General features: G+C 64.5%; 104 protein-coding genes, 1 tRNA gene, 2 pseudogenes and 1 riboswitch (2 of these 108 only partly in view). Of the genes and pseudogenes, 42 read left to right on the top strand and 65 right to left on the bottom strand.

The genetic code is table 11. The features are described 5' to 3' along the window. The 5 genes from PCA20602_RS08525 to PCA20602_RS08545 all read right to left on the bottom strand — a co-directional run. On the bottom strand, window positions 1-246 hold the 5' portion of the coding sequence (locus PCA20602_RS08525; RefSeq protein ID WP_039407388.1) for an urease subunit gamma. The gene continues 57 nt to the left of window position 1, outside the view; the window shows 246 of its 303 coding nt (coding positions 1-246); the start codon lies at window positions 244-246; its stop codon lies beyond the left edge, outside the window. 195 nt (window positions 247-441) lie between these two features. Then, window positions 442-1,164, bottom strand: coding sequence for an amino acid ABC transporter ATP-binding protein (locus tag PCA20602_RS08530; RefSeq protein ID WP_069342052.1), 723 nt, complete (start codon window positions 1,162-1,164; stop codon window positions 442-444). Continuing rightward, the gene (locus PCA20602_RS08535) at window positions 1,151-1,801 is read right to left on the bottom strand and encodes an amino acid ABC transporter permease (RefSeq protein ID WP_150720843.1); all 651 of its coding nucleotides are present in this window, start codon (window positions 1,799-1,801) and stop codon (window positions 1,151-1,153) included. The genes PCA20602_RS08530 and PCA20602_RS08535 overlap by 14 nt, the downstream gene beginning before the upstream one ends. Continuing rightward, complete coding sequence (locus PCA20602_RS08540) at window positions 1,798-2,484, bottom strand: amino acid ABC transporter permease (RefSeq protein WP_150720844.1); 687 nt, start codon at window positions 2,482-2,484, stop codon at window positions 1,798-1,800. Before PCA20602_RS08540 ends, PCA20602_RS08535 begins: the two co-directional genes overlap by 4 nt. 94 nt (window positions 2,485-2,578) lie before the next feature. Continuing rightward, a complete protein-coding gene (locus PCA20602_RS08545; RefSeq protein WP_150721107.1) occupies window positions 2,579-3,349 on the bottom strand; it encodes a transporter substrate-binding domain-containing protein in 771 nt (256 codons plus the stop codon). A 570-nt stretch (window positions 3,350-3,919) separates the two neighbouring features. Here PCA20602_RS08545 and PCA20602_RS08550 point away from each other — a divergent pair. Continuing rightward, the gene (locus PCA20602_RS08550) at window positions 3,920-4,513 is read left to right on the top strand and encodes a cysteine hydrolase family protein (RefSeq protein WP_150720845.1); all 594 of its coding nucleotides are present in this window, start codon (window positions 3,920-3,922) and stop codon (window positions 4,511-4,513) included. Between the two features lie 144 nt (window positions 4,514-4,657). Here the strand turns inward: PCA20602_RS08550 and PCA20602_RS08555 are convergent, their stop codons facing one another. After that, window positions 4,658-5,116, bottom strand: a complete 459-nt coding sequence (locus PCA20602_RS08555) for a MarR family winged helix-turn-helix transcriptional regulator (protein WP_150720846.1) — start codon at window positions 5,114-5,116, stop codon at window positions 4,658-4,660. 160 nt (window positions 5,117-5,276) lie between these two features. Here PCA20602_RS08555 and PCA20602_RS08560 point away from each other — a divergent pair, with 160 nt between their 5' ends. From PCA20602_RS08560 to PCA20602_RS25580, 3 genes are all read left to right on the top strand, one after another. Then, window positions 5,277-5,690: an organic hydroperoxide resistance protein gene (locus PCA20602_RS08560; protein ID WP_150720847.1), complete on the top strand. Its 414-nt coding sequence runs from the start codon at window positions 5,277-5,279 to the stop codon at window positions 5,688-5,690. A gap of 22 nt (window positions 5,691-5,712) precedes the next feature. After that, window positions 5,713-7,077, top strand: a complete 1,365-nt coding sequence (locus tag PCA20602_RS08565) for an epoxide hydrolase family protein (protein WP_246182086.1) — start codon at window positions 5,713-5,715, stop codon at window positions 7,075-7,077. Between the two features lie 220 nt (window positions 7,078-7,297). After that, a complete protein-coding gene (locus PCA20602_RS25580) occupies window positions 7,298-7,471 on the top strand; it encodes a hypothetical protein (RefSeq protein WP_174980915.1) in 174 nt (57 codons plus the stop codon). Between the two features lie 72 nt (window positions 7,472-7,543). Here the strand turns inward: PCA20602_RS25580 and PCA20602_RS08570 are convergent, their stop codons facing one another. The 6 genes from PCA20602_RS08570 to urtA all read right to left on the bottom strand — a co-directional run bounded on the left by PCA20602_RS08570 (window position 7,544) and on the right by urtA (window position 14,293). After that, window positions 7,544-8,452, bottom strand: a complete 909-nt coding sequence (locus PCA20602_RS08570; RefSeq protein ID WP_150720848.1) for an urease accessory protein UreD — start codon at window positions 8,450-8,452, stop codon at window positions 7,544-7,546. 188 nt (window positions 8,453-8,640) lie between these two features. Next, a complete protein-coding gene (gene urtE, locus PCA20602_RS08575; protein WP_150720849.1) occupies window positions 8,641-9,342 on the bottom strand; it encodes an urea ABC transporter ATP-binding subunit UrtE in 702 nt (233 codons plus the stop codon). A gap of 2 nt (window positions 9,343-9,344) precedes the next feature. Next, a complete protein-coding gene (gene urtD, locus PCA20602_RS08580; protein ID WP_150720850.1) occupies window positions 9,345-10,211 on the bottom strand; it encodes an urea ABC transporter ATP-binding protein UrtD in 867 nt (288 codons plus the stop codon). After that, complete coding sequence (gene urtC / locus PCA20602_RS08585; RefSeq protein WP_150720851.1) at window positions 10,208-11,410, bottom strand: urea ABC transporter permease subunit UrtC; 1,203 nt, start codon at window positions 11,408-11,410, stop codon at window positions 10,208-10,210. Before urtC ends, urtD begins: the two co-directional genes overlap by 4 nt. Further along, window positions 11,411-13,033: an urea ABC transporter permease subunit UrtB gene (urtB, locus tag PCA20602_RS08590; protein WP_150720852.1), complete on the bottom strand. Its 1,623-nt coding sequence runs from the start codon at window positions 13,031-13,033 to the stop codon at window positions 11,411-11,413. It abuts the gene before it with no gap. 63 nt (window positions 13,034-13,096) lie between these two features. Beyond that, window positions 13,097-14,293, bottom strand: coding sequence for an urea ABC transporter substrate-binding protein (gene urtA / locus PCA20602_RS08595; protein WP_425495660.1), 1,197 nt, complete (start codon window positions 14,291-14,293; stop codon window positions 13,097-13,099). Window positions 14,294-14,869: 576 nt separating this feature from the next. Between urtA and PCA20602_RS08600 the strand changes: the two genes are divergently transcribed. Then, on the top strand, window positions 14,870-16,141 hold the full coding sequence (locus tag PCA20602_RS08600) for an MFS transporter (protein WP_150720854.1): 1,272 nt from the start codon (window positions 14,870-14,872) through the stop codon (window positions 16,139-16,141). A 54-nt stretch (window positions 16,142-16,195) separates the two neighbouring features. Continuing rightward, window positions 16,196-17,194 carry a GlxA family transcriptional regulator gene (locus PCA20602_RS08605; protein WP_150720855.1) on the top strand — a complete coding sequence of 333 codons (999 nt, stop codon included), beginning with the start codon at window positions 16,196-16,198 and terminating at the stop codon, window positions 17,192-17,194. Window positions 17,195-17,213: 19 nt separating this feature from the next. Here the strand turns inward: PCA20602_RS08605 and PCA20602_RS08610 are convergent, their stop codons facing one another. Next, window positions 17,214-18,662: an aminotransferase-like domain-containing protein gene (locus tag PCA20602_RS08610; protein WP_150720856.1), complete on the bottom strand. Its 1,449-nt coding sequence runs from the start codon at window positions 18,660-18,662 to the stop codon at window positions 17,214-17,216. Window positions 18,663-18,898: 236 nt separating this feature from the next. Between PCA20602_RS08610 and aptA the strand changes: the two genes are divergently transcribed. Both aptA and PCA20602_RS08620 read left to right on the top strand, forming a co-directional pair. Continuing rightward, complete coding sequence (aptA, locus tag PCA20602_RS08615; protein ID WP_139133171.1) at window positions 18,899-20,230, top strand: omega-aminotransferase AptA; 1,332 nt, start codon at window positions 18,899-18,901, stop codon at window positions 20,228-20,230. Window positions 20,231-20,339: 109 nt separating this feature from the next. After that, a complete protein-coding gene (locus PCA20602_RS08620; protein WP_174980917.1) occupies window positions 20,340-21,866 on the top strand; it encodes a CoA-acylating methylmalonate-semialdehyde dehydrogenase in 1,527 nt (508 codons plus the stop codon). Between the two features lie 107 nt (window positions 21,867-21,973). On the opposite strand, the gene pxpA is transcribed toward PCA20602_RS08620, so the two are convergent. The 4 genes from pxpA to PCA20602_RS08640 all read right to left on the bottom strand — a co-directional run bounded on the left by pxpA (window position 21,974) and on the right by PCA20602_RS08640 (window position 25,136). Continuing rightward, window positions 21,974-22,717 carry a 5-oxoprolinase subunit PxpA gene (gene pxpA / locus PCA20602_RS08625; RefSeq protein WP_150720857.1) on the bottom strand — a complete coding sequence of 248 codons (744 nt, stop codon included), beginning with the start codon at window positions 22,715-22,717 and terminating at the stop codon, window positions 21,974-21,976. 62 nt (window positions 22,718-22,779) lie between these two features. Beyond that, entirely contained in the window at window positions 22,780-23,802 is a 1,023-nt protein-coding gene (locus PCA20602_RS08630; protein ID WP_150720858.1) for a 5-oxoprolinase subunit C family protein, read from the bottom strand. Beyond that, entirely contained in the window at window positions 23,799-24,452 is a 654-nt protein-coding gene (pxpB, locus tag PCA20602_RS08635) for a 5-oxoprolinase subunit PxpB (RefSeq protein ID WP_150720859.1), read from the bottom strand. The genes PCA20602_RS08630 and pxpB overlap by 4 nt, the downstream gene beginning before the upstream one ends. 3 nt (window positions 24,453-24,455) lie before the next feature. Next, window positions 24,456-25,136: a 5-formyltetrahydrofolate cyclo-ligase gene (locus tag PCA20602_RS08640; protein WP_343032038.1), complete on the bottom strand. Its 681-nt coding sequence runs from the start codon at window positions 25,134-25,136 to the stop codon at window positions 24,456-24,458. A gap of 24 nt (window positions 25,137-25,160) precedes the next feature. Here PCA20602_RS08640 and PCA20602_RS08645 point away from each other — a divergent pair, with 24 nt between their 5' ends. The 4 genes from PCA20602_RS08645 (at window position 25,161) to PCA20602_RS08660 (ending at window position 30,180) form a co-directional block, all read left to right on the top strand. After that, complete coding sequence (locus PCA20602_RS08645; RefSeq protein WP_150720860.1) at window positions 25,161-27,167, top strand: lytic transglycosylase domain-containing protein; 2,007 nt, start codon at window positions 25,161-25,163, stop codon at window positions 27,165-27,167. A 51-nt stretch (window positions 27,168-27,218) separates the two neighbouring features. Further along, window positions 27,219-28,169 carry a complex I NDUFA9 subunit family protein gene (locus PCA20602_RS08650; protein WP_150720861.1) on the top strand — a complete coding sequence of 317 codons (951 nt, stop codon included), beginning with the start codon at window positions 27,219-27,221 and terminating at the stop codon, window positions 28,167-28,169. 119 nt (window positions 28,170-28,288) lie between these two features. After that, window positions 28,289-28,933 carry a glutathione S-transferase family protein gene (locus PCA20602_RS08655; RefSeq protein WP_150720862.1) on the top strand — a complete coding sequence of 215 codons (645 nt, stop codon included), beginning with the start codon at window positions 28,289-28,291 and terminating at the stop codon, window positions 28,931-28,933. Beyond that, window positions 28,930-30,180 carry a multifunctional CCA addition/repair protein gene (locus tag PCA20602_RS08660; protein ID WP_150720863.1) on the top strand — a complete coding sequence of 417 codons (1,251 nt, stop codon included), beginning with the start codon at window positions 28,930-28,932 and terminating at the stop codon, window positions 30,178-30,180. The genes PCA20602_RS08655 and PCA20602_RS08660 overlap by 4 nt, the downstream gene beginning before the upstream one ends. Window positions 30,181-30,192: 12 nt before the next feature. Here PCA20602_RS08660 and PCA20602_RS08665 read toward each other — a convergent pair whose 3' ends face one another. The 3 genes from PCA20602_RS08665 to PCA20602_RS08675 all read right to left on the bottom strand — a co-directional run bounded on the left by PCA20602_RS08665 (window position 30,193) and on the right by PCA20602_RS08675 (window position 32,819). Then, a complete protein-coding gene (locus PCA20602_RS08665; RefSeq protein WP_150721111.1) occupies window positions 30,193-31,053 on the bottom strand; it encodes a glutamate/aspartate ABC transporter substrate-binding protein in 861 nt (286 codons plus the stop codon). A gap of 310 nt (window positions 31,054-31,363) precedes the next feature. Then, window positions 31,364-31,558 (bottom strand): DUF2905 domain-containing protein, encoded by a 195-nt coding sequence (locus PCA20602_RS08670; RefSeq protein ID WP_044453465.1) that lies wholly within the window; start codon window positions 31,556-31,558, stop codon window positions 31,364-31,366. Window positions 31,559-31,604: 46 nt separating this feature from the next. Further along, window positions 31,605-32,819 carry a class I SAM-dependent methyltransferase gene (locus PCA20602_RS08675; protein ID WP_150721112.1) on the bottom strand — a complete coding sequence of 405 codons (1,215 nt, stop codon included), beginning with the start codon at window positions 32,817-32,819 and terminating at the stop codon, window positions 31,605-31,607. 268 nt (window positions 32,820-33,087) lie between these two features. On the opposite strand from PCA20602_RS08675, the gene PCA20602_RS08680 reads away from it, so the two are divergent. From PCA20602_RS08680 to glmS, 5 genes are all read left to right on the top strand, one after another. After that, complete coding sequence (locus PCA20602_RS08680) at window positions 33,088-33,930, top strand: SDR family oxidoreductase (protein WP_174980919.1); 843 nt, start codon at window positions 33,088-33,090, stop codon at window positions 33,928-33,930. 21 nt (window positions 33,931-33,951) lie between these two features. Then, entirely contained in the window at window positions 33,952-34,347 is a 396-nt protein-coding gene (locus PCA20602_RS08685) for a dihydroneopterin aldolase (protein ID WP_046290474.1), read from the top strand. Between the two features lie 13 nt (window positions 34,348-34,360). Continuing rightward, window positions 34,361-35,332, top strand: a complete 972-nt coding sequence (gene ttcA / locus PCA20602_RS08690; protein ID WP_150721114.1) for a tRNA 2-thiocytidine(32) synthetase TtcA — start codon at window positions 34,361-34,363, stop codon at window positions 35,330-35,332. A gap of 114 nt (window positions 35,333-35,446) precedes the next feature. Then, window positions 35,447-36,808 (top strand): bifunctional UDP-N-acetylglucosamine diphosphorylase/glucosamine-1-phosphate N-acetyltransferase GlmU, encoded by a 1,362-nt coding sequence (glmU, locus tag PCA20602_RS08695; protein WP_150720864.1) that lies wholly within the window; start codon window positions 35,447-35,449, stop codon window positions 36,806-36,808. 108 nt (window positions 36,809-36,916) lie between these two features. After that, window positions 36,917-38,746 carry a glutamine--fructose-6-phosphate transaminase (isomerizing) gene (glmS, locus tag PCA20602_RS08700; protein ID WP_150721115.1) on the top strand — a complete coding sequence of 610 codons (1,830 nt, stop codon included), beginning with the start codon at window positions 36,917-36,919 and terminating at the stop codon, window positions 38,744-38,746. A gap of 141 nt (window positions 38,747-38,887) precedes the next feature. Here glmS and PCA20602_RS08705 read toward each other — a convergent pair whose 3' ends face one another. From PCA20602_RS08705 to PCA20602_RS08720, 4 genes are all read right to left on the bottom strand, one after another. After that, window positions 38,888-39,244, bottom strand: a complete 357-nt coding sequence (locus PCA20602_RS08705; RefSeq protein WP_150720865.1) for a VOC family protein — start codon at window positions 39,242-39,244, stop codon at window positions 38,888-38,890. After that, window positions 39,241-39,666, bottom strand: a complete 426-nt coding sequence (locus PCA20602_RS08710; RefSeq protein ID WP_150720866.1) for a DUF3224 domain-containing protein — start codon at window positions 39,664-39,666, stop codon at window positions 39,241-39,243. The genes PCA20602_RS08705 and PCA20602_RS08710 overlap by 4 nt, the downstream gene beginning before the upstream one ends. Before the next feature lie 214 nt (window positions 39,667-39,880). Continuing rightward, on the bottom strand, window positions 39,881-41,038 hold the full coding sequence (locus PCA20602_RS08715) for a porin (RefSeq protein WP_150720867.1): 1,158 nt from the start codon (window positions 41,036-41,038) through the stop codon (window positions 39,881-39,883). Between the two features lie 255 nt (window positions 41,039-41,293). Next, window positions 41,294-41,746, bottom strand: a complete 453-nt coding sequence (locus tag PCA20602_RS08720) for a transglycosylase SLT domain-containing protein (RefSeq protein WP_150720868.1) — start codon at window positions 41,744-41,746, stop codon at window positions 41,294-41,296. Window positions 41,747-42,161: 415 nt separating this feature from the next. Between PCA20602_RS08720 and PCA20602_RS08725 the strand changes: the two genes are divergently transcribed. Next, the gene (locus PCA20602_RS08725; protein ID WP_150720869.1) at window positions 42,162-43,259 is read left to right on the top strand and encodes a saccharopine dehydrogenase family protein; all 1,098 of its coding nucleotides are present in this window, start codon (window positions 42,162-42,164) and stop codon (window positions 43,257-43,259) included. A gap of 122 nt (window positions 43,260-43,381) precedes the next feature. Here the strand turns inward: PCA20602_RS08725 and PCA20602_RS08730 are convergent, their stop codons facing one another. From PCA20602_RS08730 to PCA20602_RS08745, 4 genes are all read right to left on the bottom strand, one after another. Then, entirely contained in the window at window positions 43,382-44,464 is a 1,083-nt protein-coding gene (locus PCA20602_RS08730; RefSeq protein ID WP_150720870.1) for a porin, read from the bottom strand. 106 nt (window positions 44,465-44,570) lie between these two features. Further along, complete coding sequence (locus tag PCA20602_RS08735) at window positions 44,571-45,641, bottom strand: ABC transporter ATP-binding protein (RefSeq protein ID WP_150720871.1); 1,071 nt, start codon at window positions 45,639-45,641, stop codon at window positions 44,571-44,573. After that, window positions 45,634-47,397: an ABC transporter permease gene (locus PCA20602_RS08740; protein WP_150720872.1), complete on the bottom strand. Its 1,764-nt coding sequence runs from the start codon at window positions 47,395-47,397 to the stop codon at window positions 45,634-45,636. The genes PCA20602_RS08735 and PCA20602_RS08740 overlap by 8 nt, the downstream gene beginning before the upstream one ends. A 200-nt stretch (window positions 47,398-47,597) precedes the next feature. Next, entirely contained in the window at window positions 47,598-48,707 is a 1,110-nt protein-coding gene (locus tag PCA20602_RS08745; protein ID WP_150720873.1) for an ABC transporter substrate-binding protein, read from the bottom strand. Between the two features lie 235 nt (window positions 48,708-48,942). On the opposite strand from PCA20602_RS08745, the gene PCA20602_RS08750 reads away from it, so the two are divergent. From PCA20602_RS08750 to PCA20602_RS08760, 3 genes and pseudogenes are all read left to right on the top strand, one after another. Then, entirely contained in the window at window positions 48,943-49,632 is a 690-nt protein-coding gene (locus PCA20602_RS08750; protein WP_150720874.1) for a response regulator, read from the top strand. A 78-nt stretch (window positions 49,633-49,710) separates the two neighbouring features. Further along, entirely contained in the window at window positions 49,711-51,147 is a 1,437-nt protein-coding gene (locus tag PCA20602_RS08755) for a sensor histidine kinase (RefSeq protein WP_150720875.1), read from the top strand. A 143-nt stretch (window positions 51,148-51,290) separates the two neighbouring features. Then, window positions 51,291-52,448: pseudogene (locus tag PCA20602_RS08760) on the top strand (cysteine desulfurase family protein); the annotation flags it as partial. On the opposite strand, the gene PCA20602_RS08765 reads toward PCA20602_RS08760, so the two are convergent. Further along, window positions 52,372-52,845, bottom strand: a complete 474-nt coding sequence (locus PCA20602_RS08765) for a LysR substrate-binding domain-containing protein (RefSeq protein WP_150720877.1) — start codon at window positions 52,843-52,845, stop codon at window positions 52,372-52,374. The pseudogene PCA20602_RS08760 and the gene PCA20602_RS08765 overlap by 77 nt on opposite strands. A 26-nt stretch (window positions 52,846-52,871) precedes the next feature. On the opposite strand from PCA20602_RS08765, the gene PCA20602_RS08770 reads away from it, so the two are divergent. The 3 genes from PCA20602_RS08770 to PCA20602_RS08780 are packed head-to-tail and all read left to right on the top strand — an operon-like array spanning window position 52,872 to window position 55,596. Then, entirely contained in the window at window positions 52,872-53,258 is a 387-nt protein-coding gene (locus PCA20602_RS08770; protein ID WP_246182088.1) for an SDR family NAD(P)-dependent oxidoreductase, read from the top strand. 13 nt (window positions 53,259-53,271) lie between these two features. Continuing rightward, complete coding sequence (locus tag PCA20602_RS08775) at window positions 53,272-54,075, top strand: SDR family oxidoreductase (RefSeq protein WP_150720878.1); 804 nt, start codon at window positions 53,272-53,274, stop codon at window positions 54,073-54,075. Between the two features lie 51 nt (window positions 54,076-54,126). Beyond that, window positions 54,127-55,596 (top strand): catalase, encoded by a 1,470-nt coding sequence (locus tag PCA20602_RS08780; protein WP_150720879.1) that lies wholly within the window; start codon window positions 54,127-54,129, stop codon window positions 55,594-55,596. Window positions 55,597-55,601: 5 nt separating this feature from the next. Here PCA20602_RS08780 and PCA20602_RS08785 read toward each other — a convergent pair whose 3' ends face one another. Beyond that, a complete protein-coding gene (locus tag PCA20602_RS08785; RefSeq protein WP_150720880.1) occupies window positions 55,602-55,961 on the bottom strand; it encodes a hypothetical protein in 360 nt (119 codons plus the stop codon). Window positions 55,962-56,207: 246 nt separating this feature from the next. After that, window positions 56,208-56,927 carry a hypothetical protein gene (locus tag PCA20602_RS08790; RefSeq protein ID WP_246182089.1) on the bottom strand — a complete coding sequence of 240 codons (720 nt, stop codon included), beginning with the start codon at window positions 56,925-56,927 and terminating at the stop codon, window positions 56,208-56,210. Between the two features lie 5 nt (window positions 56,928-56,932). Continuing rightward, a riboswitch (Fluoride riboswitch) is annotated at window positions 56,933-57,011 on the top strand. Window positions 57,012-57,139: 128 nt separating this feature from the next. On the opposite strand from PCA20602_RS08790, the gene PCA20602_RS08795 reads away from it, so the two are divergent. Beyond that, a complete protein-coding gene (locus PCA20602_RS08795; protein ID WP_246182090.1) occupies window positions 57,140-58,513 on the top strand; it encodes a voltage-gated chloride channel family protein in 1,374 nt (457 codons plus the stop codon). Window positions 58,514-58,540: 27 nt separating this feature from the next. On the opposite strand, the gene PCA20602_RS08800 is transcribed toward PCA20602_RS08795, so the two are convergent. After that, entirely contained in the window at window positions 58,541-59,491 is a 951-nt protein-coding gene (locus tag PCA20602_RS08800) for a DUF72 domain-containing protein (protein WP_150720882.1), read from the bottom strand. A 156-nt stretch (window positions 59,492-59,647) separates the two neighbouring features. Between PCA20602_RS08800 and PCA20602_RS08805 the strand changes: the two genes are divergently transcribed. The 4 genes from PCA20602_RS08805 (at window position 59,648) to PCA20602_RS26270 (ending at window position 63,773) form a co-directional block, all read left to right on the top strand. Next, window positions 59,648-61,732: an ATP-dependent helicase gene (locus tag PCA20602_RS08805; RefSeq protein ID WP_150720883.1), complete on the top strand. Its 2,085-nt coding sequence runs from the start codon at window positions 59,648-59,650 to the stop codon at window positions 61,730-61,732. A gap of 1 nt (window position 61,733) precedes the next feature. Continuing rightward, on the top strand, window positions 61,734-62,216 hold the full coding sequence (locus tag PCA20602_RS08810) for a GNAT family N-acetyltransferase (protein WP_150720884.1): 483 nt from the start codon (window positions 61,734-61,736) through the stop codon (window positions 62,214-62,216). Window positions 62,217-62,471: 255 nt separating this feature from the next. Continuing rightward, window positions 62,472-63,263, top strand: coding sequence for a bestrophin-like domain (locus PCA20602_RS08815; RefSeq protein ID WP_150720885.1), 792 nt, complete (start codon window positions 62,472-62,474; stop codon window positions 63,261-63,263). A 315-nt stretch (window positions 63,264-63,578) separates the two neighbouring features. Beyond that, window positions 63,579-63,773 carry a DUF6726 family protein gene (locus PCA20602_RS26270; RefSeq protein WP_343032058.1) on the top strand — a complete coding sequence of 65 codons (195 nt, stop codon included), beginning with the start codon at window positions 63,579-63,581 and terminating at the stop codon, window positions 63,771-63,773. Between the two features lie 237 nt (window positions 63,774-64,010). On the opposite strand, the gene PCA20602_RS08825 is transcribed toward PCA20602_RS26270, so the two are convergent. The 8 genes from PCA20602_RS08825 to PCA20602_RS08855 all read right to left on the bottom strand — a co-directional run bounded on the left by PCA20602_RS08825 (window position 64,011) and on the right by PCA20602_RS08855 (window position 72,793). Next, window positions 64,011-65,183 (bottom strand): alpha/beta fold hydrolase, encoded by a 1,173-nt coding sequence (locus tag PCA20602_RS08825; RefSeq protein ID WP_150720887.1) that lies wholly within the window; start codon window positions 65,181-65,183, stop codon window positions 64,011-64,013. 260 nt (window positions 65,184-65,443) lie between these two features. Beyond that, window positions 65,444-66,844 carry an HdeD family acid-resistance protein gene (locus tag PCA20602_RS08830; RefSeq protein WP_150720888.1) on the bottom strand — a complete coding sequence of 467 codons (1,401 nt, stop codon included), beginning with the start codon at window positions 66,842-66,844 and terminating at the stop codon, window positions 65,444-65,446. A 235-nt stretch (window positions 66,845-67,079) separates the two neighbouring features. Further along, on the bottom strand, window positions 67,080-68,414 hold the full coding sequence (gene argG / locus PCA20602_RS08835; protein ID WP_150720889.1) for an argininosuccinate synthase: 1,335 nt from the start codon (window positions 68,412-68,414) through the stop codon (window positions 67,080-67,082). Window positions 68,415-68,589: 175 nt separating this feature from the next. Then, a complete protein-coding gene (locus PCA20602_RS08840) occupies window positions 68,590-69,486 on the bottom strand; it encodes a LysR family transcriptional regulator (protein ID WP_150720890.1) in 897 nt (298 codons plus the stop codon). A 236-nt stretch (window positions 69,487-69,722) separates the two neighbouring features. Further along, window positions 69,723-70,571 carry a DMT family transporter gene (locus PCA20602_RS08845; protein WP_069342110.1) on the bottom strand — a complete coding sequence of 283 codons (849 nt, stop codon included), beginning with the start codon at window positions 70,569-70,571 and terminating at the stop codon, window positions 69,723-69,725. A gap of 262 nt (window positions 70,572-70,833) precedes the next feature. Beyond that, window positions 70,834-70,986, bottom strand: coding sequence for a hypothetical protein (locus PCA20602_RS25585; RefSeq protein WP_174980921.1), 153 nt, complete (start codon window positions 70,984-70,986; stop codon window positions 70,834-70,836). A 95-nt stretch (window positions 70,987-71,081) separates the two neighbouring features. After that, window positions 71,082-72,059, bottom strand: a complete 978-nt coding sequence (locus PCA20602_RS08850; protein WP_246182091.1) for a pyridoxamine 5'-phosphate oxidase family protein — start codon at window positions 72,057-72,059, stop codon at window positions 71,082-71,084. A gap of 56 nt (window positions 72,060-72,115) precedes the next feature. Next, complete coding sequence (locus PCA20602_RS08855; protein ID WP_150720891.1) at window positions 72,116-72,793, bottom strand: glutathione S-transferase family protein; 678 nt, start codon at window positions 72,791-72,793, stop codon at window positions 72,116-72,118. 151 nt (window positions 72,794-72,944) lie between these two features. Between PCA20602_RS08855 and PCA20602_RS08860 the strand changes: the two genes are divergently transcribed. Continuing rightward, entirely contained in the window at window positions 72,945-73,838 is an 894-nt protein-coding gene (locus PCA20602_RS08860; protein WP_150720892.1) for a LysR family transcriptional regulator, read from the top strand. A gap of 197 nt (window positions 73,839-74,035) precedes the next feature. On the opposite strand, the gene PCA20602_RS08865 is transcribed toward PCA20602_RS08860, so the two are convergent. From PCA20602_RS08865 to PCA20602_RS08885, 5 genes and pseudogenes are all read right to left on the bottom strand, one after another. Beyond that, entirely contained in the window at window positions 74,036-74,326 is a 291-nt protein-coding gene (locus tag PCA20602_RS08865) for a hypothetical protein (protein ID WP_150720893.1), read from the bottom strand. A gap of 434 nt (window positions 74,327-74,760) precedes the next feature. Further along, window positions 74,761-74,837: transfer RNA gene (locus PCA20602_RS08870), tRNA-Val, on the bottom strand. 290 nt (window positions 74,838-75,127) lie between these two features. Next, a pseudogene (locus tag PCA20602_RS08875) lies at window positions 75,128-75,884 on the bottom strand (NYN domain-containing protein); the annotation flags it as partial. A 196-nt stretch (window positions 75,885-76,080) separates the two neighbouring features. Further along, a complete protein-coding gene (locus tag PCA20602_RS08880; RefSeq protein ID WP_150720894.1) occupies window positions 76,081-76,269 on the bottom strand; it encodes a DUF2783 domain-containing protein in 189 nt (62 codons plus the stop codon). A gap of 84 nt (window positions 76,270-76,353) precedes the next feature. Continuing rightward, entirely contained in the window at window positions 76,354-78,069 is a 1,716-nt protein-coding gene (locus tag PCA20602_RS08885; RefSeq protein WP_150720895.1) for an FAD-dependent monooxygenase, read from the bottom strand. A gap of 207 nt (window positions 78,070-78,276) precedes the next feature. Here PCA20602_RS08885 and PCA20602_RS08890 point away from each other — a divergent pair, with 207 nt between their 5' ends. Next, a complete protein-coding gene (locus PCA20602_RS08890; protein ID WP_150720896.1) occupies window positions 78,277-78,732 on the top strand; it encodes a MarR family winged helix-turn-helix transcriptional regulator in 456 nt (151 codons plus the stop codon). Between the two features lie 118 nt (window positions 78,733-78,850). On the opposite strand, the gene PCA20602_RS08895 is transcribed toward PCA20602_RS08890, so the two are convergent. Together PCA20602_RS08895 and PCA20602_RS08900 are read right to left on the bottom strand one after the other, a co-directional pair. Next, window positions 78,851-80,563 carry an acid phosphatase gene (locus tag PCA20602_RS08895; RefSeq protein ID WP_150720897.1) on the bottom strand — a complete coding sequence of 571 codons (1,713 nt, stop codon included), beginning with the start codon at window positions 80,561-80,563 and terminating at the stop codon, window positions 78,851-78,853. A 223-nt stretch (window positions 80,564-80,786) separates the two neighbouring features. Further along, complete coding sequence (locus PCA20602_RS08900; RefSeq protein WP_069344668.1) at window positions 80,787-81,716, bottom strand: LysR family transcriptional regulator; 930 nt, start codon at window positions 81,714-81,716, stop codon at window positions 80,787-80,789. Window positions 81,717-81,871: 155 nt separating this feature from the next. Between PCA20602_RS08900 and PCA20602_RS08905 the strand changes: the two genes are divergently transcribed. Together PCA20602_RS08905 and PCA20602_RS08910 are read left to right on the top strand one after the other, a co-directional pair. After that, on the top strand, window positions 81,872-82,597 hold the full coding sequence (locus PCA20602_RS08905; protein WP_150720898.1) for a DsbA family protein: 726 nt from the start codon (window positions 81,872-81,874) through the stop codon (window positions 82,595-82,597). Between the two features lie 77 nt (window positions 82,598-82,674). Then, entirely contained in the window at window positions 82,675-83,295 is a 621-nt protein-coding gene (locus PCA20602_RS08910) for an NAD(P)-dependent oxidoreductase (RefSeq protein WP_150720899.1), read from the top strand. A 66-nt stretch (window positions 83,296-83,361) separates the two neighbouring features. Here PCA20602_RS08910 and alkB read toward each other — a convergent pair whose 3' ends face one another. The 5 genes from alkB to PCA20602_RS08935 all read right to left on the bottom strand — a co-directional run bounded on the left by alkB (window position 83,362) and on the right by PCA20602_RS08935 (window position 87,531). Then, window positions 83,362-84,024: a DNA oxidative demethylase AlkB gene (gene alkB, locus PCA20602_RS08915; protein WP_150720900.1), complete on the bottom strand. Its 663-nt coding sequence runs from the start codon at window positions 84,022-84,024 to the stop codon at window positions 83,362-83,364. Between the two features lie 51 nt (window positions 84,025-84,075). Further along, a complete protein-coding gene (locus PCA20602_RS08920) occupies window positions 84,076-84,816 on the bottom strand; it encodes a 2OG-Fe(II) oxygenase (protein ID WP_150720901.1) in 741 nt (246 codons plus the stop codon). After that, window positions 84,813-86,003: a bifunctional DNA-binding transcriptional regulator/O6-methylguanine-DNA methyltransferase Ada gene (gene ada, locus PCA20602_RS08925; RefSeq protein ID WP_150720902.1), complete on the bottom strand. Its 1,191-nt coding sequence runs from the start codon at window positions 86,001-86,003 to the stop codon at window positions 84,813-84,815. Before ada ends, PCA20602_RS08920 begins: the two co-directional genes overlap by 4 nt. 110 nt (window positions 86,004-86,113) lie before the next feature. Beyond that, entirely contained in the window at window positions 86,114-87,103 is a 990-nt protein-coding gene (locus PCA20602_RS08930) for a copper resistance D family protein (RefSeq protein WP_150720903.1), read from the bottom strand. Next, a complete protein-coding gene (locus tag PCA20602_RS08935; RefSeq protein WP_150720904.1) occupies window positions 87,103-87,531 on the bottom strand; it encodes a copper resistance CopC family protein in 429 nt (142 codons plus the stop codon). Before PCA20602_RS08935 ends, PCA20602_RS08930 begins: the two co-directional genes overlap by 1 nt. A 653-nt stretch (window positions 87,532-88,184) precedes the next feature. Between PCA20602_RS08935 and PCA20602_RS08940 the strand changes: the two genes are divergently transcribed. Further along, the gene (locus tag PCA20602_RS08940; protein WP_150720905.1) at window positions 88,185-89,492 is read left to right on the top strand and encodes a GTP-binding protein; all 1,308 of its coding nucleotides are present in this window, start codon (window positions 88,185-88,187) and stop codon (window positions 89,490-89,492) included. Next, on the top strand, window positions 89,489-89,992 hold the full coding sequence (locus PCA20602_RS08945) for a 6-pyruvoyl trahydropterin synthase family protein (RefSeq protein ID WP_150720906.1): 504 nt from the start codon (window positions 89,489-89,491) through the stop codon (window positions 89,990-89,992). Before PCA20602_RS08940 ends, PCA20602_RS08945 begins: the two co-directional genes overlap by 4 nt. A 236-nt stretch (window positions 89,993-90,228) precedes the next feature. Here the strand turns inward: PCA20602_RS08945 and PCA20602_RS08950 are convergent, their stop codons facing one another. Next, window positions 90,229-90,948, bottom strand: a complete 720-nt coding sequence (locus PCA20602_RS08950) for a pirin family protein (protein WP_069343246.1) — start codon at window positions 90,946-90,948, stop codon at window positions 90,229-90,231. Between the two features lie 392 nt (window positions 90,949-91,340). On the opposite strand from PCA20602_RS08950, the gene PCA20602_RS08955 reads away from it, so the two are divergent. Both PCA20602_RS08955 and PCA20602_RS08960 read left to right on the top strand, forming a co-directional pair. Then, window positions 91,341-92,210 (top strand): PhzF family phenazine biosynthesis protein, encoded by an 870-nt coding sequence (locus PCA20602_RS08955; RefSeq protein WP_150720907.1) that lies wholly within the window; start codon window positions 91,341-91,343, stop codon window positions 92,208-92,210. 17 nt (window positions 92,211-92,227) lie between these two features. Continuing rightward, window positions 92,228-92,812 (top strand): IMPACT family protein, encoded by a 585-nt coding sequence (locus PCA20602_RS08960; RefSeq protein ID WP_150720908.1) that lies wholly within the window; start codon window positions 92,228-92,230, stop codon window positions 92,810-92,812. Between the two features lie 125 nt (window positions 92,813-92,937). Here PCA20602_RS08960 and PCA20602_RS08965 read toward each other — a convergent pair whose 3' ends face one another. From PCA20602_RS08965 to PCA20602_RS08995, 7 genes are all read right to left on the bottom strand, one after another. Beyond that, window positions 92,938-93,579 (bottom strand): cupredoxin domain-containing protein, encoded by a 642-nt coding sequence (locus tag PCA20602_RS08965; protein WP_246182092.1) that lies wholly within the window; start codon window positions 93,577-93,579, stop codon window positions 92,938-92,940. Continuing rightward, the gene (locus PCA20602_RS08970; RefSeq protein WP_150720909.1) at window positions 93,576-94,922 is read right to left on the bottom strand and encodes a multicopper oxidase family protein; all 1,347 of its coding nucleotides are present in this window, start codon (window positions 94,920-94,922) and stop codon (window positions 93,576-93,578) included. Before PCA20602_RS08970 ends, PCA20602_RS08965 begins: the two co-directional genes overlap by 4 nt. Next, window positions 94,919-96,340 carry a TolC family protein gene (locus PCA20602_RS08975; protein WP_150720910.1) on the bottom strand — a complete coding sequence of 474 codons (1,422 nt, stop codon included), beginning with the start codon at window positions 96,338-96,340 and terminating at the stop codon, window positions 94,919-94,921. The genes PCA20602_RS08970 and PCA20602_RS08975 overlap by 4 nt, the downstream gene beginning before the upstream one ends. Then, window positions 96,337-96,744 (bottom strand): hypothetical protein, encoded by a 408-nt coding sequence (locus PCA20602_RS08980; RefSeq protein ID WP_150720911.1) that lies wholly within the window; start codon window positions 96,742-96,744, stop codon window positions 96,337-96,339. The genes PCA20602_RS08975 and PCA20602_RS08980 overlap by 4 nt, the downstream gene beginning before the upstream one ends. 262 nt (window positions 96,745-97,006) lie before the next feature. Beyond that, the gene (locus PCA20602_RS08985; RefSeq protein ID WP_150720912.1) at window positions 97,007-97,501 is read right to left on the bottom strand and encodes a hypothetical protein; all 495 of its coding nucleotides are present in this window, start codon (window positions 97,499-97,501) and stop codon (window positions 97,007-97,009) included. 149 nt (window positions 97,502-97,650) lie between these two features. Then, a complete protein-coding gene (locus tag PCA20602_RS08990; RefSeq protein ID WP_150720913.1) occupies window positions 97,651-98,055 on the bottom strand; it encodes a hypothetical protein in 405 nt (134 codons plus the stop codon). Window positions 98,056-98,120: 65 nt separating this feature from the next. Beyond that, window positions 98,121-98,558: a hypothetical protein gene (locus tag PCA20602_RS08995; protein WP_150720914.1), complete on the bottom strand. Its 438-nt coding sequence runs from the start codon at window positions 98,556-98,558 to the stop codon at window positions 98,121-98,123. 613 nt (window positions 98,559-99,171) lie between these two features. Between PCA20602_RS08995 and PCA20602_RS09000 the strand changes: the two genes are divergently transcribed. The 4 genes from PCA20602_RS09000 (at window position 99,172) to PCA20602_RS09015 (ending at window position 102,937) form a co-directional block, all read left to right on the top strand. Further along, entirely contained in the window at window positions 99,172-99,735 is a 564-nt protein-coding gene (locus tag PCA20602_RS09000) for a hypothetical protein (protein ID WP_150720915.1), read from the top strand. A 372-nt stretch (window positions 99,736-100,107) separates the two neighbouring features. Further along, window positions 100,108-100,296, top strand: coding sequence for a hypothetical protein (locus tag PCA20602_RS09005; protein ID WP_150720916.1), 189 nt, complete (start codon window positions 100,108-100,110; stop codon window positions 100,294-100,296). Window positions 100,297-100,744: 448 nt separating this feature from the next. Next, entirely contained in the window at window positions 100,745-101,794 is a 1,050-nt protein-coding gene (locus PCA20602_RS09010) for a porin (protein WP_150720917.1), read from the top strand. Window positions 101,795-102,088: 294 nt separating this feature from the next. Next, window positions 102,089-102,937 carry a 3-hydroxybutyryl-CoA dehydrogenase gene (locus PCA20602_RS09015; RefSeq protein ID WP_150720918.1) on the top strand — a complete coding sequence of 283 codons (849 nt, stop codon included), beginning with the start codon at window positions 102,089-102,091 and terminating at the stop codon, window positions 102,935-102,937. Between the two features lie 95 nt (window positions 102,938-103,032). Here the strand turns inward: PCA20602_RS09015 and PCA20602_RS09020 are convergent, their stop codons facing one another. Both PCA20602_RS09020 and PCA20602_RS09025 read right to left on the bottom strand, forming a co-directional pair. Then, window positions 103,033-105,099: a hypothetical protein gene (locus PCA20602_RS09020; RefSeq protein WP_150720919.1), complete on the bottom strand. Its 2,067-nt coding sequence runs from the start codon at window positions 105,097-105,099 to the stop codon at window positions 103,033-103,035. Window positions 105,100-105,358: 259 nt separating this feature from the next. Then, a complete protein-coding gene (locus PCA20602_RS09025; protein WP_150720920.1) occupies window positions 105,359-107,224 on the bottom strand; it encodes a hypothetical protein in 1,866 nt (621 codons plus the stop codon). Between PCA20602_RS09025 and PCA20602_RS09030 the strand changes: the two genes are divergently transcribed. Next, complete coding sequence (locus tag PCA20602_RS09030) at window positions 107,223-107,441, top strand: hypothetical protein (protein WP_150720921.1); 219 nt, start codon at window positions 107,223-107,225, stop codon at window positions 107,439-107,441. The two genes, PCA20602_RS09025 and PCA20602_RS09030, sit on opposite strands and share 2 nt — an antisense overlap. Window positions 107,442-107,545: 104 nt before the next feature. Here PCA20602_RS09030 and PCA20602_RS09035 read toward each other — a convergent pair whose 3' ends face one another. The 3 genes from PCA20602_RS09035 to PCA20602_RS09045 form a co-directional block, all read right to left on the bottom strand. Further along, window positions 107,546-109,294, bottom strand: coding sequence for a hypothetical protein (locus tag PCA20602_RS09035; RefSeq protein ID WP_150720922.1), 1,749 nt, complete (start codon window positions 109,292-109,294; stop codon window positions 107,546-107,548). Between the two features lie 505 nt (window positions 109,295-109,799). Continuing rightward, on the bottom strand, window positions 109,800-112,061 hold the full coding sequence (locus tag PCA20602_RS09040; RefSeq protein ID WP_150720923.1) for a hypothetical protein: 2,262 nt from the start codon (window positions 112,059-112,061) through the stop codon (window positions 109,800-109,802). A gap of 173 nt (window positions 112,062-112,234) precedes the next feature. Further along, window positions 112,235-113,667 carry the 3' portion of a hypothetical protein gene (locus PCA20602_RS09045; protein WP_150720924.1) on the bottom strand. 862 nt of this gene lie beyond the right edge of the window, so only the last 1,433 of its 2,295 coding nucleotides appear in the window; the start codon falls outside the window, past its right edge — the gene reads right to left on this strand; it ends in the stop codon at window positions 112,235-112,237.

Raw genomic sequence — 113,667 nt, forward strand, 5'->3', positions numbered from 1 at the left:
CACCTGAATGTCCGGAATCATCTCGGGCACGCCTTCCATGACGTCGTCACGGGTGAGCAGCGTCGTGCCGTAATGCATGAGGTCGGCGACGGTGCGTCCGTCGCGCGCGGCCTCCATGAGAGCGGCGCTGATAAACGCCACGGCCTCGGGGTAGTTCAGTTTCAGGCCGCGGGCACGCCGCCGTTCGGCGAGCAGGGCAGCGGTGAAAATGAGCAGCTTGTCTTTTTCGCGTGGCGTGAGCTTCATCGTGCGAGGTGAATTTCAATGCGAAGGGTTCAGGGGACGGGCGTCGTTGCCGCACATCATAAGCACGAGTCCAACGCCGCGCCACTGGGTTTTACCGTCGCCGTGTCGCGCACCAAAACCGTGCGAAATCTGCGGCGTCGCGACGGGGCGTGCGTCGTGGAAACCGCGACGACGTGCCCCGGTTTCACCGCGAAATCATTGAGAGATGAACCGCTGCAATTCCTGCGTGGCGGGCTGCGTGAAGAGCTGTTCCGGATCGCCGGATTCCCAGATCTTCCCCTGATGCATGAACACCACGCGGTCCGAGACGTGACGGGCAAAGCGCATCTCATGCGTGACGAGAATCAGCGTCATACCTTCCGCAGCCAGGTCTTCGAGCACCTTGAGCACTTCCGCGACCAGTTCCGGATCGAGCGCCGAAGTGATTTCGTCGCACAGCAGCACCGCCGGGTGCATGGCGAGCGAACGGGCAATCGCCACGCGCTGCTGCTGACCGCCGGAGAGTTGCGACGGGTAGCTGTCGAACTTGTCGGCCAGCCCGACCTTCGCCAGCATGGTGCGGGCCACTTCGCGCGCCTCGGCTTTCGACGTCTTCTTGACGACCTTCTGCGCGAGCATCACGTTCTCGCCCGCCGTCAGATGCGGGAACAGGTTGTATTGCTGGAACACCATGCCGACCTTCAGGCGCAGGGCGCGCAGATCGGTGTCGCGTGCGCCGACGAGTACGCCGTCGACGTCGACGCTGCCGGCATCGAAGCTCTCCAGGCCATTGAGCGTGCGCAGCAACGTGCTCTTGCCCGAGCCGCTTTTACCGATGATCGACACGACCTGACCGCGCTCGACTTCCATGTCGATGCCTCGCAGCACGGGGTTTTCGCCGAAGCGCTTTTGCATTCCCCTGACTTTAATCAGCGACATGGAGTTTCCTTTCGAGATGACGCGCCCACAGCGACAGCGGGTAGCAGGCAGCGAAGTAGAGCAGTGCGACGAGGCCGTACACGGTGAACGGCTGGAACGTCGCGTTGGTAAGCATGGTGCCGGTCTTGGTGAGTTCGTCGAAGCCGATGATCGACGCGAGCGCCGTGCTCTTGACGACCTGCACCGAGAAGCCGACCGTCGGCGCGATGGCGATGCGCAGCGCCTGCGGCAGGATCACGTGACGCAACTGCTCGCCATAGCGCATGGCGAGGCTCGACGAGGCTTCCCACTGACCGTGCGGGATGGCGTCGACGCAGCCGCGCCAGATTTCCGTCAGATAGGCGCTCGTGTAGAGCGTGAGACACGCGGCGGCGGCCACCCACGGCGACACCTCCAGGCCGAGCAACGGTAGCCCGAAGAACACGAGAAACAGTTGCATGAGCAGCGGCGTGCCCTGAAACACTTCGATATACAGCGCCACGGCGCGCGCGGCCCACTGCACGCGCCCGACACGAATGACCAGCAGCAACAGCGCGACCAGTCCGCCGCACACGAAAGCGATGGCCGAGAGGGCGAGCGTCCAGCGTCCGGCGAGCATCAGACCGCGCAGCATGTCCCACAACGAGAATTCGATCATCGCGCACCTCCCTTGACCTTGACCATGCCGCGGAACAGGCGTCTGGCGCAGCGCATGAGCACGCGACGCAGCGCGATGGCGAGCACGAGATAGAGCGCGGTGACGATCAGATAGCTCTCGAAGGCGCGGAACGTGCGCGACTGCACGAAGTTCGCGGCATACGACAGATCCGGCACGGAGATTTGCGACACGACTGCCGAGCCGAGCATCACGATGACGATCTGGCTTGCGAGCGCCGGGAAGACCTTGGCGAACGCTTGCGGAAGGATCACGTGACGCAGAATCTGCCCTCGCGTCATGGCGAGCGACAGCCCGGCTTCCGAGAGTCCGCGCGGCACCGCCCGCATGCCGGCGCGGATGATCTCGGTGGCATAGGCGCCGAGGTTCAGACTCATGGCGATGATGGCGGCGGTCGTCTCGTCGATGCGAATGCCCAGACTGGGCAGACCGAAGAAGATGAAGAAAAGCTGAACGATGAACGGCGTGTTGCGAATGAGTTCGACGTAGGCGCCCGCAAAGAGTCTGGACCAGTTCGATCCTTCCTCGCGGGCGACGGCGCACAGCGCACCGATGATCACGCCGATGACCGTGGCGATGGCCGTGAGCACGATCGTCAGCGCAGCGCCGCGCACGAAGAGCATGAAGTATTGCCGCAGATCGGCAAAGTCTAGGACGTAATGCATGAAGCGGACATGGAGGGAAGCACGTGGGCGGCCAGCGAGGCGTGACGCTTAAGCGTTTCTTGCGCCTCGGGGAGTCATGCGTGTCTGCGGACGATCAAAGGTCGGCCGGCAGCGGCATGCCGAGCCACTTCTGCGAGACCTTGCCCAGCGAGCCGTCTTTCTTCGAGGCGGCGATGATCGCGTTGACCTTGGCGAGCAGACGCGGCTCGTTCTTGTTCAGGCCGACGAAGCAGGGCGAGTTCTTGATGAGGAACTTCGGCTCGGGCAGCTTGGGCGGATGCTTCGCGACGATGGCGGCGGCCACGACGTTGCCCGTCGCAACGAGCTGCACCTGACCCGACAGGAACGCCGAGATGGTGCCGTTGTTGTCTTCGAAGCGCTTGATGGTGACGTCAGCCGGGGCGACCTTCGAGAGTTCGAGGTCTTCCACGGCGCCGCGCGTCACGCCGATGGTCTTGCCCGACAGGTCGGCGGGCTTGGCCACGGCGAGGTCCTTCGGACCGAACACGCCGTTATAGAACGGGGCGTAGGCGTCGGAGAAGTCGATGACCTTCTCGCGCTCGGCGTTCTTGCCGAGGCTGGAGATCACGAGATCGGCCTTGTTCGTCGTGAGGTACGGAATGCGGTTGGCGCTGGTCACCGGCACGAGTTCGAGCTTCACGCCCATGCCCTTGGCGAGCAGCGCGGCGGTGTCGATGTCGTAGCCGACCGGCTTCATGTCGGCGCCGATCGAGCCGAACGGCGGGAAGTCCTGGGGCACGGCCACACGCAGGGTGCCGCGCTTGACGATGTCGTCGAGGCCGTCGGCGTGCGCGGCGCGCGGCATGACCACCGCGAACGCGGCGATGGCGCTCACGCTCAGCATCAGCGTGGCGAAGAGACGGCGGGCACGGGCGCGCGCGCCGAGCGTGGCGGCGATGGTGTCGTGAGCGGTGGTGGAGCGGATGAACGGCAGCATGTCGGCAACCTCGTGGGGCGGGGGCGAAGCATTCCGGTAACAGGAGTGTTCCGGCGGCCGGCTCATCTGGTCTGACCGGTCGATACAGTGAGGTAGCAGGAATCGTGCCCGGGATCGTCAAATCGCGTGCAGGCTTACGGCACAAGGCGAAGAGGCGCATCGGCCAACGAAGCGCGACATCGGCGCGGGCTGGCGCGCAAAGGCGCGTTGCCCGAAGTTGGTGCGTAAACGTGAGGGCCCACGCGCGCTCTGGTCACGGATATCACCGTAATGGTGCGTGATGGTGGAGAGGTGGGCGAGGGGAGGCGTGAGGGGGGAGAGACGGGGCGAGAGAGAGCGCGCGCGAGGCGCCGGGTGTCAGCGCGACGTCTCACAGGGATCGGCGCGGTGACTTGACGGCGAGAGAGCGGAAGCTGACAGTGGCGGCGTTGCGATCGGATCGCTTTCCCTACTGCATGCCTCGCCGGAGATATGACGATGTCAGCCCAGCTACACCTCGACCCCACCAAGTCTGCGTTGCTCGTGATGGACTATCAGCCGTTCATCCTGCAACACAACGTCGCGCCGGAACGTCACGCCGGGATTCTCGGCAAGACCGCGCAACTGCTTAGCGCGGCCCGTGCCGCGAAGATGACGGTGGTGTATGTCCAGGTCGGGTTCCGCGCCGGTCATCCCGAAGTCAGCGAGCGCAATCGCATCTTCTCGGGGATCAAGGCGAACGGCGTTCTGCTGCTCGATCAGCCGGACACGGCGATTCACGACGATCTCGCACCGCAAGCCGGCGAAGCCGTCGTGATCAAGCATCGTATCGGCGCATTCAGCGGCACCGACATGCAGACGCTGCTGCGCTCGGCCAACGTCGATACGCTCGTGCTTGCCGGTGTAACGACGAGCGGCGTGGTGCTGTCTACGACGCGCCAGGCGTTCGATCTCGATTACCGCGTGATGATTGCGCGTGACTGCTGCCCGGACCCCGACAGCGAAGTCGAGCGGGTGCTGCTGGACAAGGTGCTGGCGCGCAACGCGGATATCGTTACCGCACAGGACGTGCTCGGCGCATTGTCAGCGTGAACGGCAGGCATCGGCACGTGCGTTGCGGTCGTGTCGATGCGTGCATTGAGGCGTACACGAGGTACGCCACTCGTCAGCGGGCCCTTCGTCGGGCCTGTTGAAACGGCTCGTCGCCGGAGTACAGGTCGCTTCACCTCGGAGCGATCAATCCTGCCCGGTGTGCTTGAGCAGGCTGTCGCGCATTTTCACGATGGCCTTTTGCGTGCGGTCGAATTCCTCCGGATCCAGTCCGGTCGCGGCGACCAGATCACGCTGCCCACCCTTCTCGCGTAGCTGTCTGCCGGCGTCCGTCAGGCTGACGATGACTTGCCGTTCGTCGGCGGCATCGCGCTGCCGGCGCAAATAACCCAGTTCTTCGAGCTTTTTCAGGATGGGCGTGAGCGTGTTCGATTCGAGGAACAGCTTTTCCCCCAACTGCTTCACGGAAATACCGTCGTGTTCCCAGAGCGCCACGATCGCAATCCACTGCGTATAGGTCACGCCAAGGTCTTCGAGCAGGGGCTTGTAGGCACGGCCGAAGGCCAGGTTGGCCGAATACACCGCGAAGCACAGGAAGTCGGAAAGCTGAGGCAGCGCGGGCTCGGGAGTCTTCGATTTACTCATGTCGGTCGGGGCGGATTAGTCGATTCACGATATGCATCGTATCCGATTTAATCGGAATGCGTTGACTTTTGGAATTCGTTGCTGCAATATGCATCGCATCCGATTGAATCGGATACGAATTAAAAAAGCGTCCACCGACGAAACTCAAGAGGAAATCATCATGGCAAGCAAAGTGCTCTATACCGGCAAGACCCACACCACTGGCGGCCGCGACGGCTGGGCCCGCAGTTCCGACAGCAAGCTCGACATCAAGCTGTCCGCCCCCGGCGCTTCGGGCGCGGGCACGAACCCCGAGCAACTCTTTGCTGCGGGCTGGTCTGCGTGCTTCATCGGCGCGATGGGGCTGGCGGCGGCCAAGCTGAAGATCCAGTTGCCTGCCGATACCGCCGTCGACGCGGAGGTCGATCTCGCGAACGCCGATGGCGCGTACTTCCTTCAGGCGCGTCTGAACGTCAGCCTGCCGGGGATTGAGCGCGATGTCGCCCGTTCGCTCATCGACGCGGCACACCAGACTTGCCCGTATTCCAAGGCGACCCGCAACAACATCGACGTCGAGCTGAACCTCGTCGGATGACCTGACTTCCGGAGACATCGACATGCCATCCGCAAAGCGCTCGCGCGCCATGCGCTCTAGGCGCTACCTTCGTGCGGCCCGCCTGATGGCGGTTTCCGCGACCGTGCTGTCCATCGGCTTGGTCACGTCTGTTGCGGCTGCGGCCGCTCAACCGGCGACACAAGCGGCCGGCGAGACAGCAACGGCGAGCGCATCGACGCAAGCCGTCGACACCTCGATTCGGCCGTTTCACTACCACGCCTCGGACCAGGCGTTGAAGGATCTGCGTCAGCGTATCGCCGCTACCCGATGGCCCAGCCGCGAACTGGTGAACGACGGCTCGCAGGGTGTTCAACTGGCCACGATGCAGCGGCTGGCGCAGTACTGGGCGAAGGACTACGACTGGCGTCGCGTGGAAGCGAAGCTCAATGCGCTGCCGCAGTTCGTGACGACCATCGACGGCGTCGACATCCACTTCATCCACGTACGCTCGAAAAACAGGAACGCCTTGCCGATCATCGTGACGCATGGCTGGCCGGGGTCGGTCATCGAGCAACTGAAGATCATCGATCCGCTGACCAACCCGACAGCGCATGGCGCTCAGGCGGACGATGCCTTCGACGTCGTCATCCCGTCGTTGCCGGGCTATGGTTTTTCGGGCAAACCGACCGAACTCGGCTGGGACCCGGCGCACATTGCGCGTGCATGGACGGAGCTGATGCGTCGACTCGGCTATCAGCACTTTGTCGCGCAGGGCGGCGACTGGGGCGATGCCGTGACCGAGCAGATGGCGGTGCAGGCGCCTGCGGCGTTGCTCGCGATCCATACGAACATGCCGGGTGCCGTGCCTGACGAGATTCAGAAGTCGCTCGATGCGCATCAACCGCCCCCCGCCGGCTTATCGGCGGACGAAAAGCGCGCGTACGAGCAACTCGACTTCTTCTATTCGCACGGGCTGGCCTATGCGCAGGAGATGAGCGCGCGTCCGCAGACGCTCTACGGCATCGAAGATTCCCCGATCGGTCTGGCGGGGTGGATGCTCGACCACGACGCCCGCAGCTACGCGCTGATTGCCCGCGTGTTCGACGGCAAACCGGAAGGGCTGACGCGCGACGACGTGCTGGACAACATCACGTTGTACTGGCTCACCAACACGGCGGTGTCGTCGGCGCGGTTGTATTGGGAGAACAAGCTGGCGTTCTTCGCGCCGAAGGGCATCAAGATCCCGGTTGCGGTCAGCGCGTTCCCGGACGAGCTTTATCAAGCCCCCGAAAGCTGGGTCAGAAAGGCGTTCCCCAACCTGATTGACTACAGCCGTCCGGCCAAGGGCGGTCACTTCGCGGCATGGGAGCAGCCGGAAACGCTGACGCAGGATCTGCGCCGGGCATTCAGGTCGGTGCGTCAATGAGGGGGTGACAGAGTAACGGCAAAGGGCGGACGTGGTTCGCCCTTTGTTGCATTACCCATTGACGAGGGGCGCTGACGCATAGCGATTCCGGGCTGCCGTAGGCGCTTACAATGGCCGGCGGTCGCAAACACCTCCTTGAACCCCCAAGGCGATTGACGTCCTGAATCTGGGCGACACCGAGGCAAAGAACCGGGCGCTCATAGAAAAGCGGAAGCGTCTCGTGGAAGCACTCATTTGGGCGGACTACGGCGCAGCGCCGGCAGACCTTCTCGTGGAGGATGACGACATCATCCTCGCGATGGTAGATGAGTTGTCGACGCCCACAGAGGGGCGGCTCGACGCATTTGCCCCCGTACTAGCGAATATTCTGAAAAATCACCTTGGCGTTATCTGACGTGCCTGCGCAGACGAGGGCTGAGCGGCGGTCGATAACGCAGACGTAGTGTTGCAAAGCTTACTGGTCTGCCTACGTTGACCAGATCCGCAGCGGCTCGGCGGGGGCGCCGTGCACGAGCGGGCGGAGCTTGAGCCAATGGGCGATGAGCAACCGGCGGGCTGTCTCCATGTCGTGACTGAGCACGCGCAGCACCAGCACGTTGCCCGGCAAACAGGTGATGCCCGCGCGAATCCCGTCGTCGAACGGCAGTCCTTCGGCCAGCGACTCGGCCAACTCACGCGTGCATGCCGGACCCACAGCCCACAGTGCTGCGAAGACGGGGAAGCCCGCGAGGCCGGTCGCGCCGGTGCGCTGGGCGTCGTCCGCGCCGAGCACCGCCTGCTCGGCCCACAGCAGACGGTCCTGCGCGTCGCGCAATTCGAAGTTCGAGCGCCAGCGGCCCTGCGTCCATTGCTCGCCAGCGGCCTGACGACCGAGGAGCGTCGCGTCCCAGCCGATCGCCGTGGCGTGCTCGCCGAGTCGCACGGTGATCGTCTGGCGCGCATCGGCATGCTCGAACACGATGTTCTCCAGCGGCAGCCAGTCGAGCTTCGCGCCGTCGCGCACGGCGAGCTTGATGTCCTGCGTGCCGAAGCGCCCTTGCGACTTGTACCACTTGGTCGCGCCCGGCGTCGTCAGCACGGCGTGCGCGCCGTCGCCCACGTCGATGTCGATGGACAGCGCATCGCCCCCCGCAATGCCGCCGGGCGGATGCACGACGACGGCATGGCAGATGCCCGGGCCTTCCGGGTGAAGCGACTTCTGAACGACGAGCGGGCCCTTGTGCCGACGCGTTGCAAGCACGGTGCGCGCCTGCTGACGCACGAAGCCGAGTGTGAGTTCGGCATGCCAGCCCGCGGATGATGTCGCGGGTGCCGCCGACGCCGATGTCGGCGCAGAGGTTGACGGCACAGCGGTGGGAACGTCTGGATGATTCATGAGAGACGGAAACTTGCGCAAGCGCGGGCGTGCCGGTGGACGGTGAGCGAATACCGAATCGCGGGTGCGAACAACACGGCACGCAACACCGCTCGCGGGTTAACGGAATATCGCGACGAATGGCGCGAATCTATCACGCGCCGCGACATCGCGACATCCCGTTCGGCGTTGGATGCGTCGACGCGTCGTTACACCGCCACCATGTGCCGCACACCGTCGGCCTCCATATCCTTGCCCAGACCGCTCGCGACGATGGCCCCGCGACTCATCACGCGGTAGTGATCCGCGAGTTCGAGCGCGAAGTCGTAATACTGCTCGACGAGCAGCACCGTCATGCCGCGCTCATCCACGAGGCGTCGCAGCGTGCGTCCGATGTCCTTGATGATCGACGGCTGAATGCCTTCCGTCGGTTCGTCGAGAATCAGCAGTTGCGGATCGCTCATGAGCGCGCGTCCGATGGCGAGTTGCTGCTGTTGCCCACCGGACAGATCGCCACCGCGTCGCTGCTTCATGTCGCGCAACACCGGGAACAGTTCATAGATGTCGTTCGGCACGCCGCGTTTGGCTTCACGGGACGGACGGCTGGCCGCGCCGATCAACAGATTCTCCTCGACGGTGAGGCGCGGGAAGATCTCGCGCCCCTGCGGCACGTACGCCAGCCCGCTCGACACACGGGCATAGGAAGGCGAGGACGTGAGCGTCTTGCCGCGCCACGCGATGCTTCCCGACTTCACCGGCACCACGCCCATGAGGCATTTGAGCAGCGTGGTCTTACCCACGCCGTTGCGCCCGAGCAGCACGGTGAGTTGTGCGTCGGGCACCGTGAATTCCACGTTGCGCAGGATGTGACTGCCGCTGTAGTACTGATTGAGTGCGTGAATTTCCAGCATGGTCAGCGTCCCAGATACGATTCGATCACGCGCTCGTCGCGTTGCACCGCGTCGAGCGTGCCTTCGGCGAGCACCCGGCCTTCGGCCATCACCGTGACGAGACCTGTCTCGCCCGCGAGCGCCGCGACGAACGCCATGTCGTGCTCGACCACCATCATCGAGCAGTGGCCGCGCAGACGGTTCAGCAACTCGGCCAACTGCGCCGTTTCCTCGTCGGTCATCCCGGCTGCCGGTTCGTCGAGCAACAGCAACTGAGGCTGCTGCATCAGCAACATGCCGATCTCCAGCCGCTGCTTCTGACCGTGCGACAACTGACCGGCGCGCACATGCGCCTGATGTTCGAGATGCGTGAGCGCGAGGACTTCTTCGATACGGCGTCGCATCAACGGGGTGAGCATCGCCCACAACGCGTGGAACCAGCGCTTGTCGCCGGCGCAGGCGAGTTCAAGGTTTTCCCAGACACTGTGATGCTCGAACACCGTCGGCTTCTGGAACTTGCGACCGACGCCGGCCTGCGCGATGGCGGGTTCGTCCAGTCGCGAGAGGTCGAGCGTCTGCCCGAGGAAGGCACGACCCGAGTCGGGACGCGCCTTGCCGGTGATCACGTCCATCATCGTCGTCTTGCCCGCACCGTTCGGACCGATGATGCAGCGCAGTTCGTCGGTCTTGATCGACAGCGAGAGATCGTTCAGCGCGCGAAAGCCGTCGAACGATACGGAAATGTTCTCAAGGTAGAGGATGAGGCCGTGCGACGTATCGATCTCACCCGGCACCACGAGGTGCGACATGCCGGTGGCGTCGCCGCTGACGGTCACGGAGGCATCCGGCGCATCGGCCTCCTGCCAGCGAATGTCGTAGTCGGGTCTCATGCGCGGTCTCCGGAAACGGGATGGGGCACGTCGCCTTCGGCGGCAGCCGGCGCGTGCTGCGTGCGCTTACGCGTGAGTTGCGAGACGAGTCCCATCACCCCCTGCGGCAGCAACAGCGGCACCAGCACGAACATCGCACCGAGGAAGAACAGCCAGTATTCGGCGAAGTACGCGGTGAAGAAGCTCTTTGCGCCGTTGACGATGAACGCGCCAGCAATCGCACCGATGAGCGAGCCGCGTCCGCCGATGGCGACCCAGATCGCCATTTCGATGGAGTTGACCGGCGCCATCTCGCTCGGATTGATGATGCCGACCTGCGGCACGTACAGCGCACCGGCAATGCCGCACAGCATGGCGGACAGCGTCCACACGAACAGCTTGTAGCTCAGCGGCCGGTAGCCGAGGAACATGGCGCGCGATTCGCCGTCGCGAATGGCGGTCACGACACGGCCGAACTTCGACACGACCAGCGCGCGGCACAGCAGGAACGCACCGACCAGCACCGCGAACGTCACCAGAAACAGCACGGTGCGCGTGTTCGCCGAGGTGATCGAGTAGCCCAGAATGCGCTTGAAATCCGTAAAGCCGTTGTTGCCGCCGAAGCCGGTTTCGTTGCGATAGAACAGCAACATGGCTGCAAAGGTGAGCGCCTGCGTGATAATCGACAGATAGACGCCCTTCACACGCGAGCGGAACGCCAGATAGCCGAAGAGCCATGCGACCACGCCGGGCAGCGCGACGACGAGAAACATCGCCCACGCGAAATGCTCGGTGCCGGTCCAGTACCAGGGCAGTTCCTTCCAGTCGAGAAACACCATGAAGTCCGGCAGGTCGCTGTGATACACGCCGTCACGGCCGATGCCGCGCATGAGGTACATGCCCATCGCATAACCGCCCAGCGCGAAGAACAGGCCGTGACCGAGGCTCAGAATGCCGCAGTAGCCCCACACCAGATCGAGCGCGAGCGCCGCGATGGCGTAGCACATGATCTTGCCGACGAGCGTCATGGCGTAAGCCGACAGGTGCAACGGATGCGCGGCCGGCAGTACCAGCGCACACACCGGCACGATCACCATGACGGCCAGCACGAAGGCCAGCAACAGCGGGGCCACGTGTTTGGGCAGCAACCGCGCGCGTGCCGGGACATCCAGCGACATCGCCGGTGCAATGCCTTCGGGGAGAAAGTTCGACGTTTGCATTCAGGCCTCCGCGCTGCGCCCTTTGAGCGCAAACATGCCCTGCGGGCGCTTCTGGATGAACAGCACGATCAGGATCAGCACGGCGATCTTGGCGAGCACGGCACCCCACACGGGTTCGAGCAGCTTGTTGGCGATGCCCAGACCGAACGCGCCGACGATCGTCCCGGCAAGCTGACCCACGCCGCCGAGCACCACGGCCATGAACGAGTCGATGATGTAGCTCTGACCGAGGTCGGGGCCGACGTTGCCGATCTGCGAGAGTGCGCAACCGCCCAGTCCGGCGATGCCTGCACCGAAGGCGAAGGCGTAGCTGTCGACGCGTCCCGTCTTCACGCCCACGCAGGCGGCCATGGCGCGGTTCTGCGTCACGGCGCGAATGAACAGGCCGAGGCGCGTGAGGTTGAGCACCGACCACGTAATCGCTACGACGGCCAGCGCGAACACGAGAATCACGATGCGGTTGTACGGCAGCATCAGGTTCGGCAGCACGGCAATGCCGCCGCTCATCCACGACGGATTGATGACTTCGACGTTCTGCGCGCCGAACAGCGTGCGCACCGCCTGAATCAGCAGCAGGCTGATACCGAAGGTCGTGAGCAGCGTCTCCAGCGGACGTCCGTACAGATGCTTGATGATGGTGCGCTCCAGCACGAAGCCGACAACGGCCGCGACGAGAAAGGCCGTCGGCACGGCAGCGACGAGATAGAAATCGAACGCACCCGGCGCGAAGCGCTGAAAGAGCGTCTGCACGACATAGGTGGCATAGGCGCCGATCATCAGGAATTCACCGTGCGCCATGTTGATCACGCCGATGAGGCCGTACGTGATCGCCAGGCCGAGGGCGGCGAGCAGGAGCACGCTGCCGAGCGAGAGACCGGCGAAGACCGTGCCGAAGAACTCGCTGCGGCGCTGTGCCGACGCCAGTTGCGTGAGGGCGATGTCGGCGGCGCTGCGCACGGTGGCATCCGGCTCGGCGTAGGTGCCGTCAGCCTGTTTGGCGACGATGGGCAGCAGCAGGTCGCGCATCTGCGGATCGCCGGCGGCGGCGATCAGGTCGATGGCTTCGCGACGCTTCTTCGGATCGGCGTCGTGCAGTGCCGTTTGCGCCCAGAGTTGATCGAGACGCTTGCGCAATGCCGGATCTGTCTCCTTCTGGCGGGCTTGCTCGATGAGCGCCTTGAACGCGGGCGACGGGTTTTGCAGCATCGTGTCGATGGCTTGCGCGCGCGCGTCGTGGTCCGGCGAGAGCAGCGCACCGGCGGCCGCGGCGGTGGCGACCTTCGCGCGCAGCACGTTGTTGAGCGTCAGTGATCCGGCGTCGTCGGCCTTGACCGGCGCGCCCGTGATCGGGTCGACGTATTTGTCGTCCTTCTGAATGGCGATGCTGTTGCCCACGGTCGCGGCCGTGTCGTCGGCGAGCGCTTTGAGCAGGGCTGCGGCCTGCGGCGAACCGTCGGCAGCGAGGTGATCGATGGCTTGAGCCTTGGCGTCGAAATCGTCACCGGCGAGGGCGGCGAGATCGTCGTTGGTGACGGCCGCACGGGCCGTGGAGGACATCGTCAGCGCAGCGCCCAGAGAGATCAGGACAAGGGCGGCAGCGGTCCAGCGTCTTATCGTTATCATGCGAAACCTCTGCATGCGCCGGAAGCCGTCGGTGCGGCTCCGGCGCAGGGAATGGAAGGAAGATCAGACCTTGTCGGGCTTGCCTTCGTTACCCGCGATGAACGGGCTCCACGGCTGGGCGCGCACGGTCGACTTCGTCTTCCACACGACGTTGAACTGACCGTCCGGGCGGATTTCGCCGATCATCACCGGCTTGTGCAGGTGGTGGTTGCCGTCCATGACCATGTCGAAGCCGTCCGGCGACTTGAACGACTGGCCGATCATGGCGGTGCGCACCTTGTCGACGTCCGTGCTCGCGGCCTTCTCGACGGCCTGCTTCCACATATGCATGCCGACGTAGGTGGCTTCCATCGGGTCGTTCGTCACGCGCTTGTCGCCGCCGGGCAGCCCCTTGGCCTTGACGTACGCGAACCATTCCTTCTTGAACGCATCGTTGGTCGGGTTCTTCAACGACATGAAGTAGTTCCACGCCGCGAGGTGACCCACCAGCGGCTTGGTGTCGATGCCGCGCAGTTCTTCTTCGCCGACGGAGAACGCCACGACCGGCACGTCCGTCGCCTTGAGGCCCTGGTTACCGAGTTCCTTGTAGAACGGCACGTTCGAGTCGCCGTTGATCGTCGAGATGACGGTGGTCTTGCCGCCCTGGGCGAACTGCTTGATGTTGGCGACGATGGTCTGATAGTCGCTGTGACCGAACGGCGTGTAGACCTCCTGAATATCCTTGTCGGCCACGCCCTTCGAGTGCAGGAACGCGCGCAGGATCTTGTTGGTCGTGCGCGGGTAGACATAGTCGGTGCCGAGCAGGAAGAAGCGCTTGGCACTGCCGCCTTCCTTGCCCATCAGATATTCCACGGCCGGAATCGCCTGCTGGTTCGGTGCGGCGCCGGTGTAGAAGACGTTCTTCGACATCTCTTCGCCTTCGTACTGCACCGGGTAGTAGAGCAGGCCGTTGAGTTCTTCGAAGACCGGCAGCACCGACTTGCGCGACACGGAGGTCCAGCAGCCGAACACGGCGGCGACCTTGTCCTTGGTGAGCAACTGGCGTGCCTTTTCGGCGAAGAGCGGCCAGTTCGACGCCGGGTCGACGACCACGGCTTCGAGCGGACGACCCATCACGCCGCCCTTGGCGTTGATGTCGGCGATGGTCATGAGCGCGACATCCTTGAGCGACGTCTCCGAGATGGCCATCGTGCCCGAGAGCGAATGCAGGATACCGACCTTGATGGGCTGCTTGCTTTGCGCGAACAAGTTCGGCGCCATGCCGGTAAGCGATGCGGCGCCCGAGAGGGCCGCCATCTGGAGTAGCGTGCGTCGTTTCATGGTACGTCTTCCCCTATTCCTGGTTAGACCGGAGGATCCGGTATTCGGGGACTAACGCAAGGGCCGTGCCAGCATGCGTGGATGTCGCCGCGATGGCGGCTTCTTACGTGTGCGAGCGACGTATCGGAGACCGACCGGATGGCCGGAATTCACCTTGGTATTCAAACTTGCATCCAAGTTTTCCGGGCTTTGGCGCGCAGGAGAAATGTGACCTCCCATCGTCCTTTCGGCCGAGGGTGGTCGCCCGGCGAGAGGCACGTTGGTGCGGTGACGCGCTGAGTTGGTGCGCACCGATTTGGCGCGACGCGCGCGCCGTGGATCACCTTTGTGCATGGGAGGCCGGGTAAGGCTGGGCAAACGTCTGCCGATCTCCGCCTGGGCGGCCGGGCGCTCGATCGGCGAACGCGATCCTCCCACTCGGTGGCACTTTTTGATGCATGATTGGCATTCGTGCCAAATCGGCTGACGGCAAGATGGGGGCTCTCAACGATTCCCCTCTTGTCCGATTCCACGCATATGACCGATACCGTCGCCGGGCGCGATGCGCCACCTACCGATCCAGCCGAGCTTGCGCGCCGCCGACTCGGACGCCGCTACGCCGCCGTGCTTGCCGCCTGCCAGGCGCTCTACACCGCCGCGCTGTCGGTCGACCTGACGCTCACGGGCCTCGTCGGCTACATGCTGGCGTCCGACAAGGGCTACGCCACGCTGCCGTTCTCGTTGATCACCGTGGCGTCTGCCATCACGACGATCTTCGCGTCGATGCTCATCCAGCGCTTCGGCCAGCGACTCGGCTTCGCGCTGGGGGCGCTGTTCGGCACGGTGGGCGGGCTGGTGTCGGTCATGGCGATCTACGAGCGTCACTTCGCCATGTTCTGTGCGGGCACGGCATGCGTGGGCGTCTTTCAGGCGTTCGCGCGTTATTACCGGTTGGCGGCGGCGGACGTCGTGCCCGTCGAAGACAAGCCGCGTGCGATCTCCGTGGTGCTCACCGGCGGCGTGCTGGCTGCGGTGATCGGCCCGGCGCTCGCCGCCGGCAGCAAGGACTGGCTCGCGCCCGTGACGTTCGCCGGATCGTATCTCGTCGTCACCCTTTTGTCGGGCGTCTCGCTGGTGCTGCTCGTGGGATTCCTGCGCGATCTGCCGGTGCATGCGGCAAGCGGCGCGGCGGGCGCTGCTCACGAATTACCGGCGCGGCCGCTGGGCGAGATCATGCGTCAACCGATTTACGTGGCGGCGCTGGCGAACAACCTGATCGGCTTCATGGTGATGATGTTCGTGATGACGGCCACGCCCATCGCGGCCGTCGCCTGCGGCCACAGCATCGACGATGGCGCTCACATCATCGAGTGGCATCTGGTCGGGATGTACGCGCCGTCGTTCTTTTCCGGCCATCTCGTGAAGCGCTGGGGCGTGGTGCCGGTGCTGCTGCTGGGTATCGGCATGTCGGCGCTGTGCGGCGTGCTGGCGCTGATGTCGACGAGTCTGGCGTATTTCTATGCGGCGCTGGCGTTCCTCGGCGTCGGCTGGAACTTCATGTTCGTGGGCGGCACGACGCTGCTGACCATGTCGTATCGTCCGGCAGAGCGCGCGCGTGCGCAGGCGGCCAACGAATTCATCACCTTTGCCGGGACGGCGCTGGCGAGTCTGTTTGCCGGTCAGTTGCTGGCGCGCTTCGGCTGGTCGACGATCAATCAGGCGACGTTTCCGCTGCTGCTGATCGCCGCGATGGCGACGGTGTGGTACGCCATCGATGCCAAGCGGCGCGAGATGCAGGTCGCGGCCTGATGCATACCCGTCCATGAGGCCATCTATGTGTCCGTCCCTGTGTCGATAGCCATCATGAATCCACTCCATCATCCACCTCGTCTGGTTGCGTTTCTCATCGTGCCGCCGTTCGTTCTGCTCGATCTGGCCGGGCCGCTGGACGCGTTTCACGCCGTCATCCGCAACTTCACGGAGACGGGGCAGGATGCGCCTTACCGAACGGTGGTGGTGTCCGAGCATGGCGGGCCGGTGGAGACGGGCTCGGGCATCACGTTGCACACGGAGCCGATGCGCGCGCTGGACACGATGCCGGTCGATACGCTGGTGGCGGTGGGTGGCGCGGTGGCGCATCGTCCTGCGGTGCCGGGGCCGGTGGGCGACTGGTTGCGCGGCTATGCGCCGAACGTGCGGCGCGTGTGTTCCGTGTGTGTCGGGGCGTTCATCCTCGGCTCGGCGGGGTTGCTCGACGGGCGACGCGCCACGACGCACTGGCTGGATACGGCGATGTTGCAGCAGTGCTTTCCGCAGGCGCGCGTCGAGTCCGATCCGATTTACGTGCGTCAGGACCCGGTGTGGACATCGGCAGGCATTACGGCGGGCATCGACCTCGGGCTGGCGTTGATCGAGGACGATTGGGGCGTGGACGTTGCGTTGCAGGCGGCGCGTCGGCTGGTGGTGTTTCTCAAGCGTGCGGGCGGGCAGTCGCAGTTCAGTCCGCCGTTGCAGGAGCAGTTCGCGGCGGGTGCGCCGTTCGGCGATCTGCATGCGTGGATGTCCGAGCGGCTGGACGGCGACTTGTCGGTGATGCGTCTGGCGGAGCAGGCGAACATGAGTCCGCGCACGTTTGCCCGCAGCTATCTGGCGCGCACGGGATCGACGCCCGCGAAGGCGGTGGAACGGATGCGTCTGGAAGCGGCGCGCTTCGCGCTGCTCGATACGGACGCCCCGCTAAAACGTATCGCCGCACGCGTGGGCTTCGGCGACGAACAGAACCTGCGCCGCGCGTTTCAACGTCAGTACGGTGTCACGCCGGTGGCGTATCGGGAGAGGTTTGGGGTGGGTGAGACGGTGTAGTACCGTTCGGCTCTTGGCGTCACGCCGCCAGCTTCCCTGCCGCCGCACGATCCAGAAAGCGGAACAGGCGGGCGTCGTCCGAGTACGCGACGTTGAAGCGGAACCAGTGGCAGGGCTCGTTGTGCGCGAGGAAGAATTCGCCCGGCGCCAGCATGATGCTCTCGAGCAACGCGGCTTCGGCCAGCTCCCGTGCCGAGGGAGATGTCGACGGCAGACTCCCGCACACGAACATCCCGCCTTCCGGCTGCGCCAGCAGCGTCACCCCATGCGATTGCAGTTGCGTGATCAGGCGCGCACGTGAGCGCGTTAGCCGGTCCGACAGACGCTCGATGTGCTTGCGGTGGCGTCCTTCGGTGAGGATCGCGTGCACGATGCGCTCGTTGATCTCCGACGACGTGAGACCCGCCACCATCTTGCTGCGCGCGATTTCGTGCGCAAGATCGCGCGAGCACGCGAGATACCCCACGCGCACCGACGGGGAGATCGTCTTCGAAAAGCTCGACACGTAGATCACGCGCGATAACCCGTCCATCGCAGCAAGCGACGGTGTGCCAGCCGGGGCCAGTTCCCGGTAGATATCGTCTTCGACGATCCAGAAACCATGCTGCTCGGCACACTGCAATATCCGATGCGCCGACGCCGGGCTAAGCGACGTCCCCAACGGATTCTGCAACGCCGGATTCACGAACAACGCGCGTGGCCGATGCGTCTGCGCCGCCTGCTCCAGCGCCGCGAGATCCAGCCCGGCTTCCGTGCGGGGGATGCCCACGACGTTCAGGCCCGCGAGCCGCAACACCGCCAGCAGATTGCAGTACGCCGGGGCTTCAACCAGTACTGTGTCGCCCGGTTTGAGCAACGTCCGCACGATCAGATCGAGTGCCTGCGTGGCGCCCTGCGTGAGCACGATCTGCTCAGGCGGCGCGTCGATGGACAACTCGCCGAGACGGCGTGTGAGCCACTGTCGCAACGGCCCGTAGCCGTGCGGATGCCCGTAATGTGCGAAGTGTGCGCCCGGCCCCTTCGACAACGAACGCAGCGCGCCATGCAGACCGTCTTCGTCCAGCCAACTGTCCGGTAGCCATCCACAACCGCTTTTCACCGCGATGGAGTCGTCCGCGAAGATTTCGGACAGCAGCCACGCATTGGTGACCTCGCTTGCCGTCGTCGCCATCGTCGGTTTGCCGCTGCGGGTGAGCGTGCCGACGTCGCGGGCATCGGCCGCGCCCGCCACGAAGAACCCCGCGCCGCGCCGTGCCACGAGCGTGCCCTGTGCCACGAGACGGTCGTACGCCTCGACGACGGTGAAAGTGCTGATGCCGTGGGCCTTCGCCAACGACCGGATCGACGGCATCCGCATACCGGCATGCAGCGTCTGGCGCTGTAGCGCGTGCTCGACTTCACGCACGATCTGGTCGACGAGCGCTTCAGGCTGGGCGCGGTTCAGGGAAAAGGCGAGCGGCTGGACCATGGGGGCAGGATCACGATAAGTGTCCGCTGCATTGGCTGTTGCCAATACAGTTTGAACGATTGACCGATACAGAATATACATTTTCCGAGTGACTGTACATGTCTGTACCGGTCGGCCTCTCGTAGCATCGTTCCATCCACCCGTGGCGGCCGGCATTCGTCTCTGTATCCGTATTCGATAGCCGGCCTTGTCCCCGGACAACCCTGACCGAGCCAAGCCCCCTGGGGAGACCCGCGATGAACATGATGAAAGAACTGAATCTCGACATGACGGCGTTCTGGATGCCGTTCACCAACAACCGCCAATTCAAGAGCTCGCCGCGTCTGCTGGTGAAGGCCGAGGGCATGTATTACACGTCGTCGGACAATCGTCAGATTCTCGACGGCACGGCCGGTCTGTGGTGCGTGAACGCAGGTCACTGTCGTACGGAGATCGTCGAGGCGATCCGTCAGCAGGCCGGTGAGATGGACTTCGCCCCTACGTTCCAGATGGGCCACCCGAAGGCGTTCGAAGCCGCCGCCAAGATCGCCGAAATCACGCCGCAGGGCCTCGATCGCGTCTTCTTCACGAACTCGGGGTCGGAATCGGTCGACACGGCGCTGAAGATGGCGCTCGCCTACCACCGTGCCCGTGGAGAAGGCCAGCGCACGCGCCTCATCGGTCGTGAGCGCGGCTATCACGGCGTGGGCTTCGGCGGCATCTCCGTCGGCGGCATCTCGCCGAACCGCAAGGCGTACTCAGGCCAGTTGCTGCCCGCTGTGGACCATCTGCCGCACACGCTCAACATCAAGGAAGCCGCTTTCACGAAGGGCCAGCCGACGTGGGGCGCTCATCTGGCCGACGAACTCGAACGTCTCGTGACGCTGCACGACGCATCGACCATCGCCGCCGTGATCGTCGAGCCGCTGGCAGGCTCCACCGGCGTGCTGGTGCCGCCGCAGGGCTATCTGCAAAAGCTGCGTGAAATCTGCGACAAGCACGGCATTCTGCTGATTTTCGACGAGGTCATCACGGGCCTCGGCCGTCTGGGCAAGCCGTTCGCGGCGCAGTATTTCGGCGTGACGCCGGACATCATCACGATGGCCAAGGGCGTGAACAACGCCGCGGTGCCGATGGGCGCCGTCGCCGTGAAGACGAACGTGCACGACACCATCGTGAACGCTGGCAACGCCGGCGCGATCGAGTTCTTCCACGGCTACACGTACTCGGGCCACCCGCTGGCCGCCGCCGCCGCCTGCGCCGCACTCGACCTGTACAAGAACGATGGCCTGTTCGAGCGCGCCGCCAAGCTGGCGCCGCACTTCGAGAAGGCGATTCACGGGCTGCGCGACCTGCCGAACGTTCTCGACATTCGTAATCTGGGACTGGTGGGCGGTATCGAACTGTCGACGCGCGACGGCAAGCCGGGCGCGCGCGCCCACGAAATCTTCGTGAAGTGCTTCGAGAAGGGCGTGCTGGTGCGTTATACGGGCGACATTCTGGCGTTCTCGCCGCCGCTCATCATCAGCGAAGCGCAGATCGACGAACTGTTCGGCACGGTTGCCGAAGCGATTCGCGAGACGGCCTGAGCGTAGTGGCAGGGCGGGCACACGTCTGCCTCAGACATATCTGATCTAACAACGACAGGCGTCCGCCTCGCAGACGTCTGCCAACGACACAGCTTTCACGGATATCGACATGAATCAACGAGTCAGCACCGAACGTATCGAGCATTGGATTGGCGGCGCCGCCGTGGCATCGGGCGAAGCCGAACTGCGCTTCGGCGAAGTGACGAACCCGGCCACCGGCGAGGTGATCCGTCAGGTGGCATTGGGCGGCGCGGCAGACGTCGCGAAGGCGGTCGCCGCCGCCCGCGCCGCATTGCCGGCCTGGCGCGCCACGCCGCCGATGAAGCGCGCCCGCGTGATGATGAAGTATCGCGAGCTGCTGGAGACGAATCGCGAAGCGCTCGTGCAACTGATCACGCAGGAACACGGCAAGACGCTCGACGACGCCCGCGGCGAAGTCACGCGCGGCATCGAAGTCGTCGAGTTCGCCATCGGCATTCCGCATCTGCTCAAGGGCGAGATCGCGCCGCAGGTCGGTACGGGCGTCGATACGTATTCGATCCATCAGGCGGTTGGCGTGTGCGCCGGCATCACGCCGTTCAACTTCCCGGCGATGGTGCCGCTGTGGATGTTCCCGATGGCGGTGGCCTGCGGCAACACGTTCGTGCTCAAGCCGTCGGAGAAAGTGCCGTCGGCGGCGCTGCTGCTCGTGCGTCTGGCCAAGGACGCCGGGCTGCCGGACGGTGTGCTCAACGTCGTGAACGGTGACAAGGCGGCCGTCGATGCGCTGCTCACGCATCCGGACGTGAGCGCCGTATCGTTCGTCGGCTCGACGCCCATCGCACAGTACATCTACAGCACGGCGTCGGCGCACGGCAAGCGCGTGCAGGCGCTCGGCGGCGCGAAGAACCACGGTGTGGTGATGCCCGACGCCGATCTCGATTTCACTGTCGACGCCCTCATGGGCGCGGCGTACGGATCAGCCGGCGAGCGCTGCATGGCGATCTCGGTGGCGGTGGCCGTGGGCGATGTGGCGGACGAACTGGTCGCGCGTCTCGCGCAAGCCGCGAAGTCGCTGCCGGTCGGCGACGGCACCGACCCCGTTGCGCAGATGGGACCGCTGATCACCCGCGTGCATTGCGACAAGGTGAAGGGCTTCGTCGACGCCGGGGTGGATGAAGGCGCCAGGCTCGTCGTCGATGGTCGTGACCTGAAGGTGGCGCAGCGCGACAACGGTTTCTTCATCGGTCCGTGCCTGTTCGATAACGTGACGCCGGAGATGTCGATCTACCGCAACGAGATTTTCGGGCCGGTGCTGTCGGTGGTGCGCGTGAATACGCTGGAAGAGGCGATCGCCCTCATCAACCGTAATCCGTATGCCAACGGCACGGCGGTGTTCACGACGTCGGGCGGCGCGGCGCGTCGTTTCGAAGACGAAATCGAAGTCGGCATGGTCGGTGTGAACGTGCCGATCCCGGTGCCGGTGTCGTACTTCTCGTTCGGCGGCTGGCGCAATTCGCTGTTCGGCGATCAGCACATCTACGGGCCGGAGTCGGTGCGTTTCTACACGCGCTCGAAGGTCGTGACCCGTCGCTGGTCGGAAGGGCGTCCGGCAAACGCCACGTCGTCGCTGGTGATGCCGACGCTGGGACAGTAAGCATCGTGTCGATGCCGGGGAGGGCTCCGGCATCGCGCGTCGCGCAAGTAAAAACGCGGTCCGGGAAGTCCGCGGACGGCGTTTTTATTTGAACGGTTCGGGAGACGTCAGCGAACCGGTGCGATCTCCACGCCCTCGTTGAGCAGGAAGCGGCGGATGCGTTGGGCAAACTCCAGCGCGTGCTCGCCGTCGCCGTGCAGGCAGACGGTCTGCGCCTGAATCGGCACGAACGTGCCGTCGATCGCGCGCACGCGTTGCTCGCGCACCATCATCAACGTTTGCGCCAGCGCGTCTTCCTCGCGCTCGATCAGGGCGCCGGGCGTGCCGCGTTTGACCAGCGAGCCGTCCGGGTTGTAGCCGCGATCGGCGAACACTTCCTCGACCGCGTGCATGCCTGCCGCGCGTGCCGCCTTCACCAGTTCGCCGCCCGCCAGGCCGAAGACCGCGAGGTCGGTATCGAACGCGCGAATCGCCTCGACGAGCGTCTCGGCCAGTGCCGGATCGCGGGCCGCCTGATTGTAGAGCGCGCCGTGCGGCTTGACGTGCGTGAGCCACCCGCCCTGCGCGCGCACCATCGCCGCGAGCGCGCCGATCTGGTACAGCATGCCGGCGCGAATTTCGTCGAGCGGGAGTTGCATTTCGGTGCGTCCGAAATTCTCCCGGTCGGGGAAGCTCGGATGCGCCCCGATGGCGACGCCATTCTCCAGTGCCCATCGCACCACCTGTTGCATCGTGCCGGCGTCGCCCGCGTGCCAGCCGCACGCCACATTCGCCGAACTGACGAGCGCGAGCAGCGCTTCGTCGTCATCGCAACCTTCTCCGAGGTCGACGTTCAGATCGATCTTCGTCATACATTCTCCTGCGGGAACGGCAGCACTCGCTCTGGCCTCGGTTCCCGTCTTCTCTTCTTCACTCAGGCGCTCTTGCGCGGCAGCCGGGTAATGGCCGCCAGCTTCGGCTTTTGCAAAATGCCGCGATCGTGCCACGCGAGTGCGCGCTCGATCTGCTCAAGATAACGCAGTTGTTCGCGGATCGCTTCGCGCGCTTCGGCCGCCGTGCATTCCGAAAAATACAGCGTGCTGCCGAGCCGCGCCTGACCGAGCCGCCACAGATCTGCGCTGATGACGGTGCCGATCTTCGGATAGCCGCCGGTCGTCTGGGCGTCGGCCAGCAGAATGATCGGCTGGCCCGACGGCGGCACCTGAATGACGCCGGGCAGCACGCCGTGCGAGAGCAGGTCGTGCATGCGGTTCTTCTTGCGCGCGAGCGGCTCCGGTCCCGACAGGCGATAGCCCATGCGGTTGCTGTTGGGCGTGACCTGCCACGGATTTTCCCAGAAGCTCTTGTGGGCTGCCGTCGTGAAGTCGTCATATTCCGGCCCGGGCAACACGCGTACGCGATGCGCCAGCGGGTCCGACAACCACAGCGGCGGACGCACGCCCAGCGGCTCGGCGTCGCGCGCGGCGGCGCTTGGCTGGCCGATGGCGATGCGGTCGCCGTCGCGCAGGGCCCGCCCCTCGAAGCCGCCGAAGCCCGCCGTGAGGTCGGTGCTGCGCGAGCCGAGGGTTTCGGGCACGTCGATACCCCCGGCCACGGCGAGATACGTGCGCATGCCGAAGCGCGAGGGATGCAGCGTCAATGTCTGGCCGCGTGTGACGCGAAAGCGCCACCACGACCACACGGGCTGGCCGTCGAGTTCGGCATGGCAGTCGGCGCCGGTCAGCGCGACGAGCGTGGCCGACGTGAAGCGCAGTGCGCACGTCCCCATCGTGATTTCGAGGGTGGCGGCGTTCAGTGCGTTGCCCACGAGGCGATTGGCGACGGCGCAGGCGAGCGGGTCGAGGGCGCCGCCGCTGGCGACGCCGAACTCGCGCTGACGGGTTCGGCCCAGGTCCTGAACCGTAGTAAGCAGGCCGGCACGCAGGATGTCGATCACAGGTCGAGACTCGCGATGGTGAAGCGCACGCGGTCGCCCGGCGCCAGCAGGGCGGGCGGGGTCGCGGCGGGGTCGAACAAGGCGCGCGTGGCATGGCCGATGATCTGCCAGCCGCCGGGCGAACTGAGCGGGTAGATGCCGGTCTGGTTACCGCCAATGCCTACCGAACCGGCCGGCACGGACAGGCGCGGCTCCGCGCGGCGGGGGGTGGCGATGGAATCGTCCAGCCCGCCGAGATAGGCGAAGCCCGGCTGAAAGCCAATGAAATAGACAACATATTCCGGTGCGGTGTGGCGCTGCACGACGGTCTTCGGTTGCAGACGCGCATGTTTGGCGACGTCGGCAAGGTCGGGGCCGTACTTGCCGCCGTAGTGCACCGGGATCTCGATGTCGCGGCCGACCTCGCCGGCGGCAGGCGGCGTCTGCCAGACCCCGCGCAGACGCTCGCTCAGCACGTCGATGTCGGTGGCGAGCGGGTCGAAGCGCAACGTGAGGTTGTTCATGCCCGGCACGACTTCGCGCACGTCGGGCCAGTCGCGGGCGAGTGCCGCCACATGCCAGACACGGCGCTGCGTGGCGAGCGTGGGGGTCGTCCCCGCTTCGCATACGAGCGCACTGTCGCCGAGCGGCAGGATCTTGAGCGTTGTCATGAATTAGCGTGGATGACCGGGGGTAACGGTGGGGGCCGTAGCGCCGGTGAGGACGCGGGCGAAGGTGGCCGATTCCGTGACGATGGCGTCGAGCGCCAGATCGTGGGCCTCGGCGTCGAGATGGTCGATTTCGAGGGCGTCGTACGCAATGCCGAGCGTTTGCGGCGCGGGGGTCATCGAATGCAGGGTGCGGTCGTAGAAGCCGCCGCCGTAGCCGAGCCGCAAGCCGTCGCGCGTGAAGCCGACGCACGGCACCAGCAGCAGGTCGGGCACCAGCACTTCGGTGTCCTGCGGCACCGGAATGCGGTAGCGGCCTTGCGTCATGGGCGTGTCGGGGCTCCAGCGATGGAAGACGAGCGGTGTGGCCGGGGCGGTGACGACCGGCAGTGCGGCCAACCGCAGGGTGCCCGCAGGGGCGGCGCTCAGCCAGGCGGAAATAACGGCGCGCGCGTCGAATTCGTGCTGGATCGGCCAGTAGAAGCCGATGCAGCGCGGGGCGCGGCGCGCGAGTTCGTCGGCCAGCCGCACGGCGAGTGCGCCGTCGCGTGCCGGACGGGCGTCGAGCGTGCTGCGAGCGTCGAGCAACGCGCGGCGCAATTGGGCTTTCGCGGTCGTTGCATCCGCCGCATTTCGCGACGTTTGCGCCGCCGATTGGGCGGGGTCCCGTGCTATGCTTGAATTCACTTTTTACCCGACGCTCCCCCGAAGATGTCCGAACGTTTGACCCGAGTATATCGCGCCGCCGCGCTTGCCCTGACCGCTGCCACGCTCGTGGCATGCAGCACAACCGAGGCGACCGGCCGTCCCAAGGGACATTCGACGGCAAGCCGCTCGGCCACATCGGCCGACACGCTGTCGCAGCGCTCGCCGGACGACATCTTCGTACAGTTGCGCGAAGCCGCCCGCAGCAACGACGCGCCGCGCGCCACCGCGCTCGCCGCCATGCTCTCCGACTACGACGTGCCGTCGTACGTCCAGTACTTCCAGATCAAGTCGCGCATGTTCGACCGCTCGGGCAAGGCGCTTATCGACACCCCTGACGACGATATCCGCGCCTTCTTGCGCGCGTATGACGGTCAGGCCATCGCCGACCGCATGCGCAACGACTGGCTGCTGGTGCTCGGCAAACGTCACGACTGGCAGACGTTCGATGCGCAATATCCGAAATTCGTGCTCGACGACGACACCCAGGTCAAGTGCTATGCCCTGATGTCGCGGGCGTCGCGCGGGGAGAACGTCACGCAGGCGGCCACCGATCTGCTGACCACGCCGAAGTACTACGGCGAGGGATGCGTCGACATGATCAACACGCTGGCCGCGAGCGGTCAGTTGCCGCGCAAGGAAGTCTGGCATCAGATTCGTCTGGCTTACGAGGAGAACTACACCTCGCTGGGCAAGCAGATCGCCGACGCGCTCGGCGCCGTTCGCCCGGACGACAGCCTGCTCGATATGGCGGCGTCGCGCCCGGCGCAGATTCTGGCGCGCGGCGTGGACGGCTCGGAGGCGTCGCGTCAACTGGCGTTGCTCGCCGTCGTTCGCATGGCCCGTTCGGACGCCATGCTCGCCGCCAGCAGCTTCGGCAGCATTGCCGGCAGCCTGTCGCAGGACGAGCGCGCCATCGGCTGGGGGGCGATCGGCATGCGCGGTGCGCTATCGCAGAACCCGATGGCGATCAACTGGTATCGTCAGGCGGGCAACGCCAAGCTTTCGAATACGGCACAGGAATGGAAGATCCGTGCGGCGTTGCGCGCGGGTGACTGGAACCTCGTGCGTACCGGCATCGAAGCCATGCCCACGGCATTGCGCGACGACGGTGTCTGGACTTACTGGTATGGCCGCGCGCTGCGCGAAGCTGGTCAGGGCGATGCCGCCCGGGCGCAGTTCCAGAAGATCGCGTCGCAACCGAACTTCTACGGCCAGCTGGCGAACGAGGAACTGGGCAACAAGACGGCACTGCCTGCACGTACCGTCGTGACGCAAGCCGAAATCGATGCCAACCGCTCGAACCCCGGTTTCCTGCGCGCGGCGAAGTTCTACGATCTGGGCCTGCGTTTCGAAGGCAACCGTGAGTGGAACTGGGAACTGCGCAGCATGACGGATCGTCAGTTGATCGCCGCCGCGCAGTATGCGAACGGCATCGAGCTGTTCGACCGCGCAGTGAACACGGCGGATCGCACGAAGGTCGAGCATGACTTTACGTTGCGCTATCTGATGCCGTTCCGCGACAAGGTCGATCGCTTCTCGAAGAGTGTCGATCTCGACGAAGCGTGGGCTTACGGTCTGATTCGTCAGGAGTCGCGTTTCATCATCAACGCGCGTTCGTCTGCCGGCGCCGGAGGTCTGATGCAGGTCATGCCTGCTACGGCCAAGATGGTCGCCAAGCAGATCGGCATGGATTACCACCCGGGCATGATGCACGACATCGATACCAATATCCGCCTGGGCACGAGCTACCTGTCGGGCATCTACAACCAGTTCGACGGTTCGGCCGTGCTGGCGTCGGCGGGTTATAACGCCGGTCCGGGGCGTCCGCGTACGTGGCGCTCCACGCTCGATCGTCCGGTCGAAGGCGCGATCTTCGCGGAGACGATTCCGTTCAACGAAACGCGTCAGTATGTCGAGAACGTGCTGTCGAATACCACGTATTACTCGGCCATCATCACGGGCCGTCCGCAATCGCTCAAGGAGCGGCTCGGCGTAATCCTGCCCCAGTGACAGGGCAGCGGTCGGGGCCGCGTACCCGTGGTCATAACGCGGAGGTGACGCATGCGCTATAACGTTTGTATCGTCGGTGGCACGGGCTTCATCGGTAGCCATCTGGTGGCGAGACTGGTGACGTTGGGACATGCCGTGCGTCTGCCCACGCGGCGCGTGGAAGCGGCCAAGGCGCTTGCGGTGCTGCCTGGCGTCGAACTGGTCGAGTGCGACGTACACGACCCGCGCGCGCTGGAGCGTGTGATCGCCGGTAGCGACGCCGTCATCAATCTTGCGGGCATTCTGCACAGCGACCGGGGCACGCCCTACGGTCGCGCGTTCGCTCGGGTGCATGTGGAACTGCCGCGGAAGATCGCGCAGGCGTGCACGGATCGGGGCATTGCCCGCGTCCTCCATATGAGCGCGTTGGGTGCCGACCCGAACGGCCCGAGCATGTATCAGCGCTCGAAGGGCGACGGAGAGACGGCGATTCGCGAGACGGGCATTGCTGCCACGATCTTCCGTCCGTCGGTGGTGTTCGGTCCCGACGACAACTTCCTGAATACGTTTGCGAAGCTGCAGCGCCGGTTGCCCATCGTGCCGCTGGCGAGCGCGCGGGCACGCTTTCAGCCGGTGTATGTGGCGGATGTCGCACAGGCGTTCGCCACCGCGCTCGAGAACGACGCCACCGTTGGCAAGACCTATGAGCTTGGCGGCCCGGACGTGTACACGCTGGAAGCGCTGGTGCGCTTCGCCGGTGCGGCGTGCGGTTGCGAGCGTCCGATACTGGCGCTGCCGGACAGCACGGCGCGGCTTCAGGCCATGCTCTTCGAGAAGCTGCCGGGCGAGCCGATCATTACGCGCGACAATCTCGATTCGATGACCGTCGACAACGTCATGACCGGTCCGCTCGCACCGGAGCTCGGCCTGACGCCGAACGGGCTGGAGATCGCCGTCGATTACCTCAACGGCGGTATCTGGGAAAAACGGATGGCGGATTACCGGCGCTTCGCCGGACGCTGAGGTTCCCGGGCGCGCTGGCGGCGAACGTCGGTCCGCGGCTCGCCGCCACCACCTCAAGCATTTGCCATCGCAATGACAACACGCGGCGTGACTTCGCCGCGTGGGGAAGGAAAGTCCTCATGCAACTCATCATCGCCAACAAAAAATACTCCTCGTGGTCGATGCGCCCGTGGGTGCTGCTCAAGCATTTCGGCATCGCGTTCGAGGAGAAGAACGTGTGGCTCGCGCAGCCCGACTCGCGCGAACAGATCCTGCGGTATTCCCCCACGGGCAAAGTCCCCTGTCTGATCGACAACGGCATCACCGTGTGGGACTCGCTCGCGATCTCCGAGTATCTGGCAGACGCCTATGCGCATCTCCCGCTCTGGCCTAAGTCGCTCGGCGCGCGGGCGCATGCGCGCAGCGTCTGTGCCGAGATGCATAGCGGTTTCACGGCGCTGCGCACGCATATGTGGATGAACGTTGCGGCGCATTGGCCGGGCGCAAGCGCCACGCCGGAAGTGCTCGTAGACATCCGTCGTGTCGAAGCGATCTGGGAGGATTGCCTCGCACGCTATGAAGGGCCGTTCCTGTTCGGCGGCTTTTCGATTGCCGACGCTTTCTATGCGCCCGTGGTGATGCGTTTCGCGACGTTCGAGCCGAAGTTATCCGTGCATGCGCAGGCCTACGCCGACCGGATTCGCGAAGTGCCGGCCGTTCGGGCGTGGGTCGCCGCCGGGCGCGCGGAGACGCAAAGCGTCGCTTTCTACGACGCGCGCCCATGAAGATCTACGCTGTCGGTGGCGCGATTCGCGACGAGATGCTTGGCCTGCCCGTCAAGGATCGCGACTACGTCGTGGTCGGTGCGACGCCCGAGGAAATGGTGGCGAAGGGCTTCCGCCCGGTCGGTCGCGACTTCCCGGTATTCCTCCATCCCAAAACGCAGGCCGAGTATGCCCTCGCGCGTACCGAACGCAAGACGGCGCGCGGTTATCACGGCTTCTCGTTCTACTTCGCGCCGGAAGTCACCCTCGAAGAGGATCTGATCCGGCGCGACTTCACCATCAACGCGATGGCCCGCGAGGTGCTGCCGGACGACAGTCTGTCCAGCGTGCTCGTCGATCCCTACGGCGGCAAGCGCGATCTGGACGCGAGACTGTTCCGGCATGTGGGGGAAGCGTTCGCGGAGGATCCGGTGCGCATTCTGCGATGCGCACGCTTTGCCGCGCGGTTCACCGACTTTACCGTCGCCGACGAGACGCTTGCGCTCATGCGTGAGATGACCGGCAACGGCGAGGTGGATGCGTTGGTGGCGGAGCGTGTCTGGCAGGAACTCTCGCGCGGTCTGATGGAACATCGGCCGTCACGGATGTTCGACGTGTTGCGTGCGTCCGGGGCGCTCGCGCGTATTCTTCCCGAGGTCGAACAACTGTGGGGCGTGCCGCAACGTGCCGACTTTCATCCGGAAGTGGATACCGGCGTGCACGTGATGATGGTGCTCGACTACGCCGCGACGCAGGGCTATTCGCTGCCGGTGCGCTTCGCCGCCCTCACGCACGATCTGGGCAAGGGAACGACGCCGGAGGACGTGCTGCCGCGTCACATCGGACACGAAGGCCGTAGCGTCGGATTGCTCGGACCGCTATGCGCGCGCTTGCGGGTGCCCGTGGACTGTCGTGAGCTGGCACAGGTCGTCGCGCGCGAGCATGGCAACATCCATGCGAGCGGGAAGTTCGGCGCGGGGGCGCTGGTGCGCCTGCTGGAGCGGTGCGATGCGTTGCGCAAGCCCGACCGGTTCGTCGAGATACTGCAAGCCTGTGAGGCCGACGCGCGAGGGCGGGGCGGCGACTTCGCCACCGCGCCGTATCCCCAGCGCGAGCGTCTGATGGCGGCGCTGGACGCCGCACGCAGTATCGATGCGGGGGCGGTCGCACGTCAGTACGCCGACCATCCCGCGAAAATACGCGAAGCGGTGCAGGCCGCGCGTATCGATGCCGTTGCCGCCGCCGGACTGCACGGCGAAGGGGAGTGAGCGCGACTCAGATCACTCGAACGCCTTGTCGTTCGGATTGGCGTAAAGCTGCTTGAGCTGTTCGCTCATCGGGAAGTTGAAGCTGATGTTCTTGGGCGGCACCGGCGATTCGAACCACTTCTTGTACATCGTGTTGATCTCGCCGCTTTTCATGACGCCCGCCAGCGTATCGTCCACGAGCCTTTTGAACTCGGCATCGCCGTGTTTCATCATGAAGCCGTAAGCCTCGAACGACTGCGGCGTGCCCGTCACGACCCAGTCATCGGGGGTGCGGCCCATCGTGCGGGCGCCGGCGAGCAGCACGTCGTCCATCATGAACGCCTGCACGCGTCCGCCTTGCAGCATCGTGAAAGACTCGCCGTAATCCTTGCCGGAGATGACGTTCATGTTCATCTTCTTCTCGTTGTTCATCTTGTTGAGGATGCGCTCCGAGGTCGTGCCGGCATTGGTCACCACCGCTTTGCCCGCGAGATCCGGGAAATCCTTCACACCACTGGTCTTGCTCACGAGCAGGCGGGTGCCGGCAATGAAGAACGTGTTCGAGAAATTGACCTGTGCCTGACGCGCCTTGAGGTTTGTCGTCACGCCGCATTCGATGTCGACCGTGCCGTTCTGCACGAGCGCGATACGGTTCTGTGAGGTGACGGGAATGAAGCGCACCTGAAGGTCGGGCTTCTTCAGACGGGTTTTCACCGCGTCGACGACCTTGTTGCAGAGGTCCTGCGAGTATCCGATGACGTTGTGATTGTTGTCGTAGTAGGAGAACGGGATCGACGACTCGCGATGGCCGATCGAGATCACGCCGCTGCTCTCAATCTTTTGCAGTGTTTCCGATGCGCCCTGAGCCAGCGCCGCGCCGGCGACCGCCATCATCGCTACGCCCAGCACCGCACGCAACTCGCGTGCGCCACGCGCGCCACGCATTACCCCGGTCAATCGTGTTTCGGTCATGTCCTGCTCCTAAGAAGGTCTTTCCGTGATCCATAACTGAATCATTTGTTTCATGTTAATTTTTTTGCAACAAATGATCAAATCGTAGTTAACCCTGAAAAATGGCAGGGGTGGCGCGACGGAAAGCACAGGCGCAGCCCAAGGCGAGGCTGTCAGCGGAAGCGGGGAAGCGGGGAGGAAAGCGAAACGCGTTGCAACAGGTGTTGCGACGGGAAAGAGCGCGCCGAGTGGCTTACAACAAACGAATCAGCAGGTTGAAGACGAGCGAGAGCAGCACGGTCGACGCGAACGGGAAGACCATCTCCTTGCCGCGCCAGCGCAGACGCACGTCACCGGGCAGGCGGCCGATGCCGAGCTTGGTGAGCCACGGTGCGGCCGCCGAGAGAACGCAGATCGCGAAGAAGATGGTGAACATCCAGCGAAACATCGGCGTGGCCTCTCGGTGGCGTCTGGTTGGGGGTAGGGGATGCGGATCAGAGCGCGTGACTGCGGTCGCCCGTGGCGAATCCGATCAGGCCCGCCCATTCGTCCATGCCGCGCCCGAAGGCGATGACCTTGAACAACTCGCCCATCTCGGCCTCGGACAACAGCTTTTGTGCCGCAGCGGCCGCCGGCAGGAAGGTCTTCGGATCGGTCGGGTCCAGCGCGCTCATCAAATCGACGATGCCCGCGTTCATCAGGAAGCGTGCCTGCGAGGTGAAACCCAGCAGGTCGAGACCGGCCTCGACGCCAGCGTCGGCCACCCCCGAAAACTCCACGTGTGCCGTGATGTCCTGCAAGCCCGGGTAATAGAACGGATCGTCATGCGCGTGATGCCGGTAGTGGCACATCAGCGTGCCGCCCGCCCGCTGCGGATGGTAGTACTCGCGGGCCGGGAATCCGTAGTCGATCAACAGCAGCACGCCACGGGCGAGCAGCGGCGCCACACTGCGCACAAAGGCAGCCGCCGCTTCGTGCGTCTCCGTCAGATATTCCTGCGTCGGCGGCAGATCGGCCAGCGTGTCGAGGGCTTCGGGCAGGCGGCCGGTGTAAAGGCGCTCCTCCCATGCGAAGCCATCCGGCGTGAGCACGACACCGCGCTCGAACCACACGGGGTGAGCGTTCGCGTCAGGGCGACGCGCCCACAGGCGCACCGGCATGGCGTCGAGCACTTCGTTGCCGAGCATCACGCCCTCGAAGGCGTCGGGTAGCTGGTCGAGCCACGTCACGCGATCGAGCAGATGCGGTGCGGACTTTTCGATGGTGTCGCGCTGACGCGCGCGAAGCTCGCCGGACAACTCCATGATCGAGTACCGCTCGCACGGCGTGCCTTGCGCATCGAGTGCGAGCAGGAGGTCTGCGGCGAGGCGGCCGGAGCCGGCGCCGAATTCCAGCACGCGGGTGTCGCCCGTCTGCTCGAAGACCTCGCCGAGCTGGCGCGCCAGCGTTCGGGCGAAGAGCGGCGTGAGTTCCGGTGCGGTGACGAAGTCGCTGCCGTCGGCGGCGAGGCGTCCGAACTTGGCGGCACCGGCAGCGTAGTAGCCGAGGCCGGGCGCGTACAGCGCGAGTTCCATGAAGCGGTCGAACGGCAGCCAACCGCCGTTCGCTGCAATGGCGTCGGCGAGATGTGCCGTGAGGCGACGCGAGTGTTCGAGCGCGTCGGTCTCCGGAAAGGGTAAACTATGGGGTTTCGGTGCGGCCTGATTCATGCGGGCATTGTAGCGGAGACCGTGCGGACTGGCTGCTATGGTTGACATCGCAGCGTCTGCGGGCGAAATCGCGGGATTTTGCGCCGATTTTTGCCGGTTTTCGATGGTTTTGGCGAGGTTTTCGCTAGTTTGCGCAACGTTTGCCCTCCGCCCGGAGGGCCGCGACGGCGCGAGCGATTGCCGAGTCCCGCCGCAAACCTTGCGCTGTGCCGCCCGAAGTTAGCTCATCGTCCTGCCCGCAGACAGGCATTCGACAGGAAATCGCCGCATGACCGTTGCATCGACGCCACGCCCCGCCTCCGCCGCAAGCGACATCGCCCGCACGTCCAATGTGCCGCGCGTAGCGCTGGTGACCGGCGGCGCGCGTCGCATCGGCCGCGCCATTGCGCTGAAGCTGGCGGGTCTGGGATGGGACGTCGCGGTCCATTACGAACGCTCGCACGACGAGGCGCTCGAAACCGTCGCGGCCATCGAAGCCATGGGTTGCCGCGCGGTGGCATTGCAGGCGTCGCTTGCCGACGAAGCCGCCACGGCCGGGCTGATCGCCCGCTGCCGTGAAACGCTGGGCGTGCCGCGCTGCCTGGTGAATAACGCCTCGCGCTTCGAATACGATAGCGCCGACGATTTCGGGTATCAGGCGCTGGAGCGTCACATGCGGGTGAACGCGGGCGCACCGCTTGTGCTTGCGCGCGAAATGCACGCCGCATTGGGCGAGACCGGGCGCGGTGTCGTCGTCAACTTGCTGGATCAGAAGCTGGCGAATCCGAATCCGGACTATCTGTCGTACACACTGTCGAAGGCGGCGCTCGATGTGGCGACGACGCTGCTGGCGCAGGCCTTCGCGCCGCGTCTGCGTGTGGTTGGCGTGGCGCCCGGTGTCACGCTCCTGTCGGTCGATCAGACCCCGGCGGGGTTTGCTGCGGCACATGCCGCCACGCCGCTGGGGGCGTCGTCCACGCCGGAGGACATTGCTCAGGCCGTCGCCTATCTGGCGGAGGCGTCTGCCGTCACCGGCACGGTGTTGTATGTCGATGGCGGGCAACATCTCGCGAGTTCGTCGCGGGACGTGAAATTTCTGACCGAGCCGGCCGATGCCGACCGGTCTCGTTGATTGTCATTACGAGTCTTCAAAATGCATAGCGCTCTTTCCCACCCCCGCCTGATGGACTGCCGTCGCATGTTCCTGCGCGACTACGAAGTGTTCATCAACATTGGCGTGCACGATCATGAGAAGCGTGGCGAGCAGCGCGTGCTGATCAACGTTCAGTTGTTCGTGCCGCTGGCCGAAAGCACGCCCACGGAAGACAAGCTCGACGAAGTGGTCGATTACGACTTCATGCGCGAGACGATCGCCAGGCGAGTGGGGCAGGGCCATATCCACCTGCAGGAAACCCTTTGCGACGATGTCGCGCGTGCGCTGCTGGCGCATCCGCGCGTGCGTGCCGTGGGTGTGTCGACCGAGAAGCCCGACGTCTACCCCGATTGCCACTCGGTCGGCATCGAAGTGTTTCAGATGAAGGATGCCTGACATGAGTGCCGTCATGCCCGAGACCGGTGCGCCGCTCACCGCCACCGCCACCGCCAACCCGGCCAACGCTGCCACCGGTGCTGCCACCGACAGCGTGAAGAAAGCGCAGAAGCTCGCGTTCGAGAACAACAAGCTCGAAAAGCGTCTGTTCCGTCTGACGGGGCAGGCCATCGGCGACTACAACATGATCGAGCAGGGCGATCGCGTGATGGTGTGCATGTCCGGCGGCAAGGACAGCTACGCCATGCTCGACATCCTGCTCAAGCTGCGTGAGCGCGCGCCGATCGATTTCTCGATCGTTGCCGTCAACCTCGACCAGAAGCAGCCGGGGTTCCCGGAGCATGTGCTGCCGGACTACTTCCGTTCCATCGGCGTGGATTTTCACATCGAGAATCAGGACACGTACTCCATCGTCAAGCGCGTGGTGCCCGAGGGCAAGACGACGTGTTCGCTGTGCTCGCGTCTGCGTCGCGGCATTCTCTATCGTGTGGCCGGCGAGCTGGGCGCGACCAAGATCGCGCTGGGCCACCATCGCGACGACATCATCGAGACGCTGTTCCTCAACATCTTCTATGGGGGCAAGCTCAAGGGCATGCCGCCTAAGCTGCAATCGGACGACGGCAAGAACGTAGTGATTCGCCCGCTCGCCTATGTGCGCGAGCCGGATCTGGAGCGCTACGCCGAGTACAAGCAGTTCCCGATCATTCCGTGCACGCTGTGCGGCAGCCAGCCGAACCTCAAGCGTGCGGAGATGAAGTCGCTCATCCGCCTGTGGGAGAAGCAGCACCCCGGGCGTATCAAGTCGATTTTCAGCGCGCTGTCGAACGTGGTGCCGTCGCACCTGATGGACACGAATCTGCACGACTTCAAGAATCTGCGTGCGACGGGGCAACCCGATCCGCTCGGCGATATCGCCTTCGACGAAGCGCCCTGCGGCGATGACGACGACGCGGGCATCATTCGCATCACGCAATTCGACGACTGATCGCACGCCGCGCTTCCTGACGCCCGGCCGCCCTTTTGCCGGGCGGCGGCGCAAGATCCCGACAGCCCTCATACCGGTCTTCCAATTCTCCCAATTTCGAATCGTCACGACGCCATGAACATTGTCATTCTCGCTGCCGGCATGGGTAAGCGCATGCGCTCCAGATTGCCCAAGGTGTTGCAGCCGCTCGCTGGCCGCCCGCTCCTCTCGCATGTCATTGCGACGGCACGCAAGCTCGCGCCGGGGAAGCTGATCGTGGTGATCGGGCATGGCGGCGATGCCGTACGCGAAGCCGTGGCGGATGACGACGTGTGCTTCGCCGAGCAGGCGCAGCAGTTGGGCACGGGGCATGCCGTGCAGCAGGCCGTGTCGCTGCTCGACGAGTCCGCACCGACGCTCGTGCTGTATGGCGACGTGCCGCTCACGCGTGCCGAAACGTTGCAGGGCCTGCTCGACGCAGCGGGTAACGACAAGCTGGGCGTGCTGACCGTCGATCTGGACAACCCCACGGGCTACGGACGTATCGTGCGCGACGCGGCGGGCAACGTGCAGCGCATCGTCGAACAGAAAGACGCCAACGAGGCGGAACTGGCGATTCGCGAGATCAACACCGGCATACTCGTGGCCCCGACGCGCGCGCTGAAGGGCTGGCTCGGCGGCCTGAAGAACCAGAACGCGCAAGGCGAGTACTACCTGACGGACGTCATCGCCTGCGCGGTGGCGGACGGCGTGTCGGTCGTCACCACGCAGCCGGCGTTTGCGTGGGAGCCCAACGGCGTGAACGACAAGGCGCAACTGGCCGAGCTTGAGCGCGACTATCAACGCAATGCGGCGGGCACGTTGCTCGCGGCGGGCGTCACGCTGATCGATCCGGCACGTTTCGATCTTCGCGGCGAGATCGTTTGCGGCACCGACGTCTCCATCGATGTGAATTGCGTCTTCGAAGGCAAGGTAACGATCGGTGATGGCGCGAGCATCGGCGCGAACTGCGTCATTCGCAACAGCACCATCGGTGCGGGAACGCACATTGAACCGTTCAGCCACCTGGACGGTGCGGTGGTCGGCGCGAATGCGCATATCGGGCCTTATGCCCGTCTGCGTCCGGGGGCGGATCTGGCGGACGACGTGCACATCGGCAACTTCGTCGAAGTGAAGAATGCGGTGATGGGCAACGGTTCGAAGGCGAACCATCTGGCATACGTCGGCGACTCGACCGTGGGTGCGCGCGTGAACATCGGCGCGGGCACGATCACCTGCAATTACGACGGCGCGAACAAGCACCGCACGGTGATCGAAGACGATGTGTTCATCGGCTCCGATTCGCAACTGGTTGCGCCTGTGACGGTTCGGCGCGGCACGACCATCGCTGCGGGCACGACCGTATGGAAGGACACGCCCGAAGATTCGCTGGTGCTCAACGGCAAGACGCAGGAAGCGAAGGCGGGGTATGTTCGCCCGCGCAAGCAGAAGCAGTAAAATCGGCGGTTATGTGCCGGTGAGCGCCTCCGATGCGCGTGCCGGCGAATGAAAACGGATTTCATCCGATTGATCGAGCCAGACTATCTGGCACTGAGGGAAGCGAATATGTGCGGCATTGTCGGCGCGGTAGCGCGACGTAATGTAGTACCGGTGTTGGTCGAAGGGTTGCGTCGCCTGGAGTATCGCGGCTACGACTCGTGTGGCGTGGCGGTGTTGAAGGACGGTGTGCCCCAGCGGGCGCGCAGCGTGTCGCGCGTGGCAGACCTCGACGAGCAACTGGCGCAAACGAAGCTCGGCGGCGAGACGGGCATCGCCCACACGCGTTGGGCCACGCACGGCGCGCCGGTGACGGACAACGCGCACCCGATCTTCTCGCGCGACGAAGTGGCGCTGGTGCATAACGGCATCATCGAGAACCATGAGAGCCTGCGCGACGAGTTGCGTGGCCTGGGCTACACGTTCGTGTCGCAAACCGACACCGAAGTCATCGCGCATCTGATTCATCACATTCTGTCGAACGGCGCCGCCAATGATCTGTATCAGGCAGTGCGTCTGGCCACACGTCGTTTGCATGGCGCCTATGCCATCGCGGTGTTCCGCAAGCAGGAGCCCCACCGTATTGTGGGCGCGCGTGCCGGGTCGCCGCTCGTCGTGGGTGTCGGCGATGGGGAGAACTTCCTCGCGTCCGACGCACTGGCGCTTGCCGGCACGACCGACCAGTTCATCTATCTGGAAGAAGGCGATGTCGTCGAACTCACGCTGCAAGGCGTGAAGATCGTGGATCGTAACGACGCCGTGGTGGAACGCGAAGTGCGCACGGTGCAGGCATACACGGGCGCAGTGGAGTTGGGGCCGTATCGCCACTACATGCAGAAGGAAATCTTCGAGCAGCCGCGCGCGATCGGCGACACGATGGAAGGCGTAGAAGGCATTTCGCCGACGCTTTTCGGCGAGACGGCCGAAGCGACGCTCAGCAGTGTCGACTCGATCCTGATTCTGGCGTGCGGCACAAGTTACTACTCGGGCATGACGGCGAAGTACTGGCTGGAGTCGCTGGCCCAGATTCCGACGCAGGTCGAAGTGGCGAGCGAATACCGCTATCGCGACAGCGTGCCGAATCCGAAAACGCTGGTCGTCACGATTTCCCAGTCGGGCGAGACCGCCGATACCATGGCGGCGCTGCAACATGCGCAATCGCTGGGCATGACGAACACGCTGGCGATCTGCAACGTGGGTACGAGTGCGATGGTGCGTCAGACGGCGCTGCATTACCTCACGCGTGCCGGCACGGAAATCGGCGTGGCGTCGACGAAGGCGTTCACGACGCAGCTCACGGCGCTGTTCCTGCTGACGCTGACGATCGCGAAGCTGCGTGGCCGCTTGCCGGCAGCGCAGGAAGCGGAGTACCTGACGCAGTTGCGTCACCTGCCGGCGGCGCTCAACAGCGTGCTGGCGCTTGAGCCGCAGATCATCGCCTGGGCGGAAGAATTTGCCCGTCGCGAGAATGCGCTGTTCCTGGGGCGCGGTCTGCACTATCCGATCGCTCTGGAGGGCGCACTCAAGCTCAAGGAAATCTCGTACATCCACGCAGAGGCGTATCCCGCAGGCGAGTTGAAGCACGGCCCGCTGGCATTGGTGACGGATCAGATGCCGGTCGTGACGGTGGCGCCGCGCGACGCGCTGGTGGAAAAGCTGAAGTCGAACATGCAGGAAGTGCGTGCGCGCGGCGGTCAGTTGTATGTCTTCGCCGACGCCGACACGCAGATTGCAAATGCCGAAGGTCTCCACGTGATCCGCATGCCGGAGCACTACGGCCAGCTCTCGCCGATCCTGCACGTGGTGCCGCTGCAACTGCTGGCGTACCACACGGCCTGCGCTCGCGGGACCGACGTCGACAAGCCCCGCAACCTCGCCAAGTCGGTGACGGTGGAGTGAGGTAGTGCGGTGGGGGCAGGGTCTTGGTGCCCCCAACCAGACGCAATAAGAAGGCCGGCAACGCGGTAAGCGTGCCGGCCTTTTTGCTTTGCGTCGCGACGCGCAATGCCTGCGACGCCGGTGATCAGCAACCGATGACGCTCAGGTTACCGCCGACCACACCGCAAGTTCGTAGCCGTCCGGATCGATGAAATGAAAGCGCTGACCACCGGGAAACGAAAACACCGCACGGCTGATCGCCGCGCCTGCGTTTTCGATTCGGCGTTGCGTCTCGGCGAGATCGTCGGCATAGAGAATCACTAGCGGGCCGCCCGGACGCACAGCTTCACCGGTCGTGAACCCGCCGGTGAGTCGCCCGTCGGTGAATTCCGTATAGGTCGGGCCGTAGTCGGTGAACGTCCAGCCGAACACGCTGCCGTAAAACGCCTTGCTGCGTGCGATATCGCCCACATTGAATTCGATGTTGTCGATCTGACGATCGGTGCCTCGATGGCTCATGACGCCTCTCCTGTCGCGGGCTGCGTCTGCGGCAGCACATAGTCGAACGCGTAAGCGTGTTGTCCGTCGGTGATGGTGATGATCACGGTCCCGGTCAAGCCACTGAGTGCATCGGTGCCGGAGTCGGGAACGACGGTGATCGATTGCGTGGGCACGCCGCGTGTCATCGTCGAGCTGTGTTGCAACACGAACGTTCCGGTGTGGCCCTGAAGCGTGCCGCGTACCGTTTCCATCGCGACGTAGCCCGCCGAGCCCGGGGTGCCGCTTCGAAACGCGAGCATCTCACCATGCCCGGTCGCGCTCAGATCGCCGTGATACGTCTTGTCCAGCGAGAGACGCGCAAGTCCCGTACCGTCCGCTACCGGACTGAGCGGTTGCGGCCCGAGCTGGACATCGAAAAGACCTTTGGCAGTGCGATTCACTGACACGCTCCTCGGTTGAGATGAGATATCACTCGATACTGTGTTTTTGTACAGTATCGAGTGTACTCGAACCTGAGCAGGATGCAAGGCCGTTTTTGACTGGATCAACGCGAGAAAGTGAGCGAGCCAGTAAAAAAGGGAGCCCCTTGCGGGGGCCCCCGAAAATACTGGAGCACTCAAATCAACTACAAAAACATCTCGCGAAGATGTCGGCTTAGAACTTGTGGCGCAGGCCCGAGATCACAGCCGTTTGCGTCTTCGTGCTCGACAGGCCGCCGGCACCGCTGATCGATGCGGCCGTGGCGTCGCCGGCTGCCTTCTGATAGATACCGACCAGATACACGTCGGTACGCTTCGAGAGCAGATAGTCGACCGCTGCGTTGACCTGGTGATACTTCGGGCTCAAGTTGGCGAGCGTGGCGCTACGCGTGCTGGCGTCCGTGTACGTGTACGACAGGCCCAGTAACAGCGACGGCGTCAGGTTGTACGTGCCGTTCAGTTCGTAGTTCGACACACGGGCGCCCGTGCCGCCGACATAGCGCAGTTGCGTGTTGCTATACACGAAGCCGACGTTGGCCGGGCCGAACTTGTAGCTACCGCCCGCAGCCAGCACGCGCTGCTTGTCCACGCCGACCGTTGCCGTGCCGACCTTCGACGAGTAGAAGTCGCCGCTGTAGTCACCCGACACGGCACCACCGGTGTTGGCGCCGTTCGGCGTGCCGACTTCCAGGTAGCCGATACCGAACTTGACCGGGCCGTTCGCGTAGCTCGCGCCCAGGCTCCATGCGCGGTTGTTCGCGAAGCCGGTGCCGCCTGCGCCGTTGTTGGCCTGGTTCGAGAAGCCATACAGGCCGCCGAACGAGAAGCCGGCATAGTTGGCGCTCGTGTACTTGATCGAGTTGTTGATACGGAACGAGTTGTACAGGTTGTCAACGTCGCCGACGTGCGCGCCGAGCTTCGTCGCAAACTGCTTGGCTGCCGTCAGGCCGCTCACGAAGTCGACCACGGAGTCGTACTGACGACCGATCGTCACGCTACCGAACGCCTTGTTCGACAGACCGACGAATGCCTGACGGCCGAACTCGCGGCTGCCCTGACCCAGTTGGCCGTTCGTGATGTTGAAGCCGTTTTCCAACGTGAAGATGGCCGACGTGCCGCCGCCCAGATCTTCCGAGCCCTTCAGGCCCCAGCGGTTGCCCGATTGCAGACCATCGGCGGTCGTGAAGTTCTTGCTGCCGCCGACGTTGCTCACATAGGCGAGACCGCCGTCGAGAATGCCATACAGCGAGACGTTGCTCTGCGCGTGGGCTGCACCGGTTGCTGCGGCTGCGATAACGCCACACAGTGCGGCGGCCAATTGCGTCTTTTTCATCGGTCGATTCCTCTATCGATAACCTATTAGTCGATTCGAACCCTTTCGCCTGTGGACGGGCGCCCCGTGGGTTCGGGCCGAACTATATCGAACGAAGTCGTAATTACATAGGTATCTTAACGAAAAGGAATACGAAATGTCTTGTCGTTGCAACGCATCGAAACAGGTGCCGAAGAATCGCCGCAATTTCATTTTCATGACACATGACTGCCGTATAAATCCAATGGCCGCGAAGTCCGGGAGCGCTCCCTCTCGTCAGTTGGACTGCATCAGACGTCGATTGCGCTCGGCGATCAATGCCGCATAGCGCTTGCGCACCTTCTCGGCGTACGTCTTTCGCAACGGTGCGCGGGTCTGACCTCCCCCTGCGTTATACGCACCGACCGCCTCCCATCCATAGCCGTATCGACGCACGAAGCCGGCAAGAATCCATGCGCCGGTGATGATCGACGTGCAGGCATCTTCACGCAATCGCCGCTCGCTTACGCCGTATTGCGAGAGGCTCGGCAAGTGCCGGCTGTTGATCTGCATCAGTCCGATGTCGTAGGTGCCGTCCCGATTCACGTTGCGCGCCTTCATGTCCAGATTCGATTCGACTTGCGCGATGGCGTACAGCAATAGCGGGTCGAGTTGATAGCGCTCGGCCGCGACGTCCCAGCAGTCTGCGTGCGCGGATGGCGCGAACAGTGCCGCAAGCATCGCCGTCATCACGGCTATGGTTGGGCGTAGGGCGGGTGACGCGCTTAGCGCGGCGATGGGCGTCCACGCCGTGAAGATCTCGCGCCGCCTACGAGAACGTTGCGTCGCGTGCTGGCGTACTGGTCGCATAGGCTTCGATTTCTGCGTTGTGTGACTCGCGCGCCATTGTCGACGAGGCTCGGCCGAGATGGCTTGCAAAAAACGCACACCGCCGGTCCGGCAACGGGCCGGCCATCAATCGATTGGCTTTTCGTCGCTTGATGACGAAATCAATTGATATCGCGTCATTTCGTCATAAATATCAGTTTTATCGACGAAATAACGCTACATTTCATCGGCCCCCCTCCCTAGAATGAAAGCACCGACGCGTCGCTGGCGAAGCCCGCGCGACGCCTCCGACCGACGTTCCTGAAAGGGGGAAAACATGAAGAAGATTGCCTTGCTGGGTGCGGGACACATCGGCCAGACCATTGCCCGTTTGCTGCATGACTCCGGCGACTACCGGGTGACGGTGTTCGACCGTAACGCACAGTCCCATCACGCGGTCCGCGAGTACGCGCACGCGTTCGTCGAACTCTCAGGTAACGACACCGGCTCGTTGCAACGTGCCGTGTCCGGTTTCGACGCCGTGGTCAACGCGTTGCCTTACACGATGGCGACGAGCGCTGCGACGGCGGCCGTTGCGGCCGGTTGTCACTATTTCGATCTGACGGAAGACGTTGCCGCGACCCACGCCATCGCGCAACTCGCCGAGGGCGCCTCGACGGCCCTGATGCCGCAATGCGGACTCGCTCCCGGCTTCATCGCCATCGCGGCGCACCATCTCGCCGCCTCGTTCGATCAGGTGGATTCCGTGAAGATGCGCGTGGGCGCCTTGCCCGCGTTCCCGACCAATTCGCTGAAGTACAACCTGACGTGGAGCGTCGACGGGCTCATCAACGAGTACTGTCAGCCCTGTGAAGCGATTCGCGACGGTGTCCGGCTCAGCGTGCAGCCGCTCGAAGACCTCGAACACTTCTCGCTCGACGGCGCCGAGTACGAAGCGTTCAATACGTCCGGCGGGTTGGGGACGTTGTGTGAAACGCTGGCCGGGCGCGTGCGCGATCTCGACTACAAGTCGGTGCGTTATCCAGGGCACGGGGCGTTGATGAAGGTGCTGCTGAACGAACTTCGGCTCAAGGACGATCAGGAGACGATCAAGGCCATTCTCAAGCGCGCCATTCCAAGCACGTTGCAGGATGTGGTGCTGATCTTCGTGGTCGTGAACGGGCTTCGCGGCGGCACGCTCACGCAGGAAGTGTTTGCCCGCAAGATTTTCGCGGAGCGCAACAACGGGCACAGCGCCAGTGCGATTCAGATTACGACCGCCTCGGCGATCTGCGCCGCGGTGGACATGTTCTTCGCGAAGCAACTGCCGCAACGCGGGTTTATCCGTCAGGAGCAGATCGCGTTACCGGACTTCCTCGCCAATCGCTTCGGACAGGTCTACGCGCATTCGACGCACATTGAATCCCTGTCCTGACGAGACCCGAGGCAAGGGCGTAGACAAAAAAACACGACGACCCGGCAAGCGGTGCACCCCCGCACCTCCGGGCCGTCGTTGAGGAAACGCTTTGGAGATTCTCTTGTAATGATGGACTCGCGTCAGAAGCGGTGCTGAATGCCTGCCGTCACGCCAAGCTGCGTGTCTGCCGCGCCGGTCAGGTCACGTGACAGGCTGACCTTCTGGCCGTGCTTCGCGAAGGCGTAGCCGCCCGACAGATACAGCGCCGTGCGTTTGGACATCGCGTACTGCGCGCGCAGCGAGATGAGCGTCGGATCGGCGTCGCCCGCGTCCTTGATGTCCTGATGGTAGATCGCACCGTACAGCGTGAACGCCGGCGTGAAGTCGTACGACGCGCCCAGCCAGTACATGTCGCTGCGCAGCGATGCGGTGCCCGCCGTCACGAACGTCTTCTTGTAGTTGCGATAGCCTGCCATCACCTTGGCGCCACCGAAGCGATAGCTCGCGCCGGCGTGAATGCCCTGGATGTAGTCCGTCGTGTCCGCCGGCGCAACGCTGTTGCCTGCACCGTTCTGACGGTCATACGTCGCCACCACCGCGAACGGGCCGTTCTCGTAGCCGAGGGCGAAGTCGTATTTCGACGACGTCTTCGTGCTGCCGGCCACGTTGCCGAAGCCATACATTGCCCCGAACTTCAGGCCGTTGTAGTTGCCGTCGTAACGCACGACGTTGGACGAGCGCGAGAACAGGCCGTCCTTACGACCGCCGGTCGCGGTCGAACTGGTCGCCCACGAGTAGTTCGGCGCATAGCCCATCGGGTCGAACTGGAGCATGTAGTCGTACGTCGTGGTGAACGTGCGGCCGATGGTGAACTGCCCCCACTTCTTGTGCGCCAGACCGACCGTCGCACGGCGGTCGAAGATCGCGCCCGGGCCGTCGTCGAACTGCCCGTTGACCATGTTGATGCCGCTCTCGAGGTTGAACACGGCCTTGAGATCGCCGCCGAGGTCTTCGGTGCCCTTGAAGCCGAAGCGCGACGTGTTCTTGCCGCCGGAGATCGCGCGCACGGCACCGCCGTTGTCGCTGGCGTGGTTCACATACTCGACGCCCGCGTCGACGATCCCGTAAATCGTCACGTTGGATTGTGCTTGCGCCTGTCCGGCCAGCGTTCCCGCGGCGACCGTTGCGGTCATGGCGGCCAACGCCATACTGCTTCGTTTCATTGTTGTCTCCTCTTTTTTGATTCTCGTGGTGTTCGCGCGGGAGAGCGCCCGCGCATCGCATGAAAAGCGTGAGTGCCGGGTGGACGAATGCCCCCGGCACCCGCCGTCAGGCGTTCGATTGCGCGAACGCCCAGCAGTCGTTGGCCGGAAACTCCACCCAGTGATGACCCGGTTCACGCGGCACATGGCCGAAGGCGCGAAAGCGCAGCGAGCCGCAATGGAAGAGGTACTCCCAGCGGTCGCCGAGATACATCGACGTGACGAGTTGCGCGTTCACGCGGTTGTGGCCAGGGCCGTCGGCGACCTGCACGCGCTCCAGCCGGATGACGGCCTGCGCGTCCTGACCGGCAGCCAGCGTGTCGCGGGCGCGGGCTTGCAGTGCGAAGCCGTCGCCTGCGAGCGTGACGAGATCGCCGTCGACGGCGCTCACCGTGGCGTCGATCCGGTTGTTGCTGCCCATGAATTCGGCCGTGTACAGCGAGCGCGGCGATCCATAGAGTTCGGCCGGTGTGCCTTGCTGTTCGATGCGTCCGTTGCGCAGCAGCAGAATGCGGTCCGACATCGCCATCGCTTCGGTCTGGTCGTGCGTGACGCACAACGCCGACAACCCCAGCGAGACGATCAGCTCGCGCAGCCACGCGCGGGCTTCTTCGCGCAGCTTGGCGTCGAGGTTCGAGAGCGGTTCGTCGAGCAGAATGACGGGCGGGTTGTAGACGAGCGCTCGCGCAATCGCCACGCGCTGCTGCTGACCGCCGGAGAGCTGGAAGGGGAAGCGCTCGGCGAGATGGCCGAGACCGAGCTGATCGAGCGCGTTCTGCACGCGCTCACGACGCTCGGCCGCGCCCACCTTGCGCAGCTTCAGACCATAGCCGACGTTGTCCGCCACGGTGCGATGCGGCCACAGCGCGTACGACTGGAACACCAGCCCGAGCGAGCGTTGTTCGACGGGGCAGTCGATGCCTTTTGCGCCGTCGAAGAAGACCTGATCGTCGAGCGAGATGCGCCCGTCCGACGGTTGTTCGAGGCCTGCGACGGCGCGCAGCAACGTGGTCTTGCCGCTGCCGGACGCGCCGAGCAGGCAAACGACTTCACCGGCCTTGAGTTCGAACGACACGCCCTTGAGGATGGGGTTGGTGCCGTAGCTCAGGAAGAGGTTGTCGACGATGAGCTTATCCATGCAATTTGACTCCGAAGCGCAACGCCACGCCCAGACCGGCGCCGACCATCGCGATGTTGATGACAGAGAGCGCCGCGACCTGATCGACCGCGCCGGTCGCCCACAGCGACACGAGCAGCGAGCCGATGACTTCCGTGCCCGGGGAGAGCAGGTAGACGGCGGTCGAGTATTCGCGCTCGAAGATCATGAAGATCAGCAGCCACGCGGCGAGCAGACCGAAGCGAACGAGCGGCAGGGTGACGTCGAGACTCACGCGGCTGCGCGTGGCGCCCACGCTGCGGCCCGCTTCTTCCAGTTCGGGGCCGACTTGCAGCAGCGCGCTCTGAATGAGACGCATGCCGTAGGCGAGCCACACGACCGTGTAGGCCACCCAGATGCTCCACATCGAGTTCTTCAGTTCGCGCAGCCCCGGCACGAACAGGAATATCCACAGGAACGCCAGACCGGCAAGCAGACCCGGCACGGCGCGCGGCAGCAGCACGATGTAGTCGAGCAGCTTCGCCGCCCAGTCGTTTCGACGGTGCCCGGCGAACGCCACGAGCGAGTAGAAGCCCACCGCCATCGCCCCACCGATCACGCCGATGCCCAGCGTGTTGAGAATGGCGCGCACGAGGTTGTCCTGCTCGAACAGCTCCGTGAAGTTCGACAGCGTGAGGACTTCGGCCAGCGCAACGCCTTCGCCCCAGTGCGTGACGAAGGAGCGCAGTACGATGCCCGAGATCGGCACGAATACCGTCACGACCAGCCACAGGGCAACGATGGCCAGCGCGACCCAGCGCCAGACGCCCAGCGGCAGCACCGTCTGACGACCGGCCTTGCCCTTGACCGTCACGAACTTGTTGGCGCGCTTGAGCAGGTGACGTTGCAGCAGCACGAGCGGGAACGTGATGGCCACGATGCACATCGCCACGGCCGCCATCAGGTGATACGACGGCACGCCGAGCTTGTTCGTGAGCTTGTAGAGATACGTGGCCAGCACGAGGTGACCTTCGGGGTCGCCCAGCACCAGTGGCAGGCCGAAGACTTCGAAGCCGAGGAAGAACACGAGCACGCCGGCGAAAAGCAGCGCAGGCATGGTCATGGGCAGGCTGACGTCGAGCGCGACCCGGAACGGACGTGCGCCGGCCACGCGGGCCGCTTCTTCGACGTCGGAACCGAGATTGCGCAGCGCGGCCGACGAGTACAGATAGACGTGCGGCACGTGCGTGAGGCCGACGATGATCGTGATGGCGAGCACCGAGTACACCGACCACGGCGCGTCGATCCCGGTGAGTTCACGGAACCACACCGAGTAGAAACCCACGGGGCCGGCGGCCACGACGTAGCCGAAGGCGAGCACCATCGGCGAGACGAACACGGGCGTGAGCAGCAGCGGTTCGAGCCAGCGACGGCCCGGCAGGTCGGTGCGCACCATCAGGAACGCGAGGATGCCGCCAAACGGGATCGAGATGAACAGCATCCCGAACGCGATGATGAAAGAGTTCTTCACGGCCGACCAGAAGTCGGGGTCGGTGAAGATGAAGCGGTAACCGTCGATGCCGAACGTGCGGCTGGCGTCGAAGAACGGCGCCGAGAGCAGGCTTTGCAGCACGATGAACGACAGCGGCAGCAACACCGCGATCGTGAGCACGGCAATGACCAGCCAGCGCGAAGTGGCGGCAAGCGCGCGCCAGGGGGACGCCACGTGAGGCGCGCCACCGTGAGGCGCACGCCCGGCAGGCACCGCAGAGCGGTTGGCGGTAGAAGACGACAGCATGAGGGTCTCCCTGCACCCCGCGGGGCGCATATCGAGAAAGGCTTGGGGAGAGGCGCTGCGTGGCGATGTCCTGACGATGTCGATAGGACGTCGATACGCGAGCGCCGGTCTTGAGGCTTGAGACTTAGGGGTGAATCAGTATCCGCTGGCCGTAGACTTCACGGCGTTATCAAGGCGAAATCAAGGCGCTAACTACGGCATCAGCGCTTGATCGACTGTTGCCAGCGCTTAAGGAATTCAAGTCGCTTGGATTGATCCAGATAGACGAGCAGGCCCGCGCCGATCGGGATCGGCTTGAGCGCCGCGCCGAGTTGCTGCGTGAGGTTCGCCATCGAGGTTTCGCCGTCCACGTCCGCACGGATCGAGAACAGGTTGGCCTGATTGGCGAGCAGCGTCTGGCCACGTTGGGAGAGCAGATAGTCGATCCAGAGCTTCGACGCGTTGGGGTTCTTCGCCTTCTTCGAGATCGTGACCAGACGGCTCACCACCTGCGTGTAATCGCGCGGATAGACGTAACCGATGGACGGATCCTTCTTCGCCTTGGCGAAGGCGTACGAGCCGAGGATGTTGTAGCCGATGAGGTTTTCGCCCGACGAGATGCGTTCCATCATCGCGCCCGTGCTCGATTGCAGCTTCGGGTTGAGCGCACCCATGGCGCCCACGAGCTCCCACGTCACTTCCGGATTCACGCGGGCGTCCTGCGTCAGGTAGTTGAAGCCCACGCCAGACTTTTCGATGTCGTAGGTCGTGACCTTGCCTTTGAACTTCGCGGGATTCGCCTGCAGCAGCTTGATCAGCTCCATGCGCGTTTGCGGGACTTCGTTCGCGGGCAGCAGGCGCTTGTTGTAGACGATGGCGAGCGGTTCGTACGTCGTGCCGTATGCCTGCTTCTGATATTGCGCCCAGCCGGGGATGTGCGCGGCTTCGGGCGACTCGTAGCTGGCCATAGTGCCGTCGTTCACGAGCTTGACCTGAAGGTCCATCGCGGAGCTCCAGAGCACGTCGGCGCTGGTGCTGTTGGCGGCATATTCGCTGATGAAGCGGTTGTACAGCTCGGTGCTGTTCATGTCGTTGTACTCGACCTTCACGCCGTACATCGACTCGAAGTCCTTGATGAGCGGACGCACGAGCGCGGTGTCGGTCACCGAGTACACGATCAGCTTGCCTTCTTTCTTCGCGGCGTCGATGGTGGCCTGATAGTTGGCCGGGTAGCCGGCCGGTACCTGCGCGTGGGCTGCGGGCAGGGCGGCCACAAGCGTCACGGACGCCGCTATTGCGCCGAGTGCGCGGATCGCTGTCTTTTGCTGCATGTCATCCTCCGGAAGATCCCTTGAGAGGGATTTGTCGTTTTCGCGTGGCGCATGTTAATTTGCCAAAACTTTCAATTCGCTTTCGATTTCCTTTCGAATCCGGCCTGCGCCCCCTTTTTCGGGTCATGGATTTCCCTAGTGTCGGTGAGTGCGCTCATCCGCCCACGTCGTGCGATTCAACGATCGACACGCCATCGAAAGCGAATTCTGCGGCGCTTCAGTGGTCTGGCATCTCATGCGTATCCTGCTTGTCGAAGACAATCCGAGTCTGGCTAAATCGCTCTCCGAAGCATTGGCGCAGGCGAACTTCGCCGTCGACTGCATGCACGATGGCGAAGCGGCCGATCACGTGCTGCGCACGCAGGAGTATTCGCTCGTGATTCTCGATCTCGGGTTGCCGCGTCTGGACGGCCTCGAGATCCTGCGACGCCTGCGCGCGCGGCGCAATCGCGTGCCGGTGCTGATTCTCACCGCGCACGGCTCGCTCGAAGATCGCGTGAAGGGCCTCAATCTCGGGGCCGACGATTATCTTTCAAAACCGTTCGAACTCGACGAGCTGGAAGCGCGCGCCCGCGCACTGATCCGTCGGTCGCAGCATCACGAGAGCGCCGACGTCACGTGCGGGCCGCTCGTCTTCGATGGTGTGGAACGAAGCTTTCGTCTGGACGGCGAGCTGCTGGCGCTGACCAAGCGCGAGCGTGCCGTGCTCGAAGTACTGATCCTGCGCGGCGGACGCGCGATCAACAAGGAAGCGCTCTCCGAGAAGCTGTTCGGCATCGATGAGTCGGTGAGCCCCGATGCCATCGAAATCTACGTTCACCGGCTTCGCAAGAAGCTCGAAGGCAGCCGCGTCGCCATCGTCACGTTGCGCGGGCTGGGTTATCTGCTCGAAGAGAAGGCCGACGCCGCACCTTCTGCTGGCTGAGCGCGATGTCTCAAGATTGGCCGCCAGGCGCACCGCGTTTTCGTCTCACGCCGTACTTTTTTGACGTCCCCCCGTTCCATGCCGCAACCGAATCTTCGCCGCCAACTGGCGCTCTGGCTGCTGTTCCCGCTGCTCGGGCTGCTCGCCCTCGACACCTGGCTGACTTATCAGCGCGCGATGAGTGCGGCCAACTCGGCGTTCGACCGTTCGCTGGAGTTCTCGATCAAGTCGATTCGCGAAGGCACGCAACTGATCGACGGTGAGGTGCAGGTCAACCTGCCGTATCTGGCCCTGGAGATGTTCGAGTCGGATCGCGGCGGCAAGATCTATTACGTGATTCGCGAAGGCGGCGACGGTACACAGGGTGGCGGCAACGATGGACGCGCGGTGACGGGCTACCACGACTTGCCGTTGCCGCCGGTTCGGCTGACGCCCGAGCCGTACCACACGGCGTTCTACGACGCCGAATATCGCGGCGAGACGCTGCGCATGGGCGCGCTGCAATTGCCGGTGCATGACGTGCCGAATGCGAAGACGCGTGTGGTGTGGATCGTGGTCGGCGAGACGACGGAGGCGCGTCACGAACTGGCGCGTCAGATCCTGACCGGCGCCCTTCAGCAGGAAGTGCTGCTCGTGGTGCTGGCGCTGGCCATCGTCTGGCTCGGGGTGACGCGTGGTCTGCGTCCCCTGAACCGGCTCTCGGCGAAGGTGGCGGCGCGTGGTGAAGACGATACGACACCGCTCGATAACGTCGACTTGCCGACGGAGGTCAAGCCACTGGTCGAGTCCATCAATCAGTACGTAGGACGCGTTGGGCGCATGCAGGCCGCGCGACAACGCTTCTTCGCCGATGCCGCCCATCAACTGAAAACGCCGCTCGCGATCATTCAGGCCGAGTCCGAGCTGACACTGCGCGAATCGCTGAGCGCGCACGCGCGAGAGCGCGTCGAGCGGCTCAATCATGCGGTCAGGCAGGCCGCGAAGAGTGTGCGGCAGTTGCTGTCGTTGTCGCGCCTGGAGGCGGAGGGCGGCCCGCCCATGGCGATGGCCTCGCTACGACTGGACGACGTGGCCCGCAGCGTCGCGCTCGACTGGTCGCCGGTCGCTCGTGCCCGCCGGATCGATCTGGGCTTCGAGCACGACGGTGCGGTGACGGTTCACGGACAGCGCGAGTTGCTGGCGGAGTTGTGCGGCAACCTGATCGACAACGCCATTCGGTACGCGGGGGACGAGGCGGTGATCACCGTTCGCACGCGTCTCGACGGGGTGGCGCCCGTCCTTCAGGTGATCGACAACGGGCCTGGCATTCCGGTGCAGGAGAGAGACGCGGTGTTCGAGCGCTTCTATCGTCGCGAGCACAGCGGCACCCCGCAACAAAACGCCGATGGCTCCGGACTCGGACTGGCGATCGTCAGGGAAATCGCCCGCAAGCATCACGCTCAGGTGTCGCTTGGCGATGCCCCCGGCGGCGGTCTCGAAGTCACTGTCCGATTCCCGGTGGACGGTATCGAATGAGTTTTGCTGGATGAATTTTCCTTCAATCCCGATTTTGTGGGATGGATATTCCACGAAACCAGATATGCACAGCTAAATTCGCAAGCCTTTTCCCGGTTCCGGCGCGTACGATCGTTGCAACTTTTTTATGGCGGGGGCCGATCATGCGCGACAACGAATCATTCCATTACTTCGACTACGCCGCGACGACACCGGTGGACGCCGCCGTGATCGCGGCCATGGCCGAATGTCTGGGCGTCGATGGCGTGTTCGGGAATCCGGCGTCCAGCTCGCACGCCGCGGGTGTCAGCGCGCGCCGTCTCGTCGAGCGCTCGCGGACGCAGGTTGCGGCACTTATCAATGCCGACGCCGGTGAGATCGTCTGGACCTCCGGTGCGACCGAATCGAACAATCTTGCCCTCAAGGGCTATGCCGAACGGGGGCAGGCCCGAGCGCACCTGATCACGAGCGTTCTCGAACACAAGGCCATTCTCGACACGATGGCCTATCTGGAAAAGGGCGGCGCGCCCGTGACCTATGTGACGCCTTCGGCCAACGGCGAGATCACGGCAGATGCCGTTGCCGCAGCGCTGCGTCCTGAGACCGGACTGGTGTCGCTGATGCTCGTCAACAATGAACTCGGCACGCTGACCGACGTGGCTGCGATCGCAAAGGTGGTGCACGCCGCCGGTGCGTTGCTGCACGTGGACGCCGCACAGGCCCTGGGCAAAACGCCCATCGACGTGAAGGCCATGGGCATCGACATGCTGTCGATGTCGGCGCACAAGGTGTACGGCCCCAAAGGCATCGGTGCGTTGTACGTGAACAAGGACGTGATGGCGCGTATCGCCCCGCAGATCCACGGCGGTGGCCATGAGCGCGGTCTGCGCTCGGGCACGCTGGCGACGCATCAGATCGTCGGCATGGGCACGGCCTGCGAATTGGCCCGGCAGAACATGACGTCGGATAACGTGCGCATTGCGGCGCTGAGCCGCCGGTTGCTCGACGGGGTGCTCGCGCTCGACGGTGTGGTGCACAACGCGGGCGCCGCCAGACGCATTCCTCATACGTTGAGCCTGACGGTCGGGCACCCCGGCTTCTTCACGTTCATGCTCAACAGCAATCTCGCGGTGTCGTCGACCTCGGCGTGCAACTCCGGCTCCGGCCAGCCGTCGCACGTGCTGAGCGGCATCGGGCTCGACAGCGAAGCTGCGAGCCGCACGGTGCGCCTGAGTCTCGGGCGTTTTACTTCCGAGGCGTCCGTCGACTTTGCGATTGCCTGCTTCGAGCGCGTGGTTTGTCAGTGCCGGGCGCTGGCGGCTTGATGGCGGTCTTGCGTCCCTTTCCCGCATTGCGCGTGTCGGTATCCGACGTCGCCAGTGCGGAAGTTTCCTGCTGCAACCACTCGCGGAACGCCGCGAGCCGGGGCAGCGTGGCGCACTCCGCGCGATACACCACGTAATACGCGAGCGGCGACGAACAATCCACCTCGGGGTAGAGCCGCACCAGACGGTTTGCCGCGAGGTCGTCGCGCGCGAGCACGCCGCGGGCGAGCGCGACGCCATGCCCGTCGATGGCCGCTTGCAGGACTGCGGCGGAGTTGTTGATCTTCAGCCCGGCGCGCGTCTCCAGCGACGCCAGCCCCGCGCGTTCCAGCCACTGCGGCCACGTCACATAGCCTGCGCTCTTATCGATCGACAGATCGTAGATCAGCGTCATCCCTTTCAAACCGGCCGGCGTCTTCAATGCCGGATGCGCGCGTAATAGCGACGGCGCAGGCGCTGGTGGATCTGGCGACGTCGGCGTTCGGCGGCGTGGACATTCTCGTGAACAACGCCGGCGTGCATGCCCTCACGCGCAACCTCGCCATCGAACTCGCGCCGCTGCACATCCGTATCAACACCGTGGCGCCCGGTGTCGTGGAGACGCCTGTCTACAACACGTTCATGAGCGACGACGAAGTGAAGGCGACGCTGCCGCCGGCATTCAACGCATTCCACCCGCTCGGCCGCAACGGTCAGCCGCGCGACGTGGCCGAAGCGATTCTGTTTCTCGCATCGGATGCCGCCGGTTGGATCACGGGCACCGTGCTGCCGGTCGATGGCGGCGTGATGGCCGGCCGTCACGCCTGAGGAGGACCTTGTCATGAAAGACTGGAGTGCGCTCATCACGGGCGCGACGAGCGGTATCGGTCTGGCTACGACGCGATTGTTCGTGGAGGAGGGGGCGCGCGTGGCCGTCGTCGGCCGCGATGAGGCGCGCATGGAGGCGCTGCGGCAATCGTCGGGTGAGCGCGTCGTGCCCATCCTTGGTGACGTTCGTCGCGTCGACGACCTGCACCGTATCCGCGACGAAGTCGTTCAGGCACTCGGTTCGCTCGACATCTTCTTTCCCAACGCGGGAGTCGCTTACGCGACGCCGCTGGCTGATACGACCGAAGCGCAGTACGACACGTTGATGGACATCAACGTGAAGGGCGTGTTTCTGTCAATGCAAGCGATGGCGCTGATACTCAGCGGTGGCGCGTCGGTGATTCTCAATACGTCGTGGCTCAACGAGGTGGGAACGCCGGGAATGTCGATGCTCTCGGCGTCGAAAGCGGCGGTTCGCTCGTTGGCGCGCACCTGGTCGAGCGAATTGCTGGCACGCCGCATTCGGGTGAACGCCGTGAGCCCGGGCGCGATCGATACGCCGATTCTGGACCGTCGGGGAGCGACGCCGGAAGAGAATGCGCACGCGAAGCAGCAACCGGCGTCGCGGATTCCGGTCGGTCGACTCGGCACGGCGCAAGACATTGCACGTGCGGCGCTATTCCTCGCGAGCGACGATTCGCGCTACATGCTCGGTGCGGAAATCGTGGTGGACGGTGGGGTTCTCGACGCTGTAACCGTCGTGGGGGGGGGTGAAATTCGTCGTCTTGTATTATGCTTTGAACGACTTGCGATATAGCTGACTCCAATTCTCTCCCTCTCCCCACCCACCTTCATGTCGGAGGTATGTATGAGCAAAGAGAAAGAACGTCTGGACACCGGTTCGACAACCGGAGCAGGCGCCCCGGCGGCAAGCGACCGGAACACGTTATCGGTCGGTGCAGACGGCCCCCTCCTGCTGCACGACGTTCACTTCCTTGAGCAGATGGCGCACTTCAACCGGGAAAAGGTCCCGGAGCGTCAACCTCACGCCAAGGGCGCCGGCGCCTTTGGTATCTTCGAAACCACGGAAGATGTGAGCAAGTACACCAAGGCCTCGCTGTTCAGGAAGGGCGCCAAGGTCGACATGCTCGCGCGTTTCTCCACGGTCGCGGGCGAAGCCGGTAGCCCCGACACCTGGCGCGACGTGCGCGGTTTCTCCCTGAAGTTCTACACCGACGAAGGCAACTACGATCTCGTCGGCAACAACACCCCGGTGTTCTTCGTACGTGACCCGATGAAGTTTCCGCACTTCATCCGCAGCCAGAAGCGTCTGCCGGATTCGGGGCTGCGCGACAACCACATGCAATGGGACTTCTGGACCAACAATCCGGAGTCCGCGCATCAGGTGACCTATCTGATGGGTGACCGAGGATTGCCGCGCACCTGGCGTCACATGAACGGCTATGGTTCGCATACCTACATGTGGGTCAATGCGCAGGGCGAGAAATTCTGGGTCAAATATCACTTCCACACGCAGCAGGGCATGGAGTTCTTCTCCAACGCCGAAGCGGCCAAGATGTCGGGCGAGGACGCTGACTTCCATCGTCGCGACCTGTTCGACGCCATCGCGCGCGGCGACAACCCGAGCTGGATCCTGTCGGTGCAGGTGATGCCCTACGCGGACGCGAAAGCGTATCGCTTCAATCCGTTCGATCTGACGAAGACGTGGTCGCACAAGGACTATCCGCTGATCAAGGTGGGCAAGATGACGCTCAACCGCAATCCGGAAAACTTCTTCGCGCAGATCGAGCAGGCCGCGTTCTCGCCGGGCAACACCGTGCCGGGTATCGGCCTTTCGCCGGACAAGATGTTGCTCGGTCGGGCCTTCGCTTACAACGATGCCCAACGCAATCGCATCGGCACGAACTTCCATCAACTGCCGGTGAATCGCCCGAAGGTGCCGGTGCAGACCTATATGTTCGACGGCCACATGGCTTACGAGCATAGCGGCAACGCGCCGGTGTACGTGCCGAACAGCGGCGGCCGTCCGTATGCCGATCAGACGGGCGCGGCCGACGACGGCTGGGAGTCGGATGGTCCGATGGTGCGCAGCGCCTACACCCTGCACAAGGACGACGACGACTTCTCGCAACCCGGCGACCTCGTGCGCCATGTGTTCGACGACGCGTCGCGCACGCGGCTGGTCGAGACCGTTTCGGGCGCGTTGCTCGGTGGCGTGCGCAGTCCGGTGCTTGAACGCGCATTCGACTACTGGAAGCAGATCGATCCGGACGTCGGCGCGCGTATCGAGAAAGCGGTGAAGGACGCGAAGAAGTAAACCCACTACTCCCACTGACGGAGTGACGGCGGGCGACGATGCACGACATAGTCCCCGCCGTTTTCATGGGTGAAAGGTTTGGCGTCCAGGGTGGCAATGCCCGCGAGAATCCGGGTCGCCGTGGGCGTCGCCCGGAGTTGTTCCCGCATGGACGCGTCCAGGCCATCGATTATCCTGGCCACACTGGTGTCCGCCTCCTGAATGGCACGTTCGGGATCGTAGCTTCCCATCAAGTGCAAGTATTCGGTCGCATGCTCGCCGAAGACCGTGCCGAATATCGTTTGCGATTCGAAGAGCATGATGAAGAGCGTCGGCGCGACGACCACGACCTCGAACTGCTCGCTCGACGCGTTGATGGTCAGCACGTCCTTGATGCGATCCTCCTGATCGTCGATGACGCCAGAGTGCGTCGAGTGAACGTCATGAATCACGAGCGTCTGAAGTTGCCGGAGATAAATGACGTCGCCCGCCGTCGAAGGGACGTCACTCAACGAGCTGGGGCAATAAAAGCGCGACGTCTCGACAAGGGTTTCGGGCAACCATGCCTGAAGGAACGCAATCGCGTCATTGGAGGGGCAAACAATGCTTCGTAAGTCCATGAACGCGTCTCCTTAGTTCGCACAGCTCATGCAATGCGCGCCTTCTTCCATGCACGCGCGGTATTTGCGTTTCAGTCCCAAGGCGAAATCCCGCTGCGCCAGACAGAATTCGATGTCGTCGCCTGTCCAGCAAAGAATCGTGGCGGGCTTGATCGAATTGACCAGATTGCGCGCGGTGTCCGAATAGTTGCCGCTGACGAACAGACAACCGATCAACGACGACGGGCGACGCGTGAGATGCGCGAGCAATGTTGCGATCGGCTCCTTGTTCGCGGCTCGCTTCGTCCGTGTCGACGGCTTCGAATAGTCCTTGCACTCGACAATGGCGGCGATGCCGCCGGAATAGATCATGCCGTCGACCTGCTCGATGATCCTCCGATCCTCGTGCCGCACCCGGAACGGCCACCTGACCTTCGCCCCACTAAGCTCGAAGCCTTTGAGCACGAGGTATTCCAACGCTCTTCCCGCATCCCAACCCGGTGTCGAACATTGTTTGACGTCGCGCCACAACCCAGCAACTTCCTCCCACCCATACCCCTTCACCCGTTCGATGTATTCCCTGTCTGCGACCATGCTGTCCTCCGTGAAGCTGAAGGCGATTCTAGGGGCGTTGGCGCAGGCAGAACGGCAACCGGCCGATTTATCGGAATCCGCCGATGCGGTTCGGCATTTCGTCTGAGATATCGTCGAAAAATGTCGCGCATTGTGAGTGCGCTCGCTTCCTGATAGCATGGCGTCTGCTGCACGGAGATGGCATACCTCCGGCGTTCGTTTCGCAAACCGCCCCGCCCCGGGGCTGATGATGCCTGCAAGATCCTGGCGTGCCGGGAGGTTGCGGGCTATGCGGACGGGCGATTTTCTCGTTCCCCACGAAGTCACCCCGCGTTTCCCCTTTCTGTCGCGTTCAGGCATGTTGTCGACGGCGTCGTACGCCGCGATTCACGATGTTTGCAACCATGAAGATGTTCCACGACTCTCCATTGCGTGACCTGTTCGGTGTCATCCCGCGTGCCGCCCACGCCAGCTTGCTGGCCGCGCTCGTCGGGGTGATGGCCGGCAGTGCTTCCGCGCTGTTTCTCGTCGCCCTGGATCTCGCGACCGACACGCGCCTCGCCCATCCCTGGCTGCTCTGGGGGCTGCCTCTCGGGGGCTTCGCCGTCGGCTGGCTCTACCTTCGGCTCGGCGCGAGCGTCGAGGCGGGTAACAATCTGCTGATCGACGAAATCCACGATCCCCGGCGGGTAGTGCCGTTGCGCATGGCGCCGCTCGTGCTGTTCGGTACGGTCATGACGCATCTGTTCGGCGGCTCCGCCGGACGCGAAGGCACCGCCGTCCAGATGGGCGGCGCGCTGGCCGATCAGCTCACGCACGTTTTCCGATTGTCCGGCGAGCAACGTCGCGTGCTGCTGATGTCGGGGATCGCGGCGGGCTTCGCCTCGGTGTTCGGTACGCCGCTCGCGGGGGCCATTTTCGGGCTGGAGGTGCTGGCGATCGGCCGCTTGCGCTATGACGCCTTGCTGCCATGTCTCGTCGCCGCACTCGTGGGCGACGCCGTCACGCACGCCTGGGGCGTGCATCACACCGTCTATACGATTGCCCCCTCGGCATTCGGCGCATCGATGACCCTCTCGGGGGCGTTCAGCGCGGCGGCGGCCGGCGTGCTTTGCGGACTGGTCGGCATGGCCTTCGCGCAGGCGACCCACGCGACGTCCGCTTTCATGAAGCGTCGTGTGGCCTACGCACCGCTGCGTCCGCTGCTGGGCGGTCTGGCGGTGGCGATTGCCGTCACGATGCTGGGCACGCCGCAGTATCTGGGGCTGGGCATCCCGACCATCGTCGACGCATTCCATACGTCGCTGCCGTGGTACGACTTTCTCGGCAAGCTTGTCTTTACGGTCGTGACGCTGGGCGCCGGATTCAAGGGCGGCGAAGTGACCCCGTTGTTCTACATCGGCGCGACGATGGGCAACGCGCTGTCTCACGTGCTGGCGCTGCCTGCACCGATTCTGGCGGGCATCGGTTTCGTTGCGGTCTTCGCGGGGGCGGCCAATACGCCGATCGCGTCGACATTGATGGCCATCGAAATCTTCGGTCCGCAGATTGGTGGATATGCGGCGCTCGCCTGCGTACTGGCGTATCTCTGCTCGGGACACACGGGGATCTATCGCGCGCAACGGGTCGGGCACAGCAAACATGGTCCGGTACCTGAAGGCACGCGGCTTGCGGATGTGCCTGCGTGGCGCAGGATGCTGCGTACGGGCGTCGCGTCCAGGGACACGGTCGCCGTCGACCCGAGCGACAGCCTGCCCCGCGTTTGACGTCAGGCGGTTTGCGGACCGATAGCGCTATCGTCCGAGGCGCGCAAGGTCGGTAAGGGCGCGCTGGAACGCCGATGCGTTCTTCATGCCCTGATCTTCGTGGTTGGTGTTGAAGAGCACGTGCGTGTCGTCGGCGAGGGCAGCGATGCGCGCCACACGGGCGGAAATGTCGATCAGCTCGCTCGCGCTGTATTCGTAGACGAAGCGTCCCGAAGAGGCGGTGATGCCTCGTCGATTCCACGCTGCCGCGTTCCGGCCATGCAGACGGACGACGCACAGGTCGTCGCGCGTCGTAGCCCACACGGCAGGTACGGTGTTGTCGAAGCCCGTCGGGCTGTCGACGATCGTGTGCGCGGCACCCGTTTCGCGCAGCATGGCGAGCGTGGCCGTCTCTCGCGACGGCGAATCGAACCAGCTGCGATGGCGGAATTCGATGGCGTGCCGCTCGCCGTCCAGCCGTTGCGCCGTCTCGAAGACGAGTGCGCGCCCGGCCCGGTCGTTCCGGACGCGGGGCGAGAACTGAAAGTGGATGGCCGAAAGTTGCCCGCTCTGGCGCAGGGGCTCGATGGCTTCGAGATAACGGCGCCAGAGTTCGTCGCGCAATTCGGCCGGGATATCGCCGGGCGCGATCTGCGTGTCCTGCGTCGGCGATGTCGGTGATGATCCTCCCGTGGCGATGCGTGATCCCAGGGCCCGTGCGATATCCGTCGGCAGGGCGCTCACCGGCGTGGTATGCCCCGTGAACGCGCGAAACGCCTTGATGTGAAAGTGAAACGATGGGGGCGTGCGCTGCGTCCAGCGCCAGGCGACGGCGGCGTCCGGCAAGCGGTAATAGCTGCTGTCGACTTCCACCAGATCGAACTGCGAGGCGTAATGGCGCAACCGTGCCTCCGGCGTATCGACGCCCGGCGGGTAGAACCGTCGGCACGCGATGAGCGTCGGGTCGGTCCAGGAGGAGGTGCCGGTGCGGATCGTCATCGTGTCGGCGGATGGCTTGCCTGTTGGGCGCTTGGGAGGGAGACGACGGTGATTCGTCGCGAATTTCCGCGAAGACTCGATGGGCGTTGGGCTCGTCGTTATAATGTATAAATATACAGTACTCTTCGAGCGTACCTTCTCCGTTTTTCACCTCGCATGTCAGAACCATCGTCCGCCGCCGCCTGCGATCCGTGGGCCGAACTCAATGACCGCCAGCGCGAAGCGGTCGACTATGGCGTGGGCGACGACGGCACGCCGGGCGGGCCGTTGCTCGTCATCGCCGGGGCAGGTTCGGGCAAGACGAGTACGCTCGCGCATCGGGTGGCCAATCTGATCGTGCGCGGCGCCGATCCCAACCGCATTCTGTTGCTCACGTTCTCGCGACGCGCGGCAGGGGAGATGGAGCGGCGCGTGGGCGCGGTGCTGCAAAAGGTGTTGGGGCTGGCGTCATCCCAGCCGCCGTCGCTACCGTGGGCCGGCACGTTTCACGCCATCGGTGCACGGTTGCTGCGCGATTTCGCGCCGCGCATTGGCCTGTCGGAAGCGTTCACCATCCACGATCGCAGCGACGCCGAGGATCTGCTTGGGCTGGTGCGTCACGATCTCGGGTTCTCCGCCACGCAGTCGCGCTTCCCGCTCAAGGGCACGTGTCTGTCGATCTACTCGCGCGTAGTGAACAGTCAGGCGCCGCTGGACGAAGTGCTGGCGAAACATTTTCCGTGGTGTGCTCAGTGGGAAGCGCAACTCAAGCAACTCTTCGGGGCTTACGTCGACGCCAAGCAGGCGCAGCATGTGCTCGATTACGACGATCTGCTGCTGTATTGGGCGGAGACGATGGCGGCCCCGGCGCTGGCGCGTGAACTCGATAGCCGCTTCGATCACGTGCTCGTCGACGAGTACCAGGACACCAACCGTCTACAGGCGCAGATTCTGCTGTCGATGAAGCCGCAGGGACGCGGCCTCACCGTCGTGGGCGACGACGCGCAGTCGATCTACGCGTTTCGCGCCGCCACGATCCGCAACATCCTGGATTTTCCCGGCCAGTTCGCCGAACCCGCGCACGTGGTCACGCTGGAGCGCAATTATCGGTCGACGCAGCCGATTCTGGATGCCTCGAATGCCGTCATTGCGGAGTCGAGCGAGCGTTATGCCAAGGCCTTGTGGACCGACCGGCAGTCGACGCGGTTGCCGCAGCTCGTGAATGTCAGCGATGACTCGGGGCAGGCGCGCTGGGTCGCGGATCAAGTGCTTGCGCAACGGGAAACCGGCATCCGGCTCACGCAGCAAGCGGTGTTGTTCCGTACCGGCAGCCACAGCGCCGCGCTGGAACTGGAACTCACGCGTCGCAATATTCCGTTCGTGAAGTTCGGCGGCTTGAAGTTTCTCGAAGCCGCACACGTGAAGGACATGCTGTCGATCCTGCGTTGGGCGCACAATCCGGCGAGCCGCTTGTCGGGGTTCCGCGTCGCGCAGTTGATTCCCGGCATCGGCCCGGTGAGCGCCACCCGGTTGCTCGACGCCATGGCGCAATCCGCGACACCGGCACAGGTGCTGGCGGCGTTCAAGCCACCGGCGGCAGCGACTGCGGAGTGGAAAGCGTTCGTCGATGTCTACATGACGTTGCACGACACGCGGCTCGCGTGGCCGGCGGACGTCGATCTCGCGTTGCGCTGGTATGCGCCGTTGCTCACACAGCGTTTCGACGACGCGGCGGTGCGTCAGGCTGATCTCGAGCAACTGGCGCGTATTGCCAATACCTACGGCTCGCGCGAGCAGTTCCTCACGGAACTCACGCTCGATCCGCCCGATGCCACCAGCGCGCAATCGGGGCCGCCGTTGCTCGACGAGGACTATCTGATTCTCTCGACGATCCACAGCGCGAAGGGGCAGGAGTGGCATTCGGTCTATGTGCTCAATGTGGTCGACGGCTGTATTCCGTCCGACATGAGTACGGGGGACGACGAGGACATCGAGGAGGAGCGACGTCTGCTCTATGTGGCGATGACACGCGCCAAAGAGTCGTTGCAGTTAGTCGTGCCGCAGCGGTTCTATGTACACCAGCAAACCGGCTTGGGCGACCGTCATGTGTACGGCACACGCAGTCGCTTCGTCTCCGACAAGATGCTGCCGCTCTACGACATCTTCCCGAAACCGCGCGAGGACGAGATGCCGCGCGGCCCCGTCGGCGACGTGAAGGTGCATATCGATGTGGCGAGGAAACTTCGTAATGCCTGGACGTGAGATGACGGCGCAGATCGTGCTGCGCGAGGGGCGAGCATCGGATGTCGACGCGCTGACTCAACTGCTCATGCAGACTTATTTCTCGACGTGGGCGCCCGTGCTGCGCGCTGAGATTGCCGCGACGTTAGCATCAGGTGAACGCACGCGCGCCTACGTGCAGGCCCATTGGGCTGAGTTCGTCGTCGCGGTGCCGCAGGGGGCGGATGAGGACGTTATCGGCATGGTGCATGCGGTCGGCGACTTCATCGACGCGCTGCACGTGTCGCCATCGCAGCAGCGCCGGGGCATTGGGGCGTTGCTGCTGGCGCACGCCGAAACGCAAATGCGCGCGCAGGGGCATCGGGTGGCGCGCCTCGAGACCGACACCTTCAATACGCAAAGCCGCGCTTTTTACGGGCGACACGGGTACGCCGAGGTCGCCATGTATCCCGACGAAGAATGGGACAGCGGTTTGACAACGGTGCTGCTCACAAAACCGCTCTGACGCCGCGCGCATGCCGACATCATCGGCTCGGGGATTCCTCGGATACGTGGCGGCAGTGCGTCGCAGACGTTCCGCAACCGCGCCTGGAAAGCACGGGAAACTTTCGGCACGTTTCGACGGTGAGGCGCGGAAATTTTCTAAAGTTGCCGTCTTTCGTGCATCAGGTATAGTCGCCGCATCGGCGGCGGAGCACTGCGCCTCGACCGTCGGAAAAGTTTCGGAAAGCATGATCACGATGAAATCCGGGAGACGTGAATGCAGCGGGTGGTGGATCAGATGACGTTGTTGCCGATGGGCTTGTTGCTCGTCTGCATGGCGATGGGCACGGCATTGCTTGCCGTTGTTGTCGCCTGGCTGGCACGCGTCACGCTGTTCGACCGGTTGAAGGATCCGTCCGAAGTGCGCGGCTCCGTGGCCGACGTGGTCCACGGCAGCCTGCTGGCCTTCATCGTGTTCGTGCTGGCCCACGTGCTGACGGATGTGCGGGCGAATCTTGGGCATGCCGACGATCAGGCACTGCACGAGGCGTCGGTGGTTCGTCGGCTCGATCGTGAATTGAAGGCCGTTGGCGACGACGATGCCAAGTCGGCGCGCGTATTGCTGCGTGGCTATGTGGCGTCTGCCGTGACCGATGAATGGAAGACGTTGAGTACCGCCGACCCTGAGCTTTCGCCGGATACCGAGACGGCGCTCACGGCATTCGTCGGTGCGACGCGCCGGGTGATCGCCCGACATGAGGACAGCGCCAGTTCGATTCGCACATTGCTCGACCGTCTGGAAGAGGCGAGGCAGGGACGCTTCGAGAATTCGACGAAGACGGTGCCCGGCGTGTTCTGGTGGGTGATCTCGCTGTTCATGCTCGCGGCAATGGCGATGAATGGTCGATATCCGGGCTCGTGGAAGAGCAACGTGATCGTCGCGATGCACATGGGTGCGATCGGCATGGTGATTGCGCTGATCGTCAATCTCGACGAACCCTTCCGCGGCTCCTCGGGCATTTCGCCTGTGCCGCTGGCGAAATCCGTCGGCATTGTTGTGCCGAACTGATGTGCCTCATTGAGGTGCTGAACTGATCTGCCGAATGAGGTATCGCGCAGAGGCGGTGTGTCAGGCGCGCAATTTGAAAGCGTTTTCCGCCGAACACCGGCATACAGACAAATTGATTTGACGATTTACCAGAACCGCCGGTTTTCCGGCACCTAGCCCGACTCAGGACGCCCCCCGATGACTACGTATCCTACGATGAGCCGTAAGGCCATCGCGACCCTGCACGCCCGTCACTTTGTGAAGACTGACGCGCATGACCCGCAAGACCCGCAACCGCCCATCCCGTCGGCCGTGTTCGACCGCGCCGACGCGTCGATGTCGAAACCTGCGCCGCGCAACTGGCGCCGCTGGTGGGCACTGTTCGCGATTCTGCCGTTCGTGACGTCGGTGGCGGGATGCGGATTGCTGGCGGCACCGTGCCGGGTGGCTTCGGCCGGCTTGAAGATCATTCCGGGGGTTGGGGGTGTGCTGGCCGCGCCGACGGATGCGTGCGCTGCCGCGATCGACTGACCGCAGAAAAAAAGAAAGCCCGCGCGTTGCGGGCTTAATCCATATCAGGAGGAGACATGGAGGAGACGAGTTCAGTATAGGACGACGTGTTGCGATGCACCATATGTATTTTTACGTAAGTGTCCGCTTGTTGCGTATGTGCAACGGAAAATAATCATCATGAAAACAATGAGTTATTTTCGGTGTCGCCGTGCTGCTCAAAGAGTCCCCCCGGAGAAATCCGAGTCATGCCTCTAGTTATTGTGCGCGTGCACCCTTCTTCGTTGCCATCAGGTGCAGCAGGAACGGTACGGAGTCGCGCAGCGACGGGTTGACCGTCGCATCGTGATCCAGTCCCTGATAGACGCGCACGAGCGTCTTCGTGCCGGCTTTAGTGACGTCGCGGGCGAAGGCCTGCTGCATGATGAGCGGCACGTCGATATCTTCCGATCCCATGCCGATGAACACCGGATGCTGGATGCGCAGCGTCGGGTAGCGCAGTGACGGCGTTTGACTGTCCAGCAACTTCTGAATGTCCGGCTGCATGCTGTTACCGGCGTTCAGTCCGGCGGCAGTGGAATGGTCGGTCAGCGTGTCGATGCACAGCGTGCGCGCTTCGTTGAGGACCGGCAGCGCCTGCGGCGAGAAGTACTTCGCCGGGTTCAGCGACGGATCGCGGTCGGCGGCCGACAGGAAAATGTACATCGCGTATGGAATCTTCGGGTCCGGCGCGCCCGGGTCGGGCTGACCCGAGAACAGCTTGCTGGCCGACGTTTGCGCGTTGAAATACGGCGTGCCGGTCAGGATCGTCGCGACGACTTTGACGTCCGGTGCGTACTGCGGCTGGTATCCCGCGGCGGCGAACGCGGCGTGGGCCCCTTGCGACTGCCCGATGAGCACCACGCGGTTCTGTAACGGGAAGACGCTGCGTGCGGCTAGCAGGCTGTCGAGCACGCTGTACGCTTCGGCCCGCGAATTCAGATAGTGATGCAGCCCCGGCGAGCCGAGGCCCGCGTAGTCCGGCGCCACCACGGCGAAGCCGAGCGATAGCCAGGTGTCGAGATATTGAATGTCGCGCGGGCTGCGGACATTGAGCGACGGGGCACAAGTGCTGGCGATGCCGACCGTGCCGTGCGCCCAGAGGACGACCGGCCAGCCGCCCGGCGGTGTCGGCCCCTTGGGCAGGAAGACAGCGCCGGTGTCCTCGCGGGCTTCGATGCCGCCGACCCCATCGATGGAGCTATAGCGGATCTTGAACTGCGCGCTGGCTTCCGCGAGTCCGTAGTCGGGATTGAGCGGTTGCCGTTCGACGATCGCGCCGTGCGGAATGGTGACGGGAGCGGCCTCGGGCGTAATCGCATGTGCGGCACGGCCGATGACCAGACTGGCGAACAGCGCGGCGCTGACATAGCGCCACAGGCGGTTGAACATGTTGAACTGTCCTCGTATTGGATGATGCGGGATGCTTGGGCGAGCAGCGCTCGCGCACTGCCCGGATGCCTGCTGCTCTTGCGTGGCCAATACGGGTGACGTTACACCGTCCCCCTGTGAAAGTCTTAATAATGCCGAATCGATGCGTCCCCGACCGTGACGTTCGCGCCCCGGGGCACTCGGGCGCGACCGGATGCGACTGAGTGCGATCGGCCGCGATCAAGCGCGATTAAACACGTCGAGGCGCCCTGCGGCACACATCAACCGTGCGATGCCTGACCGCCTTGGGCCTGCGTTGCTGCGGCCTGCTCGGCCTCGCGCCACGCACGGCGCGAGCGACGCATCCGGCGCAGCGCCAGCGACGTCATGGTGATCCAGCCGAACGGACGCGGATCGACGAGCATGCTCACCGCGCGCGCATAGTCCAGCACCAGACCCGGCGTCCACGCCATGGTCTTGGCGCGCTTGCGCAGTTGCGCCGCGACCCACAGCTCCGGCGTGAGCCACAGCCGGACGAACGTCCACCAGCCGGCATCGGCGCCGTTCTGCAATTGCCCCACACGACCCTCGATAGCGGCTTCGAGCGCCTTGGCCACACTGCTCGAACAGTTGCGGTGCGTGAGGTTATACGTGGCGTTGCGCTGGTATGTCTGCCAGAAAGCGGCCAATTGCTGCGGACTGTAATTGCGAATGCGAACCTTGACCGTCGACGGACACCAGGCCTTCGATTCGGTTGCGTAGTCCGGCTGGAACGTGCCGGGCACGTCGTTCTCGCGGGTGGCGCGCAGCAACTGTCCGAACTGATCCGGCGAACGGTCGATTTCCTTCGCGGGGTAGAGACTCACATAGATTCCCTCGTGGCTCTCTAGTGCAGCGTGGCCGGTCGAAATCACACCATTCTTGTCGACGGCAGCGATATAGCGATCGATCACCGGATGCCGACGCGCAGGGGCTTTGGAGGACCCCGACGGCGTCCAGACGTGCACCGTCAGCGCGGGTTCGGCGTCCGTGGGCGGACCGTCCCAACGCGGGGCGCGAGGACGATCGCGCCACAGGCGGCGCTTGTCTTCCGGGCTGCCGAGAATCTGCTCCACGCGGAAGTCGCCACGCATGCGTCGCGCGCGCATGGCGAGCACGAGCACGTTCCACCCGGTGAAGACGAGGCCCAGTCCGATGGCGTACGGCAGCGTGCCCTTGTAGTGCGTGGGATACGGCTGGTAGAAGAAGATCGCTACGCCGATTTCCAGCAGGCCGCCGACCATCGCCCAGATCCAGCGCGGATAGCGCACCACGTAAGCCGCCACGCATTGCAGCAGGCCGTCGGCGAGGAACAGCGTGCCGAACAGCATCGACAGCCAGAAGTTGCCATTGAACTGATGGAAGACGAGTACGAGCAATGCCGCGACCGTGAACGTACCGCCTTTGAGCCCGCGCACGAGCCGCTGACCGCCCACACCGATGGTCGCGATGGCAAGCGTCGCCAGCCCTTCGAGCAGCAGCAGCCACGCGAAGACCTTGAGCGGGAAATGCACCACGCCGTCGAGCGCATCAACGATCAGCGCCAGGCCGAAGGCAAAGAAGATCGCGCCGATCCAGATCAGCGCACGAGCCCGGCGGCGCAGGTAATTCACGCCAAGCAATAACAGAATCAGACGTACCAACGAGAGTCTCCATCGCATGCGCGCGTCCCGACAGCCGGAGGACGACACGCACCCCGAATGCGGGAGGGTTTGAACTAATTTGGGATGCCGCCTATTTTTGTCGCTATCTTAGCGCGTCAACCGTGACAGACCAAAAAACAAAGGCGGTGCGTCCCTTACGGGGCGCACCGCCTGTTGCGGCAGACGATACAGACGCATCGCGACCTCACCGGGAGGCGCGATACGTTGGTGGGTCTCAGTCCTTCTTGCCTTCGAGCTGCGGCAGCGCGTCGTCGCTCGTCGACGTGAGCAGACCAGCCTTCGCGTACGTCATCAGCTTCTCACGCGTGTCGACGATGTCGAGCGTGCGCATCGTGAGCTGGCCGATACGGTCGAGCGGCGTGAAGACCGAATCGCCCTTTTCCATCGTCAGGCGTTCCGGCTTGTACGTCAGGTTCGGCGAGGTCGTGTTCAGCAGCGAATAGTCGTTGCCGCGACGCAGTTCGATCGTCACTTCGCCGGTGACGGCGCGCGCCACCCAGCGTTGTGCCGTCTCGCGCAGCATGATGGCCTGCGGGTCAAACCAACGGCCCTGATACAGCAGACGGCCCAGACGACGGCCGTTCTCGCGGTACTGCTCGATGGTGTCTTCGTTGTGGATGCCCGTCACGAGACGTTCGTAGGCGATGAACAGCAACGCCAGGCCCGGGGCTTCGTAGATGCCGCGGCTCTTCGCTTCGATGATGCGGTTCTCGATCTGGTCGCTCATACCCAGACCATGACGGCCACCGATGCGGTTGGCTTCTTCGAAGAGTTCGACAGCGTTGGCGAACGTCTTGCCGTTCAACGCCACCGGCTGGCCTTCTTCGAAGCGAACCGTGACTTCCTCGGCCTTGATCGCGCAATCGTCGCGCCAGAACGGCACGCCCATGATCGGCTGCACGATCTTGATGCCCGAATTCAGGTGCTCGAGATCCTTGGCTTCGTGTGTGGCGCCGAGCATGTTCGAGTCCGTCGAATAGGCCTTCTCGACCGACATCTTGTAGTCGAAACCGTTGGCGATCAGGAATTCCGACATTTCCTTACGGCCACCGAGTTCGTCGATGAACGTCTGATCCAGCCACGGCTTGTAGATTTGCAGACCCGGGTTGGTCAAGAGACCGTAGCGATAGAAACGCTCGATGTCATTGCCCTTGTACGTGCTGCCGTCGCCCCAGATGTTGACGCCATCTTCCTTCATGGCGGCCACGAGCATCGTGCCCGTGACGGCGCGGCCGATCGGCGTGGTGTTGAAGTACGTGACGCCGGCGGTCGAGATGTGGAACGCGCCCGATTGCAGGGCGGCGATGCCTTCGGCCACGAGTTGCGCACGGCAGTCGATCAGGCGGGCGTTCTCGGCGCCGTAACCCATCGCGCGGCGCGGGATATCTTCGTAATCAGGTTCGTCCGGCTGACCCAGATTGGCCGTGTAAGCGTAGGGAATCGCGCCCTTTTGGCGCATCCAAAGCAGCGCAGCGCTGGTGTCGAGACCGCCCGAAAAGGCGATGCCGACCCGTTGTCCCGTGGGGATGTGTTGCAGAATCGTGGTCATCGGCGTGAAAAAGCTGGGTTTTTAACCTGTCAAGTATCCCCGTCCGGACTAGGGATGGTCAAGTCTGATGGGCGATTCGTGCCGCTTTGTCCGGCTTCCCGGCGCTTTTCCCGCACGCCGGGACTGCATTCCAGCGATGTCATCCTTTCATCGCGTGGCGTCGCGTCGCACCCGGTTACCACTGCGTGCCGGCCACGCTGCATGCAGACGCCAGGAAGTCCGAAAACGCCCGGATCACGAGCGATGCCTGACGATGCTGCGGGTAGACGACATAAATCGACGACGGCGTGGGCTCGAAGTCGTCGAGCACCGTCACGAGACGCCCGCCCAGCAAGGCCGGCGCGACGATGAACACCGGCAGCCAGGTCAAGCCCAGCCCGGCGGCGGCGGCGTCGCGCGCCAGTTCGCCGTTGTTCACGCGAAGACGTCCGGACACCGGAATTTCCAGCGGATGCCCGTCGCGCGCGTAATGCCAGTTCACCCGCTGGCTATGGCCGTAGGGCAGCAGCGCGTGATCGCGCAGGTCTTCCGGGGTTTGCGGCGCGCCGTGAACGTCCAGATAGCGCGGGCTGGCGCAGGTGACCATCCGCATGGGCGCGACCGTCCGGGCGATCAGCGACGAATCGGCGAGCGCGCCGATGCGCACCGCCACGTCGTAGCCTTCGCCGATGATGTCGACGGTGCGGTCGTTCAGTTCCAGTTCGATCGTGACGTCCGGATACGTCGTGAGAAACGAGGGGATCACCGAGCCGAGGAACATTGTGCCGAAGGACATCGGCGCGGAGACCCGCAGATTGCCGCGCGGGCGTTCTCCCTGACTGCTCACCGCCAGATTCGCGGCTTCGACGTCGTCGATGATGCGCTTTGCCCGCTCGTAATAGATCCGTCCAAGGTCGGTCACCGACAGCCGCCGCGTCGTGCGCAGCAGCAGGCGAGCGCCGAGCGACTGCTCCAGCGAGGAGATGCGACGGCTCACGAACTGCTTCGACAGGCCGAGCTTTGCTGCCGCGCCGGTAAAGCTCATGGCGTCTACGGCGGTGACGAAGATACGCATGTCGTCGAGCAGATCCATCGGTCCGATTTCCGTCGTCAGAAACAGTGAGAGAAAGCATGAGGGGGGACGCGGGTGACAACGCACGGATTTCTATCCGCATTGTCACCCTGAAGCCGACAATCTTAGCCGAGATGGCGTGATGCCATGTCCGACAGCGATATCCCCATAGTCGGCGCTCACGTCTTCCGGGCTTCCGATCTGGCGGACGTGGGACACGAAACGTCCGCGCCCGCGTCCGCCGCCATCGTCCCCGACTACCGAAGCGCCAACCGAAGCCCCAGCAGGATCGCGCCGGTGCCTGCGACCGCCAGCGCCGTCGGGCGATGGCCGAAGATGCCCCAGTCGAGCAGCGCCGTGACCACGGGCACCAGATAGAACAGGCTGGTGACGGTCACGAGATTGCCGGAGGCGATCATCCGGTAGAGCAACAGCGTGGCGCCTACCGAAATCACCAGTCCCATGTAGAGCAGGGGCAGCCAGAAGCCGACGGTGCCGTCGATGTGCCACGGCTGCGTCGGTGCGACGAGCAACGCCAGCGCCAGCCCCACGGCGTACTGCAAGGGCAGCACGTCGAGGGGTGTCTGCCGCGAGCCCTTCTGCGCGAGCGTGCCGAGCGTCATGCAGGCGAGTGCGCTCAGCGCCCAGATCGATCCCGCTGCCGAAAGCCGGGCGGACATCAGACTCTGGGCGACGACGAGCGCCAGCCCGGCGAGCGCGACGGCAAGACCCAGCAGACGGCGCGCACTGTGACGTCGCTCCAGCGCCACCAGCGTGAGAATCGGCTGGACGCCGAGCACCGTCGCCAGCGCCCCCGGGGTGATGCCGTTGGCCAGCGCGAGCAGATACGCAGCCTGGTAGCCGCCGATCAGCAATACGCCCGTGCCGGCGACCTGCCATCGCGTACCGGCGGCGGGCCACCATTGGCGTCTCGTGAGGGCGATGAGCGTCAGTGCGGCGAGCGCCACGCCCAGACGAATCACGAGAAAGGCAAACGCCGACGCATGCGTCAGCCCCCATTTGGCGGCCAGTGCGCCGCCGCTCCAAAGCAGAACGAACAAGAGCGTTGCGCCGTGTCGGCGCCACGCGAGACCATCGAGTTGCATCGATCTTCCCCAGTGCAGCCTGTCCCCCTCGTGCTGCCGCTGCGTCGGCCACGTGCATGGCGCGTGCGCCGGCGTGCTGACATCGACGTATCGACTCGCCCACGCCTTGATGCATCAAGGCATCAAGGCATTGCAGTGAACCGATTCGTGCAAAGCAACGTCATCGCGTCTGACGCAACGCGCAGACAGGCGGGACAGAACTGATATTCAGATGAAAAGGTGTTGTGCCGGGTGACGAACACCCGGCGCGCCAGACGTGGCGTCAGGCCACTACGGCGCTGACGACCACCACAGCGGGCGGTGCCACGCCGGACGGCGGGGGAGGCGCGACGGCCGCAAAACGTCCGCGCAGCCGTGCGCTCGCACCGCGTTGCGGCGGCGATACGGCGAGGCGGATGGACGAGTCAGCGGTCATGGATCGATGAAAAGAAAGGTAACGCCCGTCACTCGACGGGCGTGGACACACTTTACACGGCGGACTCTGAACGAGCAAGCGCGCGTCCGGTAGTCTCAGGCGGTCGGCCAGTCGCCAGTGCGCTCGACGCTGGGCGACGCCTCGCCGTCGCGCCACGCGGCGGGCAGCGCACCGCGCACGCGCCGCACTTCACGCACGTGCAGACGCACCAGTCGCAGCGCGCCTTCGAACCCGCTTTCGGCTTCGTCGTGCCAGAGCACCTCGGCATCGCCGGCGACGTGCAGAAAATCGCCCGATGCGAAGTCGACGAACACCAGCCCCGCGCGCGGATTGACGTGCAGGTTGCCGAGCGTGTTGTAGAACGAATTGCCGCGAAAGTCGGGCCACATCAGCGTGTTCGCATCCTCCACGCGCACGAACCCCGGCTTGCCGCCGCGATGCGAGACGTCGGTGCCTGCGCTGCGTTGCGTCGCACCGTCTCCCGCGTAATGCGTCGCGATGAAGAACGTGTCGGCGCTGGCGATCTGCCACTGGGCTTCGTCGTCGAGCGAGGTCTGCGACGGCTCGGCCACGGGCGGCGCGTCATGTTCCTGCGGTGTGATCTCTCGCTTGCGGATGTACTGCGGGCAATTTCCGAAGCTTTGCGCAACGCGCAGCGTAAAGCCTTGCGTATCGACTTCCTCGACGGTGCCATTCATGCGATTGCGACGGCGCGTCGACGGCTCGATGCCGAGTAACCCGACCGACGCCCCCTGCCGCACCGCGCCGTAGAGCGGATCGGTCGGCGGCGCAAACGCATTCACGCGCAGCAGCGTCGGGTCGGGCGAGTGGGCAAAGCCGGGCGTGCCGCTCAACAACGTGGCCCACGGTTGATCGTCGGCATCGAGCGCGCCCATTACGACAAACGGCAATTGCCCGAAGAACTGACGATGCTGATCCGGCATCGCGAGACGAATCACGCGCCCGCCGATTTCCGCCATCGCTTCACGTGAGCCGGCCAGCGTCTGCACGTAGATCTCGCCGGCATGGAACGGCGATTCGAGTTGAAGCGGTGTCGGGGCGGGGGCGTTCATGAGTCTCTCCTTCAGTTCAGGCGACATCCGGCCGGAGGGGGCGGCCGAACCTGCGCTCAGGCGGCAAGCGCATTCAGACCGCAGGCCGTGGGGGCCATCGGTACGAAACGCGGCATCGCTTCGATGCGGGCCAGCCAGGCGCGTACGGCGGGATACGGCTGGAGCGAGACGTTGCCTTCCGGGGCGTGCGCCAGATACGTGTACAGCGCGATATCGGCAATCGTCGGCGTGTCAGCGGTGACGAACGCCGTTGCCTTCGGCCCGCTCAGATGCGCTTCCAGACGCGTGAGCAGCAGCACGCCGCGCTCGATCATCGCGGTCGTGTCGACGTCGCGGTTGAACACTACGGCCACCCGCGCGGCGGCCGCACCAAAGGCGAGATCCCCGGCGGCGACGGACAGCCAGCGCTGCACGTGGGCGGCCGCCACGGCATCCTGCGGCAACCACGCGTGCGTGGCGTCGTAGCGATTCGCGAGATAGACGAGGATCGCGTTGGAATCGGCGAGCACCACGCCGTCGTCGTCGATCGCGGGCACCTGACCGAACGGGTTGATGGCGAGGTAAGGGGGCTGCTTGTGTTCACCGGACCCGAGATCGACGTCGACCGTCTCATACGGCAGATCGAGCAGCCGGAGCATCAGCTCGACGCGATGGCAATGACCCGACAGCGCGAACCGGTACAGACGGATCGGGCGAGCGGGAGCGTGGGCATGGGTGTCGGCGGGGCGGGTCATAGGGCATCTCCGTTGGCAAGAACATAGGGAACGTGCGGATGCTGGCGTCAGAACCGTCACGCGATAAACGCATTGTCCATCTCGCCGATTTCCGGATAAATGGCGTCAACCTGATTTGACTACTCCGAAAATCGGAGTAATGATGCGACGCATGGACAAACTTCGCGCAATGCAGACGTTCGTGGCCATCGTCGATCAGGGCAGCCTGAGTGCGGCGGCGCGCGCGCTCGATTCCTCTCTCCCCGCCGTGGTTCGCACGCTGGCGGCGCTGGAAACGTCGCTCGACGTGCGCTTGCTCAATCGCACCACGCGCCGTATCGCGCTCACCGAAGAGGGGCGGACGTATCTCGACACCTGCCGTCAGATCCTGAGCGCGTTGCACGAGGCCGAGGCGCGGCTGGCGGCGCGTCACGAAGCGCCGACGGGCACGCTTGTCGTCACCGCGCCGGTGCTGTTCGGGCAGTTGCATGTGGCGCCCGCGTTGTACCGGTTCCTTCGGGCCTATCCGGCAGTGAAGTGCCGCCTCATGCTCAACGATCGCGTGGTGAATCTGTGGGAGGAGGGCATCGACGTCGGTATCCGCATCTCGCCGCTGGAGGATTCCACGCTCGTGGCGCAGGGCATCGGTGCGATTCGTCGCGTGGTGGTGGCGAGTCCGTCGTGCATCGCAGAGCAGGGGGACGTGAAGCATCCGCGCGAGCTGATCGGCAAGAACTGCATCCTGTCGCACGGCGGCGGCTACGGTCAGTGGCGCTTCTGGGAGGGCGGGCGAGAGTCGGTCGTTGCGGTCGACGGCAATCTCGAAATCAGTCACGGGATGACGGCGGTCGAGGCGTGCATCGATGGCGTTGGCTACGGCTGCTTCCTGTCGTATCAGGTGGCGGGGGCATTGGCTGACGGGCGGCTGGTGCGTGTGCTGACGGACTTCGAAGGGCCCGCGCGGCCGGTCAGCATCGTCTATCCGCATGCGCGCCTGTTGCCGTCGCGCACGCGGGCTTTCGTCGAATGGATGAAGCGGGAATTGCGGGATGTCGCGATGACGTGAGGCGGATGTAAAGCAGATGTAAAGCGGATGTGAAGCTGACGTGAAGCGGACAAAAGAACGCGGAAAGCGACGGCGCCGCTTCCCGCTTAAAAAGCCCGCCGACGCCAACCGGCGGGCCGCTTCGTTCTTCGTTCGATCAGGATGTCGTGAGACATCCGGTACTACATCGGTACTACAGGCCGTAGAGGCTGTGGAGATTACCAGCCACGGTGCCAGCCGCGATCATGACGCTCTTCCCAGCGACGGTGTTCCCAACGGCGCTCGCGCCAGTCGTCCCAGCGATCGCGACCGTAGTACACGACCGGTTGCGGCGCGCGATATACCGGTTGCGGTGCCACGTACACCGGCTGCGGCGCGACATAGACCGGCGCAGCCACGACAGGTGCGGGCACGCCGAGGTAGAGGCCGACGTCCACACGAGCCGAGGCAGCGGTCGATGCGACTGCGGCGGCGGCGCCGAGGGCAGCGATGATCAGAATGCGTTTCATGGTGTCCTCCATGAGCGCTCGCAGCAGGATGCGGGATGCAATCGACACTACGCGCGCGGTGGCAATGAAGCCGGTGAGTCGGATGGGTTCGGTAGCGCTTCGAACGTTGCCGTCGGTGTGAGCCTGTCGTCGAACCGTTGATGCCAGTCTAACGACGGCCTCGCGTAGCAGGTGCTACGAGGGTGTTGGGGATGTGTCGTTTTGTAACGCCGGTGGACGTGCCGGATGCGCCGACGTCACCCATGGAGGTGAGCGCTCATCGCGCCGGTGCGGGAATGGAATTGAGGAGAATCGGAAGAGGTCGAAGCGACGGTATGCGAGGTGACCGAGGCGCGCTGAAGTGCGTGATGATCGGTCTGACGATCGGCATATCCGTCGCAGAAAAAACAAAAGGCGTCACGCGAGAACGCGGACGCCTTTTGCTTTTTGTTCGTTGGTAGGCTCGATTGGATTCGAACCAACGACCCCCACCATGTCAAGGTGGTGCTCTAACCAACTGAGCTACGAGCCTAGAAAGACCGCGAGTATAGGGTGAATTTCAGAAGCTGGCAAGCGTTTCGCGAGAAATTCCTGAAAAAAGTGGGTGCGATGCTCATTCGCCGCGCTTGGGCGGCTTCGCTGGCTTCGTCGACTTGGCCCGCGTGCTCCGCGTGCGCCTTTTCGTTATCTCTTTCGTTGCCTCGCTGCCTTCCGTCGGCTTCATGGGTGAGGGCTCCTTTGGTGCGATGGGTTCCCTCGACTCCCTCGTCCCGGACGTGTCGACCGTCGCGAGCGGCGCTGCGACCGGCCCGTTGCGCTTCGGCTTGATGCGCACCCAGATCCCCTTGTTGCTGCCGCTGCCCGAGCGTTGCTCCACGTCGAACAATCCGGTGGTCGCCACGAGGTCGCTGAGTTTGCCGAAGCCGTAGTTGCGCGCGTCGAAGTCCGGGGCCTGCTTGGCGATGTGGCTGCCGATGGAGCCGAGGCTTGCCCAGCCGTCTTCGTCGGAGACGGCGGTCACCGCATTGCGCAGCAGTCGCACCAGTCGCGTGTCGCGTTTGAGTTCGGACGCGCTGCGGCGCTTGCGTGGCGTGGGGGCTTCGTCATCGTCAGGCTCATCGTCCTGGCGCAGCAATTCCGTGTAGATGAACTTGTCGCACGCGGTGACGAAGGGCTGCGGGGTCTTGCGTTCGCCGAAGCCGTACACGATCAGCCCCTGCTCACGGATGCGCGATGCGAGCCGTGTGAAATCGCTGTCGCTGGACACGAGACAGAAGCCGTCGAAGCGCCCGGTGTAGAGCAGATCCATCGCGTCGATGATCATGGCGCTGTCGGTGGCGTTCTTGCCGACGGTGTAGCGAAATTGCTGAATCGGTTGAATCGAATATTCGAGCAGGCATTTCTTCCAGCCGTCGAGATTCGGTTTCGTCCAGTCGCCGTAAATGCGCTTGACGCTCGCGACGCCGTATTTGGCAACTTCGGTGAGCAGGCCTTCGACGATGGCGGGCGCGGCGTTATCGGCGTCGATCAGTACGACGAGCGTGGGGCCTTGAGCGGCCACGGGCGTTGTCACTGGCATGAAAGGGTTCCTTGGACGCGAAGACAAATGTGTGTGGAGGCGAAGACGCTTTCGATCCTCTCGAACGCCGTCTTCCCAACATTCGCGCATTATGGCCCGGAATGATGACTGCCACGCATCATCCCGCCAGTCATGAGACGGCCGCAACGCGATCGCGCTCGATCATTGCGCCCAGCGTCTGCTTCTCGGCGAACGCCTACGCCTGCGCGGCGGCCTGCTCGATAAGCGAGATCACGCGCTGCGGATCGCGAATCTCGTTGGCCAGCAGCAGGACGACTTTCGCGAGCAGCAACTCGCGTTTGGCTTCCGGCGCGGCATCGATCGCCAGCGCGAGCGTGTCGTAGATGTCTTCGAGGCCGGCGATGGCGGTTTGTTGGGCGGTCATGACAGGGCTTCCCTAAATGCAGTTCACGTAGCGCTATGTAGCGCGATGGAGCGCGATGGAGCGACGAGCCGGTGACGTCGTCGATCAGACGCGCGCCGTCGCGTGCGCGAGGGCATCGGCCAGACGTGTCGCGTCGAGCTTCAGCCAGCGGGCGCAGATGTGGTGATCGGGGCGCACGAGGTACGTCGTGCCGTCCTCTGCACCGTATTTCGCGGCCGCGTGGCCCGCCGGGTCCGGCAACGTCAGATCGGCACCGGCGACGCTGTGTTGCGACAGCGCGAAGGCAACGACTTGCACCGGCACGCCGCGCTCGCGCCACGTCACGACTTCCTGACGGAGCGTGTCGTCGAGCGGCTGGTCGCCGAACCTCACCAGATGGAAGGCTGCACCAAGGTGATCGTAGAAATAGTCGTTATCGCCGAGTTTCACGTTGGGGGCCGGCGCGCCGACTGTGGGGCCTGCCGCCATCGTCGCGTTGTCGTCGCTCGGGCTGTTGAGCGGCGAGTCGCGATAGTCGTGCGCGCGCGACGTGCGCCAATGAAACAGCGGACGTACGAATTCATGATCGAGCGAGAGGTCGAGCACGGCGTCGCGCAGCACCCGGAAACCGTGCGAGGGCGGCGTCATGAAGCGGGTGCTCTTGCCGGCTTCCGCAATGATCTCGCGCGCGGCACCCACACGGTCGTGCGTGTACGACGCCAGCAGCGGTTCAGGGGCCGCGCCCTTGACGACCGCTGCCAGTTTCCACGACAGATCGATGGCGTCCTGAAAGCCGGTGTTCGCGCCGCGTACACCGAAGATCGGCAGCAGGTGCGCGGCGTCGCCCGCGAAAAGGATGTGGCCGTGGACGTAATCGGGAAGCGTGAGCGCGCGGGCCGAATACACCGAGCACCAGTCGAGGTCCCACGGCTTGCCGCCGAGGCCCATCATGTCCAGTTGCGCGTTGATGCGCTCGCGAATCGTCTGGGGTTGCAGTGCGTGTTCGGACGTCTCGTCGACCGGCAACTGATAGTCCACGCGCCAGATGCCGCCCGGCTCGCGATGCATCAGCACCGTGTTGCCGGGATTCCAGTCGGGTGCGAAGTAGGCAAGGCGCTCCGTCGGTAGATCGAGGTCGATGCGAATGTCGGCGATGACGAAGCGTCCCTCGTAGCTCGCGCCTTCGAAGCGCAGGCCGAGCGCGGTGCGCACCGTCGAGCGCGCGCCGTCGGCCGCCACGAGCCACGCGGTGTGTTGCGTGTACTCGCCCTCGGGGGTGTCGATTTGCAGCACCACGCCGCCTTCACTGCCATCGTCCTGAGCGACCGGGGTAAGGCCCACGAGCTTGTTGCCCCAGCGAATCTCCACGAGCGGTTCGCGCTCGATCGCGTCGACCAGATAGCTCTCGAGTACATTCTGTTGCAGGTTGATGAGCGGCGCGAAGCGGTCGTCTTCGTCGACCGGCGATTCCATGCGGAACACGCGCTGGCCGCGGTAGTACGAATTGCCGCTGGTCCAGGGCAGCCCGTTGGCGACGACGGCATCCGCCACCCCGACCGCTTGCAGAATCTCCTGCGAGCGACGCGTAAAGACGATGGCGCGGCTGCCTTCCGAGACCTGCTGCTCCGCCTGCAGCACGACGCAGCGCACGCCGTGACGCGCGAGCGCAAGGGCCGTGACCATGCCGATGGGACCGCCGCCGACGATGGTGACGGGCACCGTTGGCGCGTCGCTCTGTGTGGCAGCGCGCGGATAGAAATGGGGATAGACGCGATACGCGTGATAAAGCGACGCGCGCGGGGTGGTCTCTGGTTTATGCATGATGCGGCAGCCGGAAAATGGCTCGGCGCACGGGCTGCGGATCCCTTGCCGACGCGAGCGCGACGCAGGGGCGCAAACATCACGCGCGAATGACGCACGGCGTCATCGAGCTTTACGAGTTTTGGTTGCTAACGCAACAATTCTAGTGTGCTAAGGTTGCGTTCGCAACCAAATATCGACCCATTTCGTCTAGGGGAAAACACTGAAATGCGGCCATCCCACAAATCGCTCGACCAGTTCCTGACGTACAAGATGCACCGTCTGATGAAGCAGCACGATCGGCGCATCTCGCAGTCGTACGCGGACGGCGCGCAACTCAGTCTGGCGGAATCGCGCGTGCTGGCGGCCGTGGGGTCGGCAGGGGCGTTGTCGAATTCGGAACTGGCGCGTCGCGCGAATCTGGACAAGAGTCAGGCGAGCCGTGGCGCCGACGGGCTGGTCACTCGCGGGTTGGTGCGGCGTGCACCGGACGATCACGACGGTCGCGCGGTCAAAGTTACGCTGACCCTCGAGGGCGAACGTGTCTGGCGCGTGGTGATCGACGCCGCCCGCGCACATTACGAGCAACTGTTCGACGCCCTCTCGGACGACGAGATGCGCGTGTACGAACGTCTGCTCGACAAACTGCTGCTGCGCTCGGACGAACTCGACGAGCAGGGTTGAGCGGCGCGTAACGTTTCCACCGACGGCAAAAAAAGGGCACCCGAAGGTGCCCTTCTTGCGTCATGCGAAGCGCGATGAAGCGCGATGAGATCGTTATCGCGCTATCGTCATCCGGCCATCAACCAAACGCCAGCGTCTTCGTCAGATCGCCCGGCGGGTTCGTACCGCGTGCGGCGAAGGCCGCGTTACGGTAGGCAATGCCTTCGAGCGTCGGCAGGTCATGCAGACGCGTGACGAAGCGCAGGATCGACGTCGTGTCGTAGAACGTGTGATCGACGACGCCACGCCTGGCGAACGGCGAGACCACCATGGCCGGAATGCGCGAGCCCGGACCCCAGCGGTCGCCTTTCGGCGGCGCGACGTGATCCCACCAGCCGCCGTTCTCGTCGTACGTGATCACGACCACCATGTTGTTCCACTGCGGCGACTTCATCAGGTGCGCGAGCACGTTTGCCACGTGCTGGTCGCCCGACTCCACGTCCGAATACCCGGCGTGCTGGTTCAGGTTGCCCTGCGGCTTGTAGAACGTGACGGCAGGCAGCTTGCCGGCAATCGCGTCGGCGATGAATTTGTTCGAGATCGGGCTGTCGCCTTCACCGCCATCGCGCAGGTGCGTCTCGCGTGCTGCCGTGCCCGGTGCGAACTGGGCGAAGTAGTTGAACGGCTGATGGTGGTACTGGAAGTTCGGCTTGTCCGCACCGCCCTTGTGATCGAGCGCCGACTGCCATGCCCCCGCGTACCAGGCCCACGACACGCCCTTGTTCGAGAGCAGATCGCCGATGGTCGCGTAATTCTGCGGCGGCAGCGTCGACGGGTTCGACGGATCGGCCAGATGCTTGTCGCCCGAGGCCGCAGGCTTGACCGGCGACGGCTGGTACGCCGGCATCATCGTGTTCACCGCGTAGTTGTCCGGCGTGATGGCCCCGTCGCGCACGAACTTCGGCTTGCCGTCGGCCGCCGAGGCCGGCGAGTCCGGCGCCACCGCCAGACGCACCCCTTGCGGGCCGTCGGCCAGCATGGCGATCTTGTCCCTGGCCGGGCTTTGCGCGGCGTTCGGATATACCGGCGGGCGTGCCGTCACGAGGAACTGGTGGTTCAGGAACGAGCCGCCGAAAGCCGCCATGAAGAAGTTGTCGCACATCGTGTACTGCTGCGCGATCTTGTACATGTCGAGCGTCTTGGCCGTCTCGCCGTAGTAACCCATCACGAGGCCGCCCGAGTCGGCCCAGGCGGCGAACTGGTTGTTCGCGCCGTCGTTGATCTGCATCTGGTTCTGCCAGAACAGATGCCACAGGTCGCGCGTGATGACCGACTCCGGCAGCAGCTTGCCCTCGGTGTCCTTGAGCATGAACGGCGCGTTCGGTTGACGGGCGATGTCCTTCTCACCGATGTGATACTTCTTGCCGCCGATCATCTGCGAGCGCGGCACGAGGCCGTCGAAGACCGGAGGCAGCAGCGACATCGGCGTCTTGCCGTCGCGATCGAGCTGCGTGTAGGCCGACGCGGCAACCTTCGACAGGGGCTTCTCCAGACCGGGGAAGTCGGCGAACAGGTTGTTGAAGCTGCGGTTCTCGAGATAGATCACGACGACCGTCTTGACGTTCGCCTTGAGCTGGGCGTCGAACGTACCGCCGGCCGCAACGGCCGTCGGCGCACCGGCACCGCCTTCCGCTGCGCAGCCGCTCAGCGTGGCCCCGGCCGCGCCGGCAGCGCTGATAGCGGCCAGTCCCTGAAGGATGCGGCGGCGCGACGGGTTCGTCGGATCGTCTTCGTGCGAGAGATCGGTGTCGACCGAGGGATCGTGCGGCTGGGGTGTGGTGTCGTGCGTCATGATGTCCTTGTTTGACGTGTCGGGCAGTGGGGCGCGCGTGAGCGTCCGCGACCGGGCGGCAAGGACTGACGGACAACGGGCCGAAAGGCGGCGCGCGCCACATCGTCAGCTTGCCCGGGGCGGGCGAGGCAAGCGACGTTTGTACGCGGGAATTGTGACGTTTCGGTGACATCGTCACCGCGTCACGCAGAGCGAAACCTGGCAGGGAGGTCGCGTGTACCGATCAGGCCGACGGCGCGGCCTGACGGCCCGGATACCCCGTGTCCTCGAACAATCCCGTCTGGAATTGTTCGACCAGATCGTCGAGCAATGCGCGCAGGGCGCTCGGCATCTGCTTGCGGGAGATGTACACGCCGTAGACGGTCATCTCGCGCGGCACGTAGTCGGGCAGCAGTGCACGCAGCGTGCCGTCGCGCAGATGCGGCAGCGCCGAGTACACCGGCTGCATCGAGATACCCGCGCCCGCGAGCGTCGCGGCAAACACCACGTTCACTTCATTGGCTGACAGATTGCCGCCCACGGGCACGCCGAGCGGTGCGCCGTTGTGTGTGAATTGCCAGAGGCTCTTGCCGAAGTAGGTGTACGTGAGACAGTTGTGAAGCGCGAGGTCTTCGGCGCGCTCGGGTGTGCCGTGACGCTGAAGGTAGGACGGCGCCGCGCACACCACCGAGTGGCAGGTCGCCAGCTTGCGGGCGATGAGACCGGGAGACGGCTCCGACGTGACACGGATCGCGAGATCGATGCGCTCGTCGACCAGATCGACCGTGCGGTCTGCCACCACGAGATCGATGGCCACGCCCGGATGCCGGACGATGAATCGCGTGACGGCCGCCGCCAGAAACGCCTGCCCGAGCGATGTGCTGCACGCCACGCGTAACAGGCCTCGCGGCGTGCTGTCGGCGTTCGATGCGCAAGCCAGATCGTCGGCGATGCCCAGCATCTCGCGGCAGCGCGGCAGGGCGTCGTTGCCGGCGTCGGTGAGACTCACGGCCCGCGTGGTCCGGTGCAGCAAACGCGTGCCGAGCCACGCTTCGAGTTCGGCCAGATAGCGCGAGACCATCGCGCGCGACATATCGAGACGCTGTGCCGCCGCCGTGAGCGAGCCGCGCTCAGCCACTTCGGTGAAGACCCGCATCGCAGTCAGACGGTCCATGATTTGCTCGATCGATGCAACAAAGTGATCGTCATTATGGGCTTTTTTTGCGCGAGTGGCGCGACTACGATGGCACTCATGGAACGCGCCGAACCGGTCGTGCATGTCGTGTCTGACATGCGATGGCGGCGCTGCATCACCGAGGACACCCTGAAATGCCCAAAGCCACTCTGCATTACATTGCCGACCCGTTGTGCGGCTGGTGCTACGCCGCTGCGCCGCTGGTGCGCGCTGCGCGTGACGTCGCCGGACTGGACGTCGCGTTTCACGGCGGCGGCATGATGGCCGGCCCGAACGTTCAGCCGGTCACGCCGCAACTGCGCAATTACGTCATGCCGCACGATCACCGGATCGCGGCGCTCACCGGCCAGCCGTTCGGCGATGCCTACTTCGAAGGGCTGTTGCGCGACGGCACGGCCGTGTTCGACTCCGCACCGCCCACGGCGGCCGTGCTGGCTGGCGAAGCGCTTGCGGGGCGCGGCCTCGACATGTTCGCGACGGTCCAGCGCGCCCATTACGTTGACGGCAAACGCATTGCCGATCGCGATGTGCTCGTCGACCTTGCCGCTGACCTCGGACTGGATCGCGAGGCTTTCGCGAAGGCGTTCGACGAACAGGGTGCCGCGACCCTCATGCAGCACTTCCGCGACAGCCGTGCTCTGCTCGGCCGTGTCGGGGGCAGCGGCTTCCCGACGTTTGCGCTGGAGACCGACGGTCAGTGGGAGCGGCTCGAACCGGGCCGCTACCTCGGCCAGCCGGACGCGTGGCGGGATGCGCTTCGTGAGCGCCTGCTCGCCATTCAAGCGGCCGCGGCGACCCATACCACTGCCGGGACCGCAGACGGATTGCCGCAGTGCGGCCCCGAAGGCTGCGCGATCTGAGTCGCGGCGCGCGCCGTCTTACCGCATTCGCTCTGCATTCGCATTTCGAACACCCCCTCACCTCCAGGAGAGTCCTGATGAAAGTCGCTTTGATTGGTATCACCGGCCGCGTCGGTACGCGCGTTGCCGAAGAACTGCTGCAACGTGGTCACACCGTCACGGGGATCGCGCGTAATCCCGAGCGCGTCGAAGCCGAAAAAGGCCTCACCGTGGTCAAGGGCGACGCTGCCGATCCGTCGTCGCTCGCGCCGCTGCTCGCCGGGCATGACGCTGTCATCAGCGCCGGGCGCTTCGTCTCGATGGACGCCGCCAAGCTCATCGACGCCGTCAAGCGCGCCGGTGTGCCGCGTCTGCTGGTCGTAGGCGGTGCAGGCAGTCTGGAGATCGCGCCGGGCAAGGCACTGATCGATACGCCGGAATTCCCGGAGGCATACAAACCGGAAGCGAGCGCTGGCCGCGCGTTCCTGCAAGTGCTGCGCGCCGAGCCGAAGGACTCGCCGCTGAACTGGACGTTCCTGTCGCCGGCTGCGCTCTTCGAACCGGGCGAGCGCACGGGCAAGTTCCGCATCGGTGCGGACGGTCTGCTCGTCGACGCCAACGGCAAGAGCTGGATTTCGATGGAAGACTACGCGATCGCGCTGGTCGACGAACTCGAGAAGAACCAGCACCCGCGTGCCCGCTTTACGGTCGGGTACTGAACGTCGGAAGCCTTCGACGCCACAGCAGTGACGGCAGCGCACGCCGATGCCCGGTGCCCGGTGGAATCAGCGCGCCTGCCGGAATGTGAGGTTGTAGCGCACCGCTTGCGCGTCGAAGCTGCCTTCGACGCTGGCAATGCCGTGGTAGACGAGTCGCGACGGGCCACCCCACACGACGACGTCGCCCGGCTCCAGCCGCACGCGGCGCGTCCGGTCGCTGCGTTGCAGCCCGCCCCACAGGAAGACGGCCGGCAACCCGAGCGACACCGACACGATGGGGGTGCCCAGCTCGCGTTCGTCGCGGTCCTGATGCAGCGTGAGACGCGCGTCGAGCGTATAGCGGTTGATGAGGCACGCGTCCGGCGCGAAATCACGGTAACCGGCCGCTTCCGAAGCCTCACGCGCCAGATCGACGAACGATGCCGGCATCGACGGCCACGGCTGCTTCGAGAGCGGATCGTGCGTGCCGTAGCGATATCCCATCTTGTCGCTGATCCATCCCACTTCCCCGCAATTGGTCATTGCGACCGACATCCGCTTGCCCCCCGGCGTCAGCCAGTGACGCAACGGCGCCTGCGCGATCACACCATCGATATCCGCGTGCAATGTCGTCAGATGCGAGCGCGCGAAGCCGCGCAGCACGAACGCGCCCGGACCGAGTTCGTCGGCTTTCGGGGCGTTGGGGGCGGTGGCGTCGGTGGCGTCGTTGCCGAAGAGGTCGAGCGTCATGTCACTTCATTGGGGGCTGCGGGGCTTTCGTAGACATCGATGGGCGGCAAGTCACGTCGCGTCGTGCAGGATCACGCCCAGCGTATGACGCAGGCCACTGCGCACGCGACTCACGCCGTGCCGCATGTTGACGCGGTACACACCGCGCGTGCCATTGACCGGCCGGTGATGCACGGCGAACACGACGGCGTCGCCTTGCGTGAGCGGCACGACTTCGGCGCGCGACTGCATGCGCGGACGTTGCTCCGTCAGCACGAACTCGCCACCCGTGAAATCTACGCCGGGCTGCGACAGCAGAATCGCCACCTGCAACGGGAAGACGTGATCCCCATAGAGGTCCTGATGCAGGCAATTGTAGTCGCCCGCTTCGTAACGCAACAGCAGCGGCGTGGGGCGGCGCTGTCCGGCGTCGTGACACTGTTCTAGGTAGGCGCGATGCGTTGCGGGATAGCGGGTTTCGATGCCCATCGCCTTATGCCAGCGATGGGCGATCTCGCGCAACGGCGCGTAAAACGCTTCGCGCAACCCGGCGACGAGCGGCGGCAGCGGGTAAGCGAAGTACTGATACTCGCCTTGCCCGAAGCCGTGACGCGCCATCACGATCCGGCTGCGAAAGCGCTCGGATGTCGGCGCGGTACTGCTTCGTCCATGCTGCCCGTTTGGGTTGCCGTACATCTCGCTAAGCGCGTCGCACTCCTGCCCGCTCAGCAAGCCGGGAATGCGCGCCGCGCCAAAGCCGTTGAGTTCGTCTTCGAGCGCGGCCCAGTCGAGCGACGGCACGCGATCGCTCACAGCTTCACCTCGGCGGTGACGTCGCCGTGTTCATCGCGTTCATCGTGCTCATGCGCGAGCAACGCCCGTTTGCGCTCGACGCCCCAACGATATCCGGAGAGCGCGCCGTCGTTGCGCACGATCCGATGGCACGGAATCGCCACGGCCAGCGTGTTCGACGCACAGGCCTGTGCCACCGCACGCACGGCCCGAGGCGATCCAATGCGCTCGGCGATCTGCGCGTAGCTGGCCGTCTCGCCGGCGGGCACGTCGCGCAGGGCTTGCCAGACGCGTTGCTGGAAGGCCGTGCCGCGCACATCGAGCGGCAGCGACAGACCGACGTGAGGCGACTCCACGAAGCCCACGACCTGCGCGACCCAGCGCTCGAACTCGGCGTCGGCGCCGACCAGCTCGGCCTTCGGGAAGCGATCCTGCAATTCGCGCACGAGCGCTTCGGGATCGTCGCCGAGCGATATCGCGCACAGACCGCGTGAGGTCGCGGCGACCAGTAGCGCGCCGAGCGAGCATTGCGCCACGGCGAAGCGAATCGATTCGGCCTTGCCGCCGGCGCGGAACGCGGCGGGCTTCATGCCGAGCAGAGCATCGGCGCTGGCGTAGAAGCGGCCGTTGGAGTTGAACCCTGCGTCGTAGTAGGCCGACGTCACGCTCTGGGCGGCAGGCAATGCATCGCGCACGCGCTCGGCGCGACGCGCATTGGCGTAGGCGCGAGGCGTCACGCCCGTCACCGAACGGAACAGACGATGGAAGTAGTGCGGGCTGAGACCGGCCTGTGCTGCAAGCGTCTCCAGCGTCGGCGGCACGTCGGCCGTTTCGATCTGACGGCAGGCGGCGGTCACCAGCGCGGCGTGACGCGCATCGAGCGCGCCCTGATCCGGCTTGCATCGCTTGCAGGGACGAAAGCCCGCCTGTTCGGCCGCCGCCATATCCGCGTGGAATGCCACGTTTTCGCGCCGCGCGAGCCGTGCACCGCACGACGGGCGGCAGTACACGCCGGTCGTGCGCACGGAGTAGAAGAATTCGCCGTCCGCCTGCTTGTCGCGTGCCACGACGGCGGCCCATCTGGCGTCGTTGGTGGCGTAGCGGTGAGCGTCGGATGCACGACGTCCGTCGGCGCCCACCTGACGCGGACCTGCGGTGTCGCTACGTGGCATCGACGGACGTTTGGCGGTCATAGGATGAGGTTGCATCGCGAGGATCTCCCGAGGACTGATGACGAGCCTTCAGTCTAGGGAGTGGGTCGCCGTGCTGCGCTCCGTTTCTTGCTATTGAATTCGACGCATGACGTCGCACCCCGGGGTCAGACGCCGGGCGGCATGGTCGTGCCGAGCTTCGCGGCCAGACTCATCACCATCACCAGCACGAGGGCTTCGATGGCCACCACGCGTGCGAAGGCTGACGTGTCGAGCGGTGTCTCGCCGGTATCGAGCGCCAGGCGCGGCAGAAAGTGCCAGCGGTTCCACGCCCCCAGCAAGGCGGCACAGGCGACGAGCACGAGCTTCGTCACGAGCCATGCCAGATAGGGAGCATTCTGCGCCGAAAACCATAACGAGGCGTTCTCGCCGAGCGTTCGCCATGCATTGAACGCCCCCGTCACCAGCGCGACGACCATCGCCAGTGTTGCCACGGACGACAGCCGGTCGCCGTACGCCGCCCGTGCGCCCACGGGCCAGTGACGCCAGCCCGGAATCGCGCATCCGGCGACGAGCAGCGCACCGGTCCACGACGCTGCCGCCGCAACGTGAAGCGTGTGAATGCCGATGGCAAGCCACGGCATCGACGCATCGGCCGCATGCCCGGTGCTTGCCCGCGCCAGCGCAAGGATCACGGCGCCAGCGGCATAGACCCACCGTGCATAACGTTCCTGAAGATGTTCGCGACGGTGGTGCCGGTCGCGCGGGTCGTCTGCGATGGGCATGACGGCACGCAGCCGGCGTCGCGCGTCGTACCACGCCCATGCGCCTGCACACAGCAGAGCGGCGCCGAGGCCCGCGACCCATTGCGCGCGGCCGAAATGCGATTGTGTGAGGACCAGCCACACGTCGGCGGCCATGGCGGACGACGTTTCCCAGTCCCCACCGGTCATCGCTTCGGTGCTCGCGAGCACGTAGGCCAGCCACGCGAGCACGGCCAGCCCCGCCGCGAAAGCGGGGAGTACGCGCACGGTGAGCCCGCGTCGCACGGCGTGCGGGCTGCGCAGCAGCAACACGCCGAGGGCGAGCGCCAGCGCGAGATTGAGCAGACCCGCCGTTGCGGGTTGCCACGTCCCGGCAGCCAGATCCGCCGACATCACTTCACGGTGAACTTGAAGGTGCCCTGCGTGCGATGGCCGTCGCTGGCCACGGCGACCCAGTTCGCCTGATAGTCACCGGCCGACAGGGCGGGGATGGCGAGCGTAAGCGTCTTGCGGGCCGCGTCGAGTTCGGGCTTGGCGTCGGTCACTGACTTGCCCTTCGCATCGACGACGGTGAGTTTCGAGAGCGCGCCTTCGAGCGCCGAGTCGAACGTCACACGCACCACTTTCGGCGCCTCGACCGTGGCTTGCGCGGCGGGCTCGCTCGACGCGATGTGCGCGTGCGCCCATGCCCCCTGCGAGAGACCGGTCAGGCCGATGGCGGCCGCCACGGCGAGGCCCTGGACGACACGACGCAGTCGGCCGTCGGTACGCAGCGCCGGGGCAGGGTGAGCATCGTGGGAAGCGAGGTTGGAAGTACGCATATCGGATTCGAGTCGAGACAAATAGATCGGAGAGGTCGCGAAGAGATCGGTAAGACGTCATCGGTGAGGCACCAGCGACCAGACATCAGCGCTGAGACATCACCGAAAGGACGTCGGGGGCGCTGACATCGCGGCCCGGCAGCGCGTGGGGCCTTCGTGTCGAACGCACCCGCCGCACTGCCTGCGCAGTATCGCAGACCTTGCAGACCGGCGCAGCGACGCGCGGGTTCCAGCCGTGATGCGCCCGCGCGGCAAAGTGTCGCGCCGCGCCGCGGCGTTTCAGGAGGCGAACTTCGCCCCCGTCGGGAGAGGAAATGTCGCTGACGTGTCGGTTATGTGCAACTGAGTTGCAAAATCGGAGGGCTCGCCGTATCATCGCGCAATATTGCAACTGTGTTGCATGTAGAGAAATGTGCGGTCCTCATCCGCCATGCGATGTCCGGTGATTGGCTGGCATCGCCACGAATGCGCGCCGACGCGCCCGCGATGGTGTGACGCTGTGCCGGTCCCCCCGACGGCGCGCGCCAACGGCGTCACGACTTGGTGCACCGGTCTTCCCAGGCCCCGGTGCGGCGAGACCATCCTCGGGGATGGGCCGTCGGTGCGCATCCTTCGGGCGAAAGCCTGCCCCCAGAACACAGGATTTTGTTGTCATGACTCTCCCGCTCACCCCCGCTGGCCAGACCGACCGGAATGGCCCAACCGGCGACGCCGATCGCCGTCTGCCCGTGACCGTGCTCTCCGGATTCCTCGGTGCCGGCAAAACCACGCTGCTCAATCACGTGCTGCGCAATCGCGACGGCCTGCGCGTAGCCGTTCTCGTGAACGACATGAGCGAGGTCAACATCGATGCCTCGTTCGTCGAGCGCGGGGCGATCAACGCCGGGGCGGCGCTTTCGCGCACCGAGGAGCGTCTCGTCGAGATGAGTAATGGTTGCATCTGCTGCACGTTGCGCGAGGACTTGCTGATCGCTGTGCGCGAACTCGCGCAGGACGGCCGCTTCGACTATCTGCTCATCGAGTCGACGGGGATCGCAGAGCCGATGCCGGTGGCGGCGACGTTCGAATTTCGTGACGAAGCAGGCCAGTCGCTGGCCGACGTCGCACGTCTGGACACGATGGTGACGGTCGTCGACGCGCTGCACGTGCTTCAGGACTTCAACGGTCTGGACACGCTCGCGCAACGCGGCGAAGTCGCCGGCGACGAAGACGAACGACGTCTCGCCGAGTTGCTGACCGAGCAGATTGAATTCGCCGACGTGGTCGTGGTGAGCAAGGTCGATTGCGTCGACGCGCTGCAACTCGATGCCGTCAAGGCGCTGATCACCGGTCTGAACCCGACGGCCAAAATCGTGCTCGGCGAGCGCGGACAAGTGCCGCTGAGCGAAGTGCTCGGCACCGGGCGCTTCGATCCGGATCGCGCCGAACAGATGGCCGGTTGGGCGCAGGCGCTGGTGGGCGAACACGATTCCGAAGCCGATACCTACGGTGTGACGAGCTTCGTGCTGCGTCAGCGTGAGCCGATGCATCCGGCGCGCTTCGCGTCGTTCATGTCGATGCCGTTCGATGGCCTGATTCGTGCGAAGGGCTACGTCTGGGCGGTGAATCGTCCGGCGTGGGCGCTGGCGTATTCGCGTGCGGGCAATACGGCCACGCTCGAAGCCGTCGGCCAGTGGTGGGCGGCGGCCGATCCGGAGCATTGGCCGCCGGCTGGCGATCCGCAGCGAACCGCCATCGAAGCCAATTGGGAAACGCCTTGGGGCGACCGCATCAACGAAGTGGTGTTCATCGGGCGCGATCTCGATCGCGACGCCATCGAGAAGGCGTTTCAGGCTTGCCGCCTGAGTGTCGTCGAACTCGCGCAGGGCGACACCGCCTGGCGCGACGCCGCGCACGCGTTGCCGCTGGAAATGGATGACGAGCCGAGCAGCGTCGCGGACCCGGCGGGCGTTGGCGCATGAGTCGTGCGAGTTCAGCGAAGGCTCAGACCCAGCCAGCGGAACGAGGAGAACGTGCGCGCGCGCTGAGCCGAACGGCGCAGGGCCGCTCGCGCGCGCAGGTGTCGCCCGAGGCACGCGCGCAGTTCACGTTGTCGCGCAGCTTCGTTTTCGAAGCGGCGCACACGTTGAACCGGCGCGACATCGACCCGCCGAGCATGGACGCGAGTCGCCGCATCCACGGCCACAGTTACCGTGCGACGGTCGAGGTCACGGGCTCGCCTATCGGTGAGTCGGGCATGGTGCTCGATCTCGCGCAGTTCGACGTGGCGCTCTCTCGCGTGAGCGAGCGTCTCGATCATCGGCTGCTCGACGATGTTGCCGGGCTCGGGCCGGCGACGCTGGAAAATCTCTGCGCTTTTATCTGGCGCGCGCTTGCGCCGCATCTCGTAGGACTCTCGCGCGTGACGGTCAGCCGCGACGCGCGTGGCGACGCCTGCTCGCTGTCGATGCGAGGCGCCTGAGCGGTGAGCGCTGACGGTGCGCTTGTCGTTCGCGCGCCGATGCGTTCGAGACATGCCGACATCCTGCGTCGGCACAAAAAAGTGCGGCCGGCACCGTGAGGTACCAGCCGCGTGGACACCGAGGGAAGGCGGTGTCCGAGGGGCGGCGCACGTAGGGAAGCTACCGTACGCCGCGTCCACGGGTTGCGAGTTGCCTCGCATTTCGCATTAACTCGCTTTAACGCTGTCGCGCCGCCTTAGAAGTCAGGCGTTTCCACCGGACGAAGATCGAACACGAGCACTTCGGCATCGTTGCCGTTGGCGATCGTGAGCGCGGTTTCGTCACGCACCCGCACACCATCGCCCTCACCCAGCGCTACGCCGTTCACACTGACGCTGCCGCGTGCAACATGCACGTAGGCGTAGCGGTTCGGTGCGAGCGTCAGCGTGGCCGACTCGTCACCGTCGAACAACCCGGCATACACGCGCGCATCCTGATGGATGTGCAGCGAGTTGTCGCTGCCGTCCGGCGAGATGATCTTGCGCAGCTGGCCGCGCTTTTCTTCCGGCGTAAAGCGTTGTTGCTGATACTCGGGGGCGATGCCCGTCTGGTTCGGCACGATCCAGATTTGCAGGAAGTGCACCGGCGACGTGGGCGAGTGGTTGAACTCGCTATGCGCCACACCGCGTCCGGCGCTCATCAACTGCACGTCGCCCGGCTCGATCACCGATCCCGTACCCATGGTGTCCTTATGTTCGAGCGCGCCTTCGAGCACGTACGAAAAGATCTCCATGTCGCGGTGCGGATGCTTGCCGAAGCCCTGTGCCGGCGCCACGCGGTCGTCGTTGATCACCAGCAGGTCGGAGAAACCGACTTGCTTCGGATCGTAATAATTCGCGAACGAAAACGTGTGGCGCGAGCTCAGCCAGCCATGGTCGGCAACGCCTCGGTCGGTGGCTTTTCTGATGTCCAGCATGATGGGCTCCTGTCTACATTGTGTCGTTAAGAGGCTTGGTTGGCCTCGATGAATGACATTTTAGAGTCCCCGTTGAAAACTACAATCTGCTTGAATTGAGAATAATTGTCCTTTTTTAGATGACAATCGGATGAGGCCATTTTCAGCCGAATTTCCGAGGAGGGGACAGAGGATTCTTAGGCAGTGGGGTGCAACAGGCTGAAAGCCGGTGAAAGCTCAGACAACGGTGCGCGCGCCTTGCCTTGATGTGCGAGACTACGAACCTTCATTCGAAAGGTCAGCCGGCCGGCCAGCGAGACGGCAGGCAAGGCTGATTCATCGGCAGCCGCTCATGCTTACGAGGTGTGAGGGCTGCGCCACCCGTCCGATCCACGCTTTACTGGAGCATCGTCATGAGCCGCAGTTACGCCTTCCGTATCGTCAATGTCTTCGCCGAATCCACCTTCGGCGGCAATCCGTTGTGCGTGTTTGAGGACGCACGCGGCATGAGCGACGACGAGATGCGATTGCTTGCGCGCCAGTTCAATCTCTCCGAGACGACATTCATCCTGCCCTCGGAGACGGCCGACGCCCACGTGCGGATCTTCACCCCCGGCTACGAGATGCGCTTTGCGGGCCACCCGACGCTCGGCACGGCGCACGTACTGCGCGCCATTCGCAACCTGGGCGATAAGGTTGTGCTCCAGTTTGCGGCGGGTCTGGTGCCGGTACAGGCGAAGGGCGATCACTGGACGCTGACGGCGCCGTCGACGGGCGAGCCCAAGATCGCGAAGGCGCACGAAGCGGACTCGGACATCGCCGCGCTCGTGCGCCTGACCCGTGACGATCTGGCGCAGTCCCCGCAATGGGTCGACACGGGCGCCGACCAGTTGCTGATTCCGGTGCGTAACGCCGAGGCCGTGGCCCGAGCCCAGCCGGACAGCGCGAAGCTGGAACGCTGGCCGCTGTCGAGTCTGGAGCGCAAGACCGGCTATGTCTTCTCCATCGACGACCGGTCGGGCGACGAATTGCAGGTCACGGCGCGCTACTTCTTCACCACGCAAGGGGGCGGTGTGAGCGAAGACCCGGGCACCGGCTCGGCGTGCGCGAATCTTGGCGGCTGGCTGATCGGGCAGGGACACCCGTTGCCGGTGCGCGCACGCGTGTCGCAGGGCGATGCTGTCGAGCGTCCGTGCCGTCTGACGCTGGAAGTCACGGTTGATCGAGAGATCCGCGTCGGTGGGAATGTGATCGAACTCGCACGCGGCGAGGTGCGTCTGTAAGACGCTGAGGCACCCGTATGTATGCATTGGCAGCGCCGGTCGAAACCGAGCTGGATATCAGGAAGAGCCGGTTTATCGGCATCGTCATGCCTGTGGCGTCGCGTGAAGCGGCCATGCGCGAACTCGACGCGCTGCGCGTGCGCTTTCCGAACGCCACGCATTATTGCTGGGTACTGTTGTGCGAGGGTGCGTCGGGATTCGACGACGACGGCGAGCCGGGAGGCACCGCCGCCAAGCCGATGTACAACGTGCTCATGCACAAGGGGCTGGCGAACGTGTTCGCTGTGGTCGTGCGTTATTACGGCGGCATCAAGCTTGGCGCCGGCGGATTGACCCGAGCGTACGGACAGGCGGTGAGCGAAGCGTTGAAGCTTGCGACACTCACCGCTGTCGAGCCGACGGTCGAGCCGCGATATCGCTGCACGTTCGCGCATGAGGCGACGCTGCGCCGGTTAGCGGAGCGTCACGGCGCGCAGGTGCTCGACGCCGCTTACGATGACGCCGTCATGTTGAGACTCCTGCTGAAAGTGCGTGACGTGGAAGCGTTCGAGGCCGATGCTACCGAAGCGTTGAGTGGCGGTCTCGAACGTTGCCCGGACTGACACGACAACCGCGGCGCCTCGCCATCCGGCCGCTGAAGTTCTTGGTGAAGCGTTGGCGGTGAATTGGCTGGCGGTGTCACCCCCGCACGTCGGATCGCGTGGGCAGCACCGCCGTTGCCCGACGATCAGCGCACGTTGATCACGCCCTTCATGCCGGCTTCGAAATGGCCCGGCTCCAGACAGGCGAAGTCCACCGTTCCCGCCTGAGTGAAATGCCACACGAGCGTTTTCTTCTGACCGGGGTCGACGGTCACGGCGTTCGGCTCGGCGTGGGTCATGCCGGGCATCTGCTGCATCATCTTCGCGTGCTCGGCGAGCGAGGCCGTGGTGCCCAGCGTCAGTTCGTGACGGATCTTGCCGTTGTTGGTGACCACGAAGCGCACCGTGTCGCCACGCTTGACGGTGAGCGTGGCGGGCGAGAAACGCATCGTGTCGCGCATGTCGACGTCTACGGTGCGCGTGGCGTTGGCGTCGTCGCCCGGTTCGCCGATGGCGGTCGCTTCACCGCTGTGGCTGTGTTGCATGTGCATGGCGTGGGGATCGTCGGCAAACGCGGGCGTGGCGAGGCCGGCGAGCGTGAGCATGGCCGCGCCGATGAGCGCCGCGGCCATGGGGCGCTTGCCGCGTGACGAGGCGCCGCGTTCGAAGCGCGATGTCACGTCGGGCACGTTGGGCACAACTTGCGACGCGCCGTGAGGTGCGACCTGCGATGTGACCCGCGACGTGACCTGCGAAGCGGCATGCGAAGTGAAGGGCGAACGAATCATGATTTGACTCCGGTTTTGCCTGCGCGGGCAGGCTGACGATGGGTAGAGGGTAACGCTGAAGTGCTGCCTTGCCACGGACTCGCGACGGAGCCAGGTGGCGCGCGATACCAGCCGGGATCGCGATAACTGTCGCGCGGCCAGTCCTGCCGCACTTTGAGGGTGGTGAACATGCCGCCCATTTCGATGGGGCCGTATGGGCCGGTGCCCGTCATCATCGGCAGTGTGTTTTCGGGCAAAGGCATCTCCATGCCGTTCATCGAGGCACCCGTCTCGCCCATGGCCATGTAGTCGGGAATGATGCGCGCGATCTTCGCCGCGATGTCGCGCTGACTCACGCCGAGCATGGTGGGCACGTCATGGCCCATCGGGTTCATCGTGTGATGCGACTTGTGGCAATGAAACGCCCAGTCGCCGGGTTCGGTGGCGTCGAACTCGATGGCGCGCATCTGCCCCACGGCGACATCGGTCGTGACCTCCGGCCACTGGGCCGTTGGCGGCACCCAGCCGCCGTCGGTGCCGGTCACCTTGAACTCGTGGCCGTGCAGATGGATCGGGTGATTCGTCATCGTGAGATTGCCGATCCGAATGCGCACCCGGTCGCCCTGACGTGCCACGAGCGGATCGATACCCGGAAACGCGCGGCTGTTCCACGTCCACAGATTGAAGTCCGTCATCTCATTCACGCGCGGCGTACGCGTGCCGGGATCGATGGCGTAGGCGTTGATGAGGAAGACGTAATCGCGATCGACCGGCAGGAACGACGGGTCTTTCGGATGCGTGACCCAGAAGCCCATCAGGCCCATGGCCATCTGCATCATCTCGTCGGCGTGCGGGTGATACATGAAGGTGCCGGGGCGTCGGGCTTCGAACTCGTAGACGTACGTCTGTCCCGGCGCAATGGCGCGCTGGTTGAGGCCTGCCACGCCGTCCATGCCGTTGGGCAGCCGCTGGCCGTGCCAGTGCACGCTCGTCGCTTCGGGAAGCTTGTTGGTGACGTACAGGCGCACACGATCGCCCTCGACGACCTCGATGGTCGGGCCCGGACTCTGGCCGTTGTAGCCCCAGAGGTTGGCCTGCATGCCCGGTGCGATTTCGCGCACGACCGGCTCGGCGACAAGGTGAAACTCCTTGACGCCATTGCGCATGCGCCAGGGCAGCGTCCAGCCGTTGAGCGTGACGACAGGGTGGTACGGCCGCCCGTTGGGCGGGGAGAGGGGTTTGGCGGTGCTGGCGTCGTCGCGTGTGGCGGCGTCGGGCAGTGCGGCAAGGCTGGTGCGTTCGACGGCGGCCGCGCCCATGACGGCGAGGCTGGCGTCACGCAGGAATCGTCGGCGTGACGTCATTGGTCGCCTCCGCCCACGCTCTCGCGAAACGCCGTGTCGGCGAGCCAGTAGTCGGACGTGGCGTCGATGTAGGCGAGCACCGTGTCGCGTTGTTCGCGTGCGTCGGTCAGCAGATCGAAGACGCTGGCAAGCATGCCGTTGTAGCGCAGCAGCCATTCGTCGGAGACGCGCTGGCGCATCGGCAGGATCGTCTTGCGGTAATGCTCGGCGATGTCCCACGCGGCGACGGTCTGGGCGCGGCGCGTTCGAACGTCGGCGCGCGCCGCGACGGCGGTGTCCGCGAGACGATCCACGCTTTGGCGGTAGCGCGCTTCGGCACCGGCCACGCGCGTCGATCCCCAGTCGAACAGCGGCACTTCCAGCGAGATTTCATAGCCGTGCTCGCTGGGCGAACCGGTCGCGCCGTTGTTGCGGTATGCCGTGTCGAGCACGTTGACGAACCGTGTGACACGCGTGAGACCGAGGTCGCTCGCGGTGGCGTCGAGCGCCGCGCGTGCTGCGCGAATATCGGCGCGCTCACGCATCGCCTGCGCTTCGGCGTCGGGCCATGCCGGGCGTGTGCGAGGCAACTCGGGGAGTCGAGCGGGCAGCGTGAAGTGCAGTTGCTGACCCCATAAGCCCATCTGTCGCGCGAGTTGTTCGCGCGCCGTGTTGGCCTGCTCGCGGGCACGCGCGAGACGGGCTGCTGTGTCGGCGTAGACAAGGTTCTCTTGGGTCCGGCGCATCGCGCTGAAGTTGCCTGCGCGCGCCATACCGTCTGCGAGCTCGCTGGCGGCTTGCGTCGCAAGTCCCGTTTGTTCGAGGATCTGCACGCGCTCCTGTGCGGCGACCGCTTCAATCCATGCGCGCCGTGTCAGCGTCGCCTGTTCGACGACGGCCTGTGTGACCTGCGCCTGTACCTGCGCGAAGCGGCGCGCTTCGACACGAGAAGCGAGCGGCATCGTCAGCACGCGGACGAAATCGATGCCCCATGTGCGTTCGATGCTGATGTCGCCACCGCCCTGAACGCGCTGGAACGAGAAGCGTGGATTGGGAAGACGTCCCGCCTGCACCAGCGAAGCCTCGGCAATGCCGAGTTCCGCGTAGGTGGCCTGCAACCCGCGATGGTTGAGCAGCGTGAGTTGAACGGCGGCGTCGATATCGAGTGGGCTTGCGAGCAGGTCGTCGCGCGCTTTGGCGAGTGCTTGTGCGCTGGCGTCGTCGCGGGCCCAGACGGCGGGTTTGCCGAGGCGTTGCTGCGTGGCGTCGGCCACGGTTTTGAAGCCGCCGTCGTCGCTGAACGTCGCACATCCCGATAGCGCGAGCGTGGTGATTGCGGCCGCGAGGATTGGCGTGCGTCGGTGCAGTCGCAGCCTTGGTGGTTCGGCCGCGTGGCGTGTGACCGAAGGTGCACGTGGGAATGACAGCGCGGTCGTCATCGTGCGCCTCCCTGCATGTTGTGCCCCGCATGCGGGTCCACCGCGCCGCCGGAATTCGACGGCATCGCATGCCCCATCGCTTCGTGCCCGGACATTGAGGATGCCGCAGAACCGGAAGCGGACGGCATCGGCATGGCGTGGCCCATCGCCGCATGTCCTGCGCCGGACACGCTGGCATTGACCATGCGCCAGTCGCTCGTGGCGACGGACAACGCCGGTCGGGCGAAGTCGTGCAATACGTTGTCAGGGAGGGGGCCCGTCGGTGCGTCCGGGGACGCAGGGTCGGCGGCGCTCGCCGGTGGTGTTGCGCTCTCGGCGCCGATGGCAGGCGCGGCGCTCGCACCCCACAGCGATAGCGCGACCGGCATGCACCAGGCATGCCGTCGTAAGCATGAAAACGTCATCGAAAGACTCGTTGTGCTGGCGATGCCGGACGGTGTGGCGCGATGAAGCCATTGGCTCGCGCACGTTCCGGCATCGCACGTTCATCTGGCAGACGGACTCATGGCACGGGCGACGGGCATACGGGCATAGGCAAACACGTAAGCCGCTCGCGCGACAGTGCGTCAAGTCGGTCCAACGGGGGAACGGAGACGGCGCGCATCCGGGGCGAACGCATACGGCACGGGAAACGGCCGATACGACGTTCGACCCGATGCAGGGCCGTCAGGCGACGACGTGTTTGGGAGGACGTTCGAGGACCGCGACGATAGCACTCGTGGCCGACGTGCGAAGGAAGGGAATGGCGGTGGACGGCTGTGCGTCCGGCAAGCGCATTACGAGGCTCGGCGGCAGCGCGGTGCATACGACGCACGCCGCACAGGCGGAACAACTGGTGTGATGGGTATGCGCGCCCTGGGTGCCTTGCGAATCCGGCGAAGACGCATGCGTATCACCGAGCATCGTAACGGCGTGGCCGCTTTGATCACTGTGATGCCGCATGCCGGCCATCATCGCGTCGCTGTCGCCCGTCGTCACGGCGTGATGCATTCCCATCATGGCCGATGCGTCGTTGCGTGCGGTGGCGACGGTTTGCATTGCCATCGGCGCCGCGCCGGCAGGCGTTCCCGGCGTGCAATGCGTGCGCAGTGACGCCATGGCCTGTAACGGCAGGGTCACGCACAACAGCATCAGCACGAGGAATTTGCGCCAGCGATTCATGCCGCGCAGTCTAGCACCGCCCGCGCCCCGCTCGCAAATCGACGTGCGGCGCCCGATCGTGCGCGGTATCTCGGCTGTCCCGGTCAATGTCAGGGCGGATGCACATTGCCATGACAAGGTCGCAGGGCCGATCGCGACAGTCAGCACGGTCAATGCTCGAACAGATGAAACGTTTCGAAGTGCGTGCGCCGACGGGACAGCGCGATGAGATTGACGACACAGACCACCGCGACCAGCACGAACAACGGGGCCGACACTTCGACCGTGTCATGCGCGAGCAATGAAAAGACGGTCAACAGGATCATGAGCGAGAGCAGCATGCGATGCAGCCATGCGGCGAGACGCAAATGGCGCTCGGACTGGGCGATGAGCACCACGAGCGAGACGTAGAACGGTGCCGCGATCGCGGCAAGCACACACAGCGCAAGCAGCACCCCGAGCACGCTGGCCAGCAACTCGTGCCCGTCGGCAGCGCTCGATTGCACGCCGACGACCGTCGCGGCTGCGAGGTAGAGCAGCATCAGACCATCCAGAACGATCGCAAGTCGGTTCATGACATCTCTCCGGCGAAAAAGGTGCGGAGGTAAAAAAGCGCTGTCCCCTGGCGTTCGACACGACGTCAACCGCCGTCGGCCGCCGAGGTGCCGGGCAGCATCAACCCAAGCCACACTGCGGCGGCGTCGAGACTCGCCGGGTCCGATACGGCCTGCACCCGATAGATCGCGATGTTGCCGCTGTCGTCGGCGCAGAACAGGTCGCGCTCCAGATCGGCCGTCAGGTCGAGTCGTTGCTGGACACGATAGAAGCCCAGCGGCGTGAGGTCCTGCACCAACGCCGCGAGCGTTTCTGGATAGAGATAGACATGAGACGGCCAGTGACCGTGCCGCAGACGAAACTTGCCAAGTGCCGCGAGAACGTGAGCGAGCGTGCCGCCGTGACCGCGAACGAAGTCGATCAGGAACGTTGCGCCGACACCGTTCGCCGCTGTGGGCTTGCGTGCAGGGGCCGGGTCCGGTTCTCCGGGACGAAGACCGCCGGGTGGCGTGGGGTGTCCCATGGCTCACCTCTCGCCGTACGTGTTTGCGCACGCGAGCGAAGCTCGGCGCACGGCTGACGATGTACGGATATTCACAAACCCTCCGCAGACGGCCAGGAGGTGAGTGCCCAGTGAATATTGGTCTTGTGATTCGATAGTTGCAGAGCGGCGCGACGGACGAAATCCGCACTTTCGCTTAATCCGTCGACATGAGGGCGCGGGCAGGGGAGTCGAACCTGAATAGGGAACGCCCGAACATGGCAGGCACAAATGGAAACCGGCGGGCTAAGCCGCCGGTTGAGGCCCCATCGGGGCATCGCCAGCCGCGTGTACCGGCGCGGCATGGTATGGGCCAAGGAGACTTGGCGCCAGGGGGTATTGCCGTCATACACTGAACCGCGATGGGTTCCCGGCCGTGCCCGTGCAGCTTCGCTGCGATTTGAGTATAGGTCGTCTGCGTCAGGCGCCAATCGGCTTTTTGCATGAGGGCGCCTCACGTCCCCTGCGAGAACTATCAGGCGGACACGCACTCGAATTGACGCACGATTTCCCTTGTGACCGTGGTTTCGCCGGCGCAGAGTTTGCGTTCTAATGGCAACATTCCAGGCGATGTCGCAAAGTGGCGCAGCCCCGCATGGCAACCACGCCGTCCGCCGCCGTACCCCAGTCAAACGTTCCAATAATGTCAACGAAATCTCTACAACGATGGACCTTGCTGGCATGCCTGTGTGCAGCACAGTCGGCATTTGCCGCCGACCAGTGCGAGGGCATCCTCCTGCTGGCGAAAAGCGCGCAAACCGGGTTTGAAGACCTCACCGGCCCGCTGGTCGCGAAAAACGACCGTGGCGAAAGCTATCAGGCGACCTATTCGGTCCCGGGCGGCGACTGCAAGGTTTTCCGTGCGACCGGATTGGCACCGACTTACGAGTGCATCTGGGATTATCAGAAGATCACGCCGATGGACCTGCGCACGCAGGCGCAGAAGTTCGCCACCGACGTGGCGCGCTGCACCCGCGGGGTCACCACCATGCGTACGACCACCACGAACCCGGCTGGCCTGCCTGCCGAATGGCAGAGCGCGAGCAAGAAATACGCGCGCCCGGTCAATTTCACGATCACCGCGCAGGACCTGATGACGCCGCGTGGCGAGCGTCTGCGGGAGATCTCGCTGTCGGTCGAAAAGCAGGTCGACAAGTAATCCGACGTTCTCAACGTTGGCAGGTTGCGCGCTCGCCTTGCCCCGTCTGGTAAGGCCTGGCGGCATTTTTGAGCGGATGGCAGACGCTTATCTGCCGTCCCTCATGCCCCCGGTTACAAACGGTTGCAGACCGCCCCGCGCGTTAACACTTTTTCGGTCGACGCTCGTTCGACTGACCCGGTACAGTCATTCTTGAGGCGTATGGCGCACGTGCAACCCGCAGGTGCCGACCGCGTCTCGTGCCAACCGGCCCCACATTCGTGGCCGGGGTGATGTGGCTGAACCGAAATGAGTGCCCGACTTCGCTGCTGTTTCCTGTTACTGCTAGTGTGTGCCTACCCTGCCTGGGCCGATGGCGGGCGTGGGCGCGAGATGCTGGACGTCAACAAAGCGTCGTTGCGCGAAGACATCAGCCGGTTCAACGCCGATCGTGGTCGTGGTCAGGCCGCCTACCCTAACTGGGCCGCACCTGCCGAACCTCGCGAGCGTCAATACACGTCGCAAGGCGAGCCGCGTGGCGAGCGCGGCGGTAACGAAGGTGGCGGTCGTCGCAACCGTTGATCGCGTCGTAACCTCCTGTCGTCGTTTCTCCCACCCGACTTTCTCTCCCGCATTTCCCCGTCATTGAACCGAATGTTGCACATGTGCAACATTAGATGCGTTTCCCCATCCGCAAAGTCGTCCGTCGGTCGCGCTTGATCGATGCCCATGATTCGTGCTTATCACGGCGAATGTGAGTCATCGCTAACCCCGAAATAAGCGGGTTATATCGATCCCGTTATACCGGGATTAATTGTGGCGCGGGTGGTCGTCCGATTTTTGTCTCCCCACCATTTCCCGGCCACTTCGTGTGGTGCATTTTTCCTGGCCGTTCCGGCCTTTCTGCGCACGGCATGGCTATGCGAGAATCACGGCCGTTTTATCAGGGAGGCGCTTCTCAAAAGGGCGCCGGCAGGTCCCGTGCAAGGCGGGAACGGGCACACAAAATACATAAACCAAGGAGAAGTCAATGAAGCGCAGTATGGCCAAGGGCATTGGTGGGGCCGTCGTATTGGGCGCCTGCATGGGCGCGATGAGCGCACCGGCATTCGCACAATCGAACGTCACGTTGTACGGTCAGGTCGACGCCTGGGTGGGCGCCGTCAAGAACCCGGGCGAGAATCGCGCCTGGACGCAGGGTGGCGGCGGCATGTCGACGTCCTACTGGGGCATGAAGGGTAACGAAGATCTCGGCGGCGGCCTGAAGGCCGTGTTCGTGCTCGAAGACTTCTTCCGTCCGCAGAACGGTCAGTACGGCCGCTTCCAGGGCGACTCGATGTTCTCGCGCAACGCCTACGTCGGTCTGCAATCGGATACGGCAGGTACGGTCACGATCGGCCGTCTGACCACGTCGTACTTCGTCTCGACGATTCTGTTCAACCCGTTCGTCGATTCGTACACCTTCAGCCCGATGGTGTTCCACACGTTCATCGGCCAGGCGGGTCAGGGCATCGTGGGCGACTCCGGCTGGAGTAACGCCGTGATGTACACCACACCGAACTTCAAGGGGCTGTCGGGTAGCGTCTCGTACGCCTTCGGCAACAAGGCGGGCGAAACGGGCCAGAACAAGTGGAGCGCCTCGGCGCTGTACTTCAACGGCCCGTTTGCCGCGACCGTGGCTTACCAGCAGGTCAAGTTCGACGCGCAGCCGGACGACATGGCCGGCATGGCGGGCTTTCGCAGCCAGCAGGCCGTACAGGTGGGCGCAACGTACGACCTCCAGGTCGTGAAGCTCTTCGGTCAGTACCAGTACATCCGCAACAACATCACGGGCGGTGGCGTGTCGGAGAACGGCGGCCAGCTCGGCGTGTCGGTGCCGCTCGGTAACGGCCAGGTGCTCGCCTCGTACGCGTACACGAAGAGTTCGGGCACGAGCAACGTCAACCGCAAGACGTGGGCGCTGGGCTACGACTACAACCTGTCGAAGCGCACCGACATCTACGCGGCTTACATGAACGACAAGGTCAGCACGCTCTCGGGCGGCGACACGTTCGGCGGCGGCGTTCGCATGAAGTTCTGAGCGCGAAGGGCGCGCATGTCGTCGCATGTCGTCGCATGTCGTCGATACGCGCCGCGCCCGGCCGTGCCAACGAAGGGCAGACATTCGTCTGCCCTTTTGCATTGGCGTGCGCGATGACAGGCGCCGGGCGCTCATGTCCCGAACATGCCATCGCCGCGCCGTTCGCGATTCCTTCCGCGGACGTTTCGCACAGCGGTTCCATGTGTCACCGATCCGACGTGTCCGCGCTATGATTTGTGCACCGCGCAAGACGGTATTCCCGCCACCATTTGACACAATCGGAGCAGAGACGACATGACGATTCAGCACGTAGGCATCATTGGCGCAGGCACGATGGGTAACGGCATTGCACAGGCCTGTGCGGTGGCCGGACTGCCGGTGACGATGGTCGACATCAGCGACGCGGCGGTGCAAAAGGGCGTGGCGACGATTGCCGGCAGCCTGGACCGCCTCATCAAGAAAGACAAGCTCACTGTCGCCGACAAGGATGCCGCGCTCGCCCGCATCGCCACGTCGACCGATTACGCGGCGCTCGCCAAGGCCGACATCGTGATCGAAGCGGCGACGGAAAACTTCGACCTGAAGGTCAAGATCCTCAAGCAGCTCGAAGGCGTGGCAAAGGACGGCGCGATTCTCGCGTCGAACACGTCGTCGATCTCGATCACCAAGCTCGCCGCGATCGTCGCGAAGCCCGAGCAGTTCATCGGCATGCACTTCTTCAACCCGGTGCCGCTCATGGCGCTCGTTGAGATCATTCGCGGTCTGCAAACGAGCGACGAGACGCACGCGCGTGTCGATGCGCTGGCCCGCTCGCTCGGCAAATCGCCGATCACGGTGAAGAACGCGCCGGGCTTTGTCGTGAACCGCATTCTCGTGCCGATGATCAACGAGGCGTTCTTCGTGTTGGCCGAGAATCTGGCGACGCCGGAGGAAATCGACGAGGGCATGAAGCTCGGCTGCAATCATCCGATCGGGCCGCTCGCGCTCGCCGACATGATCGGTCTGGACGTCTGCCTGTCGGTGATGAACGTCTACTACGACGAGTTCGAAGACTCGAAGTACCGCGCGTGCCCGCTGCTCAAGGAAATGGTCGCGGCCGGCTATCTGGGCCGCAAGACGGGACGTGGCGTCTATACGTACTGAGCGTGATGAAAGACCGGCGCGTGCAAGGCGCGCCGGTGTCGATGTGCGGCGAGGTGTCGCCTCGTCCATCATGACGTCGCGCGATGACGACCCCGTCACGCTCCGTCGGCGATTACGTTCGCGTCCGCCGACGGTCGTCCCGCCGGGTTCGCCGATTCCAGCGAGTTCGACGCGCCATAGCCGCTCGCCGACCCACCCGCCGACCCGCTCGACGTGCCCAATGTGGAATCGCTCGTCGATCCCCGATTCGATTTTTTTGCCGATCCGCCCGACGACCCGCGTGAACTCGACGTTCTCGACAGCGATCCTCCGCTACTCATGCTGCCCATGCTGCCGCGACTGCTCAGGCTGCTGCGTCGAGGTCCGAGCGGGCGTGTGAGCGACACGGTGTAGGGCTCCCCCGGACGGTGGCCGATATCGGCGAACGCGGCGTCGAGCACGCGGCGCGTCTCCATCGGATCTTTCGTCATTGCGAAGCCAACGGCCTTCACCCGGCTCCACGGGTCGAGCAACACGGTGGTGTCCCGCGCGCCCATGATGAGCCCGGCGAAGTTGGCGCCAGTGATGCCATCGGTACCCGGCCCTTCGAAGTCGCTTGGGGTGGAGAGTTCGAGCGCGTCGATCAATTCCACGGACTCCGTATACAGCACCAGCGCATGCGGCGAGCGATGCTTCGGCTGCACCGTGATCATGCGAACGCAATCGCCATGCACGCCGCCTTCGATCAGGAAATGAAACAGGATCTCGGCGTTCTCCTGACAAAACGCCTCAGTGCCCGGATTCAGACGGTAATGGCTCGTGGTGACGAAGGCGGCCAGACGCTGTTGCTCGAATAGCGACGCATCGGGCGGAACCTGTTCGAGGGCGACACGAATGGCGTCGCGATTCTTGAGGATGGAGTAGTCGCGATAGGGGCGAAGATCGGGCCGGTTGGTGCGCATCAACTTCATGCGGGAGACTTCGGCATAGGCGCCGAGAATGGCATTTTGCACGTCGTCGTCGCGCAAATGACTGAGCACGGCATCGACCTCGTGACGATTCAGCGCGATGCTGTCCGGCGTTGTCACCCGGCTGTTTCCGCAACCGCCACCGCAGAGCCGCAGCGGCGCGTGTGCTTCCCATCGGCCCGTCTGCGGGTCGTAAGTCACGGGCACCTGCGCCAACGTGCGTTGTGCGGAGTCGACGAGCCAATGATCCCCGCTCGATCCACGCGTGGCGCGGTAGTAACCGGCTTCGCCGCGCAGGTAGTGGCGACCATCGACGAGCACGATGCGCGCAGCACCACTTGCGGGCAGCTTGTCGTTGGCTATCTGCTGTTCATATCCTTGCAGATAGGTGCGCTCACCTGTGATGGCCATCGCAGCGGCAGCGTCGGTCATGACGGCCGACGCGCCTGCCGCGACCCGCGCTTCGTCGTCGATGCCTGCGTGTTCGATCACGCCCTCGCGTCCACCCGAGGCCACCTTTCGGTCGACGGCGTCGAGTGTCTTCTGTGGCACCTGAACCGCATGTCCCGGCGAACCGCCGGGCGGCTTCTCCGGCATCGCGTGGATCTTGCCGCCCATCGCTCCCTGCCGAGCCGGTCGCATGGCGTTGCCGAGTGGACGCGTTATCACGCGCGGATCGGCGTTCTGGAGAATGGAGACGATGCGGTCCGTGGAAATGGGTTTGCCGTCACGACTGTCGGCCACAACGTCGGTCACCTCGGACGGCAAACGCAGGATCGCCACTTCCGGAAGCATGCCGGTCGCCACGTCCATCATGTGGGTGCGTTGCTGGATTTGCTCGCGCGTTTGCTGGCTGACGTCGTGCCCGGTGAGCAATGCGTACATGTCGACGACCGAATTGCCGAGGTTCTTGAAAGGCTCGCTGCCTGCGCCGATCGATCTGAGCACGTCCTGCGACGAGTACTCGTGTTTGATCGTCATTTGCGGGGCGATGGGTTGAGCGATCACGTCGGCGTCGTCATGACGGATGTCAGGCTGCGATGCCGAAACGCCGGCGCACTGGCGATCCTGTTCTCCCGCGCCATCGGCCTCACGACATCGCGGTGATGTCCTCGGCACGAAGCTCGTAGCAGGCGGGACCAGATTCGCCACGAACATCAGTGCGAGCGCTGCGGGCCAGACAGTGGATGCCGACGACCGGGGCGGTGACGCCATGTCAGACGCGTGTTTGCGTGTGCGCATACCCGGCGGTGCCGTAGCCGGGCGTGCATGGGACAGCGAGTCCGCGAAGCGCATATTCGATGAAAGTGCCGTGCTGACGTGCGCCGAAGTCTGGCGATGACGTACCAAAGGCGGGAGCGAGTAGGCGGGGGCGGCGGAGTTGACTCGGCGATACGATGCATAGGGCATGACAACGTCTCCTAATGAAGGGTGACGACGCTTGTCGGGGGGCGTTCGTCCGAGGAGCGAAGTGTTAGGGAAAAGGGCGAGGGGGCCGCGCGAAGGTGTCGGCGATCGAGTGACGGCGAACGTCGTGCCCCGCGTCGAAGCCCGCGCCCGAGCCCGCGCTGGACACCGATTCGATCACCGTGCTCGTCGATCCGGACCGGCCGGAGCCGTCCGACGCCCCCGACATCGTGCCCGAGCTTCCCGCACTGCCGACGCTCCCCAGACTGCTCTGACTGCTCATTACGCCCTTGCGCACAGCGAGAGGGCGAGTGACCGACACGGTATAGGGGCTCCCGGTCCGGTGTCCGATATCGGAGAACGCGGCGTCGAGAATATCGACGGCATCTTGCGGACTGTCGGCACGAGCAAACGAGATGGCCTTGCTGCGGCTCCACGGATCGAGCAGCACCGTGGTGTCGCGCGTCATATAGGTGGCCCACGCGAACTGTGAGGACGAGATGCCATCCTGACGCAGACTGACCCGCGGGTTGGGCGTCGAAGCGTCGAGCATGTCGATCAGCCGATGCGACTCGGTGTATAGCACCATGACATGCGGTGAGCGATTCTTCGGCTGCACGGTGATCAGGCGGAGCTGGTCGCTGTCGATGCCATCCTGAAGCAGGAAGTAGAACAGGATCTCGGCATTCTCCTGACAGAACGCTTCTGCCGCAGGATGCGCATAGTAGTATCGCGCCGTGACCTCCGAGGTCAGGCGTTGTTGCTTGAGCAGCGGCAGCCGACGGTCGATGTCTTTCATCGCCGTGCGCAAGGCCGCCCGGTGATCGACGATAGAGTGATCGCGCAGGGCGCGCAGATCGGGGCGATTGGACCGAACGAGATGCAGGCGACCGAGATCGGCGAACGCGTTCTGAATGGCCTCCTGTGCCGACTCGTCGGGCAAGTGACGCGTTGCCGCGAAGATGTCGTCGTAGCTTTGCGCAATGCTGTCCGGTGTTGCCGGACGGCTCGATCCGCATCCCCCGCCGCACACACGCAACGGCGCGTGCGCACGCCATTCGCCGGTCGCCGGATCGAAGGTAATCGGCACCTGCGCGCGTGTCTGGCGTGGTGCATCGATGAGCCAGTGATCGGCGCTGATGCCGGGCGTCGCGCGGTAATAACCCGCCTCGCCCCGCAGGTAGTGATGGCCGTTGACGATGACCAGTCGCGTAGCCTTCTGCGTCGGTAATTCATCTTCGGAGAAGCGTTGTTCGTAGCCGTCCAGATGCTCGAACTCGCCCTGTATCGCGAAGCGGCCCGCCGGCCTCTCGACCGTCGACAGGTTGTCCGGCACGCTCACGATGCCGGTGCGATCATCCTTCGGCAGTTGCCATTGGGGCGCCCGATCCGATGACGGCACATCGTGCTCGACGGGACGCTTCGGCGGCGCCACATGAGACGTGATCGAAGGGTCACTGCCGCGCGGCGAGGCAAACTGGGTGATGCCGATCAATGAGTCGATGGACAGCGGTTTGCCGTCCTCGCGATCAACCGCGATGTCCGAAATCTCGGCAGGCAGACGTAGCCATTGGACTTCCGGGATGAGACCCGTCGTGATGTCGATGGCCGACATCCAGTCTCCGACTTTCCTGCGAACCTCGGGCGAGACTTCGCGGCCGGTCATGAGCGCATAGGCGTCGGAGACGGACTCGCCAGTGCTGGAAAAGGGCATGCGTGCAGCGGCCACAGCGCGCACCAGATCGAAGGGTGCGTAGTGGGATTTGATCGACGGCTGTGTGACGCGCTCGATATGCACGGCTTTCCATGTCGGCGTGTCGGGTGGGTTCGGTGGGGCGTCGTCGCGCCCTGGCGTTCGCGCGGGTTGGGCGCGATGATCCGGGCGGCGCGGCACCGCCGCCGGCACGGGCATGACAAGGTTCGCGACGAGCATGACGGCGAAGGCCGCAGGCCAGACGGTGTCGCGGCGTCGACGTGGGCAGGACGTTACCGATGGCGCCGATGTTGAGGATGGCGCCGACGAAGTCGATGACGCGGACGAATGTGCCCGCGATGCCGGTGCTGTGCGGGCCGCGCGGAACGTCCCCGGAAACGATGCGGCGCTGCGCTTTCGCATGGCGTGGGGCGTCGAGGCTTGCGGTGCGCCGTAACACGAAGGAATGTAGATGGCGCGACGATGCGCGGTCGAAGGCATGGCGAAATCTCCGAGAGAAACGCTGCATTGACGATAAACGGCGGACAGGGCGTGCAGGCTTCACACGATAACGTGGGTTCCGGAATCTCCCGGGACAGCCCCCGCCAACGGACCGTTCGCTGCGCCGGGCATTTGACCCGACGCGCTACTCCAGCTTGTCGAGCCGGACGCTCCGCTCGACAAGCGGCCACTGCTGCCGCTACGGCTACTGCCCGTGCTGCCCAGACTGATCGAACTGCCCCGGCGCATGCCCAGCGGACGGGTGATGGACACCCGGTACATGTTGCCTTGCCGATGCCCGATGTCCTCGAAGGCGGCGTCGAGCGTGTCGACCAGATCGACCGCATGATTGGCGTGTGCAAAGGAGGTGGCACGTGCGCGACTCCACGGATCGAGCAGTACGGTGGAGTCGCGAGATTCGTAGACCTCTCGCGCGAAGAGCATGTCGTTGATGCCGTCGGGCTCGAAGTTGAGCGGCGGTTGCGGCGTCGCGGCTTCGAGCAGGCCGATCAGGCGTTCCGACTCCGTGTACAACACCAGTACGTGCGGCGGCCGGTTTTTCGGTTGCACGGTGATCATCCGGATGCGGTCGGTAGGAATGTCGTTTGCGAGCAGGTAGTGAAAGAGAATCTCCGAGTTCTCCTGACAGAACGCCTCGCTGTAGCGGTTCCAGTAGTAATGCATCGTCGTGATCAGCGACGCTTCTTCCTGCTGCTTGAGCAGCGGCTGGTTGCGCTTGATGCGTTTCATCGATGTCCGCAATGCGGCGCGGTGATCGATGATCGAGTTGTCGCGCGTCATACGAAGGTCGGGGCGATTGCTTCGCGTCAGGTGCAACAGGCTGAGGTCGTTGAACGCATAGCGGATGCCGTCCCGCATGTGTTCGTCACGCAAATGCGCGATCGCATTGATGATCTTCTCGCGGTCGATGGCGATGCTGTCGGGTGACGCTTCACGGCTCGATCCGCATCCGCCGCCGCAAAGCCGTAGCGGTGACTCTGCGTGCCACTGACCGGTGACGGGATCGAAAAGGACCGGCACCTGTGCTGCGCGGCCGCTGCCGCGTGGCGCCGAGATCAGCCAATGGTCGATGCTGCGCCCGCGTGTTGCTCGGTAATACCCGGCTTCGCCGCGGAGGTAGTGCTTGCCGTCGACGATGACCAGGCGACTGTCGAGGCGCTCTGGCAACTGGTCTTTCGACAGATCCAGCGCATACCCCTGCAAATGTTCGTGCTCGTCTTCGATGTGCCACGGCTGACGGTGCGGCGACACGTCGTTTCCGAGGTGAGGCAAGACCGCCACGCCGATCGGTTCATCGAGCGAAGCGCTGTGCTGATCCGCTTTGCTCCCGGCGTTCGTGCGTTGGGTACGGGCCGCATGGCGTTCGGGGTAGCGCTGCTGGTGCATCTCCCGGAAATCCGGACGCCCCCGAACGATGCCGCGACTCTGCCAGTTGCGCGGATCGGCGGACTGCACCACGGAGGTAAGACGTTCGATGTCGACTTCACGGCCTTCGAGCCGGTCGGCGGCGATGCCAGCCGCTTCGCCGGGGATGCGCGACAGGCCGACATCGGGGATGAGGCCGGTGGCGAAGTCGAGGGCTTGTGCCCATTGCGCGACCGACTGGCGCGTATCGGCACTCACCGTATTGCCAGTCACCAGTGTGTACATCTGAAGCAGTGCGCCACCGGTATTGCGGAACGGTGCGCTCGACGCCGCCATGGCTGACAGGAACTCGGGCAGGGTGTAACCGGCTTTGATGGCGTGGACATCCACAGGGCGAATCGCGACGGCGTCGCTGCGCTTCAAGACATCGGCGCCTGGTGTGTCGATGCGCGTTTGGCCTGTCCCGGTGTCAGCACCCGGCGCATTCGGCGGCCGTCTCGCGGTACCCCGGGGAATGCCGCTCCCGGCGGGCGACATCATGTTCGCGACGAGCAGTATCGCGAAGGCCACTGGCCAGACGGCATGTGTGCAATCCGATGGCACCGTGCCACGCCGGGGCCACGTCGTGCTCTTCTGCCGGCGGTCAGGGCGGGCGGGCGCCGCTTGTGACACATGCGCGATGCGCGCGCGGAAGGAACGGGCGAGGCCGGCGCCCGCACGTGAGAGCGCCCTGGCTGTCTGGGCGGTCGGTACGGCGGGCGTCATCGCGTAGCGAGGTGCCGGTGAAGTGACGCGGCAGTGGGAAGCGTATGGCATGGGAACGTCTCCGGAAGCACGCCGATGCGGTGGTGCGACGGGCTGGAATGCATCGAGTCCGCGTACCGCATCGACGCGCGGGCGGGGGGCGGGTTCACGCGTATGGGGCGCTTCAGAGAGCGTCCTCCGGGGCATCGTCCGACGACGACGGCATGTCTTGATCGGGCGGTGACGGCGGATCGAAGACGTTGGCGTTGCTCTCGCTCCCGAGACTGACGGGGCTACCGGCACTGCCCGAGCTACTGGTGCTGCGCATGCGCGAGCCGGGCGTGTGCGTGCCGAACGGACGGGTGATCGAGACGACGAACGGATGTCCATCACGATGCCCCAGTGCGGCGAGTATGCGATTGAGACGTTGCTGGACGTCACGTTCGGTGAACGTCCCGCCAAACCCGGTGGCTTTCGTGCGGCTCCACGGATCGAGCAGCAGTGTCGTGTCGCGGGTCAGGAAGACCGCGCGGGAGAACATGCGGTCGCCGATGCCGTCGGGGCGTCCGTGGATCATTGGCTGCGGCGTGGCCACGTGCAGCATGTCGATGAATGTCTCCGACTCCGTGTAGAGCACCATCACGTGTGCCGGGCGATGCTGTGGCTGGAAGGTGATCATGCGGATTCGTTCCTCGGGCACGCCGCTTTCCAGCAGCAGATGGAACAGAATCTCGGCGTTCTCCTGACAGAAGGCTTCCGCCTGTGGATTGTCCGAGTAGTACATCGCCGTGGCAGCGGCGACCTGCTGCTGCTGTTGCAGCAAGGGGGCCTCGCGGTCGATGTTGCGCATGGCTTTGCGCAGTGCGGCGCGGTGTCCGACGATGGAGTAGTCGCGAGTGGCGCGCAGGTCGGCGCGATTGCCGCGCAGCAGACGCAGACTGCTTAGATTGCCGAATGCCGCCTGAATGGCGTCCTGTGTGTCCAGGTCGGGCAAATGCGAGATGGCGGACGCGATGGCCGGCCATCCGTCCACGATGCTGTCGGACTCGGGAATGCGCTTGCTCTGATTGCATCCGCCGCCGCACAGTCGCAAGGGCGCATCGGCTAGCCACTCGCGGGTCTGCGGGTCGAAGGTCACGGGCACCTGTGCGCGGCTGTGACGGGGGGCGTCGATGAGCCAGACGTTCTCTTGCATTTCGCGGCCAAGACGATAAAAGCCGTTCTCACCGGCGAGATAGTAGTGACCGTCCATCTGGAACATCTGTGAATGCGGATCGAGGGACAGGCGTTCGGCGGAAATGGGCTGTTCATATCCGGCGAGATGCTCGCGCTCTCCCGCGATACGATGGCTGGAGGCCGCGTGTTGCGGGATGCTCGGCAGTACCGCGACCGGTTCGGCCGGCAGAGCTTCGTCGGCGCGCTCGCGCGGCATCGATCCGTCTGCGCCTTCCGATGGGCTGTCCGGCGCGCTGTCGGGGGCGCTGTCGGGGACATATTCCGGCGCCCTTTGCGCGGGAGGATCGGCTTCGTCACGTGCTGCCCCGTTGGCGCCCTCAAGCCCCGGCGGGGCATCGTCGGACTCGCGGCGGCCGTCGACGGCTAGCCGGTCGAGCAGCGCTGCAAGGGGTGTCTCGCCCCACGTTTGCTGCTTTTCCGATGCGGCCGGCGCCACGACAGATTCTGCGTTCACGTCGGCGCGCCACGTGCGCGGGTCGAGTGCCTGCATCAGGGTGGCAACGTCGCTCGCAATGGGGGCGCGTCCTTCGATCTGTTCGACAGCGACGTGCGAGATATCGCCGGGCAGACGAGACATGCGCACCTGCGGCATCAGTCCCGTGCTGAAGTCGATGATCTTGCCGCTGCGCCGAATGTTCTGTCGTGTCTCAGTCGCAGGCGCTTCGCCGATGAAGACTTCATAGGCGTCGCTCAGCGACTCGCCGAATTTTTCGAACGGCGAGCGCGATGCCGCCACGATCCGTAGCATGTCCATCAACGTGTAGTCGGTGCGCAAGCGATGCGGCTCGACCGGGCGAATGTCGACGTCATCCGGCGGGACCGTGGTGCTCGACGACGGCATGGCAGGGACTTCGCGTAACGCGACGGGTGGCAACTGCGGTAGTGAATACGCGTCGTCGTGCGCCTCGGCGATCAGGTTGCGTCTGGGCAGCGCCCCGGCGGCGGGGGCTGCGAGATTGGCGACCATGAGAATGGCGAGCGCAGCGGGCCATCCGCCTGCACGCCGTTGCGCATTCGCGTTGTCGGCGGTGTGCGTCGCACACCTGGCTTCGCGGCTGGCGACGAGGGGCATCTCGCGCCGGTAGCCCGCGCGTCGGAAGGTGCGATGGAATCCTTCCGGCGCGCTGGCGGACGGCTCGCGACGTTGCCGTGCGTGGGACAACCCATAGTGCGGCGTGTGCCGGATGTTGTGATACGAGACGTGCGGCATGGCGGCCTTTCCCATAGTGAGGGCCACGGAACGCGACACATTGGGCTGGTGCCTACGTTCCGGTGACCCGGGATGAGAAGAGTGCCATTGCCCCAACGCCCCCGGCTTGCGCATCGGTCGAAACGATTATCGGTTTATGACAGCGCTCGTGCTTGTGCGTAGTAGACGTGCCATCAAACGGATGGCTCGAAGCCATCGTCGGACGACGAAGGCACGTCCTCCCCGGGACCGTGGGCGCCGTCATGCTTCGCCGCGACGTCTTCGGCGTCGCTCGTCTGCATCCGCTTCGCCGCGTCCCGTAGATCGGCGATGCTCTGCTTGACGAGGTGGATGCGATCGCGCGGCGCAGGATAGGGACGCGTGACGGACACGACGAACGGATTGCCCGCACGGTGCCCGGCGTCGGCGAGCGAGACGTCGAGCATGCCCATCATTTCCTCGATGTCATCGGCATGCCGGAACGACGATGCCTTCACCCGGCTCCAGGGATCGAGCAGCACCGTGGAGTCTCTCGTCAGGAACACGGCGGCGGTGAATTTCTCGCCGTTGATGCCGTCGACATGTCCCGCGACGGGCGGTTGCGGCGTGTTCAGTTCCAGCAGATCGATGAACTGATCCGATTCGGTGTAGAGCACCATGACATGTGGCGGGTGCCCTTGCGGCCGCACGGTGATCATCCGGATATGGGGCGACGGCACGCCGCGCGTGAGGAGATAGTGAAAGAGGATTTCGGCGTTCTCCTGACAGAACGCTTCGGGGCTGAGCGTGTAGAAGCCCGTCTCGGCATAGTTGTCGTAATGAATGGTCGTGATGGTGGCCGCTTCGCGCTGTTGCTCGAACAGCGTCGCGTGCGGATCGAGGCGCATGAGTTGCGGCACCAGTACCCGGCGGTGCTCGACAATCGAGTTGTCACGCATCGCGCGCAGGTCTTCACGGTTCGTGCGCATCAGGTGCATGCGGCTCAGATCGTCGTACGCTTTCAGAATCGCTTCGCGCACCTGTGGGCGCTTGATGTGACGGATCGCGTCGGCGACCTGATTCATGCTGGTGCCCACGCTGTCCGGCGTCGACTCGCGGCTGGGGCCGCAGCCGCCGCCGCAAAGACGCAATGCCCGCTCAGCGCGCCACGTGCCAGTGTGCGCGTCGAACGTGACGGGGATCTGCGCGCGTGTGCCGCGCGGCGCGTCGACGAGCCAGTGTTCGTCACCGGAAGCGTTCGATGTGCCGGGTGCGCGTGTGACACGGTAGTAGCCCGCCTCACCGCGCAGATAGTGACGGCCGTCGACGAGGATGAGTTGCGCGTGCGGTTCGGGAGGGAGTGATTCCGGCGACAACTGCTGCGCGTAGCCCGTGAGGTATTCGTGTTCTGCGTCGATGTGTGAACGTCGTGCGGATGTCGCCGATGCCAAGATTTGCCCGTCCTGCTGCACATCCGGGATCTCGTTGGCGACGGCTTCGTCAGATGCCGCGACGGGAACGCCGTCAGGTAGTGCAGCGGCCAGTGGGGCGGGGGGTGCGTCGGCACTTATGTCGGGGACGTCGGGGCCAACGTCGGTGATTGCGTCGGACCGTATCGCGTCCACCGAATGGCGCGATGCATCCAGCA

This window comes from Pandoraea capi (assembly GCF_902459735.1).
Taxonomy (GTDB): Bacteria; Pseudomonadota; Gammaproteobacteria; order Burkholderiales; family Burkholderiaceae; genus Pandoraea; species Pandoraea capi.

Coding starts and splice junctions, on each gene's coding strand:
- PCA20602_RS08530 (WP_069342052.1), bottom strand. CDS start 1,164: ATGTCGCTGATTAAAGTCAGGGGAATGCAAAAGCGCTTCGGCGAAAAC.
- PCA20602_RS08535 (WP_150720843.1), bottom strand. CDS start 1,801: ATGATCGAATTCTCGTTGTGGGACATGCTGCGCGGTCTGATGCTCGCC.
- PCA20602_RS08540 (WP_150720844.1), bottom strand. CDS start 2,484: ATGCATTACGTCCTAGACTTTGCCGATCTGCGGCAATACTTCATGCTC.
- PCA20602_RS08545 (WP_150721107.1), bottom strand. CDS start 3,349: ATGCTGAGCGTGAGCGCCATCGCCGCGTTCGCGGTGGTCATGCCGCGC.
- PCA20602_RS08550 (WP_150720845.1), top strand. CDS start 3,920: ATGTCAGCCCAGCTACACCTCGACCCCACCAAGTCTGCGTTGCTCGTG.
- PCA20602_RS08555 (WP_150720846.1), bottom strand. CDS start 5,116: ATGAGTAAATCGAAGACTCCCGAGCCCGCGCTGCCTCAGCTTTCCGAC.
- PCA20602_RS08560 (WP_150720847.1), top strand. CDS start 5,277: ATGGCAAGCAAAGTGCTCTATACCGGCAAGACCCACACCACTGGCGGC.
- PCA20602_RS08565 (WP_246182086.1), top strand. CDS start 5,713: ATGCCATCCGCAAAGCGCTCGCGCGCCATGCGCTCTAGGCGCTACCTT.
- PCA20602_RS08570 (WP_150720848.1), bottom strand. CDS start 8,452: ATGAATCATCCAGACGTTCCCACCGCTGTGCCGTCAACCTCTGCGCCG.
- urtE (WP_150720849.1), bottom strand. CDS start 9,342: ATGCTGGAAATTCACGCACTCAATCAGTACTACAGCGGCAGTCACATC.
- urtD (WP_150720850.1), bottom strand. CDS start 10,211: ATGAGACCCGACTACGACATTCGCTGGCAGGAGGCCGATGCGCCGGAT.
- urtC (WP_150720851.1), bottom strand. CDS start 11,410: ATGCAAACGTCGAACTTTCTCCCCGAAGGCATTGCACCGGCGATGTCG.
- urtB (WP_150720852.1), bottom strand. CDS start 13,033: ATGATAACGATAAGACGCTGGACCGCTGCCGCCCTTGTCCTGATCTCT.
- urtA (WP_425495660.1), bottom strand. CDS start 14,293: ATGGCGCCGAACTTGTTCGCGCAAAGCAAGCAGCCCATCAAGGTCGGT.
- PCA20602_RS08600 (WP_150720854.1), top strand. CDS start 14,870: ATGACCGATACCGTCGCCGGGCGCGATGCGCCACCTACCGATCCAGCC.
- PCA20602_RS08605 (WP_150720855.1), top strand. CDS start 16,196: ATGAATCCACTCCATCATCCACCTCGTCTGGTTGCGTTTCTCATCGTG.
- PCA20602_RS08610 (WP_150720856.1), bottom strand. CDS start 18,662: ATGGTCCAGCCGCTCGCCTTTTCCCTGAACCGCGCCCAGCCTGAAGCG.
- aptA (WP_139133171.1), top strand. CDS start 18,899: ATGAACATGATGAAAGAACTGAATCTCGACATGACGGCGTTCTGGATG.
- PCA20602_RS08620 (WP_174980917.1), top strand. CDS start 20,340: ATGAATCAACGAGTCAGCACCGAACGTATCGAGCATTGGATTGGCGGC.
- pxpA (WP_150720857.1), bottom strand. CDS start 22,717: ATGACGAAGATCGATCTGAACGTCGACCTCGGAGAAGGTTGCGATGAC.
- pxpB (WP_150720859.1), bottom strand. CDS start 24,452: ATGACAACGCTCAAGATCCTGCCGCTCGGCGACAGTGCGCTCGTATGC.
- PCA20602_RS08645 (WP_150720860.1), top strand. CDS start 25,161: ATGTCCGAACGTTTGACCCGAGTATATCGCGCCGCCGCGCTTGCCCTG.
- PCA20602_RS08650 (WP_150720861.1), top strand. CDS start 27,219: ATGCGCTATAACGTTTGTATCGTCGGTGGCACGGGCTTCATCGGTAGC.
- PCA20602_RS08655 (WP_150720862.1), top strand. CDS start 28,289: ATGCAACTCATCATCGCCAACAAAAAATACTCCTCGTGGTCGATGCGC.
- PCA20602_RS08660 (WP_150720863.1), top strand. CDS start 28,930: ATGAAGATCTACGCTGTCGGTGGCGCGATTCGCGACGAGATGCTTGGC.
- PCA20602_RS08665 (WP_150721111.1), bottom strand. CDS start 31,053: ATGATGGCGGTCGCCGGCGCGGCGCTGGCTCAGGGCGCATCGGAAACA.
- PCA20602_RS08670 (WP_044453465.1), bottom strand. CDS start 31,558: ATGTTTCGCTGGATGTTCACCATCTTCTTCGCGATCTGCGTTCTCTCG.
- PCA20602_RS08675 (WP_150721112.1), bottom strand. CDS start 32,819: ATGAATCAGGCCGCACCGAAACCCCATAGTTTACCCTTTCCGGAGACC.
- PCA20602_RS08680 (WP_174980919.1), top strand. CDS start 33,088: ATGACCGTTGCATCGACGCCACGCCCCGCCTCCGCCGCAAGCGACATC.
- PCA20602_RS08685 (WP_046290474.1), top strand. CDS start 33,952: ATGCATAGCGCTCTTTCCCACCCCCGCCTGATGGACTGCCGTCGCATG.
- ttcA (WP_150721114.1), top strand. CDS start 34,361: ATGCCCGAGACCGGTGCGCCGCTCACCGCCACCGCCACCGCCAACCCG.
- glmU (WP_150720864.1), top strand. CDS start 35,447: ATGAACATTGTCATTCTCGCTGCCGGCATGGGTAAGCGCATGCGCTCC.
- glmS (WP_150721115.1), top strand. CDS start 36,917: ATGTGCGGCATTGTCGGCGCGGTAGCGCGACGTAATGTAGTACCGGTG.
- PCA20602_RS08705 (WP_150720865.1), bottom strand. CDS start 39,244: ATGAGCCATCGAGGCACCGATCGTCAGATCGACAACATCGAATTCAAT.
- PCA20602_RS08715 (WP_150720867.1), bottom strand. CDS start 41,038: ATGAAAAAGACGCAATTGGCCGCCGCACTGTGTGGCGTTATCGCAGCC.
- PCA20602_RS08720 (WP_150720868.1), bottom strand. CDS start 41,746: ATGACGGCGATGCTTGCGGCACTGTTCGCGCCATCCGCGCACGCAGAC.
- PCA20602_RS08725 (WP_150720869.1), top strand. CDS start 42,162: ATGAAGAAGATTGCCTTGCTGGGTGCGGGACACATCGGCCAGACCATT.
- PCA20602_RS08730 (WP_150720870.1), bottom strand. CDS start 44,464: ATGAAACGAAGCAGTATGGCGTTGGCCGCCATGACCGCAACGGTCGCC.
- PCA20602_RS08735 (WP_150720871.1), bottom strand. CDS start 45,641: ATGGATAAGCTCATCGTCGACAACCTCTTCCTGAGCTACGGCACCAAC.
- PCA20602_RS08740 (WP_150720872.1), bottom strand. CDS start 47,397: ATGCTGTCGTCTTCTACCGCCAACCGCTCTGCGGTGCCTGCCGGGCGT.
- PCA20602_RS08745 (WP_150720873.1), bottom strand. CDS start 48,707: ATGCAGCAAAAGACAGCGATCCGCGCACTCGGCGCAATAGCGGCGTCC.
- PCA20602_RS08750 (WP_150720874.1), top strand. CDS start 48,943: ATGCGTATCCTGCTTGTCGAAGACAATCCGAGTCTGGCTAAATCGCTC.
- PCA20602_RS08755 (WP_150720875.1), top strand. CDS start 49,711: ATGCCGCAACCGAATCTTCGCCGCCAACTGGCGCTCTGGCTGCTGTTC.
- PCA20602_RS08765 (WP_150720877.1), bottom strand. CDS start 52,845: ATGACGCTGATCTACGATCTGTCGATCGATAAGAGCGCAGGCTATGTG.
- PCA20602_RS08770 (WP_246182088.1), top strand. CDS start 52,872: ATGCCGGATGCGCGCGTAATAGCGACGGCGCAGGCGCTGGTGGATCTG.
- PCA20602_RS08775 (WP_150720878.1), top strand. CDS start 53,272: ATGAAAGACTGGAGTGCGCTCATCACGGGCGCGACGAGCGGTATCGGT.
- PCA20602_RS08780 (WP_150720879.1), top strand. CDS start 54,127: ATGAGCAAAGAGAAAGAACGTCTGGACACCGGTTCGACAACCGGAGCA.
- PCA20602_RS08790 (WP_246182089.1), bottom strand. CDS start 56,927: ATGCTATCAGGAAGCGAGCGCACTCACAATGCGCGACATTTTTCGACG.
- PCA20602_RS08795 (WP_246182090.1), top strand. CDS start 57,140: ATGTTTGCAACCATGAAGATGTTCCACGACTCTCCATTGCGTGACCTG.
- PCA20602_RS08800 (WP_150720882.1), bottom strand. CDS start 59,491: ATGACGATCCGCACCGGCACCTCCTCCTGGACCGACCCGACGCTCATC.
- PCA20602_RS08805 (WP_150720883.1), top strand. CDS start 59,648: ATGTCAGAACCATCGTCCGCCGCCGCCTGCGATCCGTGGGCCGAACTC.
- PCA20602_RS08810 (WP_150720884.1), top strand. CDS start 61,734: ATGACGGCGCAGATCGTGCTGCGCGAGGGGCGAGCATCGGATGTCGAC.
- PCA20602_RS08815 (WP_150720885.1), top strand. CDS start 62,472: ATGCAGCGGGTGGTGGATCAGATGACGTTGTTGCCGATGGGCTTGTTG.
- PCA20602_RS26270 (WP_343032058.1), top strand. CDS start 63,579: ATGTCGAAACCTGCGCCGCGCAACTGGCGCCGCTGGTGGGCACTGTTC.
- PCA20602_RS08825 (WP_150720887.1), bottom strand. CDS start 65,183: ATGTTCAACCGCCTGTGGCGCTATGTCAGCGCCGCGCTGTTCGCCAGT.
- argG (WP_150720889.1), bottom strand. CDS start 68,414: ATGACCACGATTCTGCAACACATCCCCACGGGACAACGGGTCGGCATC.
- PCA20602_RS08840 (WP_150720890.1), bottom strand. CDS start 69,486: ATGGATCTGCTCGACGACATGCGTATCTTCGTCACCGCCGTAGACGCC.
- PCA20602_RS08845 (WP_069342110.1), bottom strand. CDS start 70,571: ATGCAACTCGATGGTCTCGCGTGGCGCCGACACGGCGCAACGCTCTTG.
- PCA20602_RS25585 (WP_174980921.1), bottom strand. CDS start 70,986: ATGACCGCTGACTCGTCCATCCGCCTCGCCGTATCGCCGCCGCAACGC.
- PCA20602_RS08850 (WP_246182091.1), bottom strand. CDS start 72,059: ATGAACGCCCCCGCCCCGACACCGCTTCAACTCGAATCGCCGTTCCAT.
- PCA20602_RS08855 (WP_150720891.1), bottom strand. CDS start 72,793: ATGACCCGCCCCGCCGACACCCATGCCCACGCTCCCGCTCGCCCGATC.
- PCA20602_RS08860 (WP_150720892.1), top strand. CDS start 72,945: ATGGACAAACTTCGCGCAATGCAGACGTTCGTGGCCATCGTCGATCAG.
- PCA20602_RS08865 (WP_150720893.1), bottom strand. CDS start 74,326: ATGAAACGCATTCTGATCATCGCTGCCCTCGGCGCCGCCGCCGCAGTC.
- PCA20602_RS08880 (WP_150720894.1), bottom strand. CDS start 76,269: ATGACCGCCCAACAAACCGCCATCGCCGGCCTCGAAGACATCTACGAC.
- PCA20602_RS08885 (WP_150720895.1), bottom strand. CDS start 78,069: ATGCATAAACCAGAGACCACCCCGCGCGCGTCGCTTTATCACGCGTAT.
- PCA20602_RS08890 (WP_150720896.1), top strand. CDS start 78,277: ATGCGGCCATCCCACAAATCGCTCGACCAGTTCCTGACGTACAAGATG.
- PCA20602_RS08895 (WP_150720897.1), bottom strand. CDS start 80,563: ATGACGCACGACACCACACCCCAGCCGCACGATCCCTCGGTCGACACC.
- PCA20602_RS08900 (WP_069344668.1), bottom strand. CDS start 81,716: ATGGACCGTCTGACTGCGATGCGGGTCTTCACCGAAGTGGCTGAGCGC.
- PCA20602_RS08905 (WP_150720898.1), top strand. CDS start 81,872: ATGCCCAAAGCCACTCTGCATTACATTGCCGACCCGTTGTGCGGCTGG.
- PCA20602_RS08910 (WP_150720899.1), top strand. CDS start 82,675: ATGAAAGTCGCTTTGATTGGTATCACCGGCCGCGTCGGTACGCGCGTT.
- alkB (WP_150720900.1), bottom strand. CDS start 84,024: ATGACGCTCGACCTCTTCGGCAACGACGCCACCGACGCCACCGCCCCC.
- ada (WP_150720902.1), bottom strand. CDS start 86,003: ATGCAACCTCATCCTATGACCGCCAAACGTCCGTCGATGCCACGTAGC.
- PCA20602_RS08930 (WP_150720903.1), bottom strand. CDS start 87,103: ATGTCGGCGGATCTGGCTGCCGGGACGTGGCAACCCGCAACGGCGGGT.
- PCA20602_RS08935 (WP_150720904.1), bottom strand. CDS start 87,531: ATGCGTACTTCCAACCTCGCTTCCCACGATGCTCACCCTGCCCCGGCG.
- PCA20602_RS08940 (WP_150720905.1), top strand. CDS start 88,185: ATGACTCTCCCGCTCACCCCCGCTGGCCAGACCGACCGGAATGGCCCA.
- PCA20602_RS08945 (WP_150720906.1), top strand. CDS start 89,489: ATGAGTCGTGCGAGTTCAGCGAAGGCTCAGACCCAGCCAGCGGAACGA.
- PCA20602_RS08950 (WP_069343246.1), bottom strand. CDS start 90,948: ATGCTGGACATCAGAAAAGCCACCGACCGAGGCGTTGCCGACCATGGC.
- PCA20602_RS08955 (WP_150720907.1), top strand. CDS start 91,341: ATGAGCCGCAGTTACGCCTTCCGTATCGTCAATGTCTTCGCCGAATCC.
- PCA20602_RS08960 (WP_150720908.1), top strand. CDS start 92,228: ATGTATGCATTGGCAGCGCCGGTCGAAACCGAGCTGGATATCAGGAAG.
- PCA20602_RS08965 (WP_246182092.1), bottom strand. CDS start 93,579: ATGATTCGTTCGCCCTTCACTTCGCATGCCGCTTCGCAGGTCACGTCG.
- PCA20602_RS08970 (WP_150720909.1), bottom strand. CDS start 94,922: ATGACGTCACGCCGACGATTCCTGCGTGACGCCAGCCTCGCCGTCATG.
- PCA20602_RS08975 (WP_150720910.1), bottom strand. CDS start 96,340: ATGACGACCGCGCTGTCATTCCCACGTGCACCTTCGGTCACACGCCAC.
- PCA20602_RS08980 (WP_150720911.1), bottom strand. CDS start 96,744: ATGACGTTTTCATGCTTACGACGGCATGCCTGGTGCATGCCGGTCGCG.
- PCA20602_RS08985 (WP_150720912.1), bottom strand. CDS start 97,501: ATGAATCGCTGGCGCAAATTCCTCGTGCTGATGCTGTTGTGCGTGACC.
- PCA20602_RS08990 (WP_150720913.1), bottom strand. CDS start 98,055: ATGAACCGACTTGCGATCGTTCTGGATGGTCTGATGCTGCTCTACCTC.
- PCA20602_RS08995 (WP_150720914.1), bottom strand. CDS start 98,558: ATGGGACACCCCACGCCACCCGGCGGTCTTCGTCCCGGAGAACCGGAC.
- PCA20602_RS09000 (WP_150720915.1), top strand. CDS start 99,172: ATGGCAACCACGCCGTCCGCCGCCGTACCCCAGTCAAACGTTCCAATA.
- PCA20602_RS09005 (WP_150720916.1), top strand. CDS start 100,108: ATGCTGGACGTCAACAAAGCGTCGTTGCGCGAAGACATCAGCCGGTTC.
- PCA20602_RS09010 (WP_150720917.1), top strand. CDS start 100,745: ATGAAGCGCAGTATGGCCAAGGGCATTGGTGGGGCCGTCGTATTGGGC.
- PCA20602_RS09015 (WP_150720918.1), top strand. CDS start 102,089: ATGACGATTCAGCACGTAGGCATCATTGGCGCAGGCACGATGGGTAAC.
- PCA20602_RS09020 (WP_150720919.1), bottom strand. CDS start 105,099: ATGGCGTCACCGCCCCGGTCGTCGGCATCCACTGTCTGGCCCGCAGCG.
- PCA20602_RS09030 (WP_150720921.1), top strand. CDS start 107,223: ATGACGGCGAAGGCCGCAGGCCAGACGGTGTCGCGGCGTCGACGTGGG.
- PCA20602_RS09025 (WP_150720920.1), bottom strand. CDS start 107,224: ATGCTCGTCGCGAACCTTGTCATGCCCGTGCCGGCGGCGGTGCCGCGC.
- PCA20602_RS09040 (WP_150720923.1), bottom strand. CDS start 112,061: ATGCCGCACGTCTCGTATCACAACATCCGGCACACGCCGCACTATGGG.